We start from the raw sequence: 115,343 nt of genomic DNA on the forward strand, positions 1-115,343 counted from the left end.
CGGATAGCCTGTCCTGCAATTTATTTGGCCGATCGGCGGCGCGTCATGTGCGGAACACTCACAGCCGGGCGCGGGAGTTGTGCGAAGTTACCAACGACGCAGGCGCGTTCGCCGCCTAAGCTCGGCACGCGACCCCGGTACCAGTGACTTCACCGAGCCGGCCCCGACCGAACGCGAAACCGCCTGTAAGAACTCGACAATTCACCGCAGGCCGACCGGGCTCCCGTCCGGCGGCGCGGATCCGGCGGTGACAGTGGCGACCGCATCCCGGAACGCCGCCAGCACGGCCGCGATGGCGGGACGGTGCTCGGCGCGGCGGCGGGTGGCCAGTTCGTAGACGCGGGCGGCGCGCACCCCGGTGAGCCGCAGCACCGACAAGCCGGGGTGCGAGACCGCGTAGCGCGGCATGAGCGCGACGGCGTAGCCCGACGCGACCACGGTTTCGATGAGGTGGAATTCGTTGAGCCGCTGCGCTATTCGTGGCCGCACCCCGGTGACGGTGGCGATCGAGCGCAGCACGTCGTCGATCGGGAAGCCGCCCTTGACGCTGAGCCAGGTCTCGTCCGCGAGCTCCTCCGGGGTCACCGCGGAGCGCCCGGCGAGCCGATGGGTCGGCGCGACCACGACGTCGATGGGCTCGCGCATCAGCATGTGCACCGAGATGCGTGAGTCGGCAACGGGCGCGGCGCGCTCGTCGCGGTGGGTGAGCACCACGTCGTTGTCGGCGAGCAGCCGGGGCAGGTCGGCGGGCGGCAGGTCCCAGTCGGTGGCGACCACGTCGACGCCGCTGTCGGTCATCGCGGGCAACACCAGGGGCAGCAAAAGCGCTCCGCCCGAAGGGAATACGGCCACCCGGACCCGGCCGCGAGGCGAGCCGCGATAGTGCGCCATCTCCGCCACGGCCCGATCCATCGCCGCGAGTACCTCATCGGCGCGCACCACCAGCGCCTGCCCCGCATCGGTGAGCCGGACCCGGCGGCCGTCGGGTTCGAGCAACGCCACGCCCGCCTCCCGGGCCAGCACCTTGAGCTGCTGCGACACCGCCGAGGGCGTCATCAAGAGCGCGGCGGCTACGGCGGCGATGGTGCCCCGGTCCGCGAATTCGCACAGCACCCGCAGCCGGTCCAGCGACATCGGCGGGCCGCCTGGGTGCTCAGCCACCGGCGCCTGTACCGAGCGAGCGCCGAGCAATGATCATGAAGCAAAACTACATCAATGATCCGTATTTATTCGATTGTTCTGATGGTTAGCCGAACGCACGATGGACCACGTGACCGCTCGTGATCGACTGCTCGGATTTACCGTCGTCCTGCTCTGGGGCCTGAACTTTCTCGCGATCCGCGTGGGACTCGATCACTTCCCGCCCTTCTTCTTCGCCGCGCTGCGGTTCGCGGTCATCGCGGTTCCGGTCCTGCTGTTCGTCCCGCGGCCGCGGGTGCGCATGCGCTGGCTCCTGCTGTACGGCACCGGTTTCGGCATCCTGCAGTTCGCCTTCCTGTTCACCGCGATGCGGGTCGGCATGCCGACCGGGCTCGCCTCGCTGGTGCTGCAATCCTCCGCGCCGTTCACCGTGCTGCTCGGCGCCCTGTTCCTGCGGGAACGGATCCGGTCGAGCCAGGTCGCGGGCATCGTGGTCGCGCTGGCGGGGATGGCGGTGATCGGCTGGGACCGGCTCGAACACGCCACCCTGCTGCCGGTGCTGCTGACCCTGGCCGGCGGTCTCGGCTGGGCCTTCGGCAATATCGGCGCGCGCCAGGCGACGGTCGAGTCGCCCGGCCTGAACACCCTGCACCTGACGCTGTGGCTGGCCGTGGTCCCGCCGCTGCCGTTGTTCGCGCTGTCCGCCGCCGCCGAAGGTCCGGCCACGGGCTGGCACGCACTCACCGGCTCCTTCTCCGCGGCCGGCTGGCCCGCCCTGGTAGCGCTCGGCTATATCGCGGTGCTCGCCACGGTCATCGGCAGCGGCATGTGGACCTACCTGATGAGCCGCTACCCCGCCGGCGTCGTCGCACCGTTGACGCTGCTGGTCCCCGTCGTCGGAATCGCCGCAGCCTGGGCGTTTCTCGACGAAACCCCCACCCCCCTGTCCCTGGTCGGTGGCGTGATCGTCATCGCGGGTGCGTTCGCCGCCACCTCCGGCAAGCGCACCGCGACCGCCACCGGCCAGGCCGCGTCCCCCGACGCGGCCACCGATCGTGCCCGTCCGCAACTGATCGAGGCCTGAGCCCGCCCGGATATTCATGTGTGCCAAAGGGTTCTGGCAACCGTCGGCACAGGTTCGCCTATCCCGGCGCCGATATCGCTATGCTCACAGCCATTGTCCGAATCAGCGTTCCCTCGGGCGAGGCACGGGGCGGGTACGCCGGTTCGGGACCTGCCGCTTTACAGTAGTGACAACATGTAACAAAGGTCCTGAGGCTAGGCACAGAGCGGCGCATGGCAGAAAATCGGTGGACCGTATCGCGCAGGAATGTTCTTCGCGGCACGGTGACGGCGGGGGTAGCAACAGCGGGGGCACTGCTGACCGGCGCGCTCAGATCCGGGCCTGCCGCCGGTGATCCGGGCGGTAGGCGGGTCGCGGTACTCGGCGGTGGCGTCGCGGGTTTGACCGCGGCGCACGAACTGATCGAACGTGGTTTTCAGGTCACGATTTTCGAGCGACGCGCCTGGGGCGGCAAGGCGCGCAGCGTGCCGGTCCCCGGCACCGGCTCCGGCGGCCGGCCGGATCTGCCCGGCGAGCACGGTTTCCGCTTCTTCCCCGGTTTCTATCAGCACGTGCCCGACACCATGCGGCGAATTCCGTTCGGCGACAACCCGAACGGGGTGTGGAACAACCTGGTCGCAGTGCCGGAGGCGCGCTTCGCCCGGCGCGGTGGCGACGATTTCCGGGTACCGCTCGGCTTCCGCGCACGCGGCCCGTTCAGTCCGGAGGCCTTCCGCGAGACACTCGGCGCGGCCCTGTCGACCGCGTTGAAAATGCCGCCCGCCGAGGGCATGTACTTCGCCGACCGCCTGCTGGTGTTCAACAGCAGCTGCGATGCCCGCCGGGACGGCCAATGGGACAACACTTCCTGGCACGACTACGTCGGCAACCACGCGCGCTCACACGAGTTCCGCGCGCTGCTCTCCCGCACGCTGACCAGCATCATGGTCGCCGCCAAGGAGAACGTCGCCAGTGTCCGCACCATCGGCAACATGGGCGAACAGTTCCTCGGCAACCCGCTGGAGATCGGCAACGACGGCGGGATGGACCGGGTGCTGAACGGGCCGACCAACGCGGTCTGGATCGAGCCGTGGCTGGACCGATTGCGCACGCTGGGTGTGCAACTCGTGCTCGGCGCCGAGGTGCGCGAGCTGGAACTGCGGGACCGCCGGATCAGCGCCGCGCGCATCGTCGACGAGCACGGCACGCCCCGCAGTGTCGAGGCGGACTACTTCGTCGTCGCGCTGCCCGCCGAACGGGCCCGCATGCTCTGGTCGCCGGAGGTGCTCGAGATCCGTCCCGAACTGGGCGCGATGGACAGGCTGGTCACCGATTGGATGAACGGCATCCAGTTCTACCTGCGCAGGCCCGCCGATATCTCGCGCGGTCACGCCGCCTACATCGACGCGCCGTGGGCGCTCACCTCGATCAACCAGAATCAGCTGTGGACGCGGAAATTCGGCGAATTCGGCGACGGCACCGTGCAGGACTGCCTTTCGGTGGACATCTCCGACTGGAACACCCCGGGCCTGCTGTACGGCAAGCCCGCCAAGGAGTGCACGCACGAGGAGATCGCGCGCGAGGTCTGGGCGCAGTTGGCGGCGCATCTCGACGACCGCGGCGACCTGCTGCGCGAGGCCGACCTGCACTCGTGGTTCCTCGATCCGGGCATCACCTGGCAGGCGGACAAGGGCCGCAACGCCAACGCCGATCCGCTGTTGATCAACACGGCAGGCTCCTGGGCACACCGGCCCGCACCGCACGGCCCGCTCGAAAACCTGTTCCTGGCAGGCGATTACGTGCGCACCAATGTCGATCTCGCGACAATGGAAGGGGCCAACGAGTCGGCCAGGGCCGCGGTGAACGCCCTGCTCGACGTGGCCGGCTCGAACTCCGAACGCTGCCGGATGTACACCCTGTACCGCGCGCCCGAACTGGAACCGCTGCGCCGCATCGACGCCGACCGCTACGCGGCAGGACAGCCGAACCTGTTCGACGTCCCGATCTGAGCGATCGGTCACCGTCGGACCGAAGCGGATCGCCGCGCCCGCGCAGATGCTTGAATCAGCTGTGGGCGAAATCAGCGATCAGATCACCGACCCGGCGGACCTGCGGCGACTACTCGGCGAGGTCACGCCGCTCGCGGCGAACAAGGAGCGCGTCGCGCTGCACCCCAGGGATCGGGACTGGATCGCGGCCACGCCGTTCCTGGTGATGAGCACCAGCGACGCCGAGGGCAACTGCGACGCCTCCCCCAAGGGCGACCCGGCGGGCTTCGCCAAGGTCCTCGACGACCGGACCATCGCGATCCCGGAGCGGCCGGGCAACCGACGGGCCGACGGCTATCTGAACATCCTCGCCAACCCGCACGTCGGCCTGCTGTTCATCATTCCGGGGCGGCCGCAGACCCTGCGGATCAACGGGCGCGCCAGGCTGGTGCGCGACGCACCGTACTTCGACGACATGGTGGTGCGCGGCCACCGCCCGATCCTGGCCGTCGAGGTGTCGATCGAGCAGATCTATTTCCACTGCGCCAAAGCGTTCCTGCGCAGCCATCTCTGGCAGCCCGAGCAGTGGCCCGACGACGGTCTGCCCAGCTGGCCGCACCTGGTCAAGGAGGTGCAGAGCGAGGTCACCGCGACGATCGAGCAGCTCGAACAGCACTACGCCCCCGCCAACTACAACGCCAAGCTCTACCAGGGCTGATACCGCCCGAACGCGACGAAAGCCGGTCGGCGACAGCTGACGGAGCCAGTTGCGCCAGTCGACACTAGACTCGCGGCGTGGCAGACATTTCGGTGCGCGGGCGAATCGCGCTGCGAGCCGCGGCGGCAGCGTCGTGGGCGTCGCAGCGGGCGGGGCGCGGTAAGGGATCGATGATCGGCGGGCTCATCGCGCTGCAGATCGATAAGACGATCATGGACCAGCTCGGGCGCGGCAAGCGCACGGTGCTGATCACCGGCACCAACGGCAAGTCGACCACGACCAGGATGACCACGGCGGCGCTCAGCACGCTCGGCGCGGTGGCGACCCAGGCCGACGGCGCGAACATGGACGCGGGCATCGTCGCCGCGCTCAGCGCGCACCGCGGCGCCCCGCTGGCCGCAATCGAGGTGGACGAGCTGCATCTGCCGCATGTCACCGATTCGCTGAATCCGGCGGCGGTCGTGCTGCTCAACTTGAGCCGCGATCAGCTGGACCGGGTCGGCGAGATCAATATGATCGAACGCAGGCTGCGCGCGGGCCTGGCGCGCCACCCCGGCACCGTGGTGATCGCGAACTGCGACGACGTGCTGGTGACCTCGATCGCCTACGACCACCCGAACGTGGTGTGGGTGGCCGCGGGCAGCGGCTGGTCGATGGACGCCACCAGCTGCCCGCGCAGCGGCGAACCCATCCGGTGGGAGGGCAGCCACTGGCGCAGTACCGGCGCGGATTTCGAACGGCCCGAGCCGAATTGGTGGCTGGACGGCAACGACCTGGTCGGCCCCGACGGAGTACGGCTGCCGCTCGAGCTGGCTCTGCCCGGCCGCGCCAATCGAGGCAACGCCGCGCAGGCGGTCGCCGCTGCCGTCGCGCTCGGCGCCACCGCAGCCGACGCGGTCGCCGCGACCGGCACGGTGCGCGAAATCGCGGGCCGCTACCGGACCGTGCAGGTCGGCGAGCATGCCGCGCGGCTGCTGCTGGCCAAGAACCCGGCGGGCTGGCAGGAAGCCCTCTCGATGATCGAGCCCGCCTCGGCCGGACTGGTCATCGCGGTGAACGGTCAGGTGCCCGACGGCGAGGATCTGTCCTGGCTCTGGGACGTGCGGTTCGAGCACTTCGAAGGGGTGCAGGTGGTCGCGTCGGGTGAGCGGGCCACCGACCTCGCGGTGCGCCTGACCTATGCCGGCGTCGAACACACGACGGTGCCGAATCCGGTGCGCGCCATCGCCTCCTGTCCCGCCGGGCACGTCGAGGTGCTGGCGAACTACACCGCGTTCCGTGACCTCAACCGCGACCTCGACGGACGGACGGCATGACCGAATCCACAGTACGCATCGGCCTGGTCCTGCCCGACGTGATGGGCACCTACGGCGACGGCGGCAACGCGCTGGTGTTGCGCCAGCGGCTGCGGCTGCGCGGCTATGCCGCCGAGATCGTCGAGATCACCCTGGCCGATCCGGTACCCGATTCGCTGGACGTGTATACCCTTGGCGGGGCGGAGGATTCGGCGCAGCGACTGGCCACCCGGCATCTGCAGCGCTATCCCGGGCTGCAGCAGGCCGCCGCGAAAGGCGCTCCGGTGCTTGCCATCTGCGCCGCGATCCAGGTGCTCGGCCAGTGGTACGAGACCTCCTCGGGCGAGCGGGTCGACGGTGTCGGCATGATCGACGTGACCACTTCGCCGCAGGCCGAACGCGCGATCGGCGAGGTGACCACCACACCGCTGCTGCCCGGCCTCACCGCGGCGCTGACCGGTTTCGAAAACCATCGCGGCGGTACCAAACTCGGCGGCGACGCGACCGGGCTGGCGCGGGTCACCCGCGGCGTCGGCAACGGGGTGGGCGACGGCCTGGAGGGCGTGGTGCAGGGTTCGGTGCTCGGCACCTACATGCACGGCCCCGCATTGGCGCGCAATCCGGAACTCGCGGATCTGCTGCTGATGCGCGCGCTCGGCGTCTCGGAGCTGGCGCCGCTGGACCTGCCCGAGGTCGACCAGTTGCGCAGGGAGCGGCTGCGCGCCTAGGCGATACGCCGGGTATCGATTATCGCCCGATAACGCGGAATTCGGCCCGATGTGCGCGCAACGCACATCGGGCCGAATTCTTTCATCGCGCCGAGTCCGCAATTGCATGTGCTCGCGACTCGAACCATTCGCTCCGTCGGATAGCGCGTCGCGCGCGCTACGCTCCCCGCTATGACGACGATCACGCCGGGCGCTGCTGCCGAACCAATAAAGCAGCCGGCCCGTCCTGCCACTTGGCCGCGGGTACGCAGCCTGCTCCGGCCGCGTCCGTTGTATCTGTCGTTGCTCGTTTCCGCCGTGGTGGCGATGAAAGCTTTCGAAATGTCGTTCGCCGCGCTCCATCATCTCGCCGTGCGGAATCTGGTGGAACCCGGCCTGGCCTCGAATGTGCCGATCGCGATCGACGGCCTGGTGGTGGGCTCCATCGTGGCCACCGCATCATTTCCCAAACGCAGCGCGGGGTGGTGGTATGCGACCGGACTATTCGTTCTGTCCACCCTCGTTTCGGTCGCCGGAAATATCGAATACGCGCGAGAAATCGGCGGCGGCCCGGTGTCTTTGATCATCTACGCCGGAATGCCGCTCACCCTGCTCTTCGCGGTCCACCTCACCCTCATCCTGCTGGCTCGCAGCACCGCGCGACCCGCCCCCGTCGTCGAGCCGGTGCTCTCGACCGAACCGGACGAGATCGCCGACCCGGTGACATCGCCCCAGCTCAATGGCCATGACCCCCGTCTCGACCCCCGTCTCGAAGGCCACGAATCGATGACACCCGCGACTGCGGTGAGCCCCGTCCCCCACGGTGGGCCGCGTACCCCCCTGCGCTTCAACGGTTTCGAAGCCGCGAACGGCCGCACCCTGCTCAACTCCAACAACCGATAGACAGGCCTCGCTGAAAATACATCCGCGCTCGACTACTTCGATGGAGTAAACATGGCTCTCACAGTCTGGCAGGACCAAGACGTCGATCAGTTCCGGGAAGTCGCGAGCAGGCTTGCCTCGGTGATCCAGAGCAGTGTTGATCGATCGGGCGCATTGAGCCAGCTCACCGAGGCGGTGGAAAGCGGGGACGCGTTCACGGACCTGTTGATCGAATTCGCCGGCCGCTGGTTCCACGAAACCGGCGGGCAGTCGGTGCTGATCGGACCGGAATTGTTCTGGTTGCTCTCCGAACCCAGTCTGCGCAAAGGGATCAGCAACGCTGTGCGCGGTCCGGAAACCGCGCCGGATCTCGAATACTCGGTGAGCAGGCGCAGCCGAAAGTTATTGCTGATCTGCGTCTTCGAGACGTTGGCGCAGAATCAATGGCTGGCGGGCAACATCGGCGAGCACATCAATATGAGCGTGACCCCGAACGCGACAATCAACACCAGCATGAACGGGGTCGGCTGAATCATTCGGACGGGCGCGGCCGCGACGTCGTACGTCCGGCCGCGCCCGAATTATGTTCACGGCGTTCTTAACTCTCCCCCGCCCCGGCCCGCCCGGATAACGTCGACGTTTGCCGTGCTGGGCGGCGCATCGTGAGGAGAGTGTCGTGTCCGACGTTGGCCTGCTGGGCAGGGCCGGATGACCGCGATCAGCCCACCGGAAACGCCGACGATCGAGGCCGGGGCGGCCGCCGTGCCGGTACGACGCCCACACCGCTCTCGTCGCTCGATCAGGCCGGTGCTCACCCGCGTCGCGGCGCTCGGCCTCGTGCTCGGACTGTGGACGATGATCACCGAGGCGGGCTGGGTCGATCCGCTCTATCTGCCCTCGCCCCGCGCGGTATGGGATGCGTTCGTGCGGGCCAACTCCCGGCACCCGATCGCGGCCGGGGTCGACCGCACGGTGATCGGCGAACAGAACTATTACCTGTGGGAACACCTGGTCGCCAGCTTGCAGCGGATCGCCGCCGGGGTGGGCCTCGCGATCGTGGCCGGGCCGCTGGTCGGCTTCGTGATGGGCATGCTCACACCGGTGCGCCTGATCACCGAGCCGATCCTGAACTTCCTGCGCTCGCTGCCGCCGCTCGGCTACATCGGCCTGCTGATCGTCTGGTTCGGCATCGGCGACGTCGCCAAGATCTGGCTGCTGTTCCTCGCCGCCTTCCCGCCCATCGCGATCGCCACGCTCAGCGGCGTCACCGGCGTCAAGCAGGACTATCTGAACGCGGCCCGTGCGCTGGGCGCCGGTCGGGCGCAGGTGATTTCGCGGGTGGTGCTGCCCGCGACGCTGCCGGAGGTGATCGGCGGTATCCGGATCGCCACCGCGTTCGCCTGGACCACCGTCGTCGCCGCGGAGCTGAACAACGGCATTCCCGGCATCGGCGGCCTCGCCTATATCGCGGGCACACAACTGAATACGCCGCTGACCATCGCGTGCATCATCGTGATCGGCTGCGCCGCACTCGTGCTCGACTCGGTCATCAAATTTCTCGGCGCCAAAGCAGTTCCGTGGAAAGGCAAGGTATGAAATCCGCTGTGCGTCGTGCCGTCACGACCGGACTCGCCGTGGCGGCCGTCCTCGCGACCACGGCGGGGTGCGTCGAATCCGGCCGCGGCGACACCGGAGCCACGGGCGCGCAGGCGAGTTGCCCGTTCGCCGCGGACCCCGGTGTCACCACGACGGCCCGGATCGGTTACCAGGCGATCCCCAACGCCGATCTGCTGGTGAAGGATCGCGGGCTGCTCGCCGCCTGCCTGCCGAACGCTAAAGTCACCTGGAGCCAGTTCGCTTCGGGCGCCGACGTGGTGCAGGCGTTCGGCGCGGGCGGCCTCGATATCGGCACGCTCGGCTCGGCGCCCGCGACCAAGGCGCTGTCGGCGCCGCTGCAGCTGCCGGTGCGGGTGCTGTGGATCCACGATGTCATCGGCAAGTCGGAGTCGCTGGTCGCCCGGGACGCCGCGATCACCGACCTGGCCGGGCTGCGCGGTAAGCGCGTCGCGACGCCGTTCGGCAGCACCGCGCACTACAGCCTGCTCGCCGCGCTGGGGCGGGCCGGCCTGGCCGCGGACGTGCAGCTGATCAACCTGAAACCCGACGCGATTCCCGGCGCGTGGACCGGTGGCCAGATCGACGCGGCGTGGGTGTGGGATCCGACCCTGTCGAAACTGCTCGAATCCGGTGGGCATGTCGTGACGTCCAGTGCCGATACCGCCGCGGCGGGGGCGCCCACCTTCGATCTGGCGGTGGCGAACCGGCAATTCCTGGACGAGCACGCGCGCTTCGCGGTGGTCTGGGCGAAACTCCAGGACTACGCCGTCCAGCAGCTGCGGACCGCGCCCGCGGACGCGGCCGTCTCGATCGGCGCGCAGCTCGGTATCGATCCGAAGCTGGTCGGGCCGCAGCTGGCCGGATACAACTATCTCGGCGCGGCCGAGCAGGCCGACGCGAAGTATCTCGGCGGCGGCTTCAGCGGCGATCTGCGCAAGACCGCCGAATTCCTGCTGAGCCAGGGCGGCATCGACGCCGTCGGCGACGAAACCGCCTACCGTGACGGCATTTACGTCGACGCCGCGAAGGGCGCAGGCTCGTGACGGTGCGCGCGGATGCCGACCTGCGGCACCGGGTCACCCTCGCCGGGGTGAGCAAGTCCTACCCCGGCAACGACGGCCCGACGCAGGTGCTCGGCCCGACGGACCTGACCATCGAGAGCGGCGAATTCGTCTGCGTCGTCGGCCCTTCCGGCTGTGGCAAGTCGACGCTGCTGAACCTGCTCGCCGGTTTCCTCGAGCCGAGCGCGGGCACAGTCCGGGTCGGCGACCGTCCCGTCACCGGACCGGACCCCGACCGCGGCGTCGTCTTCCAGCAACCCAACCTCTACCCGTGGCTCTCGGTCCGGCAGAACGTCGAGTTCGGCCCGAAAGTCCGTGGCGTGCCCAAGGCCCGGCGCGTCGCCGAGGCGGAGCGGATGCTGACCCTGGTCGGCCTCGACCACCTCGGCGGTCGCCGCCCCTACGAGCTGTCCGGCGGGCAGCAGCAGCGCGCGCAGATCGCCCGCGTACTGGTCAACGATCCACAGATCATCCTGATGGACGAACCGTTCGGCGCGCTGGACGCGCTGACCCGCGAAAAAACTCCAGGGCGAACTGCTCACGCTGTGGCGCGATCGCCGCAAGACGGTCGTCTTCGTCACGCACAGCATCGATGAGGCGCTCCTGCTCGGCACCCGGGTCCTGGTCATGGGCGCCCGCCCCGGCCGGGTGATCTACGACGAGCCCACCTCGTTCAAGGCCGATCTCGTCGAGCCGACGTTCGCCGCCATCCGCGACCGGGCCGGGTTCGCCACGATGCGCGACGAGGTCTCGGCCCAGATCTACGCCGCGCACGAATAGCGCTCCGGGACAAGCTCACCCGGCCGAACGCGCGCAGAGTTCGTGGGCCAGGCGCATCTTGTCGAGCACGCGGTCCGGGAGCACGAACGGGTAGAGGTCGGGGTGTCCCATGGAGCGGTTGACCATGTTGAGCGACCAGGCCAGGGGCAGCCAGAGGTCGATGATCTTGTCGAAGCCGGAGCGGCCGACCTGCGGACGGTCGAGGCTGGCGCCGGCGGGGGCGATACCGAAAGCCGCTGCGGTGTCCAGGGTGTCGCGGATGTGCAGATAATGCGCGAAGGTTTCGGCCCAGTCCTCGGCGGGATGCATGGTGGCGTAGGAGGATACGTAGTCGGACTCCCAATTGGGCGGCGCGCCTTCGGCATAGTGGCGCTCCAGCGCGGCCTGATAGTCGGCGTCGGGATCGCCGAACAGGTCCCGGAAGCGCTGGCGCGCCTCGTCGTCGTCGACCAGGACCATGAAGTAGTAGTGGCCGATCTCGTGCCGGAAGTGCCCGAGCAGCGTGCGGTACGGCTCGTCCATCTCGATGCGCAGTTGCTCGCGGTGCGGATCGTTGGCCTCGGCCAGATCCAGCGTGATCACACCGTTCTTGTGGCCGGTGATCACCTGCTTGTCGACGCTGGAGAGCAGGTCGAAGGCCAGGCCACGGGCCGAATCCCGGTCGCGTCCGACGATGGGCAGGCCCAGCTCGGTCAATTCGACGATCAGCCGGCGCTTGGCCGCTTCGGCCTCTGCGAACGCGGCCAGCCCCGCGCCGTCGAGATCGTTGGGGCGGGTCCGGGTCAAGCGGCACGACGCGCACAGCACCGGCTGTCCGTTGCCGTCACCCGCCCCGTCCTGCGGCACCTGGACCAGCCAATTGCACTGCGCCACATGGAGGTTGTCGCACAACCGGAACCGGCTCGCGTCCACCACACCGGCGGCCACGTCGATCGCCGCGTCACCCGGCGGGTCACCGATCACCACCAGGCTGAGCGTGCTGAGACTGAAACCCAGTGGGCTGGAACAGGACAGGCACACCGAGTTCTCGAAGGCCAACTGCTGGCCGCAATGGGGACAGGCGAAATCACGCACGCTGGCTCACACCTCCACCGGAGAGACGTCGACCGAAACGGTAATTGTGCTCTCTTTGGCGTCGGTATAGATGATGCCACGCAGCGGCGGCACGTCGGCGTAATCGCGGCCCCAGGCCACGGTGACGTAGCGTTCGTCGCCGAATTGGTCGTTGGTGGGGTCGAAGTCGATCCACCGCCCGGTGCGGTCGTGCGCATCGGCGCCGGGCACCCACACGGCGGCCCAGGCGTGCGTGGCGTCGGCGCCGACCATGCGCTCCTTGCCGGGCGGCGGGTCGGTGGCCAGGTAGCCCGAGACGTAGCGGGCGGCCAAGCCGTGCGAGCGCAGGCAGGCCACGCCGACCCGGGCGAAGTCCTGGCAGACGCCGGTCCGGGCCGCGAATACGTCGGCGACCTTGGTGGACACCGTGGTCGAGCCGGACCGGTAGGCGAAATCCGCGTGGATCCGGCTGTTCAGTTCGGCCACCGCCGCCAGCAGCGGCCGCCCGGGGGTCAGCGATTCGGCCGCGTACGCCGTGACCTCCGGGGTGATCTCGGGCGGGCGCAGATCGAGGGTGAACTCCACGGCCAGCGGCCCCGTCGCACCGGTCGGCCGGGCGGTCTCCCACGGCCTGCCCGCCGGGCCCGCCCCGGCGTCACCGGGCCGGTCGACCTCGACCAGGGACTCACCGGTGACCACCAGGGTTCGATGTTCGGCCGTGACATGGAAATACGACGTGGTGTTGCCGTACACATCCGAGCCGATGGACTGATCCGAGGGCACCGGATCGACCGACACCTCGTGTGACAGCAGCCGCTGCCCCGGGAATTCCCGCGGCGTCAGATACGCGCGGCCATAGGAGCTGGTGACCTCGTCGGAGTATCGGTAGGTGGTGCGATGGGCGACGCGATACCGCCGGGCCGCGCCGGTGCGCTCGCTCATCCGACCACCCGGGTGCTACCCCACAGCGGCTGGAAGCCCGCGGGCAGCGCCAGTTTCGCGGTCTCGAACGATTCGGCCAGCTTGCGCAGGCGCAGGTGCACACCGTCGAGCAGTTCGGCCAATTCGGTGCGCCTGCCTGCGTCGTCGGTGACCTCCAGATCGTCCGGATCCACCCGCCGCAGCATGCGTTGCGCGTCGGCGAGCAACCGCTGCGGCCGCGACGAGCCGGATGCGCCGGGCAGCGCCCGCAGGTCGGCGTCGAGCCGGTCCAGCTGATAGGCCAGCGAGCGCGGGTTGGCGGTATCGAAGAGCAGCAGCCCGGCGACGGCCGCGATGCGCACCGAATCCCGGTGCCGCCGTCGATAACTCACCTGCGATTCGGCCGCCCGCAGCACCGACTCGGTGACCACCTGCTCGGTCTCCTCCGGGTAGGTCTGAGTCAGCGCGGCGGACATCAGCGCGGTCAGCGCGAGCCCGCGTTCGATGCGTTTGCCGATATCCATGACGTACCAACCGGAGTCGCGCACCAGCGACTCGGCACCGATCCCGGACAGCGACAGCAGCGCGGCCAGCGTGAGCGAATGCACCGCCGACAGCGCGGCTTCCCGATCCTCGCCGAATCCCCGATATTCGGCCATGGCGCGGTCCACCGCGCTGAGGATCATCCAGGTGTCGTTGGAGAGCTGGTCGCGCACGGCCCGCGCCGCGTTCGCGTAGCGATCGACCGCAAAGGCCAAGGAGCCGGGCAGATCTCGGTCGACGGTCAACGCCACCAGATAGTCGTGCCCCTCGCGGGAGGCCCCGGCCACCGCCGGCCGGGGCGGCGGATCCACGGGATCGGCACCGGTGTCGGCCATCCCTGCCGCGGTCGCGGCCGCGACGATCGCTTGGCCGAGCACGCCCGCCTCCGTCGTGACGGTCACGTTCTCGGAATCCGGCTGGGTCTGGGTCTGGCTGCCCGCCGAACTCGTTTGCGTCGCAATGCGATCCGGCGCCACGCCCGCTCCGGCGTCCACGAGTGGCATCGCATCGCCGGCTGGGGTGCCGGATAAGAACGCGGCCGGCGCGACGGTCGCGGTCGCCCGCGCCAGCGCGGCCATCAGGACCGGTAGCGCCTCCGCGCCCTCCAACCACGGCCGGTACCGGAAGTCCTGGTACCGCTCGTGCGTGGCCATCAACAACCGGGCCGCCGCTTCGGCGCGTTCGCTGTAGCGGCCCATCCAGAACAGGTCGTTGAGCACGCGCGGCGAACTGATCGCCGCCACGATCGGCAGCCGCCGCGAGACCCGCTCCTCGTGCGGGGCCTCGGTGCCGACCGCGGGCACCGGTGCCTGCGCGGCCCGCACCCAGATGTCCTTGGCGGCGATCTTGATCACCACCCGATCGGGCAGCGTGCGCTGATGCAGCTGACCGAGGCCGCCCGCCATCGCCGTGTAGCCGCCGCGCCGGGCCATCGAGAACAGCCGCATGCCGACCGGGGCGGGGGTCAGTCCGCCGTAACCCTCCACCGCGGGCGCGACCGAGAACTGCGCCGGCTCCTGGCCGACCCACTGCCAGCCGGTGGCCTCGATCCGCGCGCGCAGATCGGCCCGCTGCCGGATGGACAGCGCGGGGCCGAAGATCGTCGCGCCGTCGACGGCGGAACGAATGATCAAGCGGTGCAGGTTCTTTGTCAGATGGGCGCGTTCCTTGTCGTCGCCGCCCCAGCAGCTCGGCGCGCTCTCCAGCAGCAGATCCTCGCCGAGCAGCGCCTTGGCCAAGCGCGGCAGGAAACCGGTCAGGGCCGGGTTCTCCAGCAGGCCGCTGCCCAGGGTGTTCACCACGGTCACCGCGCCCCTGCGCAGGACCTCCACCAGACCGACCACGCCCAGCCGCGAGTCCGGCCGCAGGTCGAGCGGATCGGAGAACTCCGCGTCCACGCGCCGCAGCACCACGTCGACCCGGCGCAGCGTGCCCAGTGAGCGCATCCACAGCGCGCCGTCGCGCACCACCAGGTCCGCGCTTTCCACCAGCGGGAAGCCCAACATGGACGCGAGATTGGCTTGGTCGTAAGCGGTTTCGGAATGCACACCCGGGCTCAGCACCACGACCACCGGATCGTCGGCCTCACCCTCGGGGGCCGACTCGATCAACATCAGCCGCATCGCCCTGGCGAACGGGGTGAGCGGCCGGGGATTCGAGTGTTCGAACGCCTCCGGGATCGCCGTCGACACCACCCGGCGATCGGCGAGTGCGTAACCCGCGCCCGACGGCGCCTGGGCCCAGTCGGCGGTGACCCGGAACCGGCCGTCGCTCCACCGGCTGATATCGCAGGCGTGCAGGAACAGCTGATGCCGCCCCGGCACCGTGATGCCATGTGCGGCACGGACATAGCCGCTGTAGCCGAAGACCACCTCCGGCGGGAGCAGTCCGTTGGTGAGCATCCGGCGCGGGCCGTACACATCGGTGAGCACCTCGTCGAGCACCCGGGACCGTTGCACCAGACCGGCCTCCAGCCGGGTCCAGTCGTCCGCGGAGATGAGCAGCGGAATCGGATCCAATCGCCACGGCGTCGTCACCGCCTGCTCGCCCGAGCCGGTAACCTCGGTATAAGTGATGCCGTCGTCCTCGATCAGCCGGCGCACGCGGCTGTCCAGCCTGCCGAGGCCGGTGGTGCCGAGTTCGACGAAATCCGCGGACAGCTCCGACCACATGCGGCGCACCCGGCCGCCGGCGTCGACCAGCTCGTCGTAGTACCCCTCGGTGGGCCGGCCGCATTCGTCGTAGGGGGCGGTTTCCACCCCGCCGCTGCGGTAGCGCGCGAATTGCTCGGCAACCTGCTCGCGCACGCCGGGCGCGGCGCTCGGTGCCCGCCGCCCATCCTGCGACGACGCTTCGGCTTCGCGCATTGTCACCGCGCCGACCTCGCTTCCCCTGTCAGACGTGCCTACCGGTCGCCGACCACGCCCCAGACGGTCCGCGCGCGGCGCAGATCGAGCACGCCCGCCACGCCGCCGTCCAGGGACTGTGCTGCCATTTTCGCACGTAGTTCCCCGGGATCCACGCGGGCAGTGGTGTGCCCCGCCGCCTCGAAGCGCCGGTTGCGGCGCGATTGCGCGGCCACCGCGTTGACCGGAGGATCCTCGTAGGCCATGCCGCCCGGGTGCGCCACGTGATAGGTGCAGCCACCGCGCGAGAGCCCGGTCTCGGCATCGATCAGGTCGAAGACCAGCGGCACGTCGACGGTGATCGACGGATGCAGCGAATTCGGTGGCTGCCACGCCCGATACCGCACCCCCGCCACCTGCACCCCGGCCTTGTCAGTGGCCAGCAGTGGGATCGGCATGCCGTTGCAGGTCACCACGAACCGCTCGCGATCCGCGCCGACCACCCGCACCTGCAACCGCTCCACCGACGAGTCGACGTATCGCGCGGTGCCCGCCGCGGTGGCCTGCTCGCCGAGGGTGTGCCACGGTTCGATGGCGCCGCGCAGTTCCAGTTCGACGTCGCCGAGCACGACCGTGCCGATGCGCGGAAAACGGAACTCGGTGAACGGATCCAGCCAGCTGGCGTCGAAATCGATGCCGTGCGCGCGCAGGTCGGCGGCCACCTCCGCGATATCGGCGAGCACGAAATGCGGCAGCAGGTACCGGCCGTGCAGATTCGCGCCGTGCCGAATCAGCGGGGCGCGCAACGGTTCTGCCCAGAAGCTCGCCACCAGCCCGCGGACCAGCAGCGACTGTACCATCGCCATCTGGCAGTGCGGCGGCATCTCGAAACCGCGCAGTTCCACCAGACCCATTCTGCCCCTGGCGGTTTCGGGACTGTAGAGCTTGTCGATGCAGAACTCGGCGCGATGGGTGTTGCCGGTGAGATCGGTGAGCAGGTGCCGCAGCGCGCGGTCGACATGCCAGGGCGCGTGGAACCGGCCGCCTGGGCGCGTGAGCCGGGCGATCTCGGCGAACGCGATCTCCAATTCGTACAGCGCCTCCGCACGACCTTCGTCCACCCGGGGCGCCTGCGAGGTCGGCCCGACGAAACGACCGGCGAACAGATACGACAGCGCGGGATGACGCTGCCAGTACGTCAGCATCGACACCAGCAGGTCCGGCCTGCGCAGCAGCGGCGAGCGGGCGGGCGTCGCGCCGCCCAGCGTGATGTGGTTACCGCCGCCCGTGCCGCCGTGCGTGCCGTCGACCTCGAACGATTCGGTGCTCAGCCGGGCCAGCCGGGCCTGCTCGTACAGCGTCGACAGCAGATCGGACTGCTCGGCGAAGGAGACCGTCGGCGGCACGTTGACCTCGATCACGCCCGGATCCGGCGTCACCGAGAGCGTGCGCAGCCCGGGATCGGTGGGTGGCGGGTAGCCCTCGAGCACCACCGGGCGGTCGAGCGCGACCACGGCGGCCTCCACGCGCCGGATCAGATCGAGGAAATCGTCGAGTTGTTCGGTGGGCGGGAGGAATACGTGCAGCCTTCCGTTACGCACCTCGCCCACCAGTGCGGTGGTCGGCTCCCATTCGGCGGACTGCACCACCGCGGGCGGCTCGTCGGGCGCCGGGACCCGCGGCCCGACGAACAGCGGGTCGGCGTCGGGGCGCGGGCGCGGCGGACGCCAGGACACGGAGTCGAGCGGCAGGCGCAGTCCGGCCGGAGAATCCCCGTCCGTCAACACGATTCGCCCCGCAGGCTGCTCCGCGCACACCCCGCGGCGCAACCGCCAGTCGGCGCTCGCCCAGCCCGCGCCGTCGTCGCGGCGGTACAGCGGCAGCACGTAGGCGGCCGGTTCGGTGACCGCGGCATCGAGGCGCGCGAGCAGCTCCGCCCGGGTCCGCACCGAGTCGTCGGCGGGATCGATATCGTCCTGCGGCGCGACCGGAACACCTTGCGGCGCACGCGCTTTCCCGGCCAACCGGAGCAGCGGATCCTCGTACGCCGGACGGACCTGGGCGTCCGGCAGACCGAGACCGGCCGCGACGTGCGCGATCACCGCCCGTGCCGAATCGGGCCGCGCCGGACCGTACGCACGCGGCCGCAATCCCGCCTGCGCATTGGCCGGCTGCACCGCCGACACCTGTGCTGCGGCAACCCTTTCTCCTCCGGGCTCGGCGGAAGCCACGGACGATGCGGGGGCCACGGTCGCCGCGGGGGCAGCGGGGGCAACGGACGACTGGGCGGCATCGTCGCCGCGACGTTGCGTGCCCGCTGCCGTGCCACCATCGCCGTTCACCGAAACGCTCGACAGCTCAGCATCATTCGCCAGTGCGATGGCTCCCGTGCCGGAGGCCGAGGCACCGCCGGGGGCGGGCGCGTCCGGCTGCGGCCATGCGGTGCCGACCGGCGTCCACGGGTCGGCGAGCAAGTCCTGGCGCGTCCACAGCGGCGACCCGTCGGCCCGCCAAGCCACCGCGATCTCCCAGCGCGGCAACGGTTCTCCCGGATACCACTTGCCTTGCCGGTACTGGGTCAGGCCGCTCGGCGCGTAGATCCGCCGCAACCGGTCGGCGAGATCGACCGCGCGTTCGCGCTTGTGCGCGCCGTCGGCCTCGGTGGTCCATTCGGGCGCGGTCTGGTCGTCGATGGAGACGAAGGTCGGTTCGCCGCCGACGGTCAGGCCCACGTCGGCGGCGGCCATCCGCGCGTCCAGTGCGGCACCCGACTGCTGGATCCGCTCCCACTGAGAGCTGGTATAGGGCAAGGTGACCCGCGGATCCTCGTGGATGCGCCGGACGGTGTTGCTGAAGTCCATGGTGGCGCCGGTGGGCCCGGTCGCGCCGGTGATCGGCGCGGCCGACACCGGGTGCGGCGTCGCCGCGAGCGGGATGTGCCCCTCACCGGCGAACAGGCCCGAGGTCGGATCGAGCCCGACCCAGCCCGCGCCGGGCAGGTACACCTCGGTCCAGGCGTGCAGGTCGGTGAAGTCGGCGCGCGGGCCCGACGGGCCGTCCAGCGACGGCACGTCCTGGACCAGCTGCACCAGATACCCGGACACGAACCGCGCCGCGAGCCCCAGCTCGCGCAGGATCGACACCAGCAGCCAGGCCGAATCGCGACACGACCCGAGCGCGGCCCGCAACGTCTGCCCGGGTGTCTGCACGCCCGGCTCCATCCGGACGGTGTAGCCGACATCGTGCCGTAGCGCCTGGTTGACCGAAACCAGGAAGTCGATGGTGCGCGGCCGCGCGGTGCCGGTGTGCGCGCGCACCCAGTCGCGGACCGGCGCACCGGGACCCGACCCCGGCTCCGCCTCGTCCACGGGGCGCAGGTACGGCTCCAGATCCGCGAGTAGGTCCGCGCCGTAGCGGAACGGGAAATGCTCGGCGTAGTCCTCGATGAAGAAGTCGAACGGGTTGATCACCTCGAGGTCGGCGATCAGCCCGACGGTCACCGACAGTTCCCGCGCAGGCTCCGGAAAGACCAGCCGCGCAAGGAAATTGCCGAAGGCGTCCTGCTGCCAATTGCAGAAATGCCCGGTCGGCGTCACCCGCATCGAGTAGGCTTCGATCTTGGTGCGGGAGTGCGGGGCCGGGCGCAGGCGCACCACGTGCGGATGTACCTCGACCAGCCGGTCGAAGGTGTAGACGGTCCGGTGTTCGAGCGACACCTTGATGCCCATGCAGCAAGTTCACCACACCTGGCCACGGCATGGACGTGGAGTTTCAGCGAGAGTCGCCGCACCGCGGCCGCCGCGCGACACACGGCGCCGACGTCCCCCGCCGCACGGCTCGGGAGTGCTACACACGAACTGAGGACCGATCTCAGCCCTTCGTCCCCGCTGCGAGGTCAGCAATGCGCGAGCTGGACTGTTCATGCTGCGAATCCGCGATCGACCACTGCCACGGCACCCTCGTCGTGCACTCCACCAGGCGCACCGAATGCACCGAAGAGGGCTGCGTCGATCTCGACTACGCCCGGCACACCTTCGTCGTCGACTGCGGCGACGTCGCGGGCGGCTGTCCCTGCGCGGAGCCCGACATAGCCCGTCGCCGCGCCTGAGCAGACCCGTACCCTATTCGGGTGAGCTATGACCACGTGTTGTTGCCGTCCGGTGTCGCGTCATCGATCCCCGAGGTCGACGCTTACCTGAGCACCCAGCAGGGAGTGCAGGAGTCGGAGGTGGTCGCGCAGATCGCGACCGAGCTGAACAAACGCAACGACGAACTGCCCGCGGACGACAGCTTCCTCAGCAGCGCCCCGATCGGCGGCGCCGCCACCGGCGCGGCCTTGCAGGTGTCGTGCCCCTACGACGCGATCGGCTTCGTGCGGCAGTTGCTCTTCTCGGTCGCGACCCCGCTGGATTACGCGGTCTACGATCCGCAGCTGGCCTGGCTGATCGACCCGGCCGGGCACGTGCCGGCCACGGTCACCCACGGCGGCGCGGGCGAGTTCCCCTATCTGACGAAAACCCTTGCCGACCAATGGGTTTCCGAGCTGGCCCCGCCGAACCCCTACCTGGTGGTGGAGCGCGACGACCAGGTCTACATGCAGACCTACCGGGAGAAGACCGGTGCGTTCACCCTCGAATACCGGGATGGCTCGGCCGAGAAGCACTTCGGCACCACGGTGCTCGACGCCGCCACCGTCTCGGCGCTGATCTGGGACTGGGCCACCGACAATCGCGACCGCATGCAGACCCTGCCCTGGTCGCGCGTGGAACTCTGACTACTGGTTCTGCACCGCGAGGCGGCCCGCCAGCGCGAGGAAGGAAGCACCGAACACCCGTCGCATCCAGGTGACCACCACCGGGCGGGTGATGACGTGGTTGCGCAGCGCGGCCGCGCACACGCCGTAGATCGCGAACACGACGAACGTGGCCAGCATGAACACCGCGCTCAGTTCGAGCATGCGCGCCAGCGCGTTCGGTGAACCGCTCGGCACGAACTGCGGCAGGAACGCGAAGGCGAACAGGGTCAGCTTCGGGTTGAGGAGGTTGAGCAACACCGCCGACACGATCACCTTGCGCGCCGACTGGCCCGTCTGCTCGGGCCCGTCCGGCACCGCGAGCGCACCCTTGTCACGGAACGTGCTCCACGCCATGTAGATCAGGTACGCGACACCGAAATACTTCAAGGTCTGGAAGGCCATCGCGCTCGCATTGAGCAGCGCGGCGAGGCCGGTGATCGCCGCGAGCAGGTGCGGGACGGTGCCGAGCGTGCAACCGAACGCCGCGACCAGGCTGGCCCGCGTGCCCCGGGAGAGCCCGGCCGCGAGGGTGTACAGCGCGCCGGTACCCGGGGTGACCACGATGACGAGCGTGGTCAGCAGGAATTCGATGCTCATTTCCGACACAGTAACCCGCGCCGCAGTGAGCGCAACCCCCGGTGATTCGGGGCTGGACCGGCCGGTCACGGGCTGAATCAGCCTGCGGGAGACTAGAGCGCGCGGCGTCCCGACAGTGCGCGCCCCAGCGTCAGCTCGTCCGCGAATTCCAGGTCGCCGCCCATCGGCAGACCCGAGGCCAGCCTGGTCACGCTGAGGCCGGGGAAGTCGCGCAGCATGCGCACCAGGTAGGTGGCCGTCGCCTCGCCCTCGGTGTTCGGGTCCGTCGCGATGATCACCTCGCTGACGTCCACGCCGTCCTGCTGGTTTCCGATGCGCGCCAGCAGTTCCCGGATGCGCAGCTGGTCGGGCCCGATGCCGCTGAGCGGGTCGAGCGCACCGCCGAGCACGTGGTAACGCCCACGGAACTCCCGGGTGCGCTCGATGGCCTGCACGTCTTTCGGTTCCTCGACCACACAGATCATGGTGCGGTCGCGCCGCGGGTCGGCGCAGATGCGGCACAGTTCGCCGTCGGAGACGGTGCCGCAGGACACGCAGAACTGCACGCCGTCGCGCACCTTCTGCAGGGCAGCCTGTAGCCGGTCGATCTCCGGCGGCTCCACCTGCAACAGATGAAAAGCGATGCGCTGCGCGCTCTTCGGACCGACGCCGGGCAGCTTGCCCAGCTCGTCGATCAGATCCTGAACCGGACCCTCGTACAACGGCTACGTCCTCTTCGCCTCTGCGGCACTCGTGGTGGTGGTCAGAAGTTCGGCAACCCCGGCATGCCGCCGCCCGAGAGCGGGCCGAGGCGCTCGGCCGCGAGCTGCTGGGCCGAGGCCATCGCGTTGTTCACCGCGCCGATCACCAAGTCCTGCAGCGTGTCCACGTCCTCGGGATCCACCGCCTTCGGATCGATGGTGAGCGCGACGATCTCACCGGTCGCCTTGACGGTCACCTTGACCAGCCCGTTGCCGGCCTGACCTTCCACTTCGGCCTCGGCGAGCTCGGCCTGGGCTTCCATCACTGCCTGCTGCATCTGCTGCGCCTGGGCGAGTAGCTGCTGCATGTCGAACTGACCACCGGGCTGCACGGCATGTCCTCTCTGAAGAAAGTGTCACTGATCAGCCTAGTCCCTGGGTGCGCGGCGCCGACGGGAGCCGCCCGCGGCGCATGACAGGTAACAGGTTGGGTAGTTCCAGCTAAACCGGATCAAGATCGACCTAACATCGGAGGCAGGTCGGGAGACCGGTATGGCAGTTCTGGAGATAGCTATGCACGCGATCCGAGCACGTTTCCTGAGCACGCTGGTGCTCTCGCTGGGTGTTCCCGGCATCTTCCTCGGCGTCGGCGGCCCGGTGGCTGCCGCCGATCCGGGTGTCACCGAGGCGGCCGCCGACTACGGCGGCGGCTGTGTCCTCTACCCGGACAACCGGGCCGCCACCATCGACGCCCTGCGCTTCCGCTGCGGGCCCGAGCAGCAGGACGCGATCTTCCGGGACGCGCCACGCGGGGCCGTGCCGACGGGCGTGAAAGACGGCTGGGTCACCAGACCGCCCTCGATCCAAGGCATTTCGTCCGCGTTCTGGATCGGCAAGATCTTCTACACCGGCCCGGACGGCGGCACCCTGACCAACCGCGTCACCGGTGCCGGCTACGAAGCCTGGCCCGCCTACGTGTACACCGCGCCCGCCCTGCTGGACGGCAACCCGGCCTGGGCCCTGGACTACGCGCCCGCCCCCACCCCGCAGGTCTACGACGAGATCCGCGAAGTCACCCCCGGCGTCTGGTTCGGCTACTCGTGGTGGCGCGGCGGCGTCCAGACCACCATGCTGCTCACTTTCGTGCTGACCTGACCGTCCCGATTCGGAGAGTTTGACTCTCCCCCCGCTGGAGGGTGTTCGCTGAAGGTATGACAGCGACCGTCGCCATCGGGGAGTTCGCCCGGCTCACGTACCTGACCGTGAAGACGCTGCGGTATTACCACGACATCGAGTTGCTCGCGCCTGTCTCGATCGATAGCGGCTCGGGGTACCGGCGCTATTCGATCGATCAGGTGCCTCAGGCGCATCTGATCCGCAGGCTGCGCCAGCTCGATATGCCGTTGCCCGAGATCAAGGCCGTGCTCGACGCGGCCGACGAGGACACCCGCAACGCCGCGCTGCGCGCCCACCTCGAACGCATGGAAGCCGAACTGGCGCGCACCCGCGCGGTGGTGGCATCGCTGCGTGCGCTGCTGACCCCCACCGCGCCGCTCGCGGTCGAATATCGCTCGGAAGCCGCCTTTCCCGCGCTCGCGATCGCGGAGGTGGTCACCCGGGAGGCGATCGGCCCGTGGTGCGAAGCGGCGTTCACCCTGCTGCACCAGACGCTGGGCGCGGCGGGCATCGCGCCGGTCGGCGTCGACGGCGCCACCTACTCGACGGAGTTCTTCGAGAACGACATCGGTGCGGTGGTCGCCTTCGTCCCGATTCCCGGCGACGCCGAGCTCGCACTGCCCGACCGGGTCTCGCGCATCGAACTGCCCGCGCGCCGGTTCGCGGTCGCGCGACACGACGGACCGTTCGACGACTTCGACCGCACCTATGGCGCGCTCGGCAGTCACGTCGCCGAGCACGACGAGTCGCTCGCCGAACCGATCCGCGAGCGCTACCTGGTGAGTCCCGACGCCACCGACGACCCGCACGCCTACCGCACCGAAGTCTGCTGGCCGATCGGCCTGCTCTGAAAAATGGAGACCCCCATGACGCTCACCCTCGCGCACATCACCATCGACAGCGCCGACGCCGCCGCCTTGGCCGGCTTCTGGTCCGAGCTGCTCGACCTCCCGGTCGACCCGGCGGCCTCGACCGAATTCGCCACCGTGGGCCGCACCGCCGGGGCCGCGCCGGTGCTGATGTTCATCCGGGTGCCCGACAAGACTCCCGGCAAGAACGTCATCCACCTCGACCTGCACGCCGCGGACTGGCAGCGGCACATCGACCGGGCGATCAGCCTGGGCGCCAAGCGCATCGGCGATTTCGACGAGTACGGCGCGCAGTGGACCACGCTGGCCGATCCGGAAGGCAACCTCTTCGATATCGGCGCGCAGTAGCCCGACACCGGCGGAGCCCGGCACCGATCAGGTGCCGGGCTCCGCTGCGCGGTGCCGGTGCGTCAGGCGAGTTCCTTCTGCAGGTTGCCGAGCACCTCGGCCTGGATCTTCTTCAGGCCCAGCGGTGCGAAGATCCCCTCGAAGATGCCCTTGACCCCGCCCGCGCCCTGCCAGGTGGTGCGCTGGGTGACCTGCGAGCCGGTGCCGTCCGGGGTCACCGTCCAGGTGGTGACCAGGGTGGAGTTCGAATCCCGCTCGGTGACAATCGAATCGGACACCGTCACGACGGCGTGCACATTGCGCGAACGCTTCTCGGTGGCCTGTAGCGTCCACTCGGCCACGGTGCCCGCGCCCTTGCCGCCCTCGACCACCTTGTAATCGCGGTAGTGCGCGGACAGAATGCGCGGCCGCACCGTCTCGTAGTCCGCGATGGCTTCGAGGGTGCGCTGCGGGTCCGCCGCAACGGCGATCGAACTGCTGGCGCTGACCTGTCCCACAATGAGCTCCTTGTCCGGGTACGGTAACTCGACCGGTGTACATCCTGCCCTGTAGCGGCCGCCACGCCGTATACCGGTGCAGCCGTGTGGCGAACTTCTCTACCCGGGCCGATATTCCGGTTCGCAACATATGCGTGACATTTCTCCCCGGACCCCGCCCTCGCGGTGGTCTGACAATGCGGTGCGTACTAGCGTCGAGGGGTGGCAGTGAGTCTGTTGGGCAAGGCCGGACGCGCGCCGGTCGCACGCGAATCCGGGTTTACCGCGCACCACGCTGGGGTCGAGCGACTCTTGGCGAGTTATCGCGCTATTCCCCGGAACGCAAATGTCCGTTTAGCGAAGAAAACCTCCAATCTCTTCCGAGCCAGAGCCAAGAACCCCGCGCCGGGACTCGACGTCTCCGGCCTCACCGGGGTCATCGCGGTCGACCCGGTCGCGAAGACCGCGGACGTGGCCGGCATGACCACCTACGAGGACCTGGTCGCGGCGACCCTGCCCTACGGTCTCGCGCCGTTCGTGGTGCCGCAGCTCAAGACGATCACCCTGGGCGGCGCGGTGACCGGCCTCGGCATCGAGTCGACCTCGTTCCGCAACGGCCTGCCGCACGAGTCCGTGCTGGAGATGGACATCCTGACCGGTGCGGGCGAGATCATCACCGCCACGCCCGACAACGAGCACGCGGATCTGTTCCGCGGCTTCCCCAACTCCTACGGCACCCTGGGCTATTCGGTCCGGCTGAAGATCGAGCTGGAGACGGTGCTGCCCTTCGTGGCCCTCCGGCATCTGCGCTTCCACGACCTGCGTGAGCTCGAGCGCACGCTCGCCGACATCGTCATCGCACGCTCCTACGACGGCGAGCGGGTGGACTACCTCGACGGGGTCGTGTTCACCGCCGACGAGAGCTATCTGACGCTGGGCCGGCAGACCGACGAGCCCGGCCCGGTCAGCGATTACACCGATATGGACATCTACTACCGGTCCATCCAGCACGACGACGCCGCGCCCAAACGCGACCGGCTGACCATCCACGACTACCTGTGGCGCTGGGACACCGACTGGTTCTGGTGCTCGCGCGCCTTCGGCACGCAGAACCCGAAGATCCGCCGGTTCTGGCCGAAACGCTACCGGCGCAGCAGTTTCTACTGGAAGCTCATCGCGCTGGACCACAAGTACGACATCGCCGACAAGCTGGAGGCGCGCAAAGGCAACCCGCCGCGCGAGCGGGTGGTCCAGGACATCGAGGTGCCGGTGGAGCGCACCGCCGACTTCGTCGAATGGTTCCTGCGCGAGATCCCGATCGAGCCGATCTGGCTGTGCCCGCTGCGCCTGCGCGACACCGGCGACACCTCCGGCAGCACGGAACGCACCTGGCCGCTGTACCCGCTGGAGCCGAACCGGACCTACGTCAACGCCGGATTCTGGTCGGCCGTGCCCACCGTCCCCGGTGCGCCGGAAGGGGCGGCCAACCGGGCGATCGAGCGCACCGTGACCGACTTCGACGGACATAAGTCGCTGTACTCGGATTCCTATTACGACAAAGATGAGTTCGCGGCGCTGTACGGCGGCAATACCTACACCGAACTGAAAAAACGCTACGACCCGGACCAGCGGCTGCTGGATTTGTATTCGAAGGCGGTGCAACGCAAATGACGACATTCAAGGACCGTTCTGACGTCTTAGCCGATCTCGGGACCAAACTCAGCATTGCCGAGATCTTCGAGACGCTGATCGAGGGCGAGGTCCCGATCCGGCTGACCGCCTACGACGGCAGCACGACCGGCCCGGCGGACTCGAAGTACCAACTCGACATCAAGACGCCGCGCGGCATCAACTACCTGGCGACCGCGCCCGGCGATCTCGGCATGGCGCGCGCCTACATCGCGGGCGACATGACCGCCGAGGGCGTGCACCCCGGCGACCCGTACGACATCCTGAAGGCGATGGACAGCCTGAAGTTCCGGCGTCCGTCCGCGCTGGCGCTGCTCGCCATCGCCCGCTCGCTCGGCTGGGAACGGCTCAAGCCGATCGCGCCGCCGCCGCAGGAGACGCTGCCGCGCTGGCGCCGGATCGCACTGGAAGGCCTGCGGCACTCGAAGACTCGCGACGCCGAGGCCATCCACCACCACTACGACGTCTCGAACACCTTCTACGAGTACGTACTCGGCCCCTCGATGACCTACACCTGTGCGTGTTACGAGAACGAGGAGCAGACCCTCGAGCAGGCGCAGGAGAACAAGTACCGCCTGGTCTTCGACAAGCTGCGGCTGAAGGAAGGCGACCGGCTGCTCGATATCGGCTGCGGCTGGGGCGGCATGGTGCGCTACGCGGCCAAGCGCGGGGTCAAGGTGATCGGCGCGACGCTGTCGGCCGAGCAGGCCGAATGGGCCCAGGCCAAGATCGCCGAGCAGGGCCTGTCCGAGCTGGCCGAGGTGCGGCACTCCGACTACCGCGACATCCCGGAATCCGGCTTCGACGCGGTGTCCTCGATCGGCCTCACCGAGCACATCGGTGTGCACAACTACCCGTACTACTTCGAGTTCATCCAGAGCAAGCTGCGCGACGGCGGCCTGTTCCTGAACCACTGCATCACCCGGCCGGACAACACCAGGACCACCAAGGCGGGCGACTTCATCGACCGCTACGTGTTCCCTGACGGCGAACTGATCGGTTCCGGCCGGATCATCTCCGAGATCCAGAACGTCGGACTCGAGGTGCTGCACGAGGAGAACCTGCGCGAGCACTACGCGCTCACCCTGCACGAATGGTGCAAGAACCTGGTGCAGAACTGGGATGCCTGCGTCGCCGAGGTCGGCGAGGGCACCGCCAAGGTGTGGGGCCTGTACATGGCCGGTTGCCGGCTCGGCTTCCAGCGCAACGTGGTTCAGCTGCACCAGGTGCTCGGCGTCAAGCTCCCGCCGGACGGCACCTGGACCGTGCCCTTGCGCCCCTGGTGGACAGCTTGAGCGCGACGAAACTCCGCTGACACGGGGTTCGGCGTCCCGCAGTTGAATTGCCCGCCCTAGTCCAGGAGTTCGTCCAGGAACCGGGCGGGCAATTCTATGTCTCCGGTGTGTGCTGCGGCGGTGGGCATTTCGGCGCGCAGCACGCGCAGGATGGACACGACACCGGGTCCCGCGTCGAGCAGTGGCCTGGTCCAGCCGAGTTCGGCGCAGGTCGCGGCCGCGGGCAGGAGCAGGCCGGTGGCCTCGCCGACCCAGCCGGAGGCGGCGAGACATTCGGCGAGCAACAGCGCCGCGTCCAATTCCGCACGCGGGCGGTGCTTGTCGACCATGCGGGCGTACAGGGCGCGCGCTCGCCGCACCGCGCGATCATCCGAGCCGAGGCTGCCCTCGGCCAGCAGCGTACGAATGGCCGCGATCTCCTCGGCCTCGGCGGCGAGCACGGCGGCACCGGTCATCCGGTGGCCCGGATGCAGCGCTCCCGCAGGTGCTTCCGCGGACTGGTCGTCGCGCTCCAGCGCGAGTCCGAGGCGCACCCGTTCGGCGCGGATATGCGCGCCGAGCCGGGTCAACCGGTTGTCGGCGGCGATCCGCGCGCCCTCGTCGAGCCGGGCCGCGGCCGTGAACAGGTCGCCCAGTACCGCTTTCACCCGCGCGCCGACCACGAAGGTCGCGATGAGGAAATCCACCGGGCCGACCCGGGCGACCAGCTGATGGCTTTCGTCGAGCAGCTGGTCGGCCACGTCCAGATCGCCACGGCGGTAGTTCAATTCACCGAGCAGCGCCGCCGCGACCCGCACCGCGTGCGAGCGCGGACCCGAGCGCGCCTTCGCGACCTCCCACGCCTCCTGGAAACACTGTGTCGCGGTGGCGATGTCGAGTTGCTCGTAGGCGGCCGCGCCGCGCCCGCACAAGCCGAACACCGCACCGAGCGGATCCTTGGACCGCGCATGATATTCCGCCGCCCAGTCCTGGATGGACCGCGCGCCCTCGAAGTCGAACTCGCACAACCGCACGAACGAGGTCAGATTCGCCGCGGTCGACACGGTCCAGGCGGGCAGGTCCTGCGGGCTCTGCAGGCAGTCCGCGACCCGATCGAGCACGCCTTCGGTCCGGTCCCTGGCGATCTGATCGGCGGCGCCGAGCACGGCGGCCTGGCAGCGCTGCTGTTTGACGTCCTCGTCGGTGGCCGCGCCACGCGCGAGCAGATTCGACAACCGGCCCAGCGCCGTGCGCGCCGCACCGGATTGCTGCAGATTCACATTCGCCCGCGCCACCGCCATCAACAGCTTGGACCGCGAAGCCACCTGCTGCATCGGCAGTTTCGAGACCGTGCCGAGCAGCGTGGCCAGCCGGGACCGGTCGATGAGGTCCATGCCGCCGACCTCGAGCAGGTCCAGCGCCATCTTGAGGTCGGTGGCCGCCAGCGCGTGATCCACCGATTTGCGCAGCAGCTGGTGTTCGGCGTACCAGCGGGATGCCTTGCGGTGCAGGGTTTTCGACTTTCCCGGCTGCGCGCGCTCCAAGCGGGCGCGCAGATGCTCGGCGAACAGCGGCTGCATCCGGAACCATTCCGGGTCGTGCTCGATCCGGCGCAGGAACAGTTCCCGCTGCTCGGCCTGGATGAGCAGCTGTTCGGCGTCCTCGTCCTCCGACAGCGCCGAAGCCAGCGAACCGCACACCCGTTCGGTCACCGCGATCGACATCAGGAAGTCGAGCATCCTGGGTTCCAGTGTGTCCAGGACGTTTTCGGCGAGATACTCGCGAATGCCGTGATTACCGCCGGACAGTTGCGCGAGCAGCTGCACCGGATCGGTCTTGCCCCGCAGGGACAAGCTGACCAGCTGGATGGCGGCGGGCCAGCCGTCGGTGGTCCGGTGGATCTCCGACACCTGGCCGTCGGTGAGCGCGAACCCGTGCCGCTGCACCAGGATCTCCCTGGTCTCGGCCGCGGTCAGGCGCAGTGCGGCGGAACCGATTTCGACCAATTCGTCGTGTACCCGCATCCGGCTGGTGGGCAGGCCGGACTGCTCCCGGCTGGTCACCACGAAGCGCAGATGGTGACAACCGTTGTCCAGCAACGCGTCCATCGCCCGGTGCGCACCCGTGTCGGTGACCCGATGCCAGTCGTCGACCACCACGACCAGGGTGCTGCCGCTCGCATGGATCTCGTCGATCAGCGTGGAAATCACGAAAGCGGCTGCGTCGGCGGGTCTTTCCTCCAGCACCTGATCCAGGCCGTTGCCGATATCCGGGCGGACCCGGCGGATCGCCTGGATCAGGTGCGCGAGAAACCAGATCTCGTTGTCGTCACCGTGATCCACCCCGAGCCAGGCGACCGGGATACCGCGCTCGGTCAGGTCGGTACGCCACTGCGCGGCCACCGTGCTCTTGCCGAACCCGGCGGGCGCGTGGATCACGGCCAGCCTGCGCCTGCCGCCGGCCCGCAGCACGTCCAGCAGGCGCGGGCGGGGCGCCGGTTCCCGCGCCGGGGTCGGCGGCCGGAACTTCGTGGCGGCGGTGGGCGGGAGGGTCGCCCCCGTGCCCGCCTGCCGTCCACCTCCGGTGTGCTGGGAGACCGCGGGCCGCAACGTCAACGGCCAACTGCGCCGGGCGGTCACCGCGGGGCGCGACGACGAGGTCTCGGCCGGACGATCGATCGGCTCGGGCGCGGCGACGGTTTCCAGCAACGCCATCTCGTCGGGCATGTGGTCGTGATCGCGCTGCACCGAACGCAACAGCTGGCCGAAGTCGTAGGCCGTCGTGGGGCGATCGGCGGGATCGGTCGCCATCGCGTGCTGGATCACCTCGGCCACGTCGGCGGGAATATCGTGCTCGCGCAGATCGGGCACCGGCTGGGTGGTGATCCGCAGAAACTGCGCGACCACCTTCTCCCCCGCCTGCCGCTCGAACGCCGCATGACCGGTGAGCAGCGCGAACAGGGTGGCGCCCAGGCCGTAGACGTCGGAGCGGATCGTCGGATCGTCGCCCTTGAGCACCTCCGGCGCGGTGAACGCGGGCGAGCCCGTGATCATGCTGCTGGAGGTCTGGAAACCGCCGGGGATGCGGGCGATCCCGAAATCGGTCAGCTGCGGTTCGCCGTATCCGCTGAGCAGCACGTTCGCCGGTTTCACGTCGCGGTGCAGGATCTGGGCCCGGTGCGCGCTCTCGATCGCACCCGCGAGCTTCACCCCGGCCCGCAGCGAATCGGCCCAGGTGAGCGGGCCCTGATCGCGGATGACCTGCTCCAGCGAGCCACGGGTGCAGTACGGCATCACGATGAACGGCAAACCGCTGGGCGTGACGTCGACCTGCAAAATGTCGACGATGTTCGGATGGCCGGACAATCGGCCCATGGCCTGTTCCTCGCGCAGGAAGCGTTCGCGGCTTTCCACCTCGATCTCCGAGGAGAGCACCTTCACCGCGACGACGCGCTCGAGCGTCCGCTGCACACAGCGGTACACCACGCCGAATCCACCCCGGCCGATCTCCTTCGCCTCGGCGAGCCCCATCGCCTCCAGCTCGTCGGCGATGCCGAGCAGCGGGTGGCGCTGGGTGTCCGAGTCGGCAGGGGTCGAGTCGGGACCGACCTCGTCCGAACGCGTCCGTGGATTCATGTGACCACCTCGAACTCACATCGAATCGGCGTCACCGGCGACCAACTGGCGCGCCGACCGCGGACATCCCGAGAACCCTCGCGATGTCCGATATGTCTGCGCATACTCCAACGTAGCGCGGCCCGGCATCAGTCGGCAGAAGTTTCGAATCCGCATGATTTCCACCACCACCCTCCGGATAATTCTGCCCAGGTCAGCGCCACGCGGCGGGGACTCGCCGCCGATGCGCACAGAAACGAGAGCCGCTCCATTACATTCTGACGCCTGGCGTGGGGTGAAGCGCGGCATCCGCTACCGACCGGCGGCGTCGGCTCGGTACAGGCGCGGGAGGAGTTGCCGACCAGCGCTCGGGCGGGCGCCGGGTCCAGCGGCGCGGTCGCAGTGCCCCGATGCGGCTAGCGGACTGCGAGGGCGATCAGCTGGGTGATCTGGTTCGCTGCGAAGTTGTTGTCGCTCACCAGGACCAGGGTGCGCTCACCGGAGGGCAGACGCGGCCCCCAGGTCATCCCCTCGACATTGTCGATGGCGGGCAACCCGACGTCGGCCAGGTCGACCAGCAGCCGCTTGGTCACCGGGCGGGCATTGCCGATCGGGGCGTCGAGCACGTTGGTCGCGCCGCCCAGATCGGCCTCGTAGATCCGGATCTTGTTACCGACCCCGACCACGAAGGCCCGTTCGAGCACCAGGATCTTCGACGGATCGTAGGGATCGGCCGCGAGGATCGACGCGATGCCGTTACCGCCCTGGCCGGGCGTCGGCCTGGACTCGGCGAACACCGGCTCGAGCGGATACACGTACTGGGCCAGCAGCGCACCGGTCCTGGCCTGCACGGTCAGGCGGGCGGGTGCGCCCGCGGTCGTCGTCGGCTCCGGGCCGTCCTGCAGCAGCGGCGCCTCCACCGAGGTGACGAACAGCGCGCCGCCGGCGGCGAAGGTCGCACCCTCCAGCACGCTGTTCTGGCGCGGGCCCGAATTCGGTTGCATCCGTTCGTTGTCCGGGATCGGCAGCTCGCCCGCGAAGCTGCCGTCGGTCCGGGACACGCGCACCGAGGGGTCGGCGAGCACGGTGGCGGTGCGCTCACCCTCCTGCGTCCAGAAGTAGTTGCCGGTCCACGGATCCACCCGGATCTCCTCCGGATCCACCGACTTCGGACCGTAGGGCGCGCCGTTCGCGGCCAGCAGCGGGCGGGTGCCGGTGAAGCTCGCCGGGCCGAGACCGTCGGGGCCGACGGCGAAGCGGGCGGTGTAGTAGCGCGCCGGGTTCCGCTCCGAGCGGTCGTCGCTGATCAGCACGTAATCGCCGGTGCGGGAGTCGAAGTCGATCCCGGACAGGCCACCGACCGCGGTGCCCTGGAAAACCAGGTCGTTCGGTACCAGCTGCATGCCGAGCAGCCGCACGGCCCCCGCGCCGGGCCCGGCCTGCGCCTCGGGTACCGCCCGCGCGGCAGGTACCGCACCGAGCGCCATCGCCAGCGCCGCGATCACCAACGTCTGCCCGCGCACTACCCGTCGTCCCATCCGCATCACGCTAATCACCGCACGGTACCGGCGGGTGAACACCGCACAAACCGGCGAATTCCGTTATCCCCGTAGTCTTTCCGTCCCCGATTCGCGGTGTACAGGGCGGCACGGGTCCGTCAAGCCCCGAAGACGGCGAAAGCCCGCCACCGCGAGTCGCGGTGGCGGGCTTTGCCATTCGTACTACTTGCGCAGCGAGGCCGGAACTTCGAAACGCTCGCCGTAGGTCTTGGCGAGGTAGTCGGCACGCTCGACGAACGCCGCCTGGCCACCCGGGTAGCCGACGATGAACTGGTGCACACCACCGGTCCAGGCCGGGAAGCCGATGCCGAAGATCGAGCCGATGTTCGCGTCGGCGGTGGTCTCCAGCACGCCCTCGTCGAAGCACTTCTGGGTCTCGATCGCCTCCGCGAACAGCATGCGGTCGATCAGATCCTGCAGCGGCACGGTGAAGTCCGCCGTGGTCTTGAAGTGCTCACGCAGGCCCGGCCACAGACCGGTGCGCTTGCCGTTCTCGTCGTACTCGTAGAAGCCCGCCTTCTCCAGGCGACCCGGACGACCCTCGCCGACCATGTAGTCGATGACGTCCTGCGCCGGATGCCGCTTCTTGCCCATCGTGGTGTCGCCGTGCTCGGCGGCCTCGATGGTCTCCTTGGCGATCTTCTGCATGAGCTTCATGTTCAGCTCATCCGACAGCTGTAGCGGCGCGGCCGGGTAGCCCGCCTGCAGGCCGGCCTGCTCGATGGTCGCGGGCTCGATACCCTCGGTGAGCATGGCGATCGCCTCGTTGACGAAGGTGCCGATCACGCGCGAGGTGAAGAAGCCGCGGCTGTCGTTCACCACGATCGGGGTCTTCTTGATCGCGAGGGTGTAGTCGAACACCCGGGCCAGCGCCTCGGGCGAGGTCTTCTCGCCCTTGATGATCTCCACCAGCGGCATCTTGTCGACCGGCGAGAAGAAGTGGATACCGATGAAGTCCTCTTCGCGCTTGACACCCTTGGCCAGGCCGGTGATCGGCAGGGTCGAGGTGTTCGAGCCGAGCAGCGCGTCAGGGGTGACGATGTCCTCGATCTCCTGGAACACCTTGTGCTTGAGCTCGGTGTTCTCGAAGACGGCCTCGATCACGAAGTCCACGCCGTCGAAGTCCTTGGCGTCGGCGGACGGGGTGATCCGGTCGAGCAGCGCCTTGGACTTCTCCTCCGTGGTCTTGCCGCGGGAGAGGGCCTTGGCCTCGATCTTCTCGGAGTAGTTCTTGCCGCGCTCGGCCGCCTCGATGCTGACGTCCTTGAGCACGACCTGGTAGCCGGCCTTGGCGGAGACGTAGGCGATGCCCGCGCCCATCATGCCCGCGCCGAGCACGCCGATCTTCTTGATGTCCTTCTTCGGCACGTCCTTCGGCCGCGAGCCACCGTTGTTGATGGACTGCAGGTCGAAGAAGAACGCCTGGATCATGTTCTTCGCGACCGGGCCGGTGAGCAGGTGCACGAAGTAGCGCGACTCGATCAGCGAGGCGTTGTCGATGTCGACCTGCGAACCCTCGACCGCGGCGGACATGATCGCCCGCGGGGCAGGCATGTTCGCACCCTTGATCTGCTTGCGCAGGTTCGCCGGGAAAGCGGGCAAGTTGGCCGCGAAAGCCGGGCTGGACGGGGTGCCGCCGGGGATCTTGAAACCCTTGACGTCCCAGGGCTGCACGCCCTTGTCCGGGTTCGCCTTGATCCACGCCTTGGCGGCCGGAACCAGCTCTTCGACGGTGCCGACGACCTCGTTGACCAGGCCGATCTCCTTGGCCTTGGCCGGCTTGTTGCGCTGGCCCTGCAGCAGCACCTGCATCAGGGCGTTCTGCAGACCGAGCATGCGCACGGTGCGGATCACGCCGCCACCGGCGGGCAGCAGGCCCAGGGTGACCTCGGGCAGGCCGATCTGCGAACCCGGCACGTCGGCCGCGATCCGGTAGTGACAGGCCAGCGCGATCTCCAGGCCGCCGCCGAGCGCCGCACCGTTGATGGCGGCGACGACCGGCTTGCCCAGGGTCTCCAGGCGCCGCAGCGCGCCCTTGATGGTGCTGAGCTCGTCCATGACGCCCTGGCCGTCTTCCGGGCCGACCTTCATCATGTTCTTGAGGTCGCCGCCCGCGAAGAAGGTCTTCTTCGCCGAGGTGATCACCACGCCGGTGATGCTGTCCTTCTCGGCCTCGAGCCGCTCGACGGTCGCGGTCATCGACGACTTGTACAGCTCGTTCATCGTGTTGGCGCCCTGGTTCGGGTCGTCCATCGTCAGTACGACGATGCCGTCCGAATCCTGCTCCCAACCGATCATGTTGGTTTCGGTGCTGGTCACAGCTCTGTGTCTCCTTGTATTCTCAGCTGCCGGTTGGGACTAGACGCGCTCGATGATGGTCGCGACGCCCATGCCGCCGCCGATGCACAGGGTGATCAGGGCGTAGCGGCCGTTGCGGCGCTCCAGCTCGTCGACCATGGTGCCGGTGATCATCGCGCCGGTGGCACCCAGCGGGTGGCCCATGGCGATCGCGCCACCGTTGACGTTCAGCTTCTCGTCCGGGACGTTCAGGTCCTTCTGGAACTTCAGCACCACAGAGGCGAACGCCTCGTTGATCTCGACCAGGTCCATGTCTTCGATGGTCAGACCCGCCTTGGCCAGCGCCTTCTTGGCAGCCGGGGTGGGGCCGGTGAGCATGATGGTCGAGTCGGCGCCACTGGTCGCGGTCGCGACGACGCGGGCCCGCGGGGTCAGACCGGAGGCCTTGCCCGCCTCCTCGGTGCCGACCAGCACCAGCGCGGCACCGTCGACGATGCCCGAGCTGTTGCCACCGTGGTGCACGTGGTTGATCTTCTCGACGAAGTAGAACTTCTGCAGCGCGACGGCGTCGAAGCCGCCCATCTCACCGATCACGGCGAAGGACGGGTTCAGCTTGGCCAGATCCTCGGACGTGGTGCCCGGACGCATGTGCTCGTCCTTGTCCAGCACGACGATGCCGTTCTGGTCCTTGACCGGGACGATCGACTTGGCGAAGTAACCGCCGGTGGTGGCCTTGGCGGCCAGTTCCTGCGAGCGCACCGCGTAGGCGTCCACGTCCTCGCGGCTGAAGCCCTCGATGGTGGCGATCAGGTCGGCCGAAACACCCTGCGGCACAAAGTAGGTGTCGTAGTTGGTGGCCGGGTCCAGCGCCCAGGCGCCGCCGTCGGAGCCCATCGCGACCCGGGACATGGACTCGACGCCACCGGCGATCACCAGATCGTCGAAGCCCGAGCGCACCTTCTGCGCGGCCAGGTTGACGGCCTCGAGGCCGGAGGCGCAGAAGCGGTTCAGCTGGAAGCCGCCGACGGTGTCCGGCAGGCCGGCCACGGTCACGGCGGTGCGGGCGATGTCCATGCCCTGGTCACCGACCGGGCTCACGACACCGAGGATGAGGTCGGAGATCCGATCCTCGTCGAGGTTGGGGAAACGGCCGCGCAGCTCCTGGATGAGACCAACAGTCAAGTCGATCGGCTTGACCGAATGCAGCGAGCCGTTCTTCTTGCCGCGGCCGCGCGGAGTGCGGATGGCCTCGTAAATGTAGGCCTCTGTGGTCATATCGGAGTGTTCCTTCCTTAAAGGTGCGGCGGCCGGACGTGGTCCGCCCGAGCGCTCTGTGCGCCTACCCCGCGCGATGCGGCGTAGGCGCGGGTAACCTCGCCGACCGGTCCTGCGACCGACCGTCCTGACGCTGTACAAAACGCGGCATGCGACGGCGGACGCAGGTTCCGATCGCCCATACGCCTGGGCTTACCATAGAACCTCGTCGTACCGGAGCTCACGGCCACCCGTTCATATTAGCGTGGCGTGCGAACTCCGGTTAACTTAACGTCGTGACGGCGGTGGTTGTCAACCACTCAGGCGTGTGGCCCCCAGCTCACTCTTCAGCAATTCGAGGGCGACCTCGTCGGGGTCGCGGCGATCCTCGGGCGCCACCGGCACCGCCGCGGCGCGGATCATCTCCTCTTCGTCCTCGGGGGTGTCGACCGGGACCGCCCGGTCGGCGGCCCAGCCGTTGCCGCTGCCTGTGTCACTGCCGGTCGGGGGCTGCGCCGATTCGGCCGGCGCACCGTCAAAAGGGCCGGGATCATCCGGTAGATCGGGAAAGTCCGGCGGCGGAATATCGTCGTCGCCGAACGACCGCGGCCGGTTCGCGGCCTTATCCGCGGCGGCATTCTTGGCCTGGCTCGGCCGGGAGAAACGCGGCGGCGCGGGCGCGTCCGAGCCCCGCCCGCCCGCGGCACCGGCCTCGCGACCGGCCGATTGACCCGCCGCACGCTGCGGTTTCGCCTGCCCGGTCGCCCGCTGTGCGGCCGTGGGTCGGGTCGCGGCGCCCCCGGCCTCCCAGCGCACATCCAGCTCACGTCCCAGCACCGCGCGCACCGCCGACCGCACCGCCTCCACGTTGCGCGGATCGGACAGCCGCTGCGCCAGCGGCGCATGCTGATGCGCGAACACGATGACATCGCCTTCGATCCGCGCCACCGAAGCCCCCGCCAGCATCGCCTGCACCGCAGCCCCGAACTCCCGCACCTTGGCCCGAATATCCCCCCAAGAACCCTCGACCTCCCGGAGCAGATCCCCGTCCTGTCCGGACTGCGCGTCAGGCGCGGCCTGTGCAGCCGGCCCGGCGGATACGTCCAGGGCGGTTGGTGCGGCGGCCGCAGACTGCGCACCTTGCGCATTCGGCGCAGCCTGCGCGCCGGTTACCTGCGCGGCAGCCGCGGACGGTGCGGTCGGCCCAGACTGCGCGGCGGATACGCCTTGTACGGCTGGTGCCGCCTGTGCGGCGGATGCACCCTGCGCGGCAGCCGCGCTCTGCGGGGCAGATGTCGGCTGCGCGGCGGGTCCGCCCTGCGCTACCGGCGCGGCCGACTCGACGGGCGCACCTTGCGCGACTTGCGCGGAATGGCCGGCGGGCGCGCCCTGTGTGGTCGGCGCGGCCTGGCCGGAGGCCACGCCCCCTGCTGTGGCGGGCGCTTGGGGGTCGGCAGCCCCGCCAGGTACCCCATGGGTACCGTGCGAAGTCGCATCGCCGCTCGGCGCAGCAGCCGATCCCTCGGCGCTGCCATCGAAACCGTCCGCCGCTCCGGCGGCGCGCGGCCCGCCGCCCTGCGCGGACGGGGAAACATGCTGCGCCACTTGCGATTCGGCGCGTTCGGCAGTCGCGCCGCTCGGAGTCGCAGGCACCTGGCCGGCAGTGGGCTCGCCCGGTCGCTCAGTCTCGGGAAGGCCGGCCGTCGCGTGCGCGCCCGGCCCGGCAGCCGCCCCGTCGATCTGTTGCGACCTCGCCGCATCAGCGGCGGTGGCCGGCGCGTCCACCGGAGAGGCTCCGCGCGCCGCCGCCGCTGCCACGGAAGCCGACGTTGCCGCAGAGGGCGCGGAAGCCGTCGAGGCCGCGGACCCGTGCGTGGTATCCGTCATCGCGCCGAGTTCCGCGCGGTCATGCTGCGAGACCGCGGTGTCGGCCTGCGGCGACGTCGATGCGGAGGACGAGTGGTGCCTATCAGCCGATACCGCGGCGCTCGCGTCCGATTCGCTAGAGCGCGGCGCTTCGGCCGGACGCGACATTTCACTCGGGCGCGACGCCTCGTTCGGGTGCGGCGCTGCAGCCGAGCGCGACGCTTCAGTCGGCTGCGACGCCTCGCCAGGGCGCGATTCGCCGCTCTGCCGTGCATTCGCCGACGACCCGGCCGCGGCGCTCTGCGGGATGTCGGTGCCCGGATCGGGGGCGACGCCGTCGCGTGGTGCGCCCGCTCCCCCCTTGCCCGCGGCTTCGCGGCGGATGGCGGCGAGGGCTTCGGCGCCGCGGCGGCGGTTCGATTCGGGGCCGGAGCCGGGGGCGGGGATCGGGGCGGGGGCTGGGGTGCCGGTGGTGGGGGCGGGGCTTGTGGTGGGGGGCGCGGGCGGGACGGCTCCGCCGGCGAAGCCGCGCTCGAGGCGTTCCAGGCGTTGCAGGGTGGCCGATTCGGCGTCGGAGACCGAGGGCAGCAGCATGCGGGCGCAGACGACCTCGAGCAGCAGGCGCGGGGAGGTCGCGCCGCGCATTTCGCCGAGGGCCTCGTGCAGCAGTTCGGCGTAGCGGGTGAGGGTGGCGGGGCCGAGCCGTTCGGCTTGGTCGCGCATCCGGTCGAGCACGTCGCCGGGCCCGGAGACCAGGCCGCGGTCCACCGCGTCGGGAACGGCGCGCATCAGGATCAGGTCGCGCAGTCGCTCGAGCAGGTCGACGGCGAAGCGGCGCGGATCGTGCCCGGCCTCGACCACTCGATCGACGGTGCCGAACAGCGCGGCGCCGTCGTCGGTGGTGAGCGCGCCGATCGCGTCGTCGATCAGCGCGACGTCGGTGACGCCGAGCAGCGAGACCGCCCTGGAGTAGGTGACGCCTTCGGGGCCCGCGCCGGCCAGCAACTGGTCGAGCACGCTGAGGCTGTCGCGGGGCGAACCGCCACCCGCGCGAATCACCAACGGGTACACCGCTTCTTCGACCGGCACCTGCTCCTGATCGCAGATCTTGCCGAGCAGGCCGCGCATGGTCGCGGGCGGCAGCAACCGGAACGGGTAGTGGTGGGTGCGCGAGCGGATGGTGGGCAGCACCTTGTCCGGCTCGGTGGTGGCGAAGATGAAGATGAGGTGGGCGGGCGGCTCTTCGACGATTTTGAGCAGCGCGTTGAAGCCCGCCGTGGTGACCATGTGCGCCTCGTCGACGATGAACACCCGGTACCGGGATTCGGCGGGGGCGTAGAAGGCGCGGTCGCGCAGTTCCCTGGTGTCGTCGACACCGCCGTGGCTGGCGGCGTCGAGTTCGATCACGTCCAGGTTGCCCGGGCCGCCCGGGCCGAGCGCGACACAGGACGGACAGGTGCCGCACGGCGTGGACGTGGGCCCGTCGGCGCAGTTCAGCGAGCGCGCGAGGATGCGGGCGGACGAGGTCTTACCGCAGCCGCGCGGCCCGGAGAACAGATAGGCATGACTGATCCGCCCGGTGTCGAGGGCGGTGCTCAGTGGGTCGGTGACGTGCTCCTGACCCACTACCTCAGCGAACGTTGCCGGTCGGTACTTCCGGTACAGAGCCACGGGCAGAGGCTACCGGCGTGCACCGACAAAGAACATTCCCGCTCGTCGTGGTGCTCGGCGCGGCGGAAACTCGGCAGCGCAGCGCCTGATATGTGATCTAACTCACAAGATTCCGAGACCCCCATTAGACCCCGTCGACCCACGACAACATTGGCAACGCACCGGCAATCACGGATGCCACACCGGTCGCGACGGGGAAACTACCGCTCAATTCCCCCAAGTAGACCGGAAAATAAGACTCATCCCCCGATTTGCCGCAGGTTTATGGAGATAACGAAAGCGTCAACACGGATGACATCGACGCAATCGTCTGGCTACCGTGGCAATCGGCAACTTCGGTAGCCAAACCTTCATCAGGTTGGTTGCCCCGGCCGGTCCCTCATCCCGACCGGGGCACAACCGAAGTGCACAGTTCAGCACCCAAAGGTTCCAGCGCCACCGAGTGCCACGTCCATCGGAGGAACTGCTCACCGTGTCGCCCGACGACATCGCCGCCGCGTTGCTCGCCAGCACCGATTTCGCCGGCAATCCATCCGCTGTAGACCTGCTGAGTCGCGCGATCAGCCCGCAGGACTTCGCGATCAAACGCGATTCGCTCCCGGTGACCGCCGCGGCCGATCCCGCCACCTCCACCGCCATCTTGGAACTGCTCGAACGCGGCCAGGTGCCGACGATGGCCGCGATCCGTACCCTCACCGCGCAGAACGAGATGCGCCGCGAGGCCGAACGCATCGAGCGCCTCGGCCGCCGCGCCCAGCGCAGCATCGACGATTTCGGCCGCGCGCTCGCCGTGCTGGCCGACGCGCACTGGACCGCGCACGGCATCGGCCCGACCCGGCGCGACGTGCTGTCCTCCGAGGAGGTCATGTCGCTGATCCGGACCCGGATCGGCGATATCGCGCCCTCGGCCGTCAAACACCTGTGGCTGATCGAGCGCGCGCAGCGGGCCGGCTGGATCGCCTCCAACGCCAACGCGGGTTCGCTGTGCGCGGGCCGCCGGTTCCACGCCGATCAATACGGCAACCGGGTGTCGCTGCGCCCGGTCAACACCATCGGCACCGCCGTGGCCGCCTACCTCGCCGACTACCGGACCGAGCACGGCCGCGCCCCGCGCTGGTGCACCGTGGCCCAGGAGTTGCGCGACGACCGGGGCCGCCGGGTCTTCCACAACACGGCCGACGCCAGGGCGCAGGAGCTCTGGTTGACCACCGCCGACTGGGTAGCCCTGGAGGACGAGTTGCCCGTGCCGGGCAAGCGCGGCCAGCGCGCGATCGCCCGCAAATCCCGCGCCTCCTGAGCCCTACCGACTGGTAGCAGAAGCGGCCCTGATCCCACAGTGCGGGCGAAACATCCCATGTCCAGAACCGTGCGCAATACGCGGACCAGCGCATATCCGGTGGTGACCGTTCGGTAATTTCCTTGCAACGCATCCTGCGTGGAAGGAGCTACCGTGCCCACACCCCTCGATCCCGCGGCCACTGCCTGGCTGCTCGTCAGCACCGCCCTCGTGCTGCTGATGACCCCGGCGCTCGCGCTGTTCTACGGCGGCATGGTGCGCTCGACCGGCGTGCTCAACATGCTGATGATGAACTTCATCGCGATCCCGCTGGTGACCGTGGCCTGGCTGCTGCTCGGCTACAGCATGGCCTTCAGCGACGACGCGGGCGGCGGCCTGATCGGCAACCTGGACCACTTCGGTATGGCGAACATCGATCCGGGCACCGTGCGCGGCGCGGTGCCGGAACTGCTGTTCGCGACGTTCCAGCTGACCTTCGCGATCCTGACCGCGGCACTGGTCAGCGGCGCGATCGCGGATCGGGCGAAGTTCGCCGCGTGGATGGTGTTCGTGCCGGTGTGGGCGCTGGCGGTGTACGCGCCGATCGCGCACTGGGTGTGGGGTCCGGACGGCTGGCTGGCCTCGTTCGGCGCGCTGGACTACGCGGGCGGTCTGGTCGTCGAAATCGCTTCGGGCGCTTCGGCACTCGCGCTGGCCCTGGTGCTCGGTCCGCGCATCGGGTTCAAGACCGACGCGATGCGCCCGCACAACCTGCCCTTCGTGCTGCTCGGCGCGGGCCTGCTCTGGTTCGGCTGGTTCGGCTTCAACGCGGGCTCGGCGCTGTCCGCGAACGGCATTGCGGCAGCGGTCTTCTTGAACACGCTGGTGGCGGGCTGTCTCGGCATGCTCGGCTGGCTCGCGGTCGAGCAGATCCGCGACGGCAGGCCGACCACGTTCGGCGCGGCCTCCGGTGTGGTGGCCGGTCTGGTCGCGATCACCCCGTCCTGCGGTTCGGTGAACACGCTCGGCGCACTGCTCGTCGGGCTTGCCGCGGGCGTGGTGTGCTCGTTCGCGGTCGGCTGGAAATTCAAAGCGGGCTATGACGATTCGCTCGATGTGGTGGGCGTGCACTTCGTCGGCGGCATCGTGGGCACGGTGCTGATCGGCCTGCTCGCCACCCAGGTGATGACCGGCGGCGTCGACGGCCTGTTCTTCGGCGGTGGTTTCGCCCAGCTCGGTAAGCAGCTGGTCGGCGTGCTCGTGGTCGCGGCCTACGCGTTTCTGGTGACGTTCGCGCTCGGCAAGCTCATCGACCGGGTCATCGGCTTCCGGGTGAGCAAGGAGGACGAGACGGCGGGCATCGACTTCGCGCTGCATGCCGAGACCGCCTACGCCGAGGGCGTGCACGGTCACGCGCCGCGCCGATTAGGCGAGGGCGGGCACTTCGGCCACGGCACTGCGAGTGACCGGGATCACTGACCCGGTCCCGGCTCCCTCTGTCGGCGCAGGGTTAACGGCGTTACGCTAACGCCGTTACCTTACTGCGCCGAGCGAGGGAGCCGCGCATGCTGATTCGGATCGCACAGCTGGTCACGCGGTATCCACGCGCCATCCTGATCGCGGCCGCCGCGCTCGCGATCGCCTGCGGCGCATTCGGCGCGACGGCCGCATCGCACCTGAAGTCCGCTGGCTTCACTTCGCCCGACGCCGACTCCTCCGAGGTCACCCGGCTGCTCGCGGACAACTTCGACGGCGCGGCACCCAACTACATCCTGTTGGTCAGTTCCGACGCGGGCGCCGACGCACCGGCGACCCGTGCCGTCGGCACCCGCCTGGTGGACACGCTGCGCGCCCGCCCCGACGTCAAGGGCGTGCAGTCCTACTGGACCGCCCCGCCCGCCGTGGGCTCCGCACTCCGCAGCACCAGCGGCAAGGACGCACTCGTGCTCGCCTACCTGACCGGCGACGACACCGAGGCCCAGCGCACCGCGGGCGAGCTCACCGAACAACTCGCGGGCAGCGCCGACGGCATCACCGTCCGACAGAGCGGCATCGCCTCGGTCTTCCACGACGTGAACAAGCAGATCACGCACGACCTCGCGGTGGCGGAGGGGTGGCGATCCCCATCTCGCTGATCGTGCTGATCCTGGTGTTCGGCAGCGTGATCGCCGCCGCCCTGCCGCTCACGGTCGGTATCTTCGCGATCCTCGCCACGCTGGCCATCCTGCGGATGTTCACGCTGATCACCGACGTCTCCATCTACGCGCTGAACATGACGACGGCGATGGGGCTGGCGTTGGCGATCGACTACAGCCTGTTCATCGTCAGCCGGTACCGGGAAGAACTCGCCAACGGCCTCGATCCGGTGCGCGCCACCATCCGCGCCGTGCAGACCGCGGGCCGCACGGTGCTGTATTCCGCACTGACGGTGGCGCTTTCGATGTCCGTGCTGAGCATCTTCGACATCTACTTCCTGCGCTCGTTCGCCTACGCCGGTGTCGCCGTGGTCGTCGCGGCCGCGGCGGCGGCCATCGTGATCCTGCCCGCCGCGCTCGTGCTGCTCGGCCCTCGGGTGAACGCGCTGGATGTCCGAATTCCGTTGCGCCGCATGTTCGGTCGCCCCGCGCCCGATCCGCTGAAAGTCCAAAGGCCGGAACAGAGCTGGTGGTACCGCGCGGTGACCTGGGTGACCCGGCGTTCGGTACCGGTGGCCCTGCTGCTCGTCGTACTGTTCCTGGCCCTCGGATCGCCTTTCCTCTCAGTGAAATTCGGCTATCCGGACGACCGCGTACTGCCGACCTCGGCGGCGAGCCGGCAGGTCGGCGATGTGCTGCGGGCCGAGTTCCCGGCGGCCAACTCCGGCAACAACACCACGATCGTGTTGGACGGATATCACAGCGGGCCAGGACCGATCGGCGAGTACGCCAAGGGTTTGTCCCGGGTGGACGGTGTTTCGGCGGTGCTGTCCAGCGCGGGCATCTACATCAAGGGCGCACGGATGGCGAGCGGTCCGCCCGGAATGGCCAACGACACCGGCGAATACGTGAGCGTGGCGACCCGGCCGGACCCGTTCTCCCCCGCAGGCAAGGCGCAGTTGCTCGCCCTGCGTGACGTGCCCGCCCCCAGCCCGACCCTGTTCGGCGGTGCCGCCGCGGTGAATGCCGACGCCCTCGATTCGCTGAGCAAGCGGATGGTGCCCGCGGTCGCCCTCATCGCGCTCGCCACCTTCGTCGTGCTGTTCCTGTTCACCGGTAGCGTGCTGCTGCCGCTGAAAGCCATTGCGCTCAACACGCTTTCGATGGCCGCCGCGTTCGGCGCGATGGTCTGGATCTTCCAGGACGGCCATCTGGCGGACCTGCTCGGATTCACCGCGGTGGGCTATCTGACGCCGACCACCCCAATCCTGATGTTCTGCGTCGCCTTCGGCATGTCGATGGACTACGAGGTGTTCCTGCTGTCGCGGATCCGGGAGGAGTGGCTGGCCTCGGGCCGGGTCGTCGACGGCGTCGTCGTGCGCACCGCCGAGGACAACGTGCACGCCCTCGCGGTCGGCATCGCGCGGACCGGCCGGATCTACACGGCCGCTGCCGTGCTCATGGCCATCGTGATCGGCGCGATGATCACCTCGAAGGTGTCGTTCATCCAGTTGATGGGACTCGGCCTGACCTTGACCGTGCTCGCCGACGCCACCCTGATCCGCACCATGCTCGCGCCCGCGCTGATGAAACTGATGGGCACCGCGAACTGGTGGGCACCCAAGCCGCTGGCCCGGCTGCACGCCCGGATCGGCTTGCGCGAGGAGAGCGATCCCACCGAACCCGTGCTGGCCGGGCACAAATGATCCGTGCCGGTCGATCCCGTTCGGCCCGCGGTGCCGGCGCTCAGCTACGGACCGAAATCCTGGACGCCGCAACGGAATTGTTGACGCGCACCGGCCACGCCGATGCGGTGTCGATCCGCGCGATCAGCCAGCGGGTCGGGGTCAGCGCGCCCTCGATCTACCGGCACTTCGCCGACAAGGACGAACTCATCGGGGCCGTCGTCGTGCAGGTTTTCGAGAATCTGGACGCCGCGATCGTGGCCGCGACCGATCCCGCCGCCACGCCGCTCACCCGGATGCAGCAGCAGGGGTTGGCCTACGTCCGGTTCGCGCGGGAACATCCGGAGCAGTACCGGCTGGCGACCCTGCCCACCGAATCGAGCAGCGCGATCGATCAGGTGATGACCAGCGGTGCGTTCCAGCACTTTTCGCAGACCGTGCAGGACTGCATGGACGCGGGCGTGTTCACCCCTGGCGACACCCTGCCGGTCGTGCTCGACCTCTGGGCGGCCGCGCACGGCATCGCCTCGCTGCTGATCGCCAAACCGTTCATTCCGTGGGGCGATACGGAGGAGGTGGCCAATCGCGTGCTGCGCGCGGCGTGCATCGGCCACGTGGTGGTCGACCTGATCGGCGCGGATCCCGCGCCCGCGGACCTGATGGATTGGCTGGCCGGGCAGCGCCGGTCGCACTGACGTCGCCGGTTGGAATCTGCCTGCGTTATTCCCTCGTTCTCCTGTGCTTTCTGCTCGATGCTTCGCCAGGAGAAACGCACATCGAGATCGAGGGAATGCAGTAGATGAGGATGAGGAAGCTGGCTGTGGTCGCCGCGTTGGTGACCACGGCGACCGGAGTGGCCGCGGGCACGTCCGTCGCCGCGCCCGAAACTGCCCCGGGCCCGGTGAATTTCACCGCGCGCACCACCGACACGTCATCGATCATCGAGACCGACGCCGGCTCGCTCGTGGTCGAAGACGGTGCCTTCAAGGTCAAGGCCGCCGACGGCACCACCGTGGCCGCCACGCCGCTGACGCTTCGCATCGACGAGTTCGAGTTCCCGATCGCCGCGCAGATCTCGCAGCGCACCGCGACGCTCACCCCGCAGCTCGACCAGGCGCACGCCGTCTACAAGCCGGTCGCGCTGCCGTTCGAGGACAAGGCGCCGTGGAAGAACGAATACGACCGTGAGCAGGCGGCCTGGAGCCGCTTGACCAGCACCATCAGCGCGGGCGCCACCATCGGCACCCTGGTCGGCGGTCTCGGCGGCGCGGCCGTCGGCTGCGTGCTCGGCGGCATCGCCGGCGCCACGGTGGCCTCGGCCACCATCATCGGCCTGTTCGGTCCGTTCATCCCCGCGGCCGCCGTCGGCTGCCTCGGCGGCATCATCGCCATCGGCGCGCTGGGCACCGTCGCGGGCCAGATCTTCGTGACCGCCCCGGTCGCCGTCGGTGCGGCGATTCAGTACTTCACCACGATCAATCAGCCGTTCGTGGCCCCGCCGAAGTAGTCCACAACCGCTCCGAGCAAGCCCCGCCCAGCCACGCTGAGCGGGGTTTTCTCGTGGCCGGCGGACAAAGCGCCCGCTGCCCACCCATCGCACCTGCGTGACCTGCGGAAACAGTGTGTGTGAGAACACAGCGGCAGTTTGAGGCTTGGTGAGTCGCGCCAACCGGTGTTAATTTCTTTTACATGTCTGCCAGCCGACCGACCGCCCTGCGGGTCACCTATGTGACCGCCGCGCTCGGGCTCCGGCTGCCTTTGACGCGCGAACTGTGTTGTCGCCCTTGCTGCAGCTGAGCAGCCTTTTCGGCTCGTTCACTGCCCAGTCGCCCACGTAGGCACGTCCCGCCCCGGTGCGGGACCTCGGCAAGGAATCTGCACTATGTCCCTCCCTACCCTTGAACGCTCCACCGCTAGGGTCACCAACGGTCGAGTCCGGGTCCAGCGCCCCGTCGTCGCACCCGAACTGCGCATCGGCGACAACCCGGCGGCCGCGGTATTGCGCGCCGCGACCGGCGGCCCCGTCTCGCGCGACAATGCCGCGCGCACAACGGGTTTGAGCATCGCGACGGTCAACCGCCAGGTATCCGCACTGCTCGCGGCCGGCCTGCTGCGCGAACGGCCCGACCTGACGGCCTCGGGTGCGGTCGGACGACCCCGGGTGCCCTTCGAGATCGATCACGAGGCGTACCTCACCCTCGGCATCCACGTCGGCGCCGCGGTGACCAAGATCGTGGCCGCCGACCTGCGCGGCCGTATCCTCGGCGGCCTGGCCATCGCCACCCCGCAGACCGGTCAGGAATTCGCCACCACCACCGTCGCCCGCAGTGCCAAGGCGTTCCTGCAGCGCTGGCATCGCCGCAAGCCGCTCTGGGCCGGCGTCGCCATCGGCGGCCGGGTCGACCCGGTCACCGGCGTGGTCGATCATCCCAAGCTGGAGTGGCAGGGCGCGCAGATCGGCGCCGTGCTCGGCGAGGTGCTGGAGCTGCCGGTCTCGGTGGCGCCGCACGTCGAGGCGATGGCGGCCTCGGAGTTGTTGCTGCCCACCATCGAATCGCGCGACGCCGCGGCCGGCCGCACCGCGGGCCCGGAGCGCGGCAGCAGCCTCTACTTCTATGTCCGGGAAACCGCCGGTGTGGCAGTGACATTGGACGGTCGCGTGCACACCCCGAGCAACGGACCCGGCTCCATCGCACACTTGCCGACCGGCTCCGACGTGGAATGCACCTGCGGCAGGCGTGGCTGCCTCGAGGTCACCGTCGGCGACCGCTCGCTGCACTCGCGCGCCGTCGGCCGCGGAATCATCCCGGCGCACAACGGAACCGCGGGCTCCACCATCGCCGACCTGTACCGGGCCGCCGAGTCCGGGTCCGAGCCCGCGCGCGAACTGCTCGCCGAGCGCGCCACCATCCTCGGCAACACCGTGGCGATGGTCCGGGACATGCTCAACCCCGATCGAGTGATCCTGGGCGGCCAGGCCTTCACCGGCTACCGTCCCGCGGTCGCGCACGTGGCCCGCGCCTTCAACCAGGGTTCCAGCCTGCCCCCCACCGATATCCGGATCAGCGGATTCGGCGGCAAGGTCCAGGAATTCGCCGCCGTGGTCACCTCGCTGAGCGTGCTCTACGCGGACCCGCTGGCGGCCATCCGCCGAACCACGTTGGCCGACTGAGGATTCCGGCCGCTCGTTTCCCGCACACGATCTCTTGTGTGCGGGAAACGGTGTGTGCTCAGCGCTCCGGCGCGAACAAGCCTTCCAGCGCGGTGATGAAGAACGGGAAGTGGCCGGCGAAGCGCTGCAGGTTGCGGTCGCGTTCGAAACCGCCGAACCAGTACAGCCCGGGCTGTGCGTCGGCGGACGGGTTGAGATCACGGAAGGCCCGGATCCAGTTGTCGGCACGACTGCCGATCACCATGAACGGCAACGCACGGGAGAACACCGTCTCCTGATCGATCGGCGGAACCTGTTCGCGCCGAGTCGCTTCCAGCCCGCGCTGCAGCGCGCGGATCTGCCCGGACAGCGCCAGACCGTGCGCGGTCCGCACCGGCAGATACTTCGGCAGCAGCACCGTGGCGATACCCGCGAGCGCGATCGCCACGCCGACCAGCGCATGTCCGGCCGTGAGCGCGAGCCCGATCGTGGCGGCGATACCCGCGACGATCAACGCGCCGCCGAGCCAGCCGGCCAGCCCGGGCCGCCGCCGGTCGGCGAAGGTGCCGCGGGCGACCGCGTCGTCGAGCAGTGCGGTGCGCACCGGACCGGACTGCACCCGTCCGGGCGCGCGCAACTCGGTCATCGTGACCGCGTCCGTGCCGTCGGGCAGCAGGGCCAGATAGACCGCCTTCTCGTAGTCGCGCAGCTGATCGTCGGGCGTGTTCACCCGGGTGATCCGCCAGTCGGTTTCGCTGAGCGGCAGCACCCGGATATAGCGGCGCACCGCGAGATCGACCACCGTCGCGGCGATGTCGACCGGATCGACGTGCTCGTCCAGCAGCAGCCCGGCCTCGCCGGGCAGCACCCCGTCGGGCGAGACGAACTGGACCCGCTCACCCTCGCGCAGCAGCGGATCGAGGGCCTGCGAGCCCGTGCCCGCCGCGGCGTTCTGCCGCCGCGCACGCAACGCGAAGGCGGCCAGGCCGATCAACGCGAGCACCAGCACGCCGAATGCGACCAGCACCGGCGTGGTGAACGCGAACGGGCCCGCGGCGCTGTCGTCGCGCACGTCGGCATTGCTCGGCACCGTGTTCGGCGGCAACTGCAGGGTGAGGTCGATCGCGTCGCCCTTGTGCAGATCCGTCTGCTCCAGGTAGAGCACGCCGTCGACCTCGGTCTTCACGTCGGCGCAGGCCCTGGCGTTGCCGGGCGGGCCGAGTTTGCAGTCCACGATGCCCATTTCGAAGCTGGGACTGATCAACGTGGCGCTGATCGCGGCGATATCGCTGCGCACCACCCCGATCCAGTTGAACACCTGGCTGCCCGGGGCATCGCTGACCAGGTTGTGCACCGAGTAGGTGAAGGTCGACGTGCCGGGCTTGGCCTCGATGGTGAACTGGTCGTTGGCGACCGTCGCGGTGCCCGCGCCCTTGGTGTCGACGTCGGTGACCTTGAAGCGGCGCTCGACATCGTCGCGCACCTGCAGCCGCAGCGGCAGCGACATCTGGAACGTGCCGTCCGGCGGCACCTCGACCTGCTCGACCACCTCGAGCACGCCGTCGCGGTTCAGCTTCAGATCGGCGGTGATGGTCACACCGCTCGGGGCGGGCTCCGGATGCGCCGCCGGGGCCGTCGCGAACAATCCCGCGGACGCGAGTAGCAGCGCGCCTACGGCGGCCCCCCGAAAAGTCAGCATGGCAGCCTACTTTAGACAGCTTGCTATTCTGCGTCATCGGCTGTCGGCGATCACTGAGACGAGGGGGTACGGGGGCGTGACACAACCACCGTACGGATACGGGCCGGTTCCGCCTGGTGGGCGACCGGTTCCGCCCCCGCCCGGCTACGGCCCGCCCCCGGGGCAGGGTCAGCCGCCGCCCGGCTACGGCCCGCCCCCGGGCTATGGTCCGCCACCCGGATACGGTCCGCCACCGGGGTACGTCCAGCCGGGATACGGTCCGCCACCGGGTTATTCGGCACCGCCCGGCTACGGTCCGCCACCCGGCTACCGCGCACCGGCGCCGCCGCCGATGCCGTACGGCCCGCCCGGCCGTCCCCCGTACCCGCCGCGCCGGCGTTCCGGTGGCGGCGGCGCGTGGATCGCGCTGCTGGTCGTCGTGGTGTTCCTGGTGGTGGGCGGCTTGGTCCGCAACGCGATCTCGGTCGGCCGCAACGACAGCAGTCCGTCGACGGTCACGCCGAGCCTCACCTTCTCCCCCGACGGTTCGACCGGCCCCGCCGAGACCGGCGCGAACCCGCTGCTCGCCGACCCGAGCGCGACGCTGATCCCGGCCCGCTGCCCGTACTCGCCGTGGGGTACGCAGGTGGATGCCGCGCGCAAGTTCTTCGAGAGTGCCGCGTCGTGCCTGGAGGCGGCCTGGAAACCGGTGTTGCAGAAGGCGAATCTGCCGTTCCAGCCGCCGACGCTGAACGTGAGTGCCACCACCACCGGCATCACCACCCCGTGCACCGGCACCACCAGTAATTTCGCTGCCTTCTACTGCCCGGCCAACAAGACCATCTACATGCCGGTCAGTCAGTTGCAGACCGATTTCTTCAAGGACAACTGGGTGGTCTACCTGTCGGTCTTCGCGCACGAGTACGGCCACCACATCCAGGCCATGTCCGGGATTCTGCGCAAGGCCAACAGCGAGCGCGCCGACGCGGGCCCGCGCAGCACCCGCGGCCTCGAGCTGTCGCGCCGAGTCGAGTTGCAGGCCAACTGCTTCGACGGCATGTACATCGCGTCCTCGTCCGGCGGTGGTTCGCTGACCAACTCGCAACTGAATGTCGCCCGCAAGGACGCCTACGGACGCGGCGACCAGGCGGGCGACATGCGTGACCACGGCACCGCCGAGAACGGTGGCCAGTGGTTCGAGACCGGACTGGACAAGAACCGTGCCGCGCAATGCAATACGTTCACGGCGCCGGCGAGTTCGGTCAACTAGCGCAGGCTCACGCGCCGTCGGCTAGCGGCGGCTGGAGGGGCCGGGCGTAGGTGTATTCGGGCGCGACGGTGATCACGTCGCAGAGCTGGACTAGCTGTTCGGGAATGCCGCCCTCGAAATGCGCTGCGGCGGGGACGATTACCGCGTCCACCCCCAGTCGCTGCGCCACCGTGGTCAATCTGTGCAGCACGTCGTCGGTTTCCGCACCGAACACCACGGTCTTCGCCAGGTCGTACCCGAATCGCTGGGCCAGGCTCCGGATCAGAACCTCGTCCCACTGTTGCCGGGCACCGGATACATCGCGGCGCAGATATCCGATCGCCGCCGGTCGTCGCCTCATCGAAACCACTCCTTTCCGCCCAGAACAATCCCGGTAGACCACGGTCCCCGGCAATGCCCGTTCGCTGCCAGTTCCCCGCCACTGGCTCGGAGCGGCCCGCGCTACTTCTTGGCGGCTGCCTTCGCCTGCTTCTTGAATTCCCTTACCTGAGCCAGGGTTTCGGCGTCGGTGACGTCGGCGACCGAACGGCGCGATCCTTCGTCACCGTAGGCGCCCGCGGCTTCGCGCCAGCCCGCCGGCTGCACGCCGCGCTGCTTGCCGAGCAGGGAAAGGAAGATCTTCGCCTTCTGCTCCCCGAAACCGGGCAGGTCCTTCAATCGGCGCAGGACCTCCTTCCCGTCCGGCTTGTCCTTCTTCCACAGGTTCTCGGTCCTGCCGTCGTAGTTCTCGATGATGTAGCGGGCGAGGTCCTGGGCGCGGCGCGCCATCGAGCGGCCGTACCGGTGGATGGCGGGCGGGGTAGCGCAGAGGTCTTCGAACTCCTGCTGGTCGGCCTCGGCGATACGGTGGATGTCGAAGCCGCCCATCCGGTCGGCGATCTTCTTCGGGCCGCGGAACGCGTGTTCCATCGGGTATTGCTGATCGAGCAGCATGCCGAGCAGGGTGGCGAAGTGGTCCTCGGTCAATAGCTCGTCGGCCTCGACATCCTGTGCCAGGCAAAGCTTGCGACTCATCGCCGTTCCTTCCCACCGTTACCGAAACTGCTCGGACGGCTCGATCATCTCATTAGTGCCGACGCCCCGGGCGCACACTATTCATCGCACGCGCACCCGCCCGGCAGTGAGTCAGGTCACAGGGGTGGAGTGCGGGGCAATACGGCCGCGCGTAGGCTCCAGCGCATGCCTCAGACGACGGCAGTACCTACATCGGCGCCCCACACGACGGGGTCCGCCAGAGATGGAAACGGGAGCATGGACACCTACACGTTGCGCCCGGATCGGTTCGACCGAGCAGGCCAGGACCAGCTCGTAGACGTACGCGATCTGCAAGCCGCACTGCCCGGAATCCGCAGGTTGCGGACCTGGGCCCAGGACGCGCTCGCGCTGCGTCCCGGCGAACGCGCGGTCGACATCGGCTCCGGCACCGGGTCGGAGGTGCTGGCCTTCGCGGACGCGGTCGGTGCGGACGGCGTCGCGGTCGGCGTCGAGCCCGACCCGAACCTGCTCGCCTCCGCCGAACGCCGGGCGGCCCAGGCCGGCTCGATCGCCAAGTTCCATTCCGGCGATGCCTACGGCCTGCCGTTCGGCGCGGACAGCTTCGACGCCGCGCTGTGCGAGCGGGTGTTCCAGCATCTGACCGCGCCCGCCCGCGCCGCCAACGAGATCGCGCGCGTGCTGCGGCCCGGCGGCCGGGTCGTGGTGGTGGACAGCGACTGGGGCACGGCGATCGTGCATCCGGGCGAACGGTCGGTGGTGCGCGAGGTGATCGACACGCTGGTCTCCGCGACCACGAACCCGTTCTCCGGCCGCAGGCTGCCCGGTCAGCTGACCAAGGCGGGGCTGGTGATCGACGAGATCGGCTCGCACGCGCTGGTGCAGGATCGCACCGTGGGCGCGGGTTCGCTGGTCAACCGCATCTCGGCGATGGCGGTGGCCCGCGGCGTGATCACCGAGGAACAGCGCGACCGGCTGCTCGAGGATCTCGAGGCGGGCGCGGCCAGCGGCGACATCCACCTCTCGGTGACCATGTTCGCGGTGCTCGCGCACAAGCCCGAATAAGCGCGCAGCGGGGCGCGTACCGAAGTACTCGCCCCGCTGTTCCCGCTACTTGCCGAGCAGCTTCTCGGTGGCCGCGAGCAGCACGCAGGTGGCCAGGCCGTCCATCGCCTTTTCCAGCTCCGGCAGCTTCGGGAAGCTCGGCGCGATCCGAATGTTCTTGTCCTCCGGGTCATTCCGCAGCGGGAAAGCCGAACCCGCGGCGGTGAGCGCGATACCCGCGTCCTTCGCCAGCGCGATCACCCGGCTCGCGGTGCCCTCCAGCACGTCGAGGCTGACGAAGTAGCCGCCCTTCGGCTCGGTCCAGGACGCCACCTTCGACGCGCCCAGCCGGTCCTCCAGAATCCGCAGCACCGCCGCGAATTTCGGCTCCAGGATCGCGCGATGCTTCTGCATGTGCGCGCGCACGCCCTCGGCGTTGCCGAAGAACCGCACGTGCCGCAGCTGGTTGATCTTGTCCGGGCCGATCGATTTCTTCGACAGGTGCTGCAGATACCAGTCCAGGTTCGCCGTCGAAGCGCCCAGGAAACTCACCCCGCCGCCGGCGAAGGTGATCTTCGAGGTCGACGCGAACACCAAGGGCCGGTTGGGGTTTCCGGCCGCGGCGGCCAGACCGAGCACATCGAGCACCGGGGCCGCGGTATCGGTCAGCGGGTGCACGGCGTAGGCGTTGTCCCAGATCAACCGGAAGTCCGGTGCCGCGGTCGGCATCGAAACCAGTTCCCGGACAACCTCTTCGGAGTAGTTGACGCCGCTCGGGTTGGCGTAGTTCGGCACCACCCACATGCCCTTGATCTGCGGGTCGTGCGCCACCAGTTCGGCGACGGCGTGCGCGTCCGGGCCGTCGGGCCCGAGGGGCAGCGGGATCATCTCGAAGCCGAGCGTCTCGGTGATCGAGAAATGCCGGTCGTAGCCGGGGCTCGGGCACAGGAACTTCAGCTTCTCCTCCGCGGCCCACCGGCGCTCGGAGTCGTTGGTGCCGTGCAGCATCGCGAACGCCAGCACGTCGTGCATCAGCTCGAGGCTGGCGTTGTTGCCGGCGATCAGGTTGTCCACCGGGATGCCGAGCAGCTCGCCGAAGATCGCGCGCAGTTCCGGAAGACCCTGCAGGCCGCCGTAATTGCGGCAGTCGGTGCCCGCGGCGTCGCGGTAGTCACCCTCGCCGGGCAGCGAGAGCAGGGCCGCGGACAGGTCGAGTTGTTCCGGAGAGGGTTTTCCGCGCGTCAGGTCCAGCGTGAGCTTCTCGGTCTTGAGCGTCGCGTAGTTCGCGTTCTGAGTCTCGTGCTCGGACACGAGTTCCTCGTGGCTCATCAAACCGATCTGCGTTTGCCGGGGCATCCTGGGCAGCCTTTCGAAGCTTGCGGGGACGTGGGGTGTCGGCCGGACGATGTGCGGCGGCCGGGCATTCGATCCGTCTGGCGCATGCGCAGACGAACCGTGTTCACGTTACCCGTGTGTTGCTCGGAATTGGAGGCGTTATCCGTCAGCCGGACGAGGTCCGTGCGCAGCCCCCGAAATATAAGGGGACCCCGCGCACCCGGCAGAGCCCATTGACCCTTGCTGCCTTCCGGCCCTGGGGGAGTTCACAGGATGCGCGCCGCGCGGGATCCGTCGGCCAGTGTAGCCGCTCCCGCGCCCACCGTGCTTCCCCGGGGGTCCCCGAACCCGCCGAAAACACCCCGAACAGGTACTTCCCTCCTCCCCCCGCCCCCATTTGGTGTCCGCCCTCCCCCTACCGGTATGCTGCTCCACGGAGGATTCGCCTAGTGGCCTATGGCGCTCGCCTGGAACGCGGGTTGGGTTAACGCCCTCAGGGGTTCAAATCCCCTATCCTCCGCCACGAAAGACCCCGCCGGTTCAGCCGTGCGGGGTCTTTCGCATTCTCCGTGCACTGCGGCGGTGGTTCACAGGGCGAAGGCGAGCAGGACGTTGCCGGGCATGCCGGTGGTGATCTGGCGGCCGTAGCCGGAGTTGGTGAACAGCATGCCGTTGGCGATCACGGCGCCGTGGCCGTTGATGCCGCCGCCGACGCCGGGGACGCCGTTCACGGTGTGGAAGAAGCGGGCGGTGTTGTATTCCCAGAGGATGGCGCCGGTGTCGGCGGCGAAGGCGCGCATCTTGCCGTCCATGCTGCCCTCGAAGACCAGGCCGGGGGTGGTGGAGACGGCGTTCGGCATGGCGAGCTGGCACAACGGCAGCATCGGCAGCGGTGGTGGGTCGAACAGGCAGCCGTGCGCGGGATTCGGCGTGCTCCAGAGGACGTCGCCGGTCGCCGGGTGTAATGCGAAAAGCGTGCCCGGAGTGCCCTGATACGTGGCGACGTACAGGCGTTGGCCGTCATAGCTGGCGCCCCACTGGATTCCTTGCAGCGACTCCGAACCCGGGATGGGCAGCACCGGGACCGGCGTATTCAACCTGGTCTGCCAGATGATCTCGCCGGTGACGGCGTCGAGCAGGTGGAACACCCCGCTCTTCTGCCCGGCGCCGACGACCAGCCGGTCACCGACCTCGAAAATATTGGGCTGCGAACCGAAGTCGAAATCGTGGCCGGGATCCGGGCAGTTGCCGCCCGGCGGCGGATAGGTGCAGCGGCCGTTCCACGGCGCGTCCCCGGGCGTCATCCGGCGCACCCACCGAGTGGTTCCGGTATCGATATCGAGCGCGCCGATCGCTTCCGCCCCTTCGGGGTAGCCGGTGTAGGGGTTGCCCGCGGTGTAGTACAGCGTGCGTGACTCCGGGTGGATCGTGGGCGACGACCACACCGGCGCACCGCTGGGCGCGAACGGCGGCGACCCGCTCGGCGTCGGCTCCGCCGGCGGAATCGTGTAGTGCTGCCACCGGACGTCACCGGTCGCGGCGTCGAGCGCCGCCACACTGCCACGGAAGGTGCAGCACGGGTAGTGGTCGAGGGTGGCACTGCCGAGTTCCTGGCTGGAGACACCGACGTAGATGTGACCGTCGAAGGCCAGCGGCGAGCCCGTGATGATCGCCAACCGGTGCGCGTCCAGCTGGCGAACCCAGCGCAGGGCGCCGGTCTGCGCGTCGAGCGCCCACATCCTGGCCGAATTGTCGCCGAAGAACACCATCCCGTCCATGACCGCAGGGCCGTTGCGCAGTCCGTAGGTCGGCAGGTTTCCGCCGAGCGGCGTCTCGGCTTGGAACGACCACCGCGTCGCGCCGGTGTTCGCGTCCAGCGCATAGAAAGTCCCGTTGCGGCCGCCGACATAGACGGTGCCGTCCACCACGGCCGGTTGACTGGACGCGGCGATCGTGTCGGGAAATGCGAAGGCCCACTTCAGTTTCAGCGATCCCACCGTGGCCGGGGTCAGCGCGGTCTCGTGCGGGTTGTAGCGCGAACCCGCGAGATCGAACTGCCACATCGGCCAGTCACCGTCGCCACTGTCGGCACCGGCAGGCGGCACCCCGATCAACAACAGCACAGCCGCGCTGATCAAGACCGTCAGGCGCACCCGCGCACCCCTGCGAACCCTGAACCCGCCGGCAACGATCTTCCAGTTCATAACCGAGCCCCCGTCCCTTGACGACCATCAAGCGCCGCCGAAGTGTGACCCGAGTTACATTACGCGCCACCCACCATCGCTGTCGCCACTCGATTCCACCAACCGAACCGCCCTCGCGTTGCGAAGTCGCCAGTTGCCCAGAACTGTCCCATCCCACCGCGCGGTGTACAGCAATCGCGATCTTGCGGCTGCAACTGTCGGGGACACAGGGGTTTGGATGACGGCGTGGGCGCGCCTTGCGGCGGCGGTTCATGAGGCATGCAGTCTCAGTTAATACCAGGTCAGTTCATGTATTGCCTGGTAGGGGCAAGATCCGCACGGCTGGACTGGCGGGGCCTTGGGCACGGATCGGCACTGATCCGTCCGAGACGGACTATTGCTCGTCGGCAAATGCCGGGGTAGGTTCGGCTCAGATGTGAGTCGATGTGGTCTCACAATGGGTTAGGGAGATGGCCGTGTTGACGAAGTGGTCTCGGCGGTTGGTTGTGCTGGCGGTGGCGATCACGGCGTCGGCGGCGACGTTGAATGCCGGTATCGCGGCGGGTGCGCCGGAGGGGGCGGTGCCGGTTCCGGTGCAGCCGGCCGCGCCGGTACCGCTGCCGCCGGAACTCGATCCCGGGTTCTACCGCCCGCCCGCCGAGGTGGTCGCGGCCAAAGCGCCGGGTGAGATCATCGCGGCGCGGCAGGTCAACGTCGCGAACGCGGGACTGATCCCGGTCAATGTCGACGCCTGGCAGGTGTCGTACCGGTCGAACAACAGCCGCGACGAGCCCATCCCCGCCGTCGCGACGGTGCTGAAGCCGCGCGGAACGGCGCCGGACAAGCTGGTCTCGATGCAGATCGCCGAGGACTCGCTGGCCGCGTATTGCTCGCCGTCGTACGCGGTGCAGCAGTGGTCGCTGGCCACCTTCGTCGGGCAGATCGTCGCACCGCTCGAATTCGTCATCGCGCAGGGCGCGCTGCAACAGGGTTGGGGCGTGGTCATTCCCGATCACCAGGGACCGAACAGCGCGTTCGCGGCCGGACCGCTGGCGGGCCGGATCACCCTCGACGGAATAAGGGCCGCAAGGGATTTCGGGCCCATGCGTCTGACCCCGGACGCCCGCATCGGCATGTACGGCTACTCCGGCGGCGCGATCGCGACCGGGCACGCCGCCGAGCTGAAGCAGACCTACGCACCCGAACTCAACATCGTCGCGGCCGCGGAGGGTGGCGTACCCGCCGATTTCGGCGCAGCGCTGGAGAACGGCAACGGCCAACTGTGGGCGGGCATGATCATGGGCGCCGTGCTCGGCATCGGACGCGAGTATCCGGAGTTCGGCGCGCTGCTCAACCGCGACCTGGATCCGCTCGGTCAGGTGCTGTCCGTGGTCAAAGGCGGCCTGTGCGTGCAGTACAACACCGGCCTGTTCCCCTTCGCGAATCTCAAAGGGATGCTGCGGGTTCCGGAAGGCGACCCGATGCGCAACCCGGTGGTGCGTGCCACCCTGGACAAGACCCGGATGGGTAAGGCAGTGCCCGACATGCCCATGTTCATCTACCAGGCCAATCCGGACGAGCTGATTCCGGTCGGCCCGGTCAACACCCTGATGGACACGTACTGCAAGAGCCCGGACGCGCAAGTCGAGTACGTCCGCGAACACCTCGGCGAGCATGTGACAACGGAGGTGTCGGGCGTCGCGACCGCGCTGCTCTGGCTGCGCGACCGGCTCGACGGCAAACCGGCAGCCCCCGGTTGCAGCACCTCCGATGCGGGCTTCATGGCCTTGAATCCCGAAGGCTTGGGCCTGCTCGCCCAGACCTTCGGCGAGACCGTGGCCTCGTTCTTCGGCAAGCCCATCGGCGTCAAATAGGCACACAGCACGCTGCGCGTGCAAACCGTGACCGGCCGTTGCTTCGAACGACCGGTCTCGGCAACGCTCGGGTCCAGTACGCACTACGCGTCCCGACATCGAGGAGGCGGCCATGCCCGACCACGAACACTGGTACCTCGTCTACGAGCGCGACGTGCTCGGCGAACCCGGCAGACCCTGGCCGACCCGCCCGCGATCCAGACCGCAGGTCGAGGAAACAACCCGCTCCGCCTCCCGGCTCCGCATCTTCCGCACCCTCCTGTCCCGCCACCGCACCGAAGAGTAAAGCGCCCCCGAACCTTTCGCGATCCCGCTGTGGTCGTCGCTGACCAGGCCTTTGAAGGCGCTGCCCGCGATCATGGGGTCGGGGGTTCGAAGCGCAGGGGCAGGGTGAGTGGGCCGGTGGGGCCGAGGGTGGGGCCGGGTCGGCTGGGGGCGGCGAGGACGGGGTGCGGCAGCCGGCGAGCCAGAATCGGGAGGGCTTCGGCGATCTCGGCGCGGGCCAGTGGTGCGCCGAGGCAATAGTGGATACCGCCGCCGAACATGAGGTGTGGTGCGGGTCTGGTTGCGGTGATATCGAATTCGGTGGCGCCGAATACGGCGGGATCGGTGTTCGCGGCATTGGTCAGCATGTTGATGAAGCTGCCCGCCGGAATGGTGAGATCCTCGAATTCGATGGTCTCGTCGGTCATCCGCCAGATCGTGTTGACCGCGGGCGCGACCCGCATGATCTCCTCGACCGCCCGGGGTGCGATCGAGGGATCCTCGGCCAGCATCCGCCACTGCTCCGGATAGTCGAGGAAGATCTGCATCGCCAGACCGATCTGCTGACGGGTGGTGTCCTGTCCCGCGAAGAGCAGCGCACTCGTCATGGCGCGCAATTCGAGCGGTGAAAGACGTTCGCCCGCTTGCTCGGCCGCGATGAGATCGGTCAGCAGATCGTCGGACGGGGTGGTGCGGCGCTGCTCGATCAGTTCATCGATCGCTTCGTGCAATGTCGCCAGGGCGGTCTCGATCCGGTCGAGCTGTGCGGCCGCGGAAACACTGAACAGCAAACCGATTTCGCTCGGCAGTCGGCGGAAGTCCTCCCACCGTTCGCGCGGCACACCCAGCAGCTCACACAGAATCCGGGCCGGATAGCGGTCCGCGAAGTCCGCCATGAACTCGCACTCACCCGCCACGACGATCGGCGCGATGAGTTCCTCGGTGACCGCCCGCATTACCGGTCGCAACCGGTCCACCGCCGTTCGGTTGAATGCCTTGCTCACCAATTGCCGCAACCGGGTGTGATCGGCGCCTTCGACGCTCGGCAGCACCGAGCCGATCCATTCCACCGCGGGCCCGGCGGTAATTCCCTGCGCGGCCAGGGATTCCACGCCACCCCAGCGCACGCGGCGGTCCGCGAGCAAGGCCGCGGCCTCGCGATGCCGCAACACCGCGAACCCGATCGGCGTGCGGGCGTACCAGTTCGCGGCGCGAGCGGCGGCGACCTCCGCCGAATCCGGCCGGAACGCCGGGTCGAGCACATTCAATTCGACGACTCCGCCCGCGGAGCCCACCTCGTGTCCGGCCATCGACATCCAAAATCACCCTTCCCACCGGAACGGTCCACCTCCCGGGACCTGGTGCAAAGGACGCTACGGACGGCCGAGTGCCCGGACTATCGCAGATTTCTCGTATTTCCGACCTAGTCGCGCCCGTACAGCAGGCCGGTGAGCTGGCGTCTGCTGCGGATGCCGGTTTTGGCGAAGATCGCGGTGAGATGGGCCTGGACGGTCAGCGGCGAAATGAACAGCCGTTCGGCGATCTCGCCCGTACTGCAGCCCTGGACGACCAGCTCGAGGACTTCCCGTTCCCGTGCGGTGAGCCCGAAGGCGGCGTAGAGCAGCGGCGCGACGACGCCGGGATGCGCGGCCTGCAAGACCAGCGCGACCTGGGTATCGGTGGCCGAGGCATGCAACGACACCCACCGCCCGGTGCCCCCGCGCACCCGGGCCGACGCCTCTTGTTCGGTGCGCGCCCGCTCGGCCAGGGCGAGCACCGCGAACGGCAGTGCGTCGTCGGCCGAACCCAGTTCGGCCAGCCAGGACCGCGCGGGTTGTGAAATCGAAAGGATCTGTCCCGCCGCATCGAGCACCAGCACGCCGGGCCACCGCAGCTCGTTGTCGGGCGCCGAGCGAGCGAGCACGCCCGCGGTGCGCAAACCGCGGCCGAGCACGGCGGCGAGATCGTGCGCGAAATCGCGTTCGTCGGTGGTGAAATCGTGCGGCCGCTCCCGGAACAGCGAGATATTGCCCCAGCAGGCACCATCGATCACCAGCGCGGTGCGCAGCTCGCCGGTCATGTTGTTGGGGCGCAACAGTTCTCGATAGCGAATGCTGCGGTCCAGCTGTCCGCCGGTCTCTTCGCTCAGCACTCCGCTGTGCCGTTCGCCGAGCGCGAGGGCGACGAAGGAGTTGTAGTCGTCGGGCAGGTACGCGAACCGAGCCACCTCGGCATCAGGCGGCGGCATATCGAACGATCGATAGCCCGTCTCGACCATGCTGTCCGGGTCGGTGGTGTGCCAGCAACCGGAGTCGTGCGGCACCGCCGCGGCCAGCAGCACCGCCGCCTCATCGATCAGATCGGTCGTGCTCAGGCCCGCCGCGGCCAGCCCGAGCATCCGCTCATACGTTCGCTCCCGGAGGCGACTGCTCACTTCCCCAGTGTCGCGCGCAACCCACGCGCAGCCAACCCCTTTCTGGGTCAGCGGATGGCGGCCACCAAGGCGTCGGTGACCGAGCGCCAGATCACGCCCGCTTCGAGGAAGCCCGCTTCGCGCAGTTCGGTGAGATGCCATTCGGCAGGATGCGTCTCGCCGGTGACGTGGATGCTCAGGATTTCCCGGCTGGCGGCGACGTCGGCGGCGAGCTGCGGGTCGGCGGCCGCGGCCACCCACCAATCCGCCCAATTCAGCGTGCCGGCCTCGGTGACGCGCTGCTGATGCGCCTGCTGCACCGCCTCATCCAGGGCGTTCAACAGCGGTGTACTCGGGTCGGGCATGTGGTCGGCGTTGAGGAAGATGCCACCCGGACGGAGCAGTTTGCCGAGGTCACCGTAGAGGCGGACCAGCGGTTCGGCCTTCAGCCAGTGCAGCGCGGTCGCGGTGACGATCGCGTCGAACGGTTCGTCGGGCAGCTGCGACATCCAGTCCGGCGACTTGATGTCGGCGGTCACGAAGGTCATCCGGGGGTCGTCAGCGAAGGTGCCGCGGGCGATCGCGAGCAGGGCCGGATCCCGATCGATGCCGACCGAGGTCGCCTCGGGTAGCCGCGCGAACAGCCGCCTGCTGATCGTCGCGGTGCCGCAGGCCAGGTCGAGCACCCGCGGCGCCGGTCCGGCCACGGCCTCGACCATGTCGAGCATCACCCGGAACCGCTCCTCGCGGTCGGGCATATAGAACTCCTGCTGCCGGTCCCAGCTTTCCTGCCACTGATCCCAATCCATGACGCCTCCGAATGAGTAGGGACTGTCAACGCGTATGCGTTCGGCAATTTCACTGCGCCGGAATATGCGGAGAATCGCGTCAGGCGATAGGGGCACTGTTTCCGGGAGACGAGCAGCCGAGGGAACGATACCCGCTGGACACCGGGATTTTGATCAGCGACAGCAGCCGCCGGTTCCGGAAAACAATTGCCGGAATCAGCGCTCGGTCACCTGGGAAACGGTCAGGCGGACTCGATGCGGAACACCGCGATCCGCTCGGCCGCTTCGGCCAGCGCCGCCGGGGTCGCTTCCGCGACCAGCCCGGTCTTCACGAACCATTCGTCCAACCGGGCCGGGCCGTGCGCGACATGGTCATGCAGCAGCGTACGACGTTCTGCCACAGGCAATTCCACCATCCGCACCACCGACGAGCGTCGGCCACGGGACAACGTGACGGTCGACGCCGCGCGCACATTGGCCACCCAGGCGGATTTCCCGTAAGCCTGGAACACGTAGCGCTCGCCGGCGATCGGAAGCACCGACAGCGGGACGGTCCGCAGTTCACCGGTGCGACGGCCGGGGACCGTCAGGATGTGCATCTCGCTGAACGAGATTCCCAGTTTCTGCAACAGCTTTACCAGCCCGTTGAGTTTGTTGATCCGACGGCGCAACCGCACCGGGTCCTGAGCCATGCCGTCCACAGTACTGCCGATGTGCTGCCTTAGGTGGCCAGGACCGGGCGCTGCTGTCACGATGGTGGGCAGTCCGGGGAAGGGGAGCAATGCGAATTCTGGTGCTCGGCGGCGCGGGGCAGATGGGACGGGTCACCGCCGCGGTCCTCGCCGGTGACGGCGCGGTCGAGCGTGTGGTGGTGACCGACCTCGACGAACGCAATGCACACGCCGTCGCGGATCGCTTGGGGCCCAAGGTATCCGGCATCGGCCTCGACGTGCTGGACGAAACCGCCCTGGCCGCGGCACTGCGGGACTGCGATCTGGTGGCCAACTCGGTCGGGCCGTTCTTCCGGTTCGGCGTGCCGATTCTGACCGCGGCGATCGCCGCGGGCCGCGACTACGTCGACATCTGTGACGACTGGGAACCGACCCTGCAGATGCTCGATCTGGACGAGACGGCACGGCAGGCGGGGGTCACCGCGCTGGTGGGCATGGGTGCGAGTCCGGGCATCGCAAACTTGTTGGCGTGCACCGCCGCCCGCGAACTCGACACCGTGGACGACATCATCACCGGGTGGAACATCGCCGGATCCGCGCCGCCGGCGGCCACAGCCGGGACTCCGAACGCGGCTGTCGCACACGGGATCCACCAGATCACCGGCACGATCCGGGTACTGCGCAACGGCAGGATGGTCGATCGGCCCGCGTTGGAGCAACGCAGGTTCCACTACCCGGGCATCGGTCCCGCGCGCGGCTGGACCTTCGGTCATCCGGAGGCGGTCACATTGCACCGCGGCCATCCGCACGCGCGGGAGAACGTCAACCTCGTGATCGGTCAGCGCTGGACCATCGCGTTGCTCTCGGCCCTGCGCTACAGCGTGGATCACCGGCTCCTCTCGGCGAACAGCGCCGCCCGCATCGTCGAAGCGGTGGAACGCCGCGCCCCCGCGCGCCCGGCGAGTGTGCTGCGCCCGGGTGCGCCGCCGCCGATGTTCGCGGTGCTCAGCGGCACCCGCGCCGGTGTCCCCGCGACCGCTGCGACCGCGTTGGGGCAGGTCCCCGGCCTGTCGATGGCCGAGATCACGGGCGTCCCGCTGGCCGTCGCCGCGCGTATGCTGCCCACTTCGCCCGGGGTGCACACCCCGGAATCCCTGCTCGACCCCGACGCCTTCTTCACCGCACTCGCCCCGCACTGCCTCGGCGCGCCCGCACCGCACACCATGACGATCACCACGCGCTCCTGGGTCGACGATCACGCCAATGCCGAAAGTCTTTCCGCGGCTTTGCTCACCGCACTCGTGGTGCCGCCGAGGCCGTCGGCATAGCGGTTCCTGCGGATGCGTGGTGGCGCGTCGCGCAGTACTGTCCAGCGCGGCAGACCCCCGCCGACCGACTCGGAACCCGGTTCTCCTGGCCTCGGCGCGGCCGCAGTCCAAACGATTGGCGCACCATGACCACCCCACCGCATGTCCCGCAGCACCCACCGGCGGACCGGCCGCCGCGACTACCGACCTGGCTGTGGGTGCTGCTCATCGTGGTGACGCTCGTGGTCGGCGGCGGCGTGGCCACGGCCGCCGTGGTGGCCACCAAGGACGCGAGCGGCTCCGCCACCGCCGTGCAGGCGACGTCGCAACCCGCCCGGCCGACGACGGTGCCACCCACCGGAACCCGCACGGGACTGCCCACCGACCCGAAAAGGGTGCGCTACGAGGTCATCTCGTCGACCGGAACGGTGCCGCGGCTGCACTACATCGACGACGCGGGTCCGCATTCCGAGACCAAGGTCGCCTCGCCGTGGTCCAAGGAGGTCCTGACCTTGCAGAAGGACGTGCTGCTGACGCTCACCGCGCAAGGCGGCAAGGACGCCGACCTGATCTGCCGTATCACCGTCGACGGCACGGTGCGCACCGAGCGGGCGGCGCAGGCGCCACAGGCCAACGCCATCTGCACGCTCGATTGACCTGCCACCGGATCGCGCACGCCGGTGCGTGCGCGATTCGATCCGCGGCTACGTCAGGTACACCGGCAAGGTGCGGTGGCCGTTGGAGATGAAACTGCCGACCGGTTCCAGTTCGGCCGGGTCCACGGCGAACCTGAGCTTCGGGAACCGCTCGAACAACGCGGGCAAGGCGACCGTGGCCTCGAGCCGAGCCAGCGGCGCGCCGATGCAGTGATGCGCGCCGTGCCCGAAGGACAGGTGCTCCTTGTTCACCCGGTGCACGTCGAAGGTGTCGGCCGTCGCGCCGTGTACCTGCGGGTCGCGGCCCGCGCCCGCGTAGGACGCGAGAATGGCCTCCCCCTTGGGGATTCGGATCTCGCCGAGCTCGATGTCCTCGACCGCGTAGCGCAGCGGCAGGTGCGCGACGGGTGCCTCGTACCGCAGCGTCTCCTCCACCAGCTCCGGCCAGGGCACCCGGCCGGCCAGCACGTCGGCGCGCTGGTCGTCGTGCGTCAGCAGCGCGAAGATCGCCTGATCGAGCAGGTTCACGGTGGTCTCGTGCCCGGCGTTGATCACCAGCATCAGGGTGTCCACGAGTTCCTTCTCGACGAGTTGCGAACCGTCCTCGTCGCGGGTGGCGATCAGCACGCTGGTCACGTCGTCGCCGGGCGTGGTGCGGCGGAACGCGACCAATTCGCTGATCAGACCGTACATTTCGAGGTAGTTGGCCTGGGCCTGCGCGGCGGTGAACGAGGAGTCGAAGAAGCCGTCGACGCACTTGTGCAGGCCGGGGCCGAGATGTTCGGGCACGCAGATCATCTCGGTGATCACCTGGATCGGTACCGGATACGCGAAACGCGCACGCAGGTCGACCGATTCGCCCGGCGGTGTCGCCGCGAGCGCGTCGAGCAGCGTGCTGGTGATCTCCTCGATGCGCGGGCGCAGGGCGGTGCTGCGCCGGTGCGTGAACGCAGGCGAGACCAGCCGGCGCAGCCGGCGGTGATCGGTGCCGTAGGCGGTGAACATGTTGTCCACCGCCACCCACGGCAACAACGGCCAAGCCTCGGTGATCTCCCCGTTGATGAACGAAGACCAGTGCCTGCGCGGGTCTTTGGAGACGCGCGGGTCGGCCAGCAGGGTCTTGAGCAGGACGGCATCGGTCACCGACCACGCGGGCACGCCGCCGGGTAACGCCACCAGGGCTACAGGTCCGCGCGCGCGAATCCTGGCGGATTCGCCCTGGATATCGACACCCGTCGTGTCCAGGACCAGTGGTTCATGCTCCATCGGACGCTCCTTACATCATGTTCAACGGAGGGGACTTGGGGAAAATGACCGGAAGCGACGCCAGCGCGCGGTGGAAAGGCCCCGGCCGCCAGCTCAATTCGGCGACGGGGACGGCGAGCTGCATCTCGGGCAGCGCATCCAGCAGCTGATCGATGGCGTCCTGCACCACCAGGTACGCGACGGATTTCGCAGGGCAGGCATGCGGTCCGGCGCTCCAGGCCAGGTGCGAGCGGTTACCGGTACGGTCACCGCCGCGGATCTCCGGATCGTTGTTGCACCCCGCGAGGCTGATCAGCACCGGCTGATGCGCGGGCAGCCAGTTGTTGTCGATCAGGATCGGCTGGCGCGGATAGGACGTGCAGAAGTTCGCCATCGGCGGATCGTTGAACAGCACCTCGTCCAGCGCGTCCCGAGTGGACAGGCTGCCGCCGAGCACATCGCCGCCGAAGCGATCGTCGGTGACCATCAGCAGCAGCGTGTTGATGATCAGGTTCTGCTGCGGTTCGATGCCCGCCCCGTAGAAGCTGATCAGCTGCGACAGCATCTCCACATCGTCCAGCCCGGCCGGATGGTGCGCCAGCCGTGAGGTGACGTCGTCACCGGGTTCGGCCCGGCGCAGCTGGATCAGCTCCATCAGGGCCTCGCTGAGCATCTGCATGCCTTGCGCCGCGTTGACGGTGTCGAAGAGCGCGGCCATGCCGGTCGCCACCCGCTGACCCAATTCGGCCGAGCAGCCGACCATTTGGTTGAGCACCTCGAACACGAGCGGAAAGGCGTACTGGGTCACCAGATCCGCGGAGCCCGCCTGGCAGAACGTGTTGATCAGCGGGATCGCGATTCGCTCGACGGTGGAATGCAGTGCGTGCAGGTCGATTCCGTCGATGGCCGCGGTGTAGGCGTGCCGGTAGCGGGCATGTGCCGCACCGCTGTTGCGCAGCGCGTTCGGGTACCACTCCATCATCGGCTTGACCGGCGAGTCCTCGGGGATGTTCTGCTGCCAGGTGCGCGGGTCGGCCGGAAAGTGCTCCGGGTCGTTCAAGATGCGCAGCGCGGCCTGATAGCCGACCACGAGCGTCGCGGGGACGCCCGGCGCCACCTCGATCGGCACCAAAGAGCCGTAGCGCTCGCGCATCTCGGCGTAGGCGCGGTGCGGGTCGGCCGCGAACTCGGCGGTATGCAGCAGCACCCGGGGGCCATCGGTGTCGATCGGCGATCCGTGCTGCACCGGGCAGGCGCCCGGCAGTGCGGTGGTGGTGGCTGCGGTGGTCTGCGACGTGGTCAAAACAGTGAGCTCCATACGGTGTAAGGCCGGTCACGCACCTCGGTCCCATGCGGCTGAAAAGATCGGAGGTGTATCAGGTTCCAGCCGACCATAAGTGACTATATGTGGATGATGCACATCGAGGGACGGAACTCGGTGTGGCGAAGGTGGATTCGCCGTGGTCACCGCACAGTTATTGCCCAGCACCCGATTTCGATCGGGGTAGCGCTCGGTTCGCCGGCGTTCAGTGCCCGGACGCAGTTCCGGGCCATCGCGGGTCACGGCCGGTGACAGCGACGATTCGATCGATCAGGGCGGCATCGTCGGAGGTGTCCACGGCGGGTCCCCACAGTTGCGGGACCGGAGCTTTCGGCACGAAATCGACCACGTGGTCCAGGCACGCCCGCAAGGTCGCGGTGGGCAACTCCAGCGGGCGGCCGGTGGCCCTGGCCAGGTCCCAGCCGTGCACCACGAGTTCGGTGAGCACGATCCTGCCCCAAACCTCGTTCGGCAGCGCCACATCCGGGGACGGTGCCGTTGTGCCCTGCCAGGCTTCGGGTGCGTCCCAGGCCACGGTGAGCGCGTCGACCAGCTCGGCTGTCTCGCGACGGCGCGCGGCATCGAAAACGCCCGGGATGCCGGCGGGATCATCCGGACGATCGGAATCCTTGCGCGCCATCGCCGCGAACCCGACCGCAACCTCGCGGATATGCCCGATCAGTTGCGCGACGGTGTACTCGCTGCACGGGGTGGGCCGGTCCAGTTGCTCGTCCGTGGTGGCGTTCAGGAGTTCGATCACGGTGGCACCGGCCGGTTTCAGGTCGAGCACAGTGGTCCTCCTTCGATTCGACGCGGCAGGTGTCCTTCTTCCGTGCAGACGACTCGGCGCACCGGAACTAATCGGTCGCCGGAGTCAGTCGACCTTGTAGAGCCAGATGTGCGGGCCTGCCGGCTCCCCGGTAGCGGTCCAGCGATAGGTGCGCGCCAAACCGGCGCCCTCGTAGTTGTGCAGGTAGGTCAGGAGTTTCGGACGGGTGGCCTGGCCGGCGGCGATACCCTTCAGCACGATGGTGGTCAGGTCATAGGCTTCGGCGGAGCCCGGGCCCGGCGGCTGACCGTTGAGTGCCTCGTAGTCGGCGGCGAACCGACCGATCACCGGTCCGCAGGAACAGGAGATCAGTGCGCCCCCCGCCGAATCGCCAGCCGCGGCAACGAAGTCCGCGGTCACGGTGCTTTCGGCGGAAACAAAAGGTGCGGTGACACCCGCTCCGCGCAGCTGTCGCAACAGTTCGGCGGCTTCTTCGTACAGTCCGGAATAGAAGACCGCGTCCGGTTGCACGGTGGCGATATCGGCGACCACGGTGGCGAAACCGCGTTCGCCCCTCGCGATTTCCGCGCCACACCGCGCATCCGCCGCGGCACCAATGCCGGCGACGACGCTGCCCGCCAAGCTCCTGCCATACCCCGACTTGTCCTCGACGACGCAGATCTTGCGGAAATGCGCGGTGCCGACCAGGTATTTCGCCAGTGCCGCGCCCTGCACGTCATCGGCGGCCAAACCACGGAAGAAGCTGGACCAGCCGTTGGTGGACAGCGTCGGGTCGGTGGCCGACGGGGTCAGGAACGGTAGTCCCGCGTTGTCGAAAACTGTACCAACGGTGCGGATTTCGTCCGAGAGCATCGGACCTACCAGCGCGACGGTCGACTGGTCCTGCACGATTCGCCCGGCGGTCAGCGCCGCCGCGCCGCCCGCGGTGTCGACCTCCCGCACCGTGACCGTGCACCCCGGATTCGCCCTGGTGAACCGGTCCACCGCCAGCTTGACGGCACCGTAGGTATAACGGCCCGGGCCAGTGGGCCCGGTCGCCGCGATAGTGACGGGCGCGCAAGTCGCCTTGCCGTCACCGGCAGGGTCGGCGGCCACTGCCGCCTTGGGCCGCTCCTGCCCCTGCGCGTCGATCTGCGCCAGCGGCGCAACGGTTCTCGGCGCTCCGCCGGTCCCCGGCGCGATCGCACCGGCCCACTCGATGGTCGCGGTGGCGTCGCCAGGAGCTTTATGCCCGCCTTCGAACCCACCGAAGGCCCACACCGCCCCCACCACCGCCGCGGTCGCAACCACGAGCACGGAGCCACCGATCCCTGTCCGCCGCAGCGTGCGACTCGTCGCAGGTCGTGCGGTATCGACCTCGGTCCGGGACAACGCATCCGACGTCTGTCGCAATGAATCCGAGCGTGCGGATTCCTCCGGGGTGTTCAGCAATTCCGGGACCGGCGCGAAATGCGTTCGGCTCGAATCTGCGTGCAGGTGCGATTGGTCGCTGGGCAGCGTCGTCGACCGGTCGACGGGACGGGTTTGGAGATGTGCGCCTTGGGCTGGTGCAGACCAGGTTTCCGGAGGCGTCGGTCCAGGTTTCTCGCGAGGTTCAGGTGGCGGCGAGGGCGGCGCGGCCGCTGAGTTCGCTGTTCGGGTTTCCGCCTGGGCGTCGCCTGCTGATACGGGCGAACTGGCTTGTCGCTGTGGAGGTTCGGCGGGCGGCACCCAGGCTTGCGGAGTGGTCGGCGGAGCGGAGAGTTCGTTCGCCGCGGGGTCGGCGATGGCGTGCAGGGCCGCGGTGGCGAACTCGGTGCAGGAGGCGAATCGTTCGTCCGGGGTCTTCGCCAATGCCTTGGCCAGCACCGCGTTCAGTGCGGACGGCAAGCCCGGTCGCCGGTCGCCGACCGCAGGCGGCGGTTGATGCAGATGACCCGCGATCAAGCCCGCCGGACTGTCCGCGACGAACGGGGCCGTGCCGGTCAGCAGCCAGAACAGCGTGCAGGCCAGCGCGTATTGGTCGGATCGGTGGTCGACGGGGGCGGCGGACAACTGCTCCGGGGACGCGTACGCCAGGGTCGCGGCGAACATTCCGGTGCGGGTCAACTGCTGGGACTCGTCGCGCAGGCGCGCGATGCCGAAGTCCGTCAACAGGATTCGTTCGTCCTGGCCCGCCGTTGCCCGGGCCAGCAGAATGTTCGCCGGTTTCACGTCCCGATGCAGCACCCCGACGGCGTGCGCGTAGTCGAGGGCCTTCGCCGTCTCGGCGACGATCTGGATGGCGCGCCGCGGCGCGAGCGAACGCGGGTCGAGCGCGCCCGCGTCGGTGCCGTCCACATACTGCATCGAGATCCAGCGGGTGTCGTCGTCGAAACCGCGGTCGTACACCGCGACGATGTTCGGGTGGTCGAGCCGCGCGACCAGTTCCGCCTCGCGCTCGAACCGCGCCAGCATCTCACTGTCGGCATGCAGGTTCGAGCTGAGCAGTTTCAACGCGATCCGGCGCGGCAGTCGCGGATGCCGCGCGAGATACACCGACCCCATCCCGCCCTGGCCCAGCCGGCGCTCGACCACGTATCCGGCGAAGATCTCACCAGCGCGCAGCATTCCGTCCTCTCCCACCCAGGGTCCCCCGACCATCGGCCCGGTCATCGTAGCCTGCGAAAATGCCGTGATCCCCGCACCGACGCAGCAGTCCCCCGGCCCCACCCAGCCGCGGTCCGCCGCATGCGGACGCCACGCCACGAACCCCGCACACCCACACCGCAATCCGACGTTCATACCCGCAACACGGATCCCCCTCCGCCGGGTACCTGACCGACGCGAACACCCGCACCCGAAGTTGTGCACAGCCATCCACAGTTCAACTCCACATCCGGAACCCGAGCCCGCGCCACCACGCGAATCCGCCCCGCACAGCGGGCACATCATCACCGCCGCCTTCGACCAGACGAACCTGACCAGCGGGCACCTGGGTCCGCGGCGACCCCGTACCGCAGCAGAAGATCTCGACCGCAGTATCGATGACTCATCCGGCCGGACAGTTACCCACAGCGGTCCACAGTTCGACTCCACACCCCGACGTCCATGTCCCCGCCACCAGTCGAATCCGCCTTGTACATCAACCAAACGCCTCTGACCAGCAGCAACGCCCACGTACGCCGCAGACGGCCGCTAGCGCAACGTCATAAATTCACCCGGCCCGTCAGTTGCGCACAGCCGTCCACAGCTCGACTCCACGCCCAACAGCCCGGTCTGCGCCACCACTCGAATCCACCCCGCACATCGACGAAACGTGCTTGACCAGCAGCAGCACTCCACGTACGCATCGACACGCCGCAGACCGTCCCTAGCGCAATGCCATCAATTCATCCGGACCGACAATCACGGCACAGTGCCCGTCGAGCACCGACAACCGCCTACGGCGAGCATGGGTTCGATAGGCACAAATACGTCGAGTGGTCGGTTCGATCGACCGCAAGCGGAGCATGGTCGGGGGCGACGCGACGGAAGGACACCCCGGGCGGAAATCCGTTGACCGCGTTGTCGCTGATCGTGGAGGCTCGCGGTTGTGCACAGGAATCCAGAGGTGGTGGGGCTCGAGGCGTTGACGGAGGAGAATCTGCGGCTGCTGTTGGCGGCGGCGGTCGCCGATGCCGATCCGCTCGAGGTGATGCCGCCGGTAGCCGGGTCGACCGGCTGGGACGCGGTCAGTGAGCAGGCGTTCCTCGACTTCCATCGAGGTCGCGCGCTGCGACCGGACGCACCCGTCGAGTACACGTATGTGATCACCGTGGACGGCCGGGTGGTCGGGGCCGCGCGGTTGGAACCCGGCGAACACGGGGTCGAAGCGGGCGTGTGGATCGGCCGCTCCCAGCGCGGGCGAGGCGTCGGTAAAGCCATCGCCGAGCAGCTGCGCACGGCCGCCGCCGCGATCGGCGCACGGCGCATCCACGCGGTCACCACGATCGACAACACGGCAGCCCGAAAGCTGTTGGCCGCGGCGGCACCCGCCATCGATGGCGACACCGTCACCGCGACAGTGGATCTCGGCTGAACCCGAACGGCCCACGGACAGGGCTGCGTTCACGCCGCCACCTTCTGCATGGTGTGCAGGCGGTTGTGCACAGGCGGCATGCTCGGCGATCGCACGCGAACAGCGTGGTCGTTCCGGCTGCCGCCAGCAGCTGGAGGGGGAACTCCGCGTCCGCCTGGCCGATCGCGAGTCAGTCCGACTCGCGCTGTCAGACCAGCATGTCGTTGCAGAGCTGGCCCATGGGTTCTTCGGCGTCCTCGTCCTCCAGGTACGGCGCGAGGTCGACCCTCTTCGCTGCGCCCCAGCGTCGCGTCAGCACGGCGGCCAGCTCCTGATGAGCGGCGTCGATCTCTTCCTGTGCGAACTCGACGACCGGGAACGGTCGTCCCAGAACGGCGTCATGCGGGTGCAGCGACTGTCCGTGCGTTGGGATCGGGCCTCGGCCTGCATTCAAGCGGGATTCGCCGTCCCGACAAGGAAGAGCCCAGCGCAGCGATTGCCGACAGGAAGCGCGTTCTGACCGACGGGTACGGCCGTTACCTGCGCTCGAGCGCGGTTCCGTACAGCCGCAGTGAACGGCGCTCGAGTCCCGGCGCTTGTATACACCCCGAGCGGAATCGGTGAGTTCCACAGAGGTTGTGCACAGTTCACACAGGGACTCGCCGGGTGACCCGCCGGTGCCTCGTGCAGAAGGTCTGTGAGGTCGGCATGATCCTCGTGGCAGAGTGGATGCGGTGACCGGAATCGACTGGAACCACAACAGTTTCTACCACCGGCTCCTGCTGCGTCAGCTACCGAAGAACATGTCGCGGGTGCTCGATGTGGGTTGCGGGGCGGGTGCCTTCGCCGCCGTGCTGGCCCGGCGGGCCGAACGGGTCGACGCGCTCGATCGGTCCCCGGTGATGATCGACGCCGCGAAACAGGTGGTGCCCGCGAACGTCACGTGCATCCTCGGCGACATCCTGGAACAGCAGTTTCCGCCCGCGACCTACGACACGATCGTCTCCATCAGCACGCTGCACCACCTGCCCCTCGACGAAGTACTTCCGGTCCTGGCCGACGCACTGCGCCCCGGCGGTGTGCTCGCCGCCGTCGCTCTACCCCGCACCGACCTGCCCCGCGAATTGCCCACCGAATTTCTTGCCGCACTTGGGCATCGCGTACTCGGCGGCACCTTCGCACTACTACGCAAACTCGGCCTCGGCGACCGGCACGCCCGCGAACCAACCCACGCCGACATGCCGGTCCGCCTCGACCCACCTTTGACCACCCGCCAGGTACGCGACCAAGTACACACCCTGCTCCCCGGCGCACAAGTCCGCCGCCGCCTCTTCTGGCGCTACTCCTTGGTCTGGCACAAACCGCACACGTAGGCCGAGGCTTCCGGTCCGGAGATCCGGATCAAGCTGCTGGACGCCGGGGGCTTGCGCGTTCGGCGTCGCCGAGACAGCCTGCTCGATCTGCCGATCGAGTTGCTGGGCCGAAGCCTCGATGTTCTTGCGGGACAGGAACATCGAAGTTGCCGACACCGGGAAGGTCGATGGTCGCGGCCATCGCCGGGATCACGGGCCTAGCCCTGGTCGTTGCGGCTGGCGCGCCCCACCACGACGGCCGTTAGGCACCCGCCACGTTCAGCTCGCCACCCGCCACGTTCGGTTCGGCACCCGCCACGTTCAGCTCGCCACCCGCCACGTTCAGTCCGGGGGGCGACGAGATCACGGTCCCATCCGGCCGTTGACCGTGTTCCCGCAGCGGCTGGACGTCCACCGTGCCGGCGACGCAACGGCACTGGCCGACGGTTTCGCCGGCCACAGGAAATCGGGCGATCAATCGAACAGTGTGCGCGGGCGTTCGGTGAAGTTCGCCGTCGAGATAGATGTCGACCATCCCGTTGTAGAACGCGATCAGCCCGGCGATCTTCTGACTTTCCGGGAGCGCAGTGCGATACCCCAAGCGACGTCCCGGTGCTCGTTGTCGCCGATGCGCACGGACCGGTAGTCGGCGATGCCCCTGTACGGGGACGAACTGTGCGCCGCAGACGGGGTGAACAGATCCGTCCGGATACCGGCGCCCGGCGACGCCTGCCTGTGCACGGACCACAGGCCATAACCATCGAAAGCCGCAGCCCGAACCTGGACAGTTGATCACCAGGTAATGGTGGCGGCGGGCTCTCGGTCGATGCCGCCACCATTACCTGATGATCAGTCGACCAATTCCGCTTTCAGGCCGCGCGTGACCTCGCCCAGGGCAACACGGAGCAGTTCCGCGTAGACGTCGAGGTCCGGGATGGTCGCCTGGTCGGCGTGAAGGGAGATGGTGATGGTGTCGCCGAGGCCGTGCACACCGTGGGTGAGGTGCATGACGGAGCCGATGGCGGGGAAACCGGCGGTCCAGCGGACGCGACCGCCGCCGAAGGTGAGGTCCGCCGGGCCGCGGTGCACGCTGGAAACCACGGTGTGGCCGGCGATGGACTCGGGGACGACGTCGAGCGGATAGCGGGCGATATCGCGGCGGAGCAGGGGTGCGGGGACGACCTCGGTGACCCGATCCTGCGCGGTGAGCAACGGGTGTTGCGCGCGGACGCGGCGGTCGCGCAACGTCGCCGTGATCTTGTCGGCGCGCGCACGTAGGTCTGCGACGTCGGCACTCAGGTCGACGCTGAGGCTGCGATAATTGTTGTGCGCCTGCGCTTTCGCAGTATCCGACAGCGCCATCGGCACCTGTGCGCCGAGCCGATCCACCTGCTCACCGTGCAATTCGAGGTAGCGGACGAGCGCCAGGGACACCGCGGTCAGCACGACGACGGTGACCGTCCGGCCAGGCACGCGCAACGCCGACGCCTCGCACACGAGCATCCGAACACGATGCACGGCAGCACCGTCTGCCTCGATGCGGTTGACCCGGTTCGGCACGAAACCTTCGCCGGGCTCCGGTAATTCGCCCGCCGCGGTCAGGTTCGCGAGTTCCCGCTGGGCTTGGAACGCAAGGTATCCGCGATACGCCGTCCGCACTATTCGGATCGGCAGACGAGGCACTGCGATCGCCGCGGTCACCCAGGGCGCGAATACCCACGACGTAAGGGCCGTCCGCGCAACCAAACGAGCCACAACTCCTGAACTGGCGGCCTCTCTCTGCCGGTCTGCCACGCCGCAGCCAGCAGACGCGCATTGCGTGCGGAAGGACCGATAGCGCCGAATTCCGTTCTCGGCCAGATGAACCGGTATACGGAGCATGCCAGTGGCCGCCGCCCTGGCTGCCCGGACCGACGCTTGCCTCATGGCGACAGGATTGTCGCAATGCGCACTGTTCACCCCTGATCGCACCACGCCGAGCGCACCCGTTGGCTCGCGGGCAATCGGCAGGGCACTGACGGCCTCCGCCGCAGCGAACAGCTCTCGCGCGATCTCAGCAGCCCGCCTGCCATCGGCCAGCGCATGGGACATCTGCAGCACCGCCACCAGCGCAGGCCCATGCCCGATCGGCGGCGCTCCCTCGAAGTCCGCCGCACGTTCCCGATCCCCGAAGCCGACGATTCCCCGAAAGATATGCAACCGCCACGGATGCACACCCGCATCGAGCACGCTGCCGACCACGTCCCCCAGCGCCGCTTCGAGATGCCGCCGATCCGGCTGTGCCAGTGGGTGTTCTACGACCTGCTCCGCGTCGAACCCGGCGGGCGCCCAGGACGGATAGTCGAGATCGCCCGGCACAGCCCTGGCCCGGACGCGTAGTGCGTCGATGGTCGCGACACGTTCCGCGATATCCGCACGGAGTCGCTCGAACGAGTGCCCGGCATCGTCGAAGCAGTACAGCAGGAACAGGTCGTTACGCGTGCAGCCCGCCAGCCAGTACATCGTCGCGTCCTGCGGGGCCATCCTGCGCACCGCCCGACAGTAACGAAACCTCCGGACCATCGCTCTCCCGAGTCCGGAACCAGCTTCCAGGACACTCGGAAGCACAAATAGCGAACCCCGAATCGAACTTGACATAAAATTCACGAATTGTTTGACAGCACAAGACGATACCCACTTTTAGCGCGTACAAACGGCCGTCCGGCCGCGATCTTGGCCCAACTGCGCCGAACCCCGGAAAACCCCACGTTATCGCCCTGTTCGCCGGTCTGCGAAGCTCGCGAATGATCTTGATTTACAAGATCATCCGGGAAAACCATCGATTCGGGCACGATCCGTTGCTACCGTCTGTAGTAGAAGCAAATCACTTCTCGTGGGCGGGGTGTCGGATATGGCAACTCAACTTGGTAACAAGGTCAGCGCACAGGCGGACTCCGCCGACGAGCGATATCGCGCCGCCGCGTTCCTGAAGCGGTCGATCAACAAGGTCTTCCCGACCCACTGGTCGTTCCTGCTCGGCGAGATCGCGCTGTACAGCTTCATCATTCTGCTGCTGTCGGGCGTCTACCTGACCCTCTACTTCGACCCGTCGATGACCGAGGTCGTCTACGACGGGTCCTACCAGCCGCTCCGCGGCGTCACCATGTCGCGGGCGTACGAGACGGCGCTCAACATCTCCTTCGAGGTGCGCGGTGGACTGTTCGTCCGGCAGGTACATCATTGGGCCGCACTACTTTTCGCGGCGTCGATCATCGTGCACCTGTTCCGCGTGTTCTTCACCGGCGCGTTCCGCAAGCCGCGTGAGGCGAACTGGGTGATCGGCTCGCTGCTGCTGATCCTGGCCATGTTCGAGGGCTACTTCGGCTACTCGCTGCCCGACGATCTGCTCTCCGGCACCGGCCTGCGCGCCGCGTTCTCGTCCATCACCCTGGGCATGCCGATCATCGGCACCTGGCTGCACTGGTTGATGTTCGGCGGCGACTACCCGGGCACCATCATCATTCCGCGCCTGTTCATCGCGCACGTGTTGTTGTTCCCCGGCATCATGCTCGCGTTGATCGCCGCGCATATCGCACTCGTCTGGTATCAGAAGCACACCCAGTACCCCGGTCCGGGCCGCACCGAGAAGAACGTGATCGGCGCTCGTATCGTCCCGGTGTTCTCGCTGGATCAGGGCGCGTTCTTCGCCTTCACGCTCGGCATCGTCGCGATCATGAGCGGCGTCTTCCAGATCAACGCGATCTGGACCATGGGCCCCTACAACCCCGCACAGATCTCCGCGGGCTCGCAGCCGGACTTCTACATGATGTGGACCGACGGCATGATGCGCCTGATCCCGCCGTGGGAGCTGTATCTGGGCCGCTACACGGTGCCCGCGCCGGTCTGGGGCGCGCTGCTCATGGGCGTGGTGTTCACGGTGTTGATCACCTACCCGTGGATCGAGAAACGGCTCACCCGCGACACCGCCGCACACCACAACCTGCTGCAGCGTCCGCGTGACGTGCCGGTGCGCACCGCGATCGGCGCGATGGCGATCGCCTTCTACGTGGTGCTCACGCTGTCCTGCGTGAACGATATCGTCGCCTACAAGTTCGACATCTCGCTCAACGCGACCACCTGGACCGGCCGGATCGGCCTGCTCCTGCTGCCGCCACTGGCCTACTTCGTCGCCTACCGCGTCTGCCTCGGCTTGCAGCGCAGCGATCGGGCAGTGCTGGAACACGGCGTGGAGACCGGCGTGATCAAGCGACTGCCGCACGGCGAGTACATCGAGATCCACCAGCCGCTCGGCCCGGTCGACGAGCACGGCCACCCGATCCCGCTGGCGTACCAGGGCGCACCGGTCCCCAAGAAGATGAGCAAGCTCGGCCTGGCCGGCAAGCCCGGCACCGGCAGCTTCCTGCGAGCCGACCCCTGGCAGGAGTCGGAGCGCAATCACGAAACCGACCACGCCGAAGAACACAAACAACTCGCGGTGCTGCGCGATTACCAGGAACGAGATCAGCGCAACGGCAATGGTTCCCACGGGAACGGTTCGTCCGATAGCTGAAATGCGGCAGGCAATGCGAAGGCCCCGAGTCCGTACCGACCCGGGGCCCGTACTGCCTAGTTGGGTGACCTGCGGTTATCAGGCGCGCCCGAACTCCCCCTGCGCAACTCCGGTTAGGAACGCATCCCACTGCCCCGGGGCAAACGCGAGCACCGGGCCATATCCGTTGTCCTTGGTGTCTCGGACCGCGACTTCGCCGTCGATCAGAAATGCGACTTCTACACAGTTTCCGTCGGGGCCACTGTATGTGCTCTTGCGCCACACAGCATCAGTCAAATCAACTTCCACGGCACTAGCTCCTTTGCTGCGTCGAGAACGAGATTCCTTCTGACTTCGTTCTAACTAGCACCGGCACTCGGCCAGAACGCCGAATCCCCTGTGCGCCTGATGGAAGCGCGCAACTCCACGGTGCGTCGTCATCGCACGGTACGTTCGGGGCCAATGCGCCCCACGAGGTTGCCCCCGCGCGCTAAACAGTAGCAGGTCTATCGAAAGTTTGCCCGATTCTTGCTTTTTAAATCATCGTATCTGCCACGTTTGCGAAGATGCCCAGTTGCGGAAACATTGCCAGCCAGTAGTAAGCATTCCGGTCGGCACTGTTCGGGTGACTTTTGCGGTGATGTAATTGCTCCGTGATCCGTCAAATATTCTTTCTTTGGACAACGTCTCATCGACGACATCGCCGGCACCGGGCATGATGGAAGGCATGGTTGACCGCGATCGCGACGATGCAGGTCGCGCCCGGAACTCTCGTCCGCGAGACCGGTTGGGGCGCCCACTGCCGTCCGGAAGTGTCGGAGTTGCCCGAATTCCCGATGATCTTGAATTACCCCCGCAGCAAACACTCACCTTCGCTCAGCAACTGCTGGACGACGGTTTGGCATTCAACGCGCACGAGGTATTAGAGGCCGCGTGGAAGAACGGACCGTTCGCCGAACGGATGCTGTGGCAGGCGCTCGCGCAGCTCGCTGTCGGTGTCACACACATCCAGCGCGGTAATCCGAAGGGCGCGCGCACCCTGCTGACCCGCGCGGTGACCCGCCTGACCGAGTTCCGGCCCGAGGACGACGCCGACGCCCCGTACGGCATCGACCGCGCCGGGCTCATCGCCTACGCCGAGGCGCTGCTCGCCGCCGTCGACGCGCGACGCCCGATCGCACCCGAGGAGCTCAAACCGCGGCTGTGCGGCTGACCTCTACGATGACGTGCGTGCACCCGTCGTTTCTGACAAATCGGGCTCGTGCCTGAACCGGGCGCGGGCCGCTACGCCCCGAGCCCGTCCGGGGACCTGCACGTGGGCAACCTGCGCACCGCCTTGCTCGCCTGGGCCTTCGCCCGATCGACCGGTCGCGGGTTCCTGATCCGGGTGGAGGATCTCGATCGGGTGCGACCGGGCGCCGAGGAACGTCAGCTGGCCGATCTGTCCGCGATCGGCCTGGACTGGGACGGCCCGGTGGTCCGGCAATCCGAGCGGCTCGCGCTCTACCAGGCCGCGATCGATCGGCTCACCGCCGCCGGGCGCACGTACGAATGTTTCTGCACGCGAAGAGAAATACAGCAGGCGGTGACGGCGCCGCACGGGCCGATGGGCGCCTACCCGGGCACCTGCCGCACGCTGACCGCGCAGGCACGAGCCGCGTTCCTGGCCGAAGGACGGTCGGCCGCGCTGCGGCTACGGTCCACGGCGACCGAATTCGAGATCGTCGACGAACTGCACGGGCGCTACCGCGGCGCGGTGGACGACGTGGTGCTGCGGCGCGGCGACGGCGTTCCCGCGTACAACCTCGCGGTGGTGGTCGACGACGCGGCGCAGGGCGTCGATCAGGTGGTGCGCGGCGACGACCTGCTCTCCTCCACCCCGCGCCAGGCCTATCTGGCGACGCTGCTCGAGCTACCGGTCCCGCGCTACGCCCACGTCCCGCTCGTGCTCAATACCGAGGGCAAGCGGCTGGCCAAACGGGACGGCGCGGTGACCCTCGCGGACCAGGTGGCCCTCGGCAACACGCCCGAACAGATAGTGGCGGCGATCGCCGCCTCGCTCGGCTACGCGGCGACCTCGTCGGCAGAGCTCCTCGACAGTTTCGACCCGGCACATCTGCCGCGCGAACCGTGGATACTCGACGGGAATGGGTTGTTGCAACGCAGTCGATGTCCGTAACGTACGCATTCGTCCAACTACTGATCACTCGACGAGGACAAACAACTATGACAAGCGGTGGGTACGACCCCAACCAGTATCCGCAGGGCGGGCAGCCGTATGGGCAGCCGTACCCGCAAGGCGGCCAGCAATATCCGCAAGGCGGCCAGCAATATCCGCAAGGCGGCCAACAGTTCCCCCAGGGCGGTCAGCAGCCGCAGTACGGCCAGCAGCCCCAGTACGGTCAGCAGCCCCAGTACGGCCAGCAGCCGCAATACGGCCAGCAGCCCCAGTACGGCCAGCAGCCGCAGGATCCGTACGGCCAGTACCCGCAGCAACCGGGCGGCTTCAACAACTACGGCGGACAGCCGGGTGACCTCGGCACCCGCATCGGCGCGCGTGTCATCGACGCCCTCATCCTCTACATCCCGTACTTCATCATTTACATCCTGGTGAAGAACAGCCTCGGCCTGACCATCGGCCTCGGCCTGCTCTGGACCCTGGTTCAGCTCGGCTACTTCGTCGGCATGGAGACCTCGCAGGGCACCACGCTCGGCAAGAAGGTGCTCGGCCTGAAGGTGCTCGCGCCCGGCGGCGCGGCCAAGATCGATCCGGTGACCTCGCTGAAGCGCAACGTGTTCGTCGCGGCGAACATCATCCCGTGCGTCGGCGGTCTGGTCTCGCTGGTGCTCGCCATCTACATCATGGTCACCATCTCGCAGGACCCGAACAAGCAGGGCTGGCACGACAAGTTCGCCGGCGGCACCCAGGTCGTCAAGGCCTGACGCCGATCGGCCGCAGTACGCGAGCAGGGGCGCACCCGATTCCGGGTGCGCCCCTGACGTTTTCGCGGGTCAGGCCCCGCTGACCCCCGCGATGATCACGACGACGAACCACAGGACGGCGAGCACGATCATGCCGACGCCGATCCAGATGCCGGCCAGCGCCATGCCGCGGCCTTCCTGACCGGTCTGCTTGATCTGCCCCAGCGCGACGACGCCGAGGATGATGCCGACGATCGAGCCGATACCGCAGGTGAAGAAGCCGACCAGCGAGGAGATCAGCGCGCCGATCGCCATGCCGTTGGTGCCCTGCTGCTGCGGCATCCCGTACGGCTGATACGCGGGTTGGTACCCGTAGTTCGGCTGCGGCTGTCCATAGGGCTGGGCGGGCGGCTGCTGATACCCCGGCTGGTACTGCGGTTGCGGCGGGGGTGTCATCGGCTGGGCGGGCTGCTGCGGGTATTGCGGCGCCGACGGGTATCCGGATGGTTGCTCAGCGTTCGGGTATTGCGGAACCGAGCTGGACGCCCCCGATTCCGGCGACACGCCTTGGCCACCGTACTGTTTCCACCATTCGTCGGAATCGCCGGGATTCGTCATTGCTACAGGGTATTCCACAACCTGGTTGGATGAAGCCCGTGAGTCAGCTCAATGAAACCGAAGTCCCAGAACCTGGGCGCCCCGCACCGGAACATGCGGCATTTGCCCAGGTGGCGCGGGGGTACTACACACCGATCGTGGCGTTGTTCACGGCAACCCTGATCATCTCCAATATCTGCGCGACCAAGGGCGTGCAGTTCTTCACCGACCACTCGGTGAAAATCGGCCCGATCGAGGTGCTGCCGATCAGCACCGACGGCGCCTGGTTCCTGTTCCCCCTCGCCTACATCCTCGGCGATGTGCTGAGCGAGATCTACGGCTTCAAATCGGCCCGCCGGGCCATCTACTACGGTTTCGGCGTGCTGCTGCTGACCGTGGTGTGCTTCAAGATCGCGATCGAGTTGCCCGCCGCGAGCTTCTACGAGAATCAGGACGCGTTCCGCACCGTCATCGGCACCACGCCCCAGCTCGTCGCCGCCGGCCTGGCCGGTTACTTCGTCGGCGAGATGCTGAACTCCGCGACGCTGGTGCTGATCAAGGAAAAGACCAAGGAAAAGCACCTGTGGGCGCGGCTGATCGGTTCCACCGTGGTCGGCGAATTCGGCGACACTTTGATCTTCTGCTCGATCGCCGCCACCGCCATCGGCATCGACTCGTGGAGCCAGTTCGTCAACTACGTGATCGTCGGCTTCCTCTGGAAGACCCTCGCCGAGGTCATCGTGCTGCCGATCACCTATCGCGTCATCGCGTGGCTGAAGAAGCACGAGCCGACCTACGCGCCCAGCGAAACCTCCGCGCTACTCAGCTGATTCGTCCTCGGCCGCGGTCAGGGCGCGCACGTCACGGCGTCGCGATCCGCCCTTTCCAGCGGCCGAGGGTTTCGGCCTTGTGCTCGTCGAAATAGCCGCCCTCGATGCTGGCGCGGATGCGGTCGACGAGCCGGATCGTGTAGCGCTCGTTGTGGATCGTGCAGAGCGTGGCGGCGAGGATTTCCTTCGCCTTGAACAGGTGGTGCAGGTAGGCCCGGGTGTAGTTGGCGCAGGTGTAGCAATCGCAGGTCTCGTCGATGGGGGTGAAATCGCGACGGAAACGTGAGGTGTTGATATTGAACCGGCCCTCGGCCACATAGATGGCGGCGTTGCGCGCGACCCGGGAGGGATTCACGCAGTCGAAGGTGTCGGCGCCGTTCTCCACGGCGGTGAAAATGTCCTCGGGCTCGCTGATGCCGAGCATGTGCCGCGGCTTGTCCTCGGGCAGTTCGTCGCAGCACCAGCCGACGATGGTGCCCAGGTTGTGCTTCTCCAACGCGCCGCCGATGCCGTAGCCGTCGAAACCGGTGCCGCCGCTACCGCGGATCGCCTCCAGTTCGCGACAGGCCTTGCGCCGCAGGTCTTCGTACTGCGCGCCCTGGATCACCGCGAACAGTGCCTGGTACGGGCGGTGCGTGCGGGCCGCGGTCAACCGCTCGTGCTCGTCGATGCAGCGCTGCGCCCACTCGTGCGTGCGCTGCAACGACTTCTCTTGGTAGCCGCGGGTATTGAGCAGCGTGGTGAGCTCGTCGAAGGCGAACATGATGTCGGCGCCCAGCTCGTGCTGGATGCCCATCGACACCTCGGGGGTGAACCGGTGCTTCGAACCGTCCAGGTGCGAGCGGAAGGTGACGCCGTCGTCGTCGACGGTGGCCAGCCGCTCCTTGCCCTTCGCGATCACGTCGTCGCTGCGGACGTCGACCGCCTCCATCGCGAGCACCTTCTTGAACCCGACGCCCAGCGACATCACCTGGAAGCCGCCGCTGTCGGTGAAGGTCGGTCCCGGCCAGTTCATGAACTTGCTCAGCCCACCGGCCTCGTCCACGATGTCGGATCCCGGCTGTAGGTACAGGTGGTAGGCGTTGGCCAGCAGCGCCTGTGCCCCGATCTCCCGCATCGTCTCCGGCAGCACGGCTTTCACCGTCGCCTTGGTGCCCACCGGAATGAACGCGGGCGTGGCGATCTCGCCGTGCGGCGTGCTGATCACACCCGAACGGCCGTGCCGTCCGTCGAGGCGGTTACCGACGGTGAACGAGAAGTTTCCGGGATCAGACACCCCGATATCTTCCCAGGTGCTGATTTCCCGCACCCCTGCTGTGCCGACGCACCCGTTTCCGCAGGGCAGAGCGGGGGCGCGAACGCAGAGCGGGGGCGGGAATCGGCGGGGCAAACGCGAGCGCGCCGCACAGCGGACGGGTCTGCTGCGCGGCGCGCTCGGTGGGGCTACGCGTCGGCGGCGGCCGCCGCGAACTGCGCGTTGTAGAGGCGGTAATACGGTCCGCGTTCCTCGAGCAGGCGCTCGTGCGTGCCGTGTTCGACGATGCGGCCCGCCTCCATGACGACGATCAGGTCGGCGTCGCGGATGGTGGACAGGCGGTGCGCGATGACGAAGCTGGTGCGATCGCGGCGCAGGGCCGCGGTCGCGTGCTGCACCAGCAGTTCGGTGCGGGTGTCGACCGAGCTGGTCGCCTCGTCCAGGATCAGGATGGACGGCTTCGCGAGGAACGCCCGCGCGATGGTGATCAGCTGCTTCTCGCCGGCGCTGACGCCGGAGCCCTCCTCGTCGATGATCGTGTCGTAGCCCTCGGGCAAGGCGTGCACGAACCGGTCGACGTAGGCCGCGCGCGCCGCGGCGAGGATGTCCTCCTCGCTGGCGGTCGGGCTGCCGTAGGCGATGTTCTCCCGGATGGTGCCCTTGAACAGCCAGGTGTCCTGCAACACCATGCCGATCCGGGAACGCAGGTGATCGCGGGTGATCCGGGTGATGTCGACACCGTCGATGGTGATGGTGCCGGAGTCCAGTTCGTAGAACCGCATCAGCAGGTTCACCAGCGTGGTCTTGCCCGCGCCGGTCGGGCCGACGATGGCGATCACGTGCCCGGGCTCGGCGATCAGCGAAAGCCGTTCGATCACCGGCTTTTCCGGGTCGTAGCGGAAGGAGATGCCCTCGAACTCGACCTCGCCGCGATCCACCGGGCGAACGTCGGGCTGCTCCGGATCGGGGCTCTCCTCCTCGGCGTCGAGGATCTCGAAGATCCGTTCGGCCGAAGCGACACCGGACTGCAGCAGGTTGGCCATCGCGCCGATCTGGGTGAGCGGCTGGCTGAACTGGCGCGAGTACTGGATGAACGCCTGCACCTCGCCGAGCGAGAGCTGACCGGTCGCGACCCGCAGGCCGCCGACCAGCGCCACCAGCACGAAGTTCACGTTCCCGAGGAACATGATCGCGGGCATGATCAGGCCGGAGATGAACTGCGCCTTGAAACTCGACTGGTAGAGCTGCTCGTTGCGCTCGTCGAACTCCTGCCCGACCTCGCGGCTGCGGCCGAACGCGGTGACGATCTCGTGACCGGTGTAGGCCTCCTCGACCTGAGCGTTCACCAGGCCGGTGTACTTCCACTGGTCGACGAAGTGCGGCTTGGACCGCTTGGCGATCTGCGCGGTGACGATGATCGCCGCGGGCACCGTGAGCAGCGCGATCAAGGCGAGCAGCCAGGAGATCCAGAACATCATGCCGAGGATGCCGATCACGGTGAACACCGAGACGATCAGCTGGCTCATGGTCTGCTGCAGGCTCTGCGACACGTTGTCCACGTCGTTGGTGACCCGGCTGAGCACATCGCCGCGCGGCTGAGAGTCGAAGTAGCGCAACGGAAGTCGATGGATCTTGTCCTCGATGTCGCCGCGCAGCCGCTTCACCGTCCGGTTGATCACGATGTTCAGCAGGAAGGCCTGCAGCCAGCCGAACAGCGCCGCGCCGATGTAGAGCGCGAGCACCACCATGAGCACCCGGCCGACCGCGTCGAAATCGACGCCGACGCCCGGCACCACGTCCATCGAACTCAACATGTCGGCGAAAGTGCTGTCCCCCCTGGACCGCAGGAACTCGACCGCCTGTTCCTTGGTGGTGCCCGGCGGGAACTTCAGCTGCTTACCGACAACCCCGTCGAAGACCAGGTTGGTGGCTTTGCCGAGCATGTACGGCCCGAGGGTGTTCAGCACCACCGAGGCGATGGCGAGCGCGACGACGGCCCAGACGTACTTCTTCTCCGGTGCGAGCCTGCGCAGCAGGCGCTTCAGTGACGGTCCGAACGATTTCGCCTTGGCGTCCGGCGCACCCGGACCGGGCATTCCTGGCCTCATCGAACCTCCTCCGCGCTCAGCTGGGATGCGACGATCTCCTGATATTCCTTGCAGTCGCGCATCAGCTGCTCATGGCTGCCGACGCCGGCCATCTCGCCGTCTTCGAGCACCACGATCTGGTCCGCGTCGCGAATGGTCGTGATGCGCTGGGCCACGATGATGACCGAGGCGTCCTTGGTCACCGGGCGCAGCGCGTCGCGCAACCGGGCGTCGGTTGCCACGTCGAGCGCGGAGAACGAGTCGTCGAACAGGTACACGCGCGGCGCCTTCACCAGCGCTCGCGCGATCGCGAGCCGCTGACGCTGGCCGCCCGACACCGTGGTACCGCCCTGCGCGATCGGAGTTTCCAAGCCCTGCGGCATCTCTCGCACGAAGTCGGCGGCCTGCGCGATCTCCAGACAGCGCCACAGTTCCTCGTCGGTGGCGTCGGGGTTGCCATAGCGCAGATTGCTGGCGACCGTGCCGGAGAACAGATACGCCTTCTGCGGAATCAACCCGACCTGCGCGCGCAGCAGTTCCAGATCGACGTGCCGCACGTCGGTGCCGCCGAGGTACACCGCGCCGTCGGTGACGTCCATCAACCGCGGAATGAGGTTGAGCAGCGTGGTCTTACCGGAACCGGTCGAGCCGACGATCGCGGTGGTGGTGCCCGGTTTCACGTGGAAGCGAATGGCTTTGAGCACCGGCTTCTCCGCGCCCGGGAAGGCGAATTCGGCGAACTGGAATTCGACGTCGGCCGGGTCACCCGCGAACGGCTGCGGCAGTTTCGGTGGCACGACCGACGATTCGGTCTCGAGCACCTCGCCGATCCGATCGGCCGAGACCGCGGCGCGCGGCGCCATCATGGCCAGGAACGAGGCCATCATGACAGCCATCAGGATCTGCATGATGTAGGACAGCATCGCGGTGAGCGAGCCGATCTGCATGGTGCCCTCGTCGACGGCCTTGCCGCCGAACCAGATCACCGCGACCGCGGTCAGGTTGCTGATCAGCATCACCGTCGGGAACATCAACGCCATCAGCCTGCCCACGCGCAGCGCGGTCTCGGTGAGTTCGTTGTTGGCGACGCCGAAACGCCAGGTCTCCTGGCGTTCCCGGACGAAAGCGCGGACCACCCGGATGCCGGTGATCTGTTCGCGCAGTACCCGGTTCACCTCGTCGATGCGGGTCTGCATGTCCCGGAAGCCGGGCACCATCCGGCTGATGATGAAGGCCATCGACAGGCCGAGCACCGGCACCGCGATGAGCAGCAGCCAGGACAGGCTGAAGTCCTCGCGCAGCGCCATGATGATGCCGCCGATGCACATGATCGGGGCCATCACCAGGATGGTCGCCGACATCGCGATGAGCAGCTGCACCTGCTGAATGTCGTTGGTGTTGCGGGTGATCAGCGACGGTGCGCCGAACATGCCGACTTCGCGCGCGGAGAAGGTGCCGACCCGGTGCAGCAGCGCGCCGCGCAGGTCGCGGCCCGCGCTCATCGCCGCCAGCGCGCCGAGATACACCGAGCAGGCCGAGGCGACGATCTGCACGCCGGTGACCGCGAGCATGCGCAGTCCGGTGCTCCAGATGTAGCCGATATCGCCCTTGGTCACGCCGTTGTCGATGAGGTCGGCGTTGAGGCTCGGTAGATACAGCATTGCGATCACCGAGATCAGCTGCAGCACAACGACCCCGGCCAGCTGCGTGCGATAGGGGGCCAGGTAGGTACGAAGCAGTCGGATCAGCATGATGGACCGCAGGTTACCCGGCTGCCGTGACGCGCGTCACGATGACTCCTGACCAGCATGAATACCCTCCCGTCGGGGCGCTTTTCGCGCCTAAGGTGGTGACGTGCAGCGGCTATTTCGCTCGTTCTAATCCAGCCGACGCCGATCCCCGAGTCAGCGGATGCTAGGTCTGATTCAGTGGACGCTCCCTGCGCGCCCATGCGCCCGCGTCCTCGGTGAGCGCATCGATGAACCCAGGCAGCCTACCGTCGGCTATGTCATCGATCGACACATTTTCCAGTACCGCACGAATATTCACGCGCAGCGCAATCCACACGCGTTGCAAAGATTCGGCAGCGCCAGAATAGGTCACGTCCTCCGGACGCTCGCCACGCACCGACGCGAGCGGTCCCTCGATCGCGCGGATCACGTCGGCGATGGAGATCTCCGCGGCCGGGCGGGCCAGCCAGTAACCACCGTCCGGCCCGCGCCTGCTGATCACGAGTTCGGCGCGGCGCAGGTCGCTGAGCACGGTCTCGAGCACCTTGGGTGGGATGCCCTGCGCGGTCGCGATCGCGTCCGCCTTGACGACCGGCGCCGCCGGTGCGGCGGGGGCGGGCCCCGACGGGGCCTGACTCAGCTGCGATGCGCGGGCGATCTCGAGCAACGTCCGCACCGCGTAGTCGACCTTCGCGGTGATGTGCACAGCGACTCCTGGCGATGTACGGCGTTTCCGGTCAAGTAGCTGCAATCTACGCGCAATCTCGCGCGGTGAGTACGCACGTCGCCGCGTCCAGCAACGTGGCTTCCACGAGGCCGTCGTCGGCGCCCGGCGCGAACTCCTTGGACATCAGCGCGACCCCGAGCATCGCGAGCGCCGCGCTCGCGCGCAGCTTGGCCTCGTCGGTCGGGTCCGGGCCGGCCAGCCATTCGCGCAGCGCCTGGTCGTCGTCCACGAGATCGGGATGCCGGTCGGCCACTGCGTTGACGATCGTCACGGTGTCGCGCAGCACCAGCGCGCCGGCGTCGCGGTGCGACACCATGCCGCGCAGGTAGATCCGCAGCACGTCCCGGATGGTGTCCGGGTCGTGCGGTCGCTGCTCGATGTCGACGACGACCGAGCGCAGGTGGTCGATGATCGGATCGATGATGGCGTGCAGCAATTCGAGCTTGGAAGCGTAGTGATAGTAGAGCGATGCCTTTGTGATTCCCACCGCATCGGCGACCTCACGCAGACTCGTCTGCTCGAATCCTTTGTCGCCGAAAAGCTTCACCGCGGCATCGCGTATCGCGGATTTAGTGCCCCGACCAGCGACAATGCCGTCGGGGGTGGAACGGGCAGCCATCGGATGATCCTCTCACCACTAGTGCGCCGGGCTAACCATGCCGGAGAAATTGAGGTTGTACCTCCGCTTATCGCTCGGATAGTCTACCTACCGCACGGTAGGCAGAAAGCGTCAGTGGAGGCGGGGACGGCAGGGCAACCCCGCGAGTAGCTGTCTCCGGCTCTGAATTCATCACGCCTCAGCACCGCTAGGAGACCCTTCGTGTCCGTGTATCTATACAGATGGGGGAAGTTCGCTTTCCGCCGGAAATGGATCGTGCTACCCGTCTGGCTGCTGCTGTTCCTGCTGCTCGGCGGTCTCGGCGCGCAGCTGAGCAAGCCGATGAGCAATGACTTCAGCATGCCGGACCTGCCCTCGGCGCGCGCCAACGACATTCTGGACAAGCACTTTCCGGGCGCTTCGGCCGCCTTCAAATTCGACGCGGTCACCGGCACCTATGTGATCGGCGCGCCCGCGGGGCAGAAACTCACCGACCCGGCCAACCGCGCCGCGCTCGACGCGTTCATCGCCAAGCTCGGCGAACTCGACATCGTCGATCACGGCAAGCCGGTCATGAATCCGGTCGAGGCGGCCGAGAAGATGGGCTGCCTGGCCAACCCCGACCCCGCGACCTGCAGCGGCGCACCGCTGAACGTGCTCAGCAAGACCGCGCCCGACTCGGTCGCGGTGCTGAACGTGCCGTTCACCATCAAGAAGTTCACCGACGTCACCGACAAGGAGCGCGACGCCGCGTACGCCGTGGCCTCCGACGCGCGCAATGCCGGGCTCGATGTCGAGATGAGCGGCTCGATCGCGATGAAGCAGCAGGCGCCCAGCGGCAAATCCGAGATGATCGGCATGGGCGTCGCGCTGATCGTGATGATCGTGGCGTTCGGCGCGATCGTCGCCGCCTTCGTGCCGATCGTGACCGCGATCGTCGGCCTCGGTGCGGCCACCTCGCTGATCATGCTGGGCACCTCGGCGATCGAGATCCCGAGCTTCACCACCTTCCTCGCCTCGATGATCGGCATCGCGCTGTCCATCGACTACGCACTGTTCATCGTCTCCCGCTACAAACACGAACTCGCAGTACAGGATTCACCCGAAGAAGCAGCCGGAACCGCACTCGGCACCGCCGGGTCCGCAGTGGTGTTCGCCGGACTGACGGTCATCATCGCGCTCGCCGGGTTGAGCATCGTCGGCGTGCAGTTCCTGACCTTCATGGGTCTGGGTGGCGCCATCGCCGCCGGGTTCGCGGTGCTCACCGCGATCACGCTGATGCCCGCACTGCTCGGCGCGTTCGGCCGGTTCCTGTTCAAGCCGAAGCTGCCGCTCATCGCCCAGCACGACCCCGAAGACGACAACTCGGTCACCATGGGCATGCGCTTCGGCCGGTTGATCGGCAAGGCGCCGTGGGTCGCGTTGATCCTGAGCGTCGTGGTGCTCGGCGCGCTCGCCGCACCGGCCGCCGGACTGAACCTTGGCCTGCCCGGTGACGACAGCCAGCCGAAGACCTCGACCATCCGCAAGGCCTACGAGCTGCGCACCGCCGGGTTCGGCGAGGGCAGCAACGGCGTGCTGAACGTGGCGGCCGACCTGTCCAACGTGCCGGTCGAGGTCAGGGAGACCGCGGTCAAGGCGTTGCGGGACAAGCTCGCCGCCTACCCCGGCATGGACTACGTGACCGCGCCGAAGTGGAGCGAGGACAAGCAGGGCGTGCTGCTCGACGGCGTGCCGAAGTCCGGCCCGAACAACCAGGCCACCAAGGACCTGGTCAGCGACGCCCGCGATGCGGAAGCGCAGCTGAAAGCCGAATTCGGGGTGGAGTACGGCATCACGGGCAGCACGGCGATCTACGCCGATGTCGACCATGTGCTGCTCGGCAAGATCGTGCCGTACCTGGCGATCGTCGCCGGTGCCGCGTTCGTGCTGCTGATCCTGGTGTTCCGCTCGATCCTGGTGCCGCTGACCGCGGCGCTCGGCTTCCTGCTCTCGATGGCGGCCACCTTCGGCGCCACGGTGCTGATCTTCCAGCAGGGCAAGTTCGGCCTGATCGAAGACCCGCATCCGCTGGTCAGCTTCCTGCCGATCATGTTGATCGGCTTGGTGTTCGGCCTCGCGATGGACTACCAGGTGTTCCTGGTGACCCGCATGCGCGAGGAGTTCGTCAAGGGCAAGTCCCCGACCGAGGCGGTCGTCGCCGGTTATCACCACGGTGCCCGCGTGGTGACCTCGGCCGCGGTCATCATGATCTCGGTGTTCGGCTCGTTCCTGCTGGAAACCGACGTGACGGCGAAGTCGTTCGGCTTCGCGCTGGCGGCGGGCGTGCTGTTCGACGCCTTCATCGTCCGGATGATCCTGATCCCGTCGCTGCTGGTGCTGATGGGCAAGTGGGGCTGGTGGATGCCGAAGTGGCTGGACCGGATCCTGCCCGATATCGACGTGGAGGGCACGAAGCTGCGCGAATTGCAGCAGCGCTCGGCCGCTCCGGCGAAGGAACCGGTCGCCGTCAGCTGAGCTGGTCCGATTCGGCCCCGCATGCGAATTTCGCGTGCGGGGCCGAGTCATATCCAGCGGCGGTTCTTGATCTTGTGACTGCTCCGCAGCAGACTCAGAAGAAGTTCGACTCTCCAGCTCGGTAGTTCCGCGGGCGCTGTCGGCCCGCGCGCTTGTCGCTCGATCCGATCCGGCACGACCCGATCACCGCGAGGAGAACCCTGTGTCCGTGTATCTATACCGGTGGGGAAAGTTCGCCTTCCGGCACAAGTGGATGGTACTGCCCATCTGGATCGCCCTGTTCCTGGTGCTCGGCGGGCTCGGCACCCAGCTGAAGGAGCCGATGAGCGACGACTTCAGCATGCCGAACCTGCCCTCGGAACGGGCGACGCAGATTCTCGACCAGCACTTCCCCGGCATGTCGGCGGCCTTCAAGTTCGACGCCGTCACGGGCACCTATGTGATCGGCGCACCATCCGGGCAGAAGCTCACCGACCCGGCCAACCGGCAGGCCATCGACGCGCTGCTGGACAAGCTGAACCAGCTCGACATCGTCGACCACAGCAAGCCGATCGCCAATCCGCTCACGGCCACCGAGCAGCTGGGCTGCCTGGTCGCCCAGCCGGACCCGGCCAAATGCAGCGGCGCACCGCTGAACGTGCTCAACAAGACCGAGCCCGAGACCGTCGCCTTCTTCAGCGTCCCGTTCACCATCAAGGAATTCACCGAGATCACCGCCGACAACCGCAAGGCGGCCTACGACGTGGCCGATCAGGCGCGCGCCGCCGGATTGACGGTGGAGATGAGCGGCACCATCGCGATGGAGCAGCAGGCGCCCAGCGGCAAGTCCGAGCTCATCGGCATGGCGGTGGCGCTGGTCGTGATGATCGTGGCGTTCGGCGCGATCGTCGCCGCCTTCGTGCCGATCGTGACCGCGATCGTCGGGCTCAGCGCCGCCACCTCGCTGATCTTCCTCGGCACCGCGTTCCTCTCGATCCCGAGTTTCACCACCTTCCTCGCCTCGATGATCGGCATCGCGCTGTCCATCGACTACGCGCTGTTCATCGTCTCGCGCTACAAACACGAACTGGCGGTACAGGATTCACCCGAAGAAGCTGCGGGCACGGCGCTCGGCACCGCCGGGTCCGCGGTGGTGTTCGCCGGACTGACGGTCATCATCGCCTTGGTCGGGCTGGCCATCGTCGGCGTTCGATTCCTGACCTTCATGGGTCTCGGCGGCGCGGTCGCCGCCGGGTTCGCGGTGCTCACCGCGATCACGCTGATGCCCGCACTGCTCGGCGCGTTCGGCCGGTTCCTGTTCAAGCCGAAGCTGCCGCTCATCGCCCAGCACGACCCGGAAGACGACGACTCGGTCACCAACGGCATGCGCTTCGCCCAGCTCATCGGCAAGGCGCCCGCGGTGGCGCTGATCCTGAGCGTGGTGGTGCTCGGCCTGCTCGCCCTGCCGGCGGTGCACATGAACCTCGGGCTCCCCGGCGAGGACAGCATGCCGAAGACCTCGACCGTCCGGAAGGCCTATGAACTGCGCACGTCCGGGTTCGGCGAGGGCAGCAACGGCGTACTGCAGATCGCCGTCGATCTGACCGGCGTGGCGCCGGACAAACGCACCGACGCGTTGAATTCGTTGCGCTCGGAGCTGACCTCGTACCCGGACATGGACTACGTGACCGAGCCACAGTTGAGCCAGGACGGTCAGGGCGCGCTGATCAACGGCGTACCCAAGTCGGGCCCGAACGACCAGACCACCAAGGACCTGGTCCGGGACGCGCGCGACGCCGAGGGCAGGCTCGAAGCGGAATACGGGATGAAATACGGCATCACCGGTACCACCGCGATCTACGCCGATATCGACCACGTGCTGCTCAGCAAAATCGTGCCGTACATGGCCATCGTCGCGGGCGCGGCGTTCGTGCTGCTGATCCTGGTGTTCCGCTCGATCCTGGTGCCGCTCACCGGCGCGCTCGGGTTCCTGCTCTCCATGGCGGCCACCTTCGGTGCGACCGTGCTGATCTTCCAGGAGGGCAAGCTCGGCCTGATCCAGGACCCGCGCGCGATCGTCAGCTTCCTGCCGATCATGTTGATCGGCCTGGTGTTCGGCCTCGCGATGGACTACCAGGTGTTCCTGGTGACCCGCATGCGCGAGGAGTATGTGCACGGCAAGCCGCCCAAGGAGGCGATGATCAGCGGCTACCACCACGGCGCGCGGGTGGTCACCTCCGCCGCGGTCATCATGATCTCGGTGTTCGGCTCGTTCCTGCTGGAGGCCGATGTCACCGCGAAGATGATGGGTTTCGCGCTCGCGGCGGGCGTGCTGTTCGACGCGTTCCTGGTGCGGATGGTGCTGATCCCGTCGCTGCTCGCGCTGATGGGCAAGTGGGCGTGGTGGATGCCGGCCTGGCTGGACAAGATCGTGCCGGATATCGATGTGGAAGGCGCCAAACTGTTCGCCTTGCGCGGGCAAGAGCACCCGAGCACCGCGAAACAGCCGGTCGGCTGATCGATCCGAACGCGCCCCCATCCGGTCACGGGTGGGGGCGCGCCGGTGCGCTACTGGCTGGGTTCGGGCAGGACGCAGTCCGACACCTTCGGATTCACGCCGAAGTAGTTGAGCGGGCCTGCGATGGTGGTGACGGCGATCGTGCCCCAGCCCGCGCAATTCGTCGGGCCACTCTGGAAATAGTGGCGCTGGCCCGCGGCCAGCAGGCCGATGACCAACCAGATGAGCAACAGCGTGCTGAACAAGCGGGTACCCGTACGACGGGAGCCCCGTGTACGGATATCGCGGGTGTCGCGGGTGTCTCGGTCGCGCATGGCATCGCTTCCTTCCGTGCTCCCCACCTGGAGATACCCGGGCGCGACCCACTTATGCTGGGCTTTTCCTATTGGCTCGGCTGCGGCACGTTGCAGTCGGGCACCTTCGGGTTCACCCCGACGTAGTTGAGCGGGCCCGCGAGCACGGTGAGCGCTATGTTGCCGAAGCCCGCGCAGTTGATCGGGCCGCTGTCGAAGTAATGGCGCTGGCCCGCGGCGATCACGCCGATCACGAACCAGAGCACGACGATCACGCTTCCAAGTCTCATTACTGCCTCGTTCGTCGGCGCATCTCGAGCAACGTCATTATCTGGTGCTCCGCCGCGACGCGCCCAACACGACAGGACGGTCTGTTGTGTCGCCGAGACGCGGCCGACCTCGCATCCGGAAACCGGATGCGAGGTCGTCGCCGCAGGGTTGTGCCGGTGCGCGCCGGCTCAGTGGATCACGGTCGGTGGATTACGGACTCGGTTGCGGCACATTGCAATCGTCGACCTTCGGGTTCACACCCATGTAGTTGAGCGGACCCGCGATCACCGTGACCGCGATCGTGCCGAAGCCCGCGCAGTTCACCGGGCCGCTGTCGAAGTAGTCCCGCTGGGCCGCGGCGATGACGCCGATCAGCAACCAGATCAAGACAATAATGCTTCCGATTCTCATATTTCTCTCGCTCATCGGTCTCGAGCGGACAGTTCGACGGCGCATACGGCATCTCGTCCTTCCCGCAACTTGCTACCCGGCGTATACCCCGGTTCGACCGAAATATCCGCTCCGCCCGAACTATTGCTCGCCGGCTCGATCCCGCAGCCGTGTCCCGCTTTTCGGCGCAGGTCAGCAGGGTTCGGGCGCGGCGATCCGGTGACGGGAGCACCGGTTCGTTGCGAGAGCATGGCCGCGGTATGGAACTCGACCACCGCGAGTCGGTCGCCGTGCCGCGCGACGAAGCGGAGCAGGGTGCGCCGCCGCCGCTCGGCGTGGACCTGGGCCGGCGCACCGTCATGCTGCGACCGAATCCGCCAAAAGACGAGTGACTTTCCCATAGCGGGGCGCACTGCGCACCGATCGATGAGAATGAGTCGATGGACGAAAAGTGGCGGCAATTCGGCGAGCACTTGATTTCCTCCCCCGGCCAGTTGTCGAGCGAAATTCGGCGAAAGATCAGGCAGCGCACCGCCATCGGTGACAGCGCCGGCGATATTCCGGCCGAACTGGCCGACTTCGCCGATCTGGTCGCACAGCACTCGTACCGATCCACCGCAGACACCATCGCCGGGCTCACCGCGGCAGGACACAGCGACGACCAGATCTTCGAGGCGGCGGCCCTCGCCGCCTACGGCGCGGCCGATCGGCGGCTACGCGCGGCCCGGCGCGCCTGGGAAGGACACTGAAATGTGGCTCGGCGCAGTCGAATCCGGACATGACCGGGTAGCGCGGACCGTACTCGGCGGCATCCGGCGGTCCAGCAGAATGGAACCACCCGCGGTGCTGAAACTCCTGTTCTATCGGCACCGCTTCTTCGGTACGCCGCTGTCGGACATGTTCCAGCAGTCGTTGCGCGGTCCGTCGTTCTGGACCGTGGCCGAACGCGAAATCTTCGCCACCGCAACGTCGGAGGCGAACGAATGCCCGTTCTGCTACTCCGCGCATCACGCGATCGCGGGCGCCTACATCGACATCGGCGTGGTGGATCGCGCGCTGACCGCCAACGGGGACTCGTCCCTGCGCCCCGAAGCGCAGGCGATGATCGAATTCCTGCGGCGGATGACCCGCGATCCCGACGGCCTGACCCCGGCCGACGCCGACAAGGTGCGGCAGGCGGGCGTCTCGGCCGAGGCCTTCGAAGAGGCCGTCTGGGTGGGCACGTTCTTCAACGTGATCAACCGGATGTTGAACACCTTCGGCGCCCCGGCACTGGATGAGCGCGGATCCCGGGTCGGCGCCCGATTCATCAAATCCTTCGGTTACCGGGTTCCGGCGCCGATTAGGCTCTTCTCACGCGGTACCTGATCGCCCGTATGCCCACCTGTCCGAGGAGGTAGCACGATGCGTAGGTCCATTGCCCGAATTGTCGTGAGTGGTGTCGCCCTGGCCGCCTTCGGCGCGGTGCTCGCGGTGCCGGCCACCGCCGACGTGGCCGACGTCAGCGTCGCCGTCGGCGCCGAAGGTCTGCTGACCGGATGCCGGTACACGGTCACAGCCGGGGTCACCGACGCGGCGATTCCGCCGGGTTCGGTGTTCTTCGTACTGTCCGGCGGGGTCATCCCCGGCAACGGGGAGCGCATCCCCGGCGAGGCCGTGCACCATCCGGAGAACAACACGGTCACCGCCACCTGGACGCCGACGCGCGTCGGCCGTCAGAACCTCGTCGCCATCCAGAGCGAGCCCGGCCGCTACACCTCCACCAAATTCACCTCCATCGAGGTGATCGGCACCGGACTCGACACCGGCAGTTCCTGTCAGCGCATCTCCTGACAGGCGTCAGCGGAAGTCGGCGACGTGATCGGCCGCCCACTGCGCGTACGTCCGGGCGGATGCTCCGGTGACCTGCTCCACCGTGGTGGTCGACGGGCCCGGTGTCTCGACCATCGCGGCCAGGCCCGCCAGCACGAAGTCGGCGTATTCCGTTGGTAGCCAGGTCATTGGCCCGTTCAGGTGTGATCTCTTCCCAGGACAAGGTGCGCCCGAGCGCCCGGCCGATGGTCGCGACCTGCTCGATACGGGTGATTGCCGACGGGCCGGACAGCTCGTATTTCGCTCCGAGATGGTCGTCGGTGGACAGCGCGCGCATTGCGACCGCCGCGATATCGGCCTCGTGCAGCAGTGTCATCGACGCCGCACCGTAGGCGCCACGGACCGTGTCACCCGCCCGGATCTGCGCCGCCCACTCCTGGGTGTTCGTCGCGAAACCGTAGGGGCGCAGGAAAGTCCACTCCGAGCCGGACGATCCTCGACAAGATCACCAGCCGCTGGGGTGTCCTGATCCTCGCGGCCCTGCGCGACCGACCGCTGCGCTTCTACGTCCTGCGCGATCGGATCGACGGCATCAGCGAGAAGATGCTCTCCCAAAACCTGCGCACCTTCACCGATTACGGCCTCACCGAACGCATCGTCGAACCCACCATCCCACCCCCGGTCACCTACGCGCTGACACCGATGGGCGCCGAATTGGCCGAGCAATTACACGATTTGCTCACCTGGGTCGGCGCGCACGCGGAGAGCATCGTGCGGTCCCACCCTGAATCGAATTCACCGGCGACCTGACCGTCGTGCACGATCACTTTGCGGGCCCCGGCCCTGGTGGAATCGTGAGATCCGTTCGGTAGCAACATCATCGATCGATCTCGTGCTGTCGGGCAGTCTTACGTCAACGGCCCGTTCCCCGTCCACACTGTCAGCATTGTGGAGGGCAGTCGGCCATTCGGGGCGGCACCCTCGCTGCCGGAAAGCCGGGGCCTGCGCTTTGGGAGCTCAGGGCGCAAGCTCGCAGAGCCGGACAGACCTCACGGGCGGGTGGCGTGGACCGCCCACAAGGTGTAGCGCCCCATGACATGACGCTCGACCCGCACGTCGGTGAAATGTGCTGCGCGGCAATGATTCGCGAAGGCCTCTGCTTGCGCTTCGGTCCACCCGTGGCTGCCGAGTCCGGTAGCGTCGGCCGGCACCGCCCGCTCGACCGTGAGGAATCGGCCGCCGGGTTGCAGCACGCGATACGCTTCGGACAACCCGCCGGTGACATCGGGCCAGTGATGCACGGTGGCCACCGCCCATGCCACGGTGACCGCGCCGTCGGGTAGCGGGAGATTCTCCGCGACTCCCGTCGCCCAGCGAATCGTCCTCCCGCGCACGAAGACTCGGGCCAGGCGCAGCATCGACGCGGACGGATCGACGCCGGTCACCCGCGCCCCGCGGCGCGCGGCCGTCTGCACGGCGCCGCCGGGCCCGCACCCGATGTCCAGGACATGGTCGGCCTTCGTCACCGCGGCCAAGTCGGCCACGGTACGGGCACGGCGACGGCCCAGGGCGAGCATGACGAATCCCATTGCGAGGCCGATCGGTCCGGCGAAACCGCGATGGTCGGCGTGATGGTTGACGACGGGCGCCAGTGGGGCATTCATGGTGGGTCTCCTCGGAAGTGGTTGCCTCCCGCCACCTTGCAGGTTCAAGTCGACTTGAAGTCAAATAGTGGGATGGATCTGATCCCGATCGGTCAGGCCGCGGCGATACTCGGCATGACCACGTCGGCCCTGCGCTACTACGACGAGCGCGGCCTGGTGTGCCCGACCACCCGCGCCGGCGGCAAACGGATGTACAACACCGACCAGATGCGCCGTCTCGCCTTCATCAAGGTCGCGCAAAGCCTCGGCCTGCCCTTGGACACCGCCGGCGCCGTCCTCGACGCCCCCAGCCCCGAATGGCGCGACCTCCTCGCCCAGCAGATCACCGACCTCGAACGCGTCATCACCCAGGCCCGAACCGCCCAAACCTTCCTCACCCACGCCCTGCACTGCCCCGCCGACCACCCCGCCCGCGAATGCCCCACCATGCGCACCGCCCTAGACCAACTCCTAACCGGCACCCCCCTCTCCCAACTCACCCCGAAACCCCCTGACCCTCTTTTCGGCATAGTGGAGTCATGGCTACTGCTACCTGGAACGGCACTGTCATCGCGCAGAGCGACAAGACCGAGGTCGTCGAAGGAAACCACTACTTCCCGATCGACTCGGTCAAGACCGACCTGCTCAGGGACTCCGACACGCACACCATCTGCCCGTGGAAGGGCACCGCCAGCTACTACACCATCGAAGTCGACGGCGAACGCAACGAAGACGCCGCCTGGTACTACCCCGAAACCAAAGACGCCGCCAAAAACATCAAGGGCTACGTCGCCTTCTGGCGTGGCGTCCACATCGAAGACTGACCGACTAAAGAGCCCCCGCACCCGTCGGGACAGGGGCGAGGGGATGAAGTGGCGAGCGTGCTGACCGCCTCGACGTCCGATCTTCTGACTGCCATCAGCGGTTCGCTGAGCGGTCTTCGATGGCGGTCAGTCCCCGAAATTCGAAAAGTCTCGCATCGCGAGGGCGAATAGGAGCGTGATGACCACCTGGTAAAGGGTGATCACGAGAGCTGCGCCCGCGATGAAGCGCGCAGCGGATGCAGGCCAGAATCGGCTTCCCTCGCGCCCGGTACGGAACCTTCCGTCAGCGCCGAGCGCCCACGCTGCGCAGGCCGGAATCACGGGCAACACGAAATAGATCAACGGCCCTGCGAGTGTCTTCTGATGCGGGTCCCATGGGCAGGGGAAGTTGTACACAGCGTAGGTCGCTGCCCCCGCGAGGCAGGCTAGACCGAGAGCAACATACGCCACCCAGTCGGACCGTCGGGGTAATGGTGGTGCCGAACGGTGCGGCAACCCAAGTGCATTCACCCGTCGATGACAGCAGCACCGAGGGCGGCTGTACAGCCACCAGTTCCGGGTTTGTCTGGTGCCCACGGTTTTCAGCCCGTCGGCCTCAGTGTGCAAGCAGGAAACGCTTACCACCTTCGCGGACCTGTTCGATGACGATCTCGACACGCTCGCGAACGCCATGGACAAGGCGTACGCGCCGCCAAAATGTGGGCACGGCAGAGAATCGCACGTTCTGCGGGGAAGAAAAAGCCCCGCACCTGTCAGAACAGGGCGGGGCTTTGGCGGTGGCGGAGGGATTTGAACCCTCGGAGGGGGGTTACCCCTCACACGCTTTCGAGGCGTGCTCCTTAGGCCGCTCGGACACGCCACCGCCGACAACCATACCGGACCCTGGGCTGATCGTTAAATCCGCAGGGAGAGGGGGCGGGGGTCAGCGCTGAGTGTGGAAGAAGGTGGTCAGGAGGGTGGTGCAGTCGGACTCGAGGATGCCGCCGCGGACCTGCGGGCGGTGGTTGAGGCGTTGGTCACGGACCACGTCCCAGAGCGAGCCGACGGCGCCGGTCTTGGGTTCCCAAGCGCCGAAGAGGAGCCTGGACACCCGGGCGAGTACCAGGGCGCCCGCGCACATGGTGCAGGGCTCGAGGGTGACGGCGAGGGTGGCGCCTTCCAGACGCCAGCCGTCGCCGTGGACCTCGGCCGCGCGACGCAGCGCCAGGACCTCGGCGTGCGCGGTGGGATCACCGAGCGCCTCCCTGGCGTTCGCCGCGCGGGCGAGTTCCCTTCCGGTGGAATCGAATACGACGGCACCGACGGGGACGTCGCGGGGGTCCGCGGCGGCGGCCGCGGCGATCGCGGCGCGCACCATATCGGTGTCGGAAGGGAAGGGTTCCGCGACCACGTCAGCGCGGCAGCTTGTCCAGCACCGCCGAGAGTTCGTCGGCGAAGCCGAGCCGTTGGGCGATCATGCCGAGTTGCTCGTCCGGGTAGAGGTCGGTTTCGGCGAGGATGACGCTCAGCACCGGTTCGGGCAGACCCAGATCGGCGAGCACGCCGAGGTCGCCCTCCTCCCACGGCTCGATGTCGTCGAGCTCGTCGGGATCGATGTCGGGGATTTCCACGTTCAAGGCTTCGAGCACGTCGGCGGCGATGTCGTAATCAATGGCGGCCGTCGCGTCCGATACCAGCATCCTGGTGCCACTCGGCGCGGGGCGAACCACGATGAAGAACTCGTCGTCGATGTCGAGCAGGCCGAATACCGCACCCGAGCTGCGCAAAGCCTTCAGTTCGTTTTCCGCTGCGGACAAATCGGTGAGTGCCGCCTGGCTCAGCGGGCTGCACCGCCATTTGCCGTCTTCGCGGACAACCGCCACTGCGAACCCTTCTACGTCGTCGTAATCGTCCGACGTCGCCCTATTCGTGCCCGAGCGCTGTGCTGCCATGGCCGCAACGGTAGTCTGCTCGAGCGGAAATGTTGAAGTCGTATGCGAATCTGTTGGGGTGACTGCTGCCCCGAAAGCCTCCGTTTGTGTCCTCGGAACCGGTTTGATCGGCGGTTCTCTGCTGCGTGCCGCGGTCGCGGCCGGCTATGACGCTTGGGGTTTCAACCGTTCGGCGACCGGCGCGAGCGCGGCGCGGGCGGACGGATTCGATGTCACCGAAGACCTGCCCGCCACACTCAGCAGGGCCGCTGCGGCCGACGCGCTGCTGGTTCTCGCGGTGCCGATGCCCGCGGTCGGGCCGCTGCTCTCCGCCGTCGCGACATACGCGCCGCACTGTGCGCTGACCGACGTGGTGAGCGTCAAAGGCCCGGTCGTGGCGGCGGTGCGCAAGGAAGGACTGGCCGCCCGCTACGTCGGCGGTCATCCGATGGCGGGCACGGCCGAATCCGGCTGGGCCGCTACCGATCCCGAGCTCTTCCGGGACGCCGTCTGGGCGGTCGGCGTGGACGAGGGCACCCGGGCCGAACCGTGGACCACGGTGACCCGGCTGGCCCTGGACTGCGGTGCGGTGGTCGTCCCGGTGGTCGCCGACGAGCACGACCGCGCGGTGGCCAGGATCTCGCATCTGCCGCATGTGCTGGCCGAGGCGCTGGCGGCGGCCGGCGCGGCGGGCGGGGATCTCGCACTGGGGCTGGCGGCCGGTTCTTTCCGCGACGGCACCCGGGTCGCGGGCACCGCACCCGATCTGGTGCGCGCCATTTGTGAACCGAATTCCGGCGCGCTGCTCGAAGTGCTCGAGGAAACGCTCACGCTGCTCGGCGCGGCCCGCGACACGCTGCGCGCCGACAATTCCCTGGCCGAGCTGGTCGAGGCGGGACACGACGCCAGGCAACGCTACGAAACCGCGCAACGCTGGGAAATCACCGATATCCACCCCGGCGACCACAATTGGCTGGGGAAGTTGCGCGACGCGGGACAACGCGGCGGCGTCATCACCCGACTGAACTAGTGCCACGTCCAGGACGGCATCGAATTTCCTGGACTTCGGATTATCAGATGCGTTCGGCGAGGCCGGGGTAGTCGAGCAGGAAACCGTCGGCATCGACGGTGACGGTCGCGCTGGACACCGGCGACAGCACACTGATGCCGTCGGCCGCCGCGCTGTAGGTCAAGCTGGCTTCCTGGACGAGCAGGTCCGGCAGCCGCACATAGACCACCGGCACCTGCACATCGTGCACCGCGTGCTGCAGGTCGAAGCGCCGGATCGGCAGCGTGTTGAAGAACGGGCTGAGCACCACGTCCACGTCCAGCGCGCCCGCGAAGGTGGAGCGGACGTGGCTACCGCCGGCGTCCACCAGCCAGTAGTTCTCCTCGTCCCGGGCGATGGACGCGTGCCGCTCGCCCGCGGCCGTGGTGGTGCGCAGCGAGAGGCGTTTGGTGGCGCCGCTCTCGTCGGTCACCAGGTCGTAGGACGCGCTGAAGGCCGGGTGGTCGTCGCACGCGCCGCCGATCATGCGACCGGCGGCGCGGATACGGTTGCCGTTGAGGGTCACGCGCACCGATTCCATCCGGGACGCGTTGTGCGCGCGCCAGGTGAGAATCGCCGGCCAGCGGGAGGCCGGTGGCGTCTCGTTGCCGGTGGCTCGGCTCTCGGAGGCTGGGATCGTCACATCTCTACCGTAAGCGACGCCAGGCCGTTGCCCGCACCACACCGGGCCCGCATCACACCAACGACTCGCGCCACGCCGCGTGCAGGCTGGCGAACTTGCCGGTGCCCGCGATCAGCGCATCGGGGGTGCCGTCCTCGGCGACACGCCCCGATTCCAGCACCAGCACCCGGTCGGCGATGGCCACCGTGGACAACCGGTGCGCGATGATGATCGCGGTGCGGTCGCGCAGCACCGTCTCCAGCGCTCGCTGCACCAGCCGCTCGCCCGGGATGTCGAGGCTGGACGTGGCTTCGTCCAGCACGATCACCGCCGGGTCGGCGAGGAACACCCGGGCGAAGGCGACCAACTGCCGCTGGCCCGCGGACAACCGGCCGCCCCGCTTGCGCACATCGGTGTCGAAGCCCTCCGGCAACGCCTGCACGAACTCGTACAGGCCGACCGCACGGGCCGCCGCGAACACCTCCGCGTCGGAGGCGTCGGGTCGGCCGAGCCGGATGTTGTCGGCCACCGAACCGGAGAACAGATAGGACTCCTGGGTGACCATCACGACATTGCGGCGCAGGTCGGTGTCGGTGATCCGGCGCAGGTCGATCCCGTCGAGGGTGACCGTGCCGCTGGACGGGTCGTAGAACCGGGTCAGCAGCTTGGCCAAGGTCGACTTGCCCGCGCCGGTGGCACCGACCAGGGCGACGACCTGTCCCGCGGGGATATCGAGACTGAACTCCGGCAGCACCTCGCGCTCGCCGTAGCCGAACGACACCCGGTCCATCCGGACCGCGCCGGTGGCCTTGGTCAGCGACACCGGCTCGGTAGGTTCGGACACCGAAGGTTCTTCCTCGAGCACGCCGGAGATCTTCTCCAGCGCAGCCGCGGCGGACTGGTACGAGTTGAACACCTGCGCGAGTTCGTCGAGCGGACCGTAGAACTCGTTGAGGTACAACAGGTATGCCGCGAGCACGCCGAGCGCGAGGTTGCCCTCGATCACCAGCCAGGCGCCCACCACGATGATGACCACCCGGGTGATGTTGCCGATCACCCTGGTGAGCCCCGCGTAATCGCCCATGCCGCGCATGGCGGCGGTGGTCGCCCGCTGGAACTCGGCGTCCTCGTGCGCCAGCACCGACTCGTTGCGCTGCTCGCGCCGGAACGTCTGCACCGCGCGCATGCCGCCCATCGACTCGACGAACTGCACCACCACCTTCGCGATGGCACCGCGGGTCCGGCGATATCCGGCGCGCTGCCTGCGCTGGGCCCAGCGGGTGACGAGCACCAGCGGCACGAAGCCGATCAGCACGATCGCGGCCAGCGTCAGGTTCAGGTAGATCAGCAGCACCGCGATGGTGAGCACCGAGAGGATCGCGCTGAGCGCCTGATTCAGCGCGCTCTCCAGCAACTCCTGCAGCGTCTCGATGTCACCGGTGAGCCGCGCGACCACCTTGCCGGAGGTGTACTTCTCGTGGAAGGCGACGCTGAGCCGCTGCATATGCGTGAACGAGCGCACCCGCAGGTCGAACAGCACGCTCTGGCTCAGCCGCCCGGACACACGCAGGAACAGGAACGTGGTCGCGACCCCCAGCAGGACCGCGCCGAGATACCCGCCGACCGTCCAGGCCAGCGGGGTCCAATTGCCTTTGCGCCCTTCGCTGATGCCGGTATCGAGCCCGTGCGCGACGAACAGCGGCGCCGAAACCATCGCGGCGTTGTCCACCACGATGAGCACCAGCGCCAGCGCCGCCAGCCTGCGGTACGGCCGGATCAGGTCGAGCAGCAGCCGCCGGGATCGACCGGCCAGCACCAGGTTTCCGGCCTGGGTGACCTCCTTGTCCTCGCTCGCGATGCCGCGCCAGTCGGCGGCCTCGTCCCGCGTGGCGGCGGTCACGGACGAATCCGCCTCCGGTGCCGCGTCTTTCGACGTGACGGTTTCCGTACTCATTGCTGCTCACCTCCCATCAGTTCGCGATAACGGCTGCTGCTGCGCAGCAGTTGGTCGTGGGTGCCCTCGGCGACGATCCGGCCCTCGGCGAGCACCGCGACCCGGTCGGCCAGCGCCGCCGTCGACGGCCGGTGCGCGACGAGCAGGGTGGTCGCGCCGGCCAGCACCGTGCGTAGCCGCTCCTGCACCCGCTCCTCGGTCTCCACGTCCAGCGCGGACAGCGGGTCGTCGAGCACCATGATCCGGCTGCGGCGGTGTGCACCCACCCCGTCGGCTTCTGCCTGCTCCGCGAGCGCACCCGCCCCGCTCAGCACGGCGCGGGCCAGCGCGAGCCGCTGGCGCTGGCCGCCGGACAGGCTCAGGCCCTGCTCGCCGATCCTGGTGTCCAGGCCCCAGGGCAGTTCGTCCACGAACTCGCTCGCCTGGGCGACGTCTAGCGCGCGACGCACATCGGCGTCGGTGGCCGACGGGTCACCGAGCGCGACGTTCTCGCGCACGCTCGCCGAGAACAGCACCGGCTCCTCGAAGGCCACCGAGACCAGCGACCGCAGGTCGGCCAGCCGCATGTCCGCGATGTCGATGCCGTCGATGGTGATCGCGCCGCCGGTGACGTCGTAGAGCCGCGGGATCAGGTTGAGCAGCGCGGTCTTGCCGCTGCCGGTCGCGCCGACCAGCGCGACCGTCTCGCCCGGCCGAATCCTGAGCGAAACATCGTGCAGCACTTCTGCCTTCGCGTCGGGGAAGGCGAATTTCACGCCTTCCAAACGCAGTTCGCCGACGATCTGTTCGGACAGCTCGACCGGATCGGCCGGGTCGGTGATGTCCACCGGGGTATCGATGATCTCCCAGTAGCGGTCACCCGCGGTGCGCGCGTCGTTCCACTCGGCGAGCAGGAAGCCGGTCCAGATGATCGGCCACTGCAGGAAATTCGCCAGCGTAATGCCCGCGACCAGGGTGCCGAGCGTCATCGTGCCCTGCACCACCGACCAGGCGCCGAAACCGAGCGCGAACACGATGGCCAGCTGCGGCATGCCGGTCATGGCCGACCACAACCGGGCGTCCAGCCGGACCTTGTACAGCTCGGTCTGCTGCAACTCGCGCGACTGCGTGCGGAACCGGCCGCCGAAGAACACGCCACGGCCGAACGCCTTGAGCACCCGCACACCCTGCGCCGATTCCTCGGCGGTGGTCGCCAGGTCGCCCGCCTGGTCCTGTGAGCGGCGCGACGCCTTGGCGTACTCCCGCTCGAACCGAACGGCGATATAGGTCAACGGGATCGAGATGATCAAGAACAGCAGGCCGATCTGCCAGTTCAGCCACAGCAGGGCGAGCAGGCCGACTGGGATCAGCACCATGTGCAGGATCAGGAACGGACCGGCGAACGCGACGAACCGGCGCATGGTGGCCATGTCGTCGACCGCGCGGGACAGCAACTGACCCGACTCCCACGCGTCGTGCCGTCCGATCGCCAGCGTCTGCAGCTTGCGGAAGATCTTGGCGCGCATGGTGATCTCGAACTCGGTGGCCGGCTTCGCGACCAGCCAGCGTCGTCCCCACACTCCCGCGGCGTCCAGCAGGCCGAGCACGAGCACGAGCAGCGCGGGCCACAGTGCCCCGCCGAAATCCTTCCTGGCGATCGGTCCGTCGACGATCCGCGCGATCACCAGGGGAATGGCGATCGCGGTCAACGACGAAAGGATCGCGAGCACGGTCGCGCCGAGCAGCGCGCGCCGGTGCGGGCGCACATACGGCCAGAACCGCCGCAGCGAATCCAGGCGGCCCGGCGTCGACGCCGCGGGCCGCTGCGGTCTGTCGGCCTCCGGATCGGCTGTCGCGACGTCCAGTGCGACTGACATAGCTCCCCCTAGAGGTCCGTGGCTGGCGATGGAAAGAGACGGGACGCCCGCTGATGATCGCATCGGGGTCCGACAATCCAGGGTGGCATCAACATCCACATCAGCCAACCGATTTTCCGCGTCGGCCGATCCCCGCACGTCGGCATTCGTGCTGGATATCACCCCTGCCGCACACCTCGTCGCCGTCATGAACCCAGTCAACAACCCGAAGTAACCTCGAGGTCAAGAAGACCGGCCGGGCCGCTGTCCGTGGTGGACAGCGGCCCGGCCGGTCGGGGTGTGGCGCAGCGGGTTAGCGGACGCCCGCGCTTTCGGCCTCGCGCTCCTGCGGTGCGTCCGGGAACGCCTGCTGCTGGTATCCGCCGCGCAATGTGCCGTCCAGATACGCGGCGCGGCAGGCGCGCCGCGCGATCTTGCCGCTCGACGTGCGCGGGATGGAACCCGCGGGCACGAGCAGCACGTCGCGCACCGTGACGCCGTGCCGCTGCGAGACGGCCGCGCGCACGACATCGGCGACCGGCTGTGTCTCCAGTTTGCCCGCGCCGGTGTTGCGTTCGGCGACGATGACCAACTGCTCGGAGGTGTCGTCGGCGTCGAACCGGAGCCCGGAGTGGCTGTTCTTGTCGAAGACCAGCGCGGGCAGTTCGTTGGCTGGCACCGAGAACGCGGCGACGAAACCAGGTCGCAGCGCGGTGCTGGACTCCTGCGCGGAAAATTCCAGATCCTGCGGGTAGTGGTTGCGGCCGTCGACGATCACCAGATCCTTGACCCGGCCGGTGATGTAGAGCTCGCCGTCGAGGTAGGCCCCGTAGTCGCCGGTGCGCATCCAGTTCGCGTCCTCGGCGGTACCGGTCGCGTGGCTGCCCTCGGGCAGCCGGGCGGTCAGCTTGGCGCGGAAGGTGGCGGCCGTCTCCTCCGGACGCCCCCAGTAGCCGATGCCCATGTTCTCGCCGTGCAGCCAGATCTCGCCGACCTCGCCGTCGGCCCGCTCGACCCCGGTGCTCGGATCGACGATCGTGGCCCACTGCGACAGCGCGACATAGCCGCAGGAGACCTGCGCGATCGAGTTCTCCGCGCCCTCCTCGACCTCGACCATCCGGCCCGAATTCAGTTGCGCGCGATCGACGTACACGACCCGCGCCTCGTCCTCGGCCTTGGTCGCCGAGACGAACAGCGTCGCTTCCGCCATGCCGTAGCAGGGTTTGATCGTCGTCTTCGGCAGACCATACGGGGCGAACGCCTCGTTGAATTTCTTCATCGACGACACCGAAACCGGTTCACTGCCGTTGATCAGGCCGATCACATTCGACAGGTCGAGTTCCTCGCCCGGCTTCGGCTTACCGCGCGCCGCAGCGTGCTCGAACGCGAAATTCGGTGCGGCGGCGAAGGTTCCGGCGCCGTCCGAGGCCGCGGCCAGTTCTTTGATCCAGCGGTACGGCCGCCGGACGAACGCGCTCGGCGACATGATGGTGATGAATCCGCCGCCAACCGTCGGCAGGATCACGCAGAGCAGGCCCATATCGTGGAACAGCGGCAGCCAGGTGACGCCGCGGGAATTCTCGGTGACGCCGATGGCGTCGATCATCTGCAGCAGGTTGGTGCCCACCGCGCGGTGCGTGATCTCCACGCCCGCAGGCGTTCTGGTGGAACCGGAGGTGTATTGCAGATAGGCCACGCTGTCGATATTGATATCCGGGCGCACCCAGGTCGCGCCGACGCTGTCCGGAATCGCTTCCACCGCAATGATTCGCGGCCGCTGCGGCGCGGGCAGATGCCGGAAGAAGTTCCGCACGCCGCCGGCCGCGGAGCCCACCGTGAGAATCGCCGCCGGCGTGCAGTCGCCGAGCACCGCGGTGAGCCGATCGGTATGCCCCTGCTCCTCCGGATCGAACAGCGGCACCGCGATATTGCCCGCGTAGACGGCCGCGAAGATGGACACGACATAGTCGAGTCCCTGCGGCGCCAGAATCGCCACCCGGTCGCCCGGTTCGGTCACCTGCTGCAAGCGCGCCGCGACGGCACGCAATCGGACGCCGAACTGCCGCCAGGTCAGCTCGTGGTACTCACCGTCGCGTTCCCGCGAATAGTCGATATAGCGGTAAGCGAGGTCGTCGCCGTTCTCCGCACTGTGTTTGTCGACGAAGTCGATGAGGGTCTTGTCACCGCGGATCTTGATATTGCCCTGGTCATCCAAATAGTCGTCGAAAGTCTCGTCGATCATCGCCTTATCCTTTTGCCAAAGCACGCACTCAGGCCGTGCAGTTACACCGAACACAGGTCGATAACGAAGCGTCGGGAAGGCTAGCAGGTGCGCCGCCTTCCGTCGCTCAGTACCGCCCGAAGGCGATCGCCACGTTGTGCCCTCCGAAACCGAAGGAGTTGTTCACGGCGTAATCGATCCGCCCGGTCCTGGCTTGGCCTTTGACGACGTCGAGGTCGATTTCCGGGTCCTGATTGTCCAAATTCAGTGTGGGCGGCACGATCCCGTCGCGAATGGACAGCACGGTGAGCACCGATTCGAGAGCGCCGACCGCGCCGATCGAATGTCCCAGCGCCGACTTGGGCGCGTACACCGAGGTGTGATCGCCGACCGCCGCCGCGATGGCCTTCGCCTCGGCGGTGTCGCCGATCGGGGTCGCGGTGGCGTGCGCGTTCACGTGCGTGATGTCGCGCTTGGACAGCCCGGCCTTCTCGATCGCCTTGGTCATCGCGCGTGCGGCGCCCTTGCCCTCGAGCTCGGGCGCGACGAGATGGAACGCGTCGGAGGTGATGCCCGCGCCCATGATGCGTGCGTGGATCGTCGCGCCGCGCGCCTTCGCGTGCTCCTCGGTCTCGATCACCATCATCGCGCCCGCCTCACCGAAGACGAACCCGTCGCGGTCCTTGTCGAAGGGGCGCGAGGCGTTCTTCGGGGCGTCGTTGCGGGTGCTCATCGCGCGCATCATGGTGAACGCCGCGATCGGCACGGCCTGGATCGAACCCTCGACGCCACCGGTGACCACCATGTCCGCGTCGCCCATGACGATCATCTGCCAGGCGTTCGCGATCGCCTCGGAGCCGGAGGAGCACGCCGACACCGGCGTCACCACACCCGCCCGCGCGCCCAGTTCCACGCCGACACAGGCGGCCGAACCGTTCGGCATGATCCGCTGGATGGTCAGCGGCGAAACCTTGCGGTAGCCACCGTGTTCCAGCCGGTCCCTGGCGCCGACCAGGTATTCGCTGCCGCCGATGCCGGTACCGATGGACACGCCGAGCCGGTCCTTGTCGACGTCGGGGCTGCCCGCGTTGCGCCACACCTCGCGGCACAGCACGGTCGCCATCTGCTCCACGTAGGACAGGTTGCGCACCTCGTTGCGGGTGAGGCAGTCCGAGGGCGAGACCTTCAGGTGCCCGCCGATGCGTACCGGCAGCTCGAACTGGTCGATGAAGGTGTCCTCCAGGACGTCGATGCCGCTCTCCCCGTTGAGCAGGCCTTTCCAGGTCGAATCGACGTCACCGGCGATCGACGTGGTGGCCGCCAGGCTGGTGACGACCACGTTGGGAAAGCTCCTGTTTTTCGAAGGTACCTGCATGTTCGCTCACTTTCCCTAGCGTGACGACTAAGAAATCTGTCGAGCCGAAAACCCGGTGGAGCAATGGCATTTCGTCTGCGGACGCGCCGGAGAAAACCGGGGCGGCATCCGCGCGGAGCACGCATGAACGCGGGCAGAACGCCCGCCGAGCCTGTCATCAGGGCCGCACGTGATCGGCCGATGAGCATTATCGAGGAGCAGCAGACCGATCATCTTGCTGACACGCGGACCGTACCAGGCGCGCCACCACCGGCGCCGTCCGCTGCCCGTCATCGCGTTGTTCGCCGACGGTGCCGGGCAACTCGAGTAACCTGCTACCCCGGGCACGGGGCGCGAGGTCGGCGCGACCCGGCCACCGAGGCGAGGAAGGACGGTCGGTGACGGGCGCGCGGATGGTCGGGCTGTTCGCCGGGATCGGCGGGCTCGAGCTCGGTCTCGGGCACAACGGCTGGCAGACCGAGCTGCTGTGTGAGATCGACGCCGGCGCGCAAGGCGTGCTGGCCGCGCGGTTTCCCGACGTGCCACTGCATTCCGACATCACCACGCTGCGGGCGATCCCCGCGGGCACCGAGCTGGTCGCGGCCGGGTTCCCCTGCCAGGACCTGTCCCAGGCCGGCCGCACCGCGGGCATCACCGGGAAACGCTCCGGTCTGGTGGACGAGGTGTTCCGGTTGGTGCGGCGCAAACGCGGGCCGCGCTGGCTGTTGATCGAGAACGTGCCGTTCATGCTGCAACTCGGCCGGGGCGCGGCGATGCGGCACATCACGACCGCGTTGGAGGAGCTCGGCTACACCTGGGCATACCGGGTGGTGGACGCGCGGGCGTTCGGCCTGCCACAGCGGCGTCAGCGGGTGCTGATGCTCGCCTCGCGCACCGAGGACCCGCGCGGAGTGCTGTTCGGCGATGACGCCGGGCCGCGCATCGTCGGCGACGCCGAGCACGACCCGTGCGGCTTCTACTGGACCGAAGGCGTACGTGGCCTGGGCTGGGCGGTGAATGCGGTGCCGACGCTCAAGGGCGGCTCGGCCTTGGGGATCGCCAGCCCGCCCGCCGCGGACGTGCCCGGGGTGCGCAAAGGACATCGGTGGAAGCTGGTCGGCAACGCGGTGAGCGTCCGGATGGCCGGCTGGGTGGGCGCGCGGCTCAGCGCCCCGCTGGACCCCATCCCGGGCGATCAGCCGCTACCACCCGGAACACCGTGGCCCACCGCAGCCTGGGGACACAACGGCGTCGCCTACCGCGTGCCGGTCTCCACCTGGCCGGTGCACGAACCCTACGAGGACCTGCGGAACTACCTCACCGACTCCCGTCTCCTGTCCGCCCGCGCCACCGCCGGTTTCCTCCGCCGCACCACCATGGGCACCCTCCGCTTCCCCCCAGGCTTCCTCGACGACGTAGAAAGCCACCTCCACCGCATGGGCGGCTGGGCAGCATGAGGCCACCCGACTCCGACGCCGACACCGAACCGCCCCGCGCGGGAAATCGCACGCCGCGCGGAGAATCGCCGACTGACACGCACGCGGGGAGCGAATTGGTACGCGCGGGGCGTCCGACGACGGACGCGGCGACTAGTGCGCGGATGGCGCGGCAGCGGCGCAGCGGGACCAAGCCGGAGTTGGCTTTGCGCAAAGAATTACATCGGCGGGGGCTGCGGTACTTCGTTGATCGGGCCCCGATCCGCGGGCAGCGGCGGCGAGCCGACCTGGTGTTTCCCCGGCTGCGCGTCGCCGTCTACGTCGACGGCTGTTTCTGGCATCGGTGCCCGCAGCACGCCACCGATCCTCGCAACAACGGCGAGTGGTGGGCCGCGAAGCTGGCCGGGAACGTGGCGCGCGACCGCGCGACGGACACGGCGCTGACCGAAGCGGGCTGGCAGGTCATCCGCGTGTGGGAACACGAGGACGCGGTCGCCGCGGCGGACCGTGTGCAAGCGGCACTGCGCAGCTGAACGCCGGGGCGTCGAGCGCGACGCCACAGCTCCGCGGCATCGTGCCGTCGGCCCTAGGGAGAGTTAGCGGTTGCGGACTCGGACGAGGGTGCGGGGAGCGTGGGCGGCCACGTAGCTCGACGCCACCATTACGGACATCACCGCGAGGGCGGCGGCGGCTGTTGCGTAGCCGATCATGGGAACCTCCTTGGGAACGCTTCCCTGCCCAGAGTGGCTACCGAACCTGACAAGAGCCTGTGTATCGCTTGGCAATGCCGTGTGACAGCCGAGACACGCTGGCCTACCGTTGGTCATCGGTCCAGCGGCAGGCAGGAGAATGGTTCCGTGACTGGTAGCCGGAAGATCGCCGAACGGCGCGTGCGGGTGGCGTCCTTGGTGATCGCGGCGGCGATCCTGATCGCGGGACTCTGTTATTCGTCCTGGGTGCTCGAGTTCTTCCTGAAGCTCGATATCGACCCGGTCAACTCGTTCCTCAGCGAACTGGACGCCGAAGGCAAGCCCTACCGGCAGGTGTTCGCGACCGCCGACAAGATCGTCGGCGCACTGCTGATTCCCGCCGCGATCGGCGGTCTCCTGCTGTTCCCGCGCCGCCGGCTCACCACCGTGGGCTGGATCGCCCTGTTCTGTTTCGGCGCCGCCACCATTGCCGATGTGCTGCTGCCCTTGCGCGACTGCGCGAAGGGCGACACTACGTGCGGCGGGGGCGGCAGCGAGTTGTTCCCGCAGCTGCACCAGCCGCACGCGCTGTCCAGCACCATCGCGGTGACGTCGATCGCGGTCGCGACGTTCGCGTTCAGCTTGGCCGCTTTCCGCTACCACCGCTGGCGGATCCTGCGCGAGTTCGGCCTCGTCGTCCTCGTGCTCGGGTCGGCGGCCACCGTGTGGATGCTGGTTGCCGACAACTTGCCCGGCAACTATGCCTTGGGCATCGCCCAGCGCATCCAGGTCAGCTCGATGTCACTGTGGCTGATCACGCTGGCCGCCGCGGTGATCTTGGAAGGCCGGGAATGGACCGACCCAGACCTCGACGAAGCTACTTCACCGTCAGCTTGATCGTGTGGGTGCCGGTCTTGGCCGGCAACTTGGTGGTGTCGACGAAGAGGATCTCCCCGCTGTCCTGCACGCCGTTCGGCAGCGTCTTCGGCTTCAGCCCGAAGGGCGGCTGCTCGCCGGTGCTCGCGGCCAGGCCGAAGTCGCTGTCGTTGGCGATGTAGAACGTCTTGCCGCCGTCCGTGGTGGCGACGCCCTCGATCTTGTCGTGGCCGAAGAACTTTCCGTTCGCGTCGAGTTCCTTCACCAGGGCGCCGAGATCGAGATTCTTCGGCTTGGCCGCCGGGATGATTCCGGCCTTGGTGAGCGCGGCGACACCCTCGGCGGTGGTGACCGAACCGACCAGCGCCTCCAGCGACTTGCCGTCGACCTGCAGGCCACGCTCCGGGTCATACTGCGCGCCGGGCACTTTCGCGTCCGGACCGACATCGGTAGCGGCCGCGATGTCGACCGTCCACAGCTTCTTGTCGCCCTTCGGCGCCAGATTCCCGTCGCGCTCATCGATCAGAAACGTGGTGGCACTGAGCGCGGTGATCTCCGAGTCGGCGACCTTGGTGCTCTTCGGGTTCTCCAGCGGGACCACGAATTCCTTCAGCGCCTTCGTCTTCAGATCGACGGTGACGATGCGGGTCAGCGGAATCTCCTTCGCGGAACCGCTGAGGCCGGGAGTGTTGAGCGCGCTCTGCATCAGGCCGACAAGGGTGCTGCCGTCAGGGGTGACCGTCAGACCCTCCATGCCCTGGTTCGGCGTGCGCAGCGAAAGCTCCTTGGGCAGACCGGAACCCGGAGCGAGGCGTTCGATCTCGGTCCCCTTGGCGTCGAAATGCACCAGGAACGGACCGTATTCGTCGGACACCCAGAAGGTGCCGTCGGGCAGTGCGACCAGGCCCTCCGGATCGAGGCCGTGGTCGGTGGGCGGCAAGACGTTTCCGGCGAGATCCTTGATCGTCTCGCCGGTGCTCGCGGCCACATCGACCTGACCGTTGAACGGTACGCCGGCCTTGGTGCGCAGCTCGATCGTGGATTGCAGCACCGCGCGCGTGCCCACCAACTTGAATCGGCCGATCTTCGGCACGAAAGCCGGTGTCGGCGAGAGTTTCTCGTTCTTGCCGGGACCGTCCACATTCGGCCCGCGGTCGGTCAGCCCGTAGAACTCGTCCGGGCTGCCCGGCACCGGCGTCCACGCCGAACCGAACCCGCTGCCCTGCACCGTCGTTCCGCCGAATTCGCCGAGCACCGGAATGTCGGTGGTGTACAGGCGAACCGCGTCGGTGGTGGTCACCTCGAAGGTGTCGTCACCGGTGTAGCCGGGGTCCGGCGTGTACACGAGCGCACCGTCGACGCGGCGGCTGAGTGTGCCGTGCGCCGGGTCGGCGAGTCCGACGGCGGCACTGCCCCCTGTCTTGGCGAGCAGGTCATCCAGCGAGATCACCAGCGGCTGCCCGGCGGCCGCGGTGAAATCCACCCCGCTGTCGGAACTGGAGCAGCTTGCGGCCAGCACACCGGCACAGAGAACGGCAACGGCGGTGACGCGAGGACGAGATCGATCTTTCACCCGGAATGCCTACCGCGCCGATCCGAAATCTGGACGACGCGCGGGTGACAACTCGGTGCCGGTTTCCGCTCGGCTAACCCCGGAAAAAGCCGATGACCGTGCCGATCGCACCGTGCGATGCTGTCGCCATGACTGCTCGCGTGAACATCGCCTCCGGCTCCGAATTCGAAGATCTCGTCGGCTACAGCCGCGCCGTCCGGATCGGCAACACTGTCGCGGTGAGTGGCACCACGGCCTCGGTCACCGGCGGCACCGCGGTCGGCGGTGACGATATCGGCGAACAGACGCGCGAGGTGCTGCGCCGTATCACCACCGCCCTCACCGAGGCGGGCGCGAGCCTGTCCGACGTGGTGCGCACCCGCATCTTCGTCACCGATATCTCCCGCTGGGCCGAGGTCGGCAAGGTGCACGCCGAGGTGTTCGGCGAGATCCGTCCCGCCACCTCGATGTACGAGATCAGCGCGCTGATCACGCCCGCACTGCTGGTCGAGATCGAGGCGGACGCGATCATCGGCGGGTAGCCGGGCGCTTTTTCGGCGGGCCGCGAGCGCGGTCGCTAGGGTCGCAACTGTGACCA

The 115,343-nt window shown here is 68.1% G+C and carries 103 protein-coding genes, 2 tRNA genes, 1 other RNA gene and 1 pseudogene (1 of these 107 running past the window's edge); 54 read left to right on the forward strand and 53 right to left on the reverse strand.

From position 1 onward, the window contains the following. Positions 1–201: 201 nt before the first annotated feature. Positions 202–1,134, reverse strand: coding sequence for a LysR family transcriptional regulator (locus TY25_RS07270; protein WP_042255053.1), 933 nt, complete (start codon positions 1,132–1,134; stop codon positions 202–204). Positions 1,135–1,270: 136 nt separating this feature from the next. Between TY25_RS07270 and TY25_RS07275 the strand changes: the two genes are divergently transcribed. The 11 genes from TY25_RS07275 to TY25_RS44640 all read left to right on the forward strand — a co-directional run bounded on the left by TY25_RS07275 (position 1,271) and on the right by TY25_RS44640 (position 11,251). After that, positions 1,271–2,224, forward strand: coding sequence for an EamA family transporter (locus tag TY25_RS07275; protein WP_042255236.1), 954 nt, complete (start codon positions 1,271–1,273; stop codon positions 2,222–2,224). Positions 2,225–2,436: 212 nt separating this feature from the next. After that, positions 2,437–4,212 (forward strand): hydroxysqualene dehydroxylase, encoded by a 1,776-nt coding sequence (locus tag TY25_RS07280; RefSeq protein ID WP_042255055.1) that lies wholly within the window; start codon positions 2,437–2,439, stop codon positions 4,210–4,212. Positions 4,213–4,258: 46 nt separating this feature from the next. Next, positions 4,259–4,909, forward strand: coding sequence for a pyridoxamine 5'-phosphate oxidase family protein (locus TY25_RS07285; protein ID WP_042255056.1), 651 nt, complete (start codon positions 4,259–4,261; stop codon positions 4,907–4,909). Positions 4,910–4,986: 77 nt separating this feature from the next. Continuing rightward, positions 4,987–6,225, forward strand: a complete 1,239-nt coding sequence (locus TY25_RS07290; protein ID WP_042255058.1) for a MurT ligase domain-containing protein — start codon at positions 4,987–4,989, stop codon at positions 6,223–6,225. Then, positions 6,222–6,932: a type 1 glutamine amidotransferase gene (locus tag TY25_RS07295; protein WP_042255059.1), complete on the forward strand. Its 711-nt coding sequence runs from the start codon at positions 6,222–6,224 to the stop codon at positions 6,930–6,932. The genes TY25_RS07290 and TY25_RS07295 overlap by 4 nt, the downstream gene beginning before the upstream one ends. Positions 6,933–7,103: 171 nt before the next feature. Continuing rightward, entirely contained in the window at positions 7,104–7,814 is a 711-nt protein-coding gene (locus TY25_RS07300) for a DUF2637 domain-containing protein (RefSeq protein ID WP_081868724.1), read from the forward strand. A 51-nt stretch (positions 7,815–7,865) separates the two neighbouring features. After that, positions 7,866–8,324, forward strand: coding sequence for a hypothetical protein (locus tag TY25_RS07305; protein ID WP_042255060.1), 459 nt, complete (start codon positions 7,866–7,868; stop codon positions 8,322–8,324). Between the two features lie 177 nt (positions 8,325–8,501). After that, positions 8,502–9,389: an ABC transporter permease gene (locus TY25_RS07310; RefSeq protein WP_042255061.1), complete on the forward strand. Its 888-nt coding sequence runs from the start codon at positions 8,502–8,504 to the stop codon at positions 9,387–9,389. Beyond that, a complete protein-coding gene (locus TY25_RS07315; RefSeq protein WP_042255062.1) occupies positions 9,386–10,453 on the forward strand; it encodes a taurine ABC transporter substrate-binding protein in 1,068 nt (355 codons plus the stop codon). The genes TY25_RS07310 and TY25_RS07315 overlap by 4 nt, the downstream gene beginning before the upstream one ends. Beyond that, positions 10,450–11,067: an ABC transporter ATP-binding protein gene (locus TY25_RS07320; protein ID WP_369405380.1), complete on the forward strand. Its 618-nt coding sequence runs from the start codon at positions 10,450–10,452 to the stop codon at positions 11,065–11,067. The genes TY25_RS07315 and TY25_RS07320 overlap by 4 nt, the downstream gene beginning before the upstream one ends. 31 nt (positions 11,068–11,098) lie before the next feature. After that, positions 11,099–11,251, forward strand: a complete 153-nt coding sequence (locus tag TY25_RS44640) for a hypothetical protein (protein ID WP_369405381.1) — start codon at positions 11,099–11,101, stop codon at positions 11,249–11,251. Positions 11,252–11,266: 15 nt separating this feature from the next. Here the strand turns inward: TY25_RS44640 and TY25_RS07325 are convergent, their stop codons facing one another. From TY25_RS07325 to TY25_RS07340, 4 genes are read right to left on the reverse strand one after another with little or no spacing between them, the layout of a single operon-like run. Beyond that, the gene (locus TY25_RS07325) at positions 11,267–12,325 is read right to left on the reverse strand and encodes a zinc-binding metallopeptidase family protein (RefSeq protein WP_042255063.1); all 1,059 of its coding nucleotides are present in this window, start codon (positions 12,323–12,325) and stop codon (positions 11,267–11,269) included. Between the two features lie 6 nt (positions 12,326–12,331). Beyond that, complete coding sequence (locus TY25_RS07330; protein WP_042255064.1) at positions 12,332–13,246, reverse strand: transglutaminase family protein; 915 nt, start codon at positions 13,244–13,246, stop codon at positions 12,332–12,334. Then, positions 13,243–16,134: a circularly permuted type 2 ATP-grasp protein gene (locus tag TY25_RS07335; protein ID WP_063602709.1), complete on the reverse strand. Its 2,892-nt coding sequence runs from the start codon at positions 16,132–16,134 to the stop codon at positions 13,243–13,245. Before TY25_RS07335 ends, TY25_RS07330 begins: the two co-directional genes overlap by 4 nt. A gap of 38 nt (positions 16,135–16,172) precedes the next feature. After that, the gene (locus TY25_RS07340; RefSeq protein WP_042255065.1) at positions 16,173–19,841 is read right to left on the reverse strand and encodes a transglutaminase family protein; all 3,669 of its coding nucleotides are present in this window, start codon (positions 19,839–19,841) and stop codon (positions 16,173–16,175) included. Positions 19,842–20,014: 173 nt separating this feature from the next. Here TY25_RS07340 and TY25_RS07345 point away from each other — a divergent pair, with 173 nt between their 5' ends. Both TY25_RS07345 and TY25_RS07350 read left to right on the forward strand, forming a co-directional pair. Further along, positions 20,015–20,221 (forward strand): hypothetical protein, encoded by a 207-nt coding sequence (locus TY25_RS07345; protein ID WP_052382855.1) that lies wholly within the window; start codon positions 20,015–20,017, stop codon positions 20,219–20,221. 21 nt (positions 20,222–20,242) lie between these two features. Beyond that, a complete protein-coding gene (locus tag TY25_RS07350; protein ID WP_042255066.1) occupies positions 20,243–20,887 on the forward strand; it encodes a hypothetical protein in 645 nt (214 codons plus the stop codon). On the opposite strand, the gene TY25_RS07355 is transcribed toward TY25_RS07350, so the two are convergent. From TY25_RS07355 to TY25_RS07365, 3 genes are all read right to left on the reverse strand, one after another. Further along, positions 20,888–21,505, reverse strand: a complete 618-nt coding sequence (locus tag TY25_RS07355) for a LysE family translocator (protein ID WP_042255067.1) — start codon at positions 21,503–21,505, stop codon at positions 20,888–20,890. A 92-nt stretch (positions 21,506–21,597) separates the two neighbouring features. Next, a complete protein-coding gene (gene recR, locus TY25_RS07360) occupies positions 21,598–22,206 on the reverse strand; it encodes a recombination mediator RecR (protein ID WP_014981114.1) in 609 nt (202 codons plus the stop codon). 41 nt (positions 22,207–22,247) lie between these two features. Then, positions 22,248–22,577 carry a YbaB/EbfC family nucleoid-associated protein gene (locus TY25_RS07365; RefSeq protein WP_081868726.1) on the reverse strand — a complete coding sequence of 110 codons (330 nt, stop codon included), beginning with the start codon at positions 22,575–22,577 and terminating at the stop codon, positions 22,248–22,250. A gap of 160 nt (positions 22,578–22,737) precedes the next feature. On the opposite strand from TY25_RS07365, the gene TY25_RS07370 reads away from it, so the two are divergent. The 3 genes from TY25_RS07370 to TY25_RS07380 are packed head-to-tail and all read left to right on the forward strand — an operon-like array spanning position 22,738 to position 24,578. After that, positions 22,738–23,340: a hypothetical protein gene (locus tag TY25_RS07370; RefSeq protein WP_226887090.1), complete on the forward strand. Its 603-nt coding sequence runs from the start codon at positions 22,738–22,740 to the stop codon at positions 23,338–23,340. A 56-nt stretch (positions 23,341–23,396) separates the two neighbouring features. Continuing rightward, positions 23,397–24,212 (forward strand): MerR family transcriptional regulator, encoded by an 816-nt coding sequence (locus TY25_RS07375; RefSeq protein WP_042255069.1) that lies wholly within the window; start codon positions 23,397–23,399, stop codon positions 24,210–24,212. A gap of 15 nt (positions 24,213–24,227) precedes the next feature. Then, positions 24,228–24,578, forward strand: a complete 351-nt coding sequence (locus TY25_RS07380) for a VOC family protein (protein WP_042255240.1) — start codon at positions 24,228–24,230, stop codon at positions 24,576–24,578. Between the two features lie 62 nt (positions 24,579–24,640). On the opposite strand, the gene TY25_RS07385 is transcribed toward TY25_RS07380, so the two are convergent. After that, positions 24,641–25,075, reverse strand: a complete 435-nt coding sequence (locus TY25_RS07385; RefSeq protein ID WP_029894671.1) for an SRPBCC family protein — start codon at positions 25,073–25,075, stop codon at positions 24,641–24,643. Between the two features lie 207 nt (positions 25,076–25,282). Here TY25_RS07385 and TY25_RS07390 point away from each other — a divergent pair, with 207 nt between their 5' ends. Together TY25_RS07390 and TY25_RS07395 are read left to right on the forward strand one after the other, a co-directional pair. Further along, on the forward strand, positions 25,283–26,725 hold the full coding sequence (locus TY25_RS07390) for an FAD-binding oxidoreductase (protein ID WP_042255070.1): 1,443 nt from the start codon (positions 25,283–25,285) through the stop codon (positions 26,723–26,725). Continuing rightward, on the forward strand, positions 26,722–28,038 hold the full coding sequence (locus TY25_RS07395) for a class I SAM-dependent methyltransferase (protein ID WP_042255071.1): 1,317 nt from the start codon (positions 26,722–26,724) through the stop codon (positions 28,036–28,038). Before TY25_RS07390 ends, TY25_RS07395 begins: the two co-directional genes overlap by 4 nt. Positions 28,039–28,094: 56 nt before the next feature. Here TY25_RS07395 and TY25_RS07400 read toward each other — a convergent pair whose 3' ends face one another. From TY25_RS07400 to TY25_RS44765, 5 genes are all read right to left on the reverse strand, one after another. Continuing rightward, on the reverse strand, positions 28,095–31,652 hold the full coding sequence (locus TY25_RS07400; RefSeq protein ID WP_042255072.1) for a serine/threonine-protein kinase: 3,558 nt from the start codon (positions 31,650–31,652) through the stop codon (positions 28,095–28,097). A 395-nt stretch (positions 31,653–32,047) separates the two neighbouring features. Next, complete coding sequence (locus TY25_RS07405; protein WP_042255241.1) at positions 32,048–33,169, reverse strand: esterase-like activity of phytase family protein; 1,122 nt, start codon at positions 33,167–33,169, stop codon at positions 32,048–32,050. 183 nt (positions 33,170–33,352) lie between these two features. Next, positions 33,353–35,488 carry a 3-hydroxyacyl-CoA dehydrogenase NAD-binding domain-containing protein gene (locus TY25_RS07410; protein WP_042255242.1) on the reverse strand — a complete coding sequence of 712 codons (2,136 nt, stop codon included), beginning with the start codon at positions 35,486–35,488 and terminating at the stop codon, positions 33,353–33,355. Between the two features lie 60 nt (positions 35,489–35,548). After that, positions 35,549–36,763: an acetyl-CoA C-acetyltransferase gene (locus TY25_RS07415; RefSeq protein ID WP_042255073.1), complete on the reverse strand. Its 1,215-nt coding sequence runs from the start codon at positions 36,761–36,763 to the stop codon at positions 35,549–35,551. A gap of 291 nt (positions 36,764–37,054) precedes the next feature. Next, on the reverse strand, positions 37,055–40,279 hold the full coding sequence (locus TY25_RS44765; RefSeq protein ID WP_081868727.1) for a DNA polymerase III subunit gamma and tau: 3,225 nt from the start codon (positions 40,277–40,279) through the stop codon (positions 37,055–37,057). 442 nt (positions 40,280–40,721) lie between these two features. Between TY25_RS44765 and TY25_RS07425 the strand changes: the two genes are divergently transcribed. The 7 genes from TY25_RS07425 to TY25_RS07450 all read left to right on the forward strand — a co-directional run bounded on the left by TY25_RS07425 (position 40,722) and on the right by TY25_RS07450 (position 48,547). Then, positions 40,722–41,576, forward strand: a complete 855-nt coding sequence (locus TY25_RS07425; protein WP_226887091.1) for a hypothetical protein — start codon at positions 40,722–40,724, stop codon at positions 41,574–41,576. Positions 41,577–41,795: 219 nt separating this feature from the next. Beyond that, positions 41,796–43,034 (forward strand): ammonium transporter, encoded by a 1,239-nt coding sequence (locus tag TY25_RS07430; protein ID WP_370466213.1) that lies wholly within the window; start codon positions 41,796–41,798, stop codon positions 43,032–43,034. Between the two features lie 86 nt (positions 43,035–43,120). Beyond that, the gene (locus tag TY25_RS44645; protein WP_369405382.1) at positions 43,121–43,690 is read left to right on the forward strand and encodes an MMPL family transporter; all 570 of its coding nucleotides are present in this window, start codon (positions 43,121–43,123) and stop codon (positions 43,688–43,690) included. Next, positions 43,669–45,396: an MMPL family transporter gene (locus TY25_RS07435; protein WP_369405383.1), complete on the forward strand. Its 1,728-nt coding sequence runs from the start codon at positions 43,669–43,671 to the stop codon at positions 45,394–45,396. Before TY25_RS44645 ends, TY25_RS07435 begins: the two co-directional genes overlap by 22 nt. Continuing rightward, on the forward strand, positions 45,393–46,070 hold the full coding sequence (locus tag TY25_RS07440) for a TetR/AcrR family transcriptional regulator (RefSeq protein WP_042255076.1): 678 nt from the start codon (positions 45,393–45,395) through the stop codon (positions 46,068–46,070). Before TY25_RS07435 ends, TY25_RS07440 begins: the two co-directional genes overlap by 4 nt. A gap of 104 nt (positions 46,071–46,174) precedes the next feature. Continuing rightward, on the forward strand, positions 46,175–46,882 hold the full coding sequence (locus TY25_RS07445) for a DUF8020 domain-containing protein (protein ID WP_042255077.1): 708 nt from the start codon (positions 46,175–46,177) through the stop codon (positions 46,880–46,882). A 375-nt stretch (positions 46,883–47,257) separates the two neighbouring features. After that, complete coding sequence (locus TY25_RS07450; protein WP_042255078.1) at positions 47,258–48,547, forward strand: ROK family transcriptional regulator; 1,290 nt, start codon at positions 47,258–47,260, stop codon at positions 48,545–48,547. 58 nt (positions 48,548–48,605) lie between these two features. Here TY25_RS07450 and TY25_RS07455 read toward each other — a convergent pair whose 3' ends face one another. After that, positions 48,606–50,225, reverse strand: a complete 1,620-nt coding sequence (locus TY25_RS07455) for a DUF2207 family protein (protein ID WP_042255079.1) — start codon at positions 50,223–50,225, stop codon at positions 48,606–48,608. A gap of 76 nt (positions 50,226–50,301) precedes the next feature. On the opposite strand from TY25_RS07455, the gene TY25_RS07460 reads away from it, so the two are divergent. Beyond that, complete coding sequence (locus TY25_RS07460; protein WP_226887092.1) at positions 50,302–51,474, forward strand: neutral zinc metallopeptidase; 1,173 nt, start codon at positions 50,302–50,304, stop codon at positions 51,472–51,474. Between the two features lie 7 nt (positions 51,475–51,481). Here TY25_RS07460 and TY25_RS07465 read toward each other — a convergent pair whose 3' ends face one another. Both TY25_RS07465 and TY25_RS07470 read right to left on the reverse strand, forming a co-directional pair. After that, the gene (locus TY25_RS07465) at positions 51,482–51,814 is read right to left on the reverse strand and encodes a hypothetical protein (RefSeq protein WP_014981093.1); all 333 of its coding nucleotides are present in this window, start codon (positions 51,812–51,814) and stop codon (positions 51,482–51,484) included. A 101-nt stretch (positions 51,815–51,915) separates the two neighbouring features. Continuing rightward, complete coding sequence (locus tag TY25_RS07470) at positions 51,916–52,488, reverse strand: HhH-GPD-type base excision DNA repair protein (protein WP_014981092.1); 573 nt, start codon at positions 52,486–52,488, stop codon at positions 51,916–51,918. A 237-nt stretch (positions 52,489–52,725) separates the two neighbouring features. Between TY25_RS07470 and TY25_RS07475 the strand changes: the two genes are divergently transcribed. Further along, complete coding sequence (locus TY25_RS07475) at positions 52,726–53,532, forward strand: methyltransferase domain-containing protein (protein ID WP_042255080.1); 807 nt, start codon at positions 52,726–52,728, stop codon at positions 53,530–53,532. Between the two features lie 45 nt (positions 53,533–53,577). Here TY25_RS07475 and TY25_RS07480 read toward each other — a convergent pair whose 3' ends face one another. Further along, on the reverse strand, positions 53,578–54,867 hold the full coding sequence (locus tag TY25_RS07480; RefSeq protein WP_042255081.1) for an aspartate aminotransferase type Ic: 1,290 nt from the start codon (positions 54,865–54,867) through the stop codon (positions 53,578–53,580). A gap of 180 nt (positions 54,868–55,047) precedes the next feature. Then, positions 55,048–55,142, reverse strand: an RNA gene (gene ffs, locus TY25_RS41175) — signal recognition particle sRNA small type. Between the two features lie 139 nt (positions 55,143–55,281). Here ffs and TY25_RS07485 point away from each other — a divergent pair. Then, a tRNA-Ser gene (locus TY25_RS07485) sits at positions 55,282–55,369 on the forward strand. Positions 55,370–55,433: 64 nt separating this feature from the next. On the opposite strand, the gene TY25_RS07490 is transcribed toward TY25_RS07485, so the two are convergent. Further along, positions 55,434–56,999: an outer membrane protein assembly factor BamB family protein gene (locus tag TY25_RS07490; RefSeq protein WP_052382856.1), complete on the reverse strand. Its 1,566-nt coding sequence runs from the start codon at positions 56,997–56,999 to the stop codon at positions 55,434–55,436. 509 nt (positions 57,000–57,508) lie between these two features. Between TY25_RS07490 and TY25_RS07495 the strand changes: the two genes are divergently transcribed. Together TY25_RS07495 and TY25_RS42475 are read left to right on the forward strand one after the other, a co-directional pair. Further along, a complete protein-coding gene (locus TY25_RS07495; RefSeq protein WP_370466195.1) occupies positions 57,509–58,903 on the forward strand; it encodes a lipase family protein in 1,395 nt (464 codons plus the stop codon). 112 nt (positions 58,904–59,015) lie between these two features. Further along, positions 59,016–59,189: a hypothetical protein gene (locus TY25_RS42475; protein WP_156055054.1), complete on the forward strand. Its 174-nt coding sequence runs from the start codon at positions 59,016–59,018 to the stop codon at positions 59,187–59,189. A 70-nt stretch (positions 59,190–59,259) separates the two neighbouring features. Here TY25_RS42475 and TY25_RS07500 read toward each other — a convergent pair whose 3' ends face one another. The 4 genes from TY25_RS07500 to TY25_RS07515 form a co-directional block, all read right to left on the reverse strand. Continuing rightward, complete coding sequence (locus tag TY25_RS07500; RefSeq protein ID WP_052382857.1) at positions 59,260–60,483, reverse strand: cytochrome P450; 1,224 nt, start codon at positions 60,481–60,483, stop codon at positions 59,260–59,262. Positions 60,484–60,590: 107 nt separating this feature from the next. After that, a complete protein-coding gene (locus TY25_RS07505) occupies positions 60,591–61,601 on the reverse strand; it encodes a helix-turn-helix transcriptional regulator (RefSeq protein WP_146154104.1) in 1,011 nt (336 codons plus the stop codon). 47 nt (positions 61,602–61,648) lie between these two features. Then, a complete protein-coding gene (locus TY25_RS07510; protein WP_042255084.1) occupies positions 61,649–62,389 on the reverse strand; it encodes a class I SAM-dependent methyltransferase in 741 nt (246 codons plus the stop codon). A 221-nt stretch (positions 62,390–62,610) separates the two neighbouring features. Beyond that, on the reverse strand, positions 62,611–63,060 hold the full coding sequence (locus tag TY25_RS07515) for a nitroreductase/quinone reductase family protein (protein WP_042255085.1): 450 nt from the start codon (positions 63,058–63,060) through the stop codon (positions 62,611–62,613). Between the two features lie 89 nt (positions 63,061–63,149). Between TY25_RS07515 and TY25_RS07520 the strand changes: the two genes are divergently transcribed. Both TY25_RS07520 and TY25_RS40380 read left to right on the forward strand, forming a co-directional pair. Next, positions 63,150–64,367, forward strand: coding sequence for a saccharopine dehydrogenase family protein (locus TY25_RS07520; protein ID WP_042255086.1), 1,218 nt, complete (start codon positions 63,150–63,152; stop codon positions 64,365–64,367). 125 nt (positions 64,368–64,492) lie between these two features. Then, positions 64,493–65,002, forward strand: coding sequence for an MmpS family transport accessory protein (locus tag TY25_RS40380; protein WP_052382859.1), 510 nt, complete (start codon positions 64,493–64,495; stop codon positions 65,000–65,002). 48 nt (positions 65,003–65,050) lie between these two features. Here the strand turns inward: TY25_RS40380 and TY25_RS07530 are convergent, their stop codons facing one another. The 4 genes from TY25_RS07530 to TY25_RS43915 all read right to left on the reverse strand — a co-directional run bounded on the left by TY25_RS07530 (position 65,051) and on the right by TY25_RS43915 (position 70,962). Next, positions 65,051–66,268 carry a cytochrome P450 family protein gene (locus tag TY25_RS07530; RefSeq protein WP_042255087.1) on the reverse strand — a complete coding sequence of 406 codons (1,218 nt, stop codon included), beginning with the start codon at positions 66,266–66,268 and terminating at the stop codon, positions 65,051–65,053. Positions 66,269–66,278: 10 nt separating this feature from the next. Then, positions 66,279–67,565, reverse strand: a complete 1,287-nt coding sequence (locus TY25_RS07535; RefSeq protein WP_042255088.1) for a cytochrome P450 — start codon at positions 67,563–67,565, stop codon at positions 66,279–66,281. 208 nt (positions 67,566–67,773) lie between these two features. Beyond that, a complete protein-coding gene (locus TY25_RS07540) occupies positions 67,774–68,358 on the reverse strand; it encodes a TIGR03086 family metal-binding protein (RefSeq protein WP_042255089.1) in 585 nt (194 codons plus the stop codon). A gap of 84 nt (positions 68,359–68,442) precedes the next feature. Then, positions 68,443–70,962: a protein kinase domain-containing protein gene (locus TY25_RS43915; protein ID WP_342448101.1), complete on the reverse strand. Its 2,520-nt coding sequence runs from the start codon at positions 70,960–70,962 to the stop codon at positions 68,443–68,445. Positions 70,963–71,911: 949 nt separating this feature from the next. Between TY25_RS43915 and TY25_RS07555 the strand changes: the two genes are divergently transcribed. After that, the gene (locus tag TY25_RS07555) at positions 71,912–72,397 is read left to right on the forward strand and encodes a GNAT family N-acetyltransferase (RefSeq protein WP_226887093.1); all 486 of its coding nucleotides are present in this window, start codon (positions 71,912–71,914) and stop codon (positions 72,395–72,397) included. Positions 72,398–72,584: 187 nt separating this feature from the next. Here the strand turns inward: TY25_RS07555 and TY25_RS07560 are convergent, their stop codons facing one another. Then, positions 72,585–72,830, reverse strand: a complete 246-nt coding sequence (locus TY25_RS07560; RefSeq protein ID WP_052382861.1) for a hypothetical protein — start codon at positions 72,828–72,830, stop codon at positions 72,585–72,587. A gap of 280 nt (positions 72,831–73,110) precedes the next feature. On the opposite strand from TY25_RS07560, the gene TY25_RS07565 reads away from it, so the two are divergent. Continuing rightward, positions 73,111–73,749 (forward strand): class I SAM-dependent methyltransferase, encoded by a 639-nt coding sequence (locus tag TY25_RS07565; protein ID WP_226887094.1) that lies wholly within the window; start codon positions 73,111–73,113, stop codon positions 73,747–73,749. Positions 73,750–73,990: 241 nt separating this feature from the next. On the opposite strand, the gene TY25_RS43605 is transcribed toward TY25_RS07565, so the two are convergent. The 3 genes from TY25_RS43605 to TY25_RS40390 all read right to left on the reverse strand — a co-directional run bounded on the left by TY25_RS43605 (position 73,991) and on the right by TY25_RS40390 (position 76,251). Then, entirely contained in the window at positions 73,991–74,329 is a 339-nt protein-coding gene (locus TY25_RS43605; protein ID WP_042255092.1) for a DUF427 domain-containing protein, read from the reverse strand. Further along, the gene (locus TY25_RS43920; protein WP_226887095.1) at positions 74,281–74,469 is read right to left on the reverse strand and encodes a DUF427 domain-containing protein; all 189 of its coding nucleotides are present in this window, start codon (positions 74,467–74,469) and stop codon (positions 74,281–74,283) included. The genes TY25_RS43605 and TY25_RS43920 overlap by 49 nt, the downstream gene beginning before the upstream one ends. A 108-nt stretch (positions 74,470–74,577) precedes the next feature. Next, a complete protein-coding gene (locus TY25_RS40390) occupies positions 74,578–76,251 on the reverse strand; it encodes a WS/DGAT domain-containing protein (protein ID WP_052382862.1) in 1,674 nt (557 codons plus the stop codon). A 367-nt stretch (positions 76,252–76,618) separates the two neighbouring features. Between TY25_RS40390 and qcrB the strand changes: the two genes are divergently transcribed. Then, the gene (qcrB, locus tag TY25_RS07585) at positions 76,619–78,277 is read left to right on the forward strand and encodes a cytochrome bc1 complex cytochrome b subunit (RefSeq protein WP_042255093.1); all 1,659 of its coding nucleotides are present in this window, start codon (positions 76,619–76,621) and stop codon (positions 78,275–78,277) included. A gap of 78 nt (positions 78,278–78,355) precedes the next feature. Here the strand turns inward: qcrB and TY25_RS41505 are convergent, their stop codons facing one another. Continuing rightward, entirely contained in the window at positions 78,356–78,565 is a 210-nt protein-coding gene (locus tag TY25_RS41505) for a DUF397 domain-containing protein (protein WP_014981068.1), read from the reverse strand. A 418-nt stretch (positions 78,566–78,983) separates the two neighbouring features. Here TY25_RS41505 and TY25_RS07590 point away from each other — a divergent pair, with 418 nt between their 5' ends. The 3 genes from TY25_RS07590 to TY25_RS07600 are packed head-to-tail and all read left to right on the forward strand — an operon-like array spanning position 78,984 to position 81,199. Continuing rightward, positions 78,984–79,469: a DUF309 domain-containing protein gene (locus TY25_RS07590; protein WP_042255257.1), complete on the forward strand. Its 486-nt coding sequence runs from the start codon at positions 78,984–78,986 to the stop codon at positions 79,467–79,469. Positions 79,470–79,517: 48 nt separating this feature from the next. Continuing rightward, positions 79,518–80,435 carry a tRNA glutamyl-Q(34) synthetase GluQRS gene (gene gluQRS, locus TY25_RS07595; RefSeq protein WP_042255095.1) on the forward strand — a complete coding sequence of 306 codons (918 nt, stop codon included), beginning with the start codon at positions 79,518–79,520 and terminating at the stop codon, positions 80,433–80,435. 47 nt (positions 80,436–80,482) lie between these two features. Next, positions 80,483–81,199, forward strand: a complete 717-nt coding sequence (locus tag TY25_RS07600; protein WP_042255096.1) for an RDD family protein — start codon at positions 80,483–80,485, stop codon at positions 81,197–81,199. A gap of 69 nt (positions 81,200–81,268) precedes the next feature. Here the strand turns inward: TY25_RS07600 and TY25_RS07605 are convergent, their stop codons facing one another. After that, positions 81,269–81,796: a DUF4190 domain-containing protein gene (locus tag TY25_RS07605; RefSeq protein WP_052382863.1), complete on the reverse strand. Its 528-nt coding sequence runs from the start codon at positions 81,794–81,796 to the stop codon at positions 81,269–81,271. Positions 81,797–81,825: 29 nt separating this feature from the next. Between TY25_RS07605 and TY25_RS07610 the strand changes: the two genes are divergently transcribed. Further along, a complete protein-coding gene (locus TY25_RS07610; protein WP_042255097.1) occupies positions 81,826–82,605 on the forward strand; it encodes a queuosine precursor transporter in 780 nt (259 codons plus the stop codon). A 31-nt stretch (positions 82,606–82,636) separates the two neighbouring features. Here TY25_RS07610 and tgt read toward each other — a convergent pair whose 3' ends face one another. The 5 genes from tgt to TY25_RS07635 form a co-directional block, all read right to left on the reverse strand. Then, on the reverse strand, positions 82,637–83,881 hold the full coding sequence (tgt, locus tag TY25_RS07615; RefSeq protein WP_172595733.1) for a tRNA guanosine(34) transglycosylase Tgt: 1,245 nt from the start codon (positions 83,879–83,881) through the stop codon (positions 82,637–82,639). A 167-nt stretch (positions 83,882–84,048) separates the two neighbouring features. Next, positions 84,049–85,968, reverse strand: coding sequence for an ABC transporter ATP-binding protein (locus TY25_RS07620; RefSeq protein WP_042255099.1), 1,920 nt, complete (start codon positions 85,966–85,968; stop codon positions 84,049–84,051). After that, positions 85,965–87,698 carry an ABC transporter ATP-binding protein gene (locus TY25_RS07625; protein WP_029894737.1) on the reverse strand — a complete coding sequence of 578 codons (1,734 nt, stop codon included), beginning with the start codon at positions 87,696–87,698 and terminating at the stop codon, positions 85,965–85,967. The genes TY25_RS07620 and TY25_RS07625 overlap by 4 nt, the downstream gene beginning before the upstream one ends. Positions 87,699–87,861: 163 nt before the next feature. After that, on the reverse strand, positions 87,862–88,383 hold the full coding sequence (locus tag TY25_RS07630) for an RrF2 family transcriptional regulator (RefSeq protein WP_042255100.1): 522 nt from the start codon (positions 88,381–88,383) through the stop codon (positions 87,862–87,864). A 46-nt stretch (positions 88,384–88,429) separates the two neighbouring features. Continuing rightward, a complete protein-coding gene (locus TY25_RS07635) occupies positions 88,430–89,023 on the reverse strand; it encodes a TetR/AcrR family transcriptional regulator (protein ID WP_042255103.1) in 594 nt (197 codons plus the stop codon). A gap of 201 nt (positions 89,024–89,224) precedes the next feature. On the opposite strand from TY25_RS07635, the gene TY25_RS07640 reads away from it, so the two are divergent. Further along, on the forward strand, positions 89,225–91,519 hold the full coding sequence (locus TY25_RS07640) for an MMPL family transporter (protein ID WP_042255105.1): 2,295 nt from the start codon (positions 89,225–89,227) through the stop codon (positions 91,517–91,519). Positions 91,520–91,721: 202 nt separating this feature from the next. Further along, the gene (locus TY25_RS07645) at positions 91,722–94,016 is read left to right on the forward strand and encodes an MMPL family transporter (protein WP_042255107.1); all 2,295 of its coding nucleotides are present in this window, start codon (positions 91,722–91,724) and stop codon (positions 94,014–94,016) included. A gap of 50 nt (positions 94,017–94,066) precedes the next feature. Here TY25_RS07645 and TY25_RS07650 read toward each other — a convergent pair whose 3' ends face one another. From TY25_RS07650 to TY25_RS07660, 3 genes are all read right to left on the reverse strand, one after another. Next, positions 94,067–94,330 carry a hypothetical protein gene (locus TY25_RS07650; protein ID WP_226887552.1) on the reverse strand — a complete coding sequence of 88 codons (264 nt, stop codon included), beginning with the start codon at positions 94,328–94,330 and terminating at the stop codon, positions 94,067–94,069. Positions 94,331–94,398: 68 nt separating this feature from the next. Continuing rightward, a complete protein-coding gene (locus TY25_RS07655) occupies positions 94,399–94,599 on the reverse strand; it encodes a hypothetical protein (RefSeq protein WP_029894749.1) in 201 nt (66 codons plus the stop codon). A gap of 190 nt (positions 94,600–94,789) precedes the next feature. Then, on the reverse strand, positions 94,790–94,990 hold the full coding sequence (locus tag TY25_RS07660) for a hypothetical protein (protein WP_029894752.1): 201 nt from the start codon (positions 94,988–94,990) through the stop codon (positions 94,790–94,792). A 239-nt stretch (positions 94,991–95,229) separates the two neighbouring features. Here TY25_RS07660 and TY25_RS43925 point away from each other — a divergent pair, with 239 nt between their 5' ends. The 4 genes from TY25_RS43925 to TY25_RS07675 are packed head-to-tail and all read left to right on the forward strand — an operon-like array spanning position 95,230 to position 96,802. Continuing rightward, a complete protein-coding gene (locus tag TY25_RS43925; protein ID WP_226887096.1) occupies positions 95,230–95,361 on the forward strand; it encodes a DUF6191 domain-containing protein in 132 nt (43 codons plus the stop codon). A gap of 48 nt (positions 95,362–95,409) precedes the next feature. After that, positions 95,410–95,718, forward strand: a complete 309-nt coding sequence (locus TY25_RS07665; protein ID WP_042255108.1) for a hypothetical protein — start codon at positions 95,410–95,412, stop codon at positions 95,716–95,718. Position 95,719: 1 nt separating this feature from the next. After that, a complete protein-coding gene (locus tag TY25_RS07670; RefSeq protein ID WP_052382864.1) occupies positions 95,720–96,337 on the forward strand; it encodes a carboxymuconolactone decarboxylase family protein in 618 nt (205 codons plus the stop codon). A gap of 36 nt (positions 96,338–96,373) precedes the next feature. Next, positions 96,374–96,802, forward strand: coding sequence for a hypothetical protein (locus TY25_RS07675; protein ID WP_146154105.1), 429 nt, complete (start codon positions 96,374–96,376; stop codon positions 96,800–96,802). A 6-nt stretch (positions 96,803–96,808) separates the two neighbouring features. Here TY25_RS07675 and TY25_RS42480 read toward each other — a convergent pair whose 3' ends face one another. Further along, positions 96,809–96,970 (reverse strand): hypothetical protein, encoded by a 162-nt coding sequence (locus tag TY25_RS42480; RefSeq protein ID WP_156055056.1) that lies wholly within the window; start codon positions 96,968–96,970, stop codon positions 96,809–96,811. A gap of 180 nt (positions 96,971–97,150) precedes the next feature. On the opposite strand from TY25_RS42480, the gene TY25_RS07685 reads away from it, so the two are divergent. Continuing rightward, positions 97,151–97,591: a winged helix-turn-helix transcriptional regulator gene (locus TY25_RS07685; RefSeq protein ID WP_226887097.1), complete on the forward strand. Its 441-nt coding sequence runs from the start codon at positions 97,151–97,153 to the stop codon at positions 97,589–97,591. A gap of 239 nt (positions 97,592–97,830) precedes the next feature. Here TY25_RS07685 and TY25_RS07690 read toward each other — a convergent pair whose 3' ends face one another. Beyond that, positions 97,831–98,445 carry a class I SAM-dependent methyltransferase gene (locus TY25_RS07690; RefSeq protein ID WP_042255110.1) on the reverse strand — a complete coding sequence of 205 codons (615 nt, stop codon included), beginning with the start codon at positions 98,443–98,445 and terminating at the stop codon, positions 97,831–97,833. Positions 98,446–98,559: 114 nt separating this feature from the next. Here TY25_RS07690 and TY25_RS43930 point away from each other — a divergent pair. Both TY25_RS43930 and TY25_RS07700 read left to right on the forward strand, forming a co-directional pair. Further along, positions 98,560–98,766: pseudogene (locus TY25_RS43930) on the forward strand (MerR family transcriptional regulator); the annotation flags it as partial. A gap of 197 nt (positions 98,767–98,963) precedes the next feature. Further along, a complete protein-coding gene (locus tag TY25_RS07700) occupies positions 98,964–99,248 on the forward strand; it encodes a DUF427 domain-containing protein (RefSeq protein ID WP_042255113.1) in 285 nt (94 codons plus the stop codon). Between the two features lie 771 nt (positions 99,249–100,019). Here the strand turns inward: TY25_RS07700 and TY25_RS07710 are convergent. The 3 genes from TY25_RS07710 to TY25_RS07720 form a co-directional block, all read right to left on the reverse strand. Further along, positions 100,020–100,110 (reverse strand) — tRNA-Ser (locus TY25_RS07710). A 60-nt stretch (positions 100,111–100,170) separates the two neighbouring features. Further along, positions 100,171–100,605 (reverse strand): nucleoside deaminase, encoded by a 435-nt coding sequence (locus TY25_RS07715; RefSeq protein WP_029894767.1) that lies wholly within the window; start codon positions 100,603–100,605, stop codon positions 100,171–100,173. Positions 100,606–100,639: 34 nt separating this feature from the next. Beyond that, on the reverse strand, positions 100,640–101,179 hold the full coding sequence (locus TY25_RS07720; protein ID WP_029894770.1) for a tRNA adenosine deaminase-associated protein: 540 nt from the start codon (positions 101,177–101,179) through the stop codon (positions 100,640–100,642). Here TY25_RS07720 and TY25_RS07725 point away from each other — a divergent pair. Then, on the forward strand, positions 101,178–102,188 hold the full coding sequence (locus tag TY25_RS07725) for a prephenate dehydrogenase (RefSeq protein WP_193125439.1): 1,011 nt from the start codon (positions 101,178–101,180) through the stop codon (positions 102,186–102,188). The genes TY25_RS07720 and TY25_RS07725 overlap by 2 nt on opposite strands. 43 nt (positions 102,189–102,231) lie before the next feature. Here TY25_RS07725 and TY25_RS07730 read toward each other — a convergent pair whose 3' ends face one another. The 5 genes from TY25_RS07730 to TY25_RS07750 all read right to left on the reverse strand — a co-directional run bounded on the left by TY25_RS07730 (position 102,232) and on the right by TY25_RS07750 (position 110,213). Beyond that, a complete protein-coding gene (locus TY25_RS07730; protein WP_081868729.1) occupies positions 102,232–102,849 on the reverse strand; it encodes a putative glycolipid-binding domain-containing protein in 618 nt (205 codons plus the stop codon). 52 nt (positions 102,850–102,901) lie between these two features. Beyond that, a complete protein-coding gene (locus TY25_RS07735) occupies positions 102,902–104,782 on the reverse strand; it encodes an ABC transporter ATP-binding protein (protein WP_226887098.1) in 1,881 nt (626 codons plus the stop codon). Next, entirely contained in the window at positions 104,779–106,638 is a 1,860-nt protein-coding gene (locus TY25_RS07740; protein WP_088607071.1) for an ABC transporter ATP-binding protein, read from the reverse strand. Before TY25_RS07740 ends, TY25_RS07735 begins: the two co-directional genes overlap by 4 nt. A gap of 292 nt (positions 106,639–106,930) precedes the next feature. After that, positions 106,931–108,859: a long-chain-fatty-acid--AMP ligase FadD32 gene (gene fadD32, locus TY25_RS07745; protein WP_029894779.1), complete on the reverse strand. Its 1,929-nt coding sequence runs from the start codon at positions 108,857–108,859 to the stop codon at positions 106,931–106,933. Positions 108,860–108,965: 106 nt separating this feature from the next. After that, on the reverse strand, positions 108,966–110,213 hold the full coding sequence (locus TY25_RS07750) for a KasA/KasB family beta-ketoacyl-ACP synthase (protein ID WP_042255120.1): 1,248 nt from the start codon (positions 110,211–110,213) through the stop codon (positions 108,966–108,968). 392 nt (positions 110,214–110,605) lie between these two features. On the opposite strand from TY25_RS07750, the gene TY25_RS07755 reads away from it, so the two are divergent. The 3 genes from TY25_RS07755 (at position 110,606) to TY25_RS07765 (ending at position 113,214) form a co-directional block, all read left to right on the forward strand. After that, complete coding sequence (locus TY25_RS07755; RefSeq protein WP_172595755.1) at positions 110,606–111,649, forward strand: DNA cytosine methyltransferase; 1,044 nt, start codon at positions 110,606–110,608, stop codon at positions 111,647–111,649. 95 nt (positions 111,650–111,744) lie between these two features. Next, positions 111,745–112,161, forward strand: a complete 417-nt coding sequence (locus TY25_RS07760) for a very short patch repair endonuclease (protein ID WP_226887519.1) — start codon at positions 111,745–111,747, stop codon at positions 112,159–112,161. A 324-nt stretch (positions 112,162–112,485) separates the two neighbouring features. Further along, on the forward strand, positions 112,486–113,214 hold the full coding sequence (locus TY25_RS07765; protein ID WP_063602711.1) for a DUF998 domain-containing protein: 729 nt from the start codon (positions 112,486–112,488) through the stop codon (positions 113,212–113,214). Here TY25_RS07765 and TY25_RS07770 read toward each other — a convergent pair. Beyond that, positions 113,195–114,712 carry an esterase-like activity of phytase family protein gene (locus TY25_RS07770; protein WP_042255124.1) on the reverse strand — a complete coding sequence of 506 codons (1,518 nt, stop codon included), beginning with the start codon at positions 114,710–114,712 and terminating at the stop codon, positions 113,195–113,197. The two genes, TY25_RS07765 and TY25_RS07770, sit on opposite strands and share 20 nt — an antisense overlap. Positions 114,713–114,894: 182 nt before the next feature. On the opposite strand from TY25_RS07770, the gene TY25_RS07775 reads away from it, so the two are divergent. Together TY25_RS07775 and TY25_RS07780 are read left to right on the forward strand one after the other, a co-directional pair. Then, positions 114,895–115,287 (forward strand): RidA family protein, encoded by a 393-nt coding sequence (locus TY25_RS07775; protein WP_042255271.1) that lies wholly within the window; start codon positions 114,895–114,897, stop codon positions 115,285–115,287. 49 nt (positions 115,288–115,336) lie between these two features. Further along, positions 115,337–115,343, forward strand: partial view of a maleylpyruvate isomerase family mycothiol-dependent enzyme gene (locus TY25_RS07780; RefSeq protein WP_042255126.1) — the 5' portion only. 725 nt of this gene lie beyond the right edge of the window; 7 of the gene's 732 nt are visible here — the first part of the coding sequence; the start codon lies at positions 115,337–115,339; its stop codon lies beyond the right edge, outside the window.

It is taken from the genome of Nocardia brasiliensis NBRC 14402 (genome assembly GCF_000308475.2).
GTDB lineage: Bacteria > Actinomycetota > Actinomycetes > Mycobacteriales > Mycobacteriaceae > Nocardia > Nocardia brasiliensis.

Coding starts and splice junctions, on each gene's coding strand:
- TY25_RS07725 (WP_193125439.1), top strand. CDS start 101,178: ATGGCCGCAACGGTAGTCTGCTCGAGCGGAAATGTTGAAGTCGTATGC.
- TY25_RS40390 (WP_052382862.1), bottom strand. CDS start 76,251: ATGGCCCCGCAGGACGCGACGATGTACTGGCTGGCGGGCTGCACGCGT.
- TY25_RS07535 (WP_042255088.1), bottom strand. CDS start 67,565: ATGGAGCTCACTGTTTTGACCACGTCGCAGACCACCGCAGCCACCACC.
- TY25_RS07475 (WP_042255080.1), top strand. CDS start 52,726: ATGGACACCTACACGTTGCGCCCGGATCGGTTCGACCGAGCAGGCCAG.
- fadD32 (WP_029894779.1), bottom strand. CDS start 108,859: ATGATCGACGAGACTTTCGACGACTATTTGGATGACCAGGGCAATATC.
- TY25_RS07370 (WP_226887090.1), top strand. CDS start 22,738: ATGGCAGTTCTGGAGATAGCTATGCACGCGATCCGAGCACGTTTCCTG.
- TY25_RS07625 (WP_029894737.1), bottom strand. CDS start 87,698: ATGCTGATCCGACTGCTTCGTACCTACCTGGCCCCCTATCGCACGCAG.
- TY25_RS07295 (WP_042255059.1), top strand. CDS start 6,222: ATGACCGAATCCACAGTACGCATCGGCCTGGTCCTGCCCGACGTGATG.
- TY25_RS07380 (WP_042255240.1), top strand. CDS start 24,228: ATGACGCTCACCCTCGCGCACATCACCATCGACAGCGCCGACGCCGCC.
- TY25_RS07440 (WP_042255076.1), top strand. CDS start 45,393: ATGATCCGTGCCGGTCGATCCCGTTCGGCCCGCGGTGCCGGCGCTCAG.
- TY25_RS07775 (WP_042255271.1), top strand. CDS start 114,895: ATGACTGCTCGCGTGAACATCGCCTCCGGCTCCGAATTCGAAGATCTC.
- TY25_RS07665 (WP_042255108.1), top strand. CDS start 95,410: ATGGACGAAAAGTGGCGGCAATTCGGCGAGCACTTGATTTCCTCCCCC.
- TY25_RS07515 (WP_042255085.1), bottom strand. CDS start 63,060: ATGGCTCAGGACCCGGTGCGGTTGCGCCGTCGGATCAACAAACTCAAC.
- TY25_RS07355 (WP_042255067.1), bottom strand. CDS start 21,505: ATGAGCATCGAATTCCTGCTGACCACGCTCGTCATCGTGGTCACCCCG.
- TY25_RS07590 (WP_042255257.1), top strand. CDS start 78,984: ATGGTTGACCGCGATCGCGACGATGCAGGTCGCGCCCGGAACTCTCGT.
- TY25_RS07415 (WP_042255073.1), bottom strand. CDS start 36,763: ATGACCACAGAGGCCTACATTTACGAGGCCATCCGCACTCCGCGCGGC.
- TY25_RS07400 (WP_042255072.1), bottom strand. CDS start 31,652: ATGAATCCACGGACGCGTTCGGACGAGGTCGGTCCCGACTCGACCCCT.
- TY25_RS07280 (WP_042255055.1), top strand. CDS start 2,437: ATGGCAGAAAATCGGTGGACCGTATCGCGCAGGAATGTTCTTCGCGGC.
- TY25_RS43925 (WP_226887096.1), top strand. CDS start 95,230: ATGGAACTCGACCACCGCGAGTCGGTCGCCGTGCCGCGCGACGAAGCG.
- TY25_RS07470 (WP_014981092.1), bottom strand. CDS start 52,488: ATGAGTCGCAAGCTTTGCCTGGCACAGGATGTCGAGGCCGACGAGCTA.
- TY25_RS07455 (WP_042255079.1), bottom strand. CDS start 50,225: ATGCTGACTTTTCGGGGGGCCGCCGTAGGCGCGCTGCTACTCGCGTCC.
- TY25_RS07660 (WP_029894752.1), bottom strand. CDS start 94,990: ATGAGAATCGGAAGCATTATTGTCTTGATCTGGTTGCTGATCGGCGTC.
- TY25_RS07670 (WP_052382864.1), top strand. CDS start 95,720: ATGTGGCTCGGCGCAGTCGAATCCGGACATGACCGGGTAGCGCGGACC.
- TY25_RS07605 (WP_052382863.1), bottom strand. CDS start 81,796: ATGACGAATCCCGGCGATTCCGACGAATGGTGGAAACAGTACGGTGGC.
- TY25_RS42475 (WP_156055054.1), top strand. CDS start 59,016: ATGCCCGACCACGAACACTGGTACCTCGTCTACGAGCGCGACGTGCTC.
- TY25_RS07500 (WP_052382857.1), bottom strand. CDS start 60,483: ATGTCGATGGCCGGACACGAGGTGGGCTCCGCGGGCGGAGTCGTCGAA.
- TY25_RS07445 (WP_042255077.1), top strand. CDS start 46,175: ATGAGGATGAGGAAGCTGGCTGTGGTCGCCGCGTTGGTGACCACGGCG.
- TY25_RS07740 (WP_088607071.1), bottom strand. CDS start 106,638: ATGTCAGTCGCACTGGACGTCGCGACAGCCGATCCGGAGGCCGACAGA.
- TY25_RS07715 (WP_029894767.1), bottom strand. CDS start 100,605: ATGGTGCGCGCCGCGATCGCCGCGGCCGCCGCCGCGGACCCCCGCGAC.
- TY25_RS07345 (WP_052382855.1), top strand. CDS start 20,015: ATGCGCGAGCTGGACTGTTCATGCTGCGAATCCGCGATCGACCACTGC.
- TY25_RS07530 (WP_042255087.1), bottom strand. CDS start 66,268: ATGGAGCATGAACCACTGGTCCTGGACACGACGGGTGTCGATATCCAG.
- TY25_RS07720 (WP_029894770.1), bottom strand. CDS start 101,179: ATGGCAGCACAGCGCTCGGGCACGAATAGGGCGACGTCGGACGATTAC.
- TY25_RS07755 (WP_172595755.1), top strand. CDS start 110,606: ATGGTCGGGCTGTTCGCCGGGATCGGCGGGCTCGAGCTCGGTCTCGGG.
- TY25_RS07305 (WP_042255060.1), top strand. CDS start 7,866: ATGGCTCTCACAGTCTGGCAGGACCAAGACGTCGATCAGTTCCGGGAA.
- TY25_RS07635 (WP_042255103.1), bottom strand. CDS start 89,023: ATGGCTGCCCGTTCCACCCCCGACGGCATTGTCGCTGGTCGGGGCACT.
- TY25_RS44645 (WP_369405382.1), top strand. CDS start 43,121: ATGCTGATTCGGATCGCACAGCTGGTCACGCGGTATCCACGCGCCATC.
- TY25_RS07450 (WP_042255078.1), top strand. CDS start 47,258: ATGTCCCTCCCTACCCTTGAACGCTCCACCGCTAGGGTCACCAACGGT.
- TY25_RS07690 (WP_042255110.1), bottom strand. CDS start 98,445: ATGAATGCCCCACTGGCGCCCGTCGTCAACCATCACGCCGACCATCGC.
- TY25_RS07650 (WP_226887552.1), bottom strand. CDS start 94,330: ATGCGCGACCGAGACACCCGCGACACCCGCGATATCCGTACACGGGGC.
- TY25_RS07270 (WP_042255053.1), bottom strand. CDS start 1,134: ATGTCGCTGGACCGGCTGCGGGTGCTGTGCGAATTCGCGGACCGGGGC.
- TY25_RS07700 (WP_042255113.1), top strand. CDS start 98,964: ATGGCTACTGCTACCTGGAACGGCACTGTCATCGCGCAGAGCGACAAG.
- TY25_RS07480 (WP_042255081.1), bottom strand. CDS start 54,867: ATGCCCCGGCAAACGCAGATCGGTTTGATGAGCCACGAGGAACTCGTG.
- TY25_RS07395 (WP_042255071.1), top strand. CDS start 26,722: ATGACGACATTCAAGGACCGTTCTGACGTCTTAGCCGATCTCGGGACC.
- TY25_RS07375 (WP_042255069.1), top strand. CDS start 23,397: ATGACAGCGACCGTCGCCATCGGGGAGTTCGCCCGGCTCACGTACCTG.
- TY25_RS07410 (WP_042255242.1), bottom strand. CDS start 35,488: ATGATCGGTTGGGAGCAGGATTCGGACGGCATCGTCGTACTGACGATG.
- TY25_RS07610 (WP_042255097.1), top strand. CDS start 81,826: ATGAAGCCCGTGAGTCAGCTCAATGAAACCGAAGTCCCAGAACCTGGG.
- TY25_RS07405 (WP_042255241.1), bottom strand. CDS start 33,169: ATGGGACGACGGGTAGTGCGCGGGCAGACGTTGGTGATCGCGGCGCTG.
- TY25_RS07315 (WP_042255062.1), top strand. CDS start 9,386: ATGAAATCCGCTGTGCGTCGTGCCGTCACGACCGGACTCGCCGTGGCG.
- TY25_RS07675 (WP_146154105.1), top strand. CDS start 96,374: ATGCGTAGGTCCATTGCCCGAATTGTCGTGAGTGGTGTCGCCCTGGCC.
- TY25_RS07340 (WP_042255065.1), bottom strand. CDS start 19,841: ATGGGCATCAAGGTGTCGCTCGAACACCGGACCGTCTACACCTTCGAC.
- TY25_RS07300 (WP_081868724.1), top strand. CDS start 7,104: ATGACGACGATCACGCCGGGCGCTGCTGCCGAACCAATAAAGCAGCCG.
- TY25_RS40380 (WP_052382859.1), top strand. CDS start 64,493: ATGACCACCCCACCGCATGTCCCGCAGCACCCACCGGCGGACCGGCCG.
- TY25_RS07735 (WP_226887098.1), bottom strand. CDS start 104,782: ATGAGTACGGAAACCGTCACGTCGAAAGACGCGGCACCGGAGGCGGAT.
- TY25_RS07520 (WP_042255086.1), top strand. CDS start 63,150: ATGCGAATTCTGGTGCTCGGCGGCGCGGGGCAGATGGGACGGGTCACC.
- TY25_RS42480 (WP_156055056.1), bottom strand. CDS start 96,970: ATGACCTGGCTACCAACGGAATACGCCGACTTCGTGCTGGCGGGCCTG.
- TY25_RS07285 (WP_042255056.1), top strand. CDS start 4,259: ATGCTTGAATCAGCTGTGGGCGAAATCAGCGATCAGATCACCGACCCG.
- TY25_RS07750 (WP_042255120.1), bottom strand. CDS start 110,213: ATGCAGGTACCTTCGAAAAACAGGAGCTTTCCCAACGTGGTCGTCACC.
- TY25_RS07465 (WP_014981093.1), bottom strand. CDS start 51,814: ATGAGGCGACGACCGGCGGCGATCGGATATCTGCGCCGCGATGTATCC.
- TY25_RS44640 (WP_369405381.1), top strand. CDS start 11,099: ATGGGCGCCCGCCCCGGCCGGGTGATCTACGACGAGCCCACCTCGTTC.
- TY25_RS07330 (WP_042255064.1), bottom strand. CDS start 13,246: ATGAGCGAGCGCACCGGCGCGGCCCGGCGGTATCGCGTCGCCCATCGC.
- qcrB (WP_042255093.1), top strand. CDS start 76,619: ATGGCAACTCAACTTGGTAACAAGGTCAGCGCACAGGCGGACTCCGCC.
- TY25_RS07430 (WP_370466213.1), top strand. CDS start 41,796: ATGACCCCGGCGCTCGCGCTGTTCTACGGCGGCATGGTGCGCTCGACC.
- TY25_RS07655 (WP_029894749.1), bottom strand. CDS start 94,599: ATGAGACTTGGAAGCGTGATCGTCGTGCTCTGGTTCGTGATCGGCGTG.
- TY25_RS07310 (WP_042255061.1), top strand. CDS start 8,502: ATGACCGCGATCAGCCCACCGGAAACGCCGACGATCGAGGCCGGGGCG.
- TY25_RS07600 (WP_042255096.1), top strand. CDS start 80,483: ATGACAAGCGGTGGGTACGACCCCAACCAGTATCCGCAGGGCGGGCAG.
- TY25_RS07510 (WP_042255084.1), bottom strand. CDS start 62,389: ATGGATTGGGATCAGTGGCAGGAAAGCTGGGACCGGCAGCAGGAGTTC.
- TY25_RS07335 (WP_063602709.1), bottom strand. CDS start 16,134: ATGCGCGAAGCCGAAGCGTCGTCGCAGGATGGGCGGCGGGCACCGAGC.
- TY25_RS07620 (WP_042255099.1), bottom strand. CDS start 85,968: ATGAGGCCAGGAATGCCCGGTCCGGGTGCGCCGGACGCCAAGGCGAAA.